This window comes from Flavobacterium sp. 11 (assembly GCF_002754315.1).
Taxonomy (GTDB): Bacteria; Bacteroidota; Bacteroidia; order Flavobacteriales; family Flavobacteriaceae; genus Flavobacterium; species Flavobacterium algoritolerans.
The window spans coordinates 2479873-2595215 of record NZ_PEFE01000001.1 but is presented as its reverse complement, the minus strand read 5'-3'; the positions used below and the strand labels follow the sequence as shown (position 1 = coordinate 2595215).

Sequence of the window (115343 nt, the reverse complement as noted above, 5' to 3'; positions counted from 1 at the left end):
AAAATTATTTTTTACCGTATCTAACTCGGCTTGCTGACTTCCAGCTACCGTTGCAGAATCATCATTATAAATTGACGGGCCACAACCAATAGTTACTTTTGTCAACAAATCCATATCTGGATTTACACCACATTTGTCTTTCAAATCGGCAGCATACTTTACAATTAATTCGTCTCTTGCACTCATAAATAAAAGTTTAATATTTGATTAATAGATTTTTATACTCTCAAATTTAAACATTTAATCGTGCCTTTTAACGGACACCTGAAAATAATTAGACCAATTCTTTAAAATATTGCAGTAAAATGCTGTCATTTTCCAAAGTGGGGGTGAAAATTTCCAAAATACTTGGCTTTTCGTTTTGAGCATACAAAGCAGTCAAACTTGTTGCTAAACTTGCTTCATCGCTGGCAATATTATATTCAAAACCATACATTTTTGCCAAATGTTCCGCTGTTAAACAATGGGAAGTTTCAAAGAATGTATTAAAAACAGGACTTTCTTCATGTCCTGGTAAAATCCTGAATATTCCTCCGCCTCCATTATTGATTAGAATAATCTTGAAGTTTTTCGGGATATAATTGTTCCATAGCGCATTGCTATCGTACAAAAATCCAATATCTCCCGTTATGAAAACGGTTTGTTTTTCATCTCGTTCATATGACGAGACAGCCGCACCAATTGCCGTAGAAGTACTTCCGTCAATTCCGCTGGTACCGCGATTGCAATACACTTCAATTGAAGGATGAACATCTATTAATTGCGCATAACGAATTGCTGAACTATTGCTGATTTGCAACTGACTATTCGTTGGCAAACACTGAATCACTTTTTCGAAAACTTTAAAATCCGAAAAAGGAATTTTATCTAAATAAATATCACTTTTTAGCTTTCGCAACGCTTTCACAGCATCTAATTGCTTAAAATAATTACTTTCTGTTGCGTTTGTAAGTGGTAGAAATACATCAAAAAACACATTTGGATTTACCTCAAAATGGTTGGTCAAAGCACCAAAAGTGTCATATGCTCTCCAAGAATCAATATGCCAATGGTGCTTTGGCTTGTATTTTCTCAAAAAAGCTTTGATTCGTTTCGAAACAATCATTCCGCCAAAAGTCACTAAAATTTCCGGACGAAAATTTTCAAAATCATCATGCGTAAAAGGCGTAATTATAGTGTCGATGTTGCTTATAAAAGTATCGTGATGCAAATTAGAAGTCGTTTCAGTCAAAACTACAACCGACTCATCTTTCGCAAAAGCATCTATTATTTTTTCATTGATGGTATTCGGTTCATTTACACCAACTAAAATCATTTTTTTGGTGGAATTGTTCCAAATTGTTGCAAATTCCGAAACGTCTTGGATGGAAATTGTCTGAGTTACATTTGCGGAAGCGATAGTATTCACTTCAACTGAAAGTTCTGAAACGGTTTCATACAAAGGCTCTTCAAAAGGCGCATTGATGTGAACAGGACCTTTTTGCGTGATTGCCGTATTGATGGCTTCGTTGATCTTTAAATCATTTGTTGCTGAAACGTCTTCTTGCAAATTAGCATTGTACAAAGAATGGTTTTCGAATACATTTTCCTGTCTAATCGTTTGTCCGTCGCCAATATCAATTTTGCTTTGCGGTCTGTCTGCCGAAATCACTATTAAAGGAATCTGGCTGTAAAATGCTTCCGCAAAAGCCGGATAATAATTCAATAACGCAGAACCGGAAGTACACACCAAAACCACTGGTTGTTTCGTTTGTTGTGCTATTCCCAATGCAAAAAAAGCAGCCGCACGCTCATCAGCAATACTGTAACATTGAAAGGCTGGATTACTCACAAAACCTATTGTTAACGGTGCATTTCTAGAACCCGGAGAAATAATTATGGTGGTGATTCCTTTGGACAAACAAATTTCAATAATGCTTTGTGCTAAAGGTATTTTGGGGTAAATCATTGTTTTAGTTTCAAAGTAACAAAGATACAAAGATGTAAAGGTTTTTCTCTAATCTTAAATAGTTTTCTTAAATTTGAAGGAAAATAAATTCTATATGGAAATCAAAATAAGACCGGCTGTTTTTACCGATTTAGATACAATATTGGAAATCATCAATCACCAAATACTTCACAGTACTTCGATTTATGATTATGAGCCACGAGATTTTGAAACTCATAAATTGTGGTTTGAGGATAAATTGGCTCAAGATTTACCTGTAATTGTAGCCGAAACTGAAAATGGAACCATTGGATATGCTACTTATGGCTCTTTTCGTCATAAAATAGGGTATCGTTTTACAGTGGAACATTCGGTTTATGTAGCGGAAGAATTTTTAGGAAAAGGGGTTGGGAAATTATTATTGGCTGAACTGATTCAATTGGCAAAAAAACAAAAATACCACACTATGATTGGCGTTATTGACTCCGAAAATAAAGGAAGCATCGCTTTTCATAAAAAATATGGTTTTGAAGCCGTGGGCGTTATTAAAGAATCAGGTTATAAATTTGATCGTTGGTTGAGTTCCGTTTTCATGCAATTGATATTAGAATAATTGAAGTTGAACTAGAATTTGGTTTGTTTTTTTCAATATGTTTGGCTTTATAACTTTATGACTTCAAGACTTGAGACTTTATAGTATATTTGCACAACTAAAAATTTCATGGACTATACCTTACTTTCATCGCCTTTACAGGGATTTACCGACTTTCGTTTTAGAAATGTCCAAAACAAAATTTTTGGAGGAATTGATACGTTTTACTCACCTTACATTCGCTTAAACGGAAAAATGGCTATCAAACCGTCCTACGAACGAGACCTTCTTCCGGAGAACAATCTTGATTTAGAGGTAATTCCGCAAGTGATAACAAACGATGCCGATGAATTTTTATTTGTGGCCAAGTATGTCCGAGAACTGGGCTATAAAGAATTAAACTGGAATTTAGGTTGTCCTTATCCTATGGTTACCAAGTCTGGAATGGGTTCCGGTCTAATCAGTAATCCAGAAAAAATAAATAACATTCTTCACAGAGCACATAATGAATCAGATATTATTGTATCTATGAAAATGCGTTTGGGTTATGAAAACAGTGAAGAAATTCTGGATGTTTTACCTATTTTAGATACGTATCCTATTAAAAATATTGCGATTCATGCGCGCATTGGGAAACAACTGTATAAAGGTGGCGTAAATCTGGATGCGTTTCAGCTATGTGTTGATAACACCAAGCATAAACTGTATTACAATGGTGATATTACTTCGGTGGCTAAATTTCATGAAATGCAACAACGCTTTCCTACTATAGACCATTGGATGATTGGTAGAGGATTAATTTCGGATCCTTTTTTACCAAGTATGATAAAAAACAATACTTCAGAATATCCTGCCAATAAAATGGAACTATTCAGTGCGTTTCACGATACTTTATATGCTATTTATAGTGAATCGCTTTCTGGTTCAACACATATTTTATTGAAAATGTACCATTTATGGGAATACTTTTCGGCTACGTTTTCAAATCCGCATAAGGTATTGAAAAAAATAAAAAAAGCGCAAAGCATCCGAAATTACGAAGCTGCTGTAGCTGAAATTTTTAAAAATGAAAAAATTTAAATTAAACCATTAAGAAAAATTAAGCTCTGAATCTTAATGTAACTTAATTTCTTAATGGTTCAAATTTTAGAAAATATTCGACACTTACTCATACCATAAAAAAAAAGAGATTTTCATTTGACTGAAAATCTCTTTTAAAATATTTTACTTTTTTAAATCAGTAAATTACGCTTTGATCCAATTCAATACTTCAGGATCTGTTACCAAAGTTTTTGGGGAAATCACTTTTTCTAATTCTCCTTTTTCGTTGATTAGATATTTTTGAAAATTCCATTCCACAGTTGAATCTTTCAATCCGTTTTTTGATTTTTGAGTCAAAAACTGATAAATAGCAGCCATATCATCACCTTTTACAGAAACTTTGTCCATCATAGGAAAAGTCACTCCATAATTCAGTTGGCAGAAAGTAGCAATTTCTTCATTTGTTCCCGGTTCTTGAGAAGCAAAATTATTCGCAGGAAAACCTACAATCACTAATCCTTTGTCTTTGTATTCTTTATAAACAGCTTCGAGATCTTTGTATTGTGGCGTCAATCCACATTTTGAAGCAGTATTTACAATCATGATTTTTTTACCTTTCAAAGAAGCAAAATCAAAACTGTTTCCAGATAAATCTTCTACTTTGAACTGATAAATTGTTTCTTTAGCTATTGATGCGTTGCTCATTTTAGTTTCAGTTTTTTTAGGTTGCGCCTGATTTTGACAGCTAAATAAGATTAAAGCAAAAGTGGCAATAAATACTAGATTTTTCATATTTAAAATTTTTTATAAAAATAGACAATTATTTGTCTCATTAAAATTTATTTTCGTTAAACACACGTTAAAAAACAAAGAAGCCTGACATTATGAAAATGCCAGACTTCCAAACAAATAAACAACAAATCTTCAATGCGTATTAAAATGTATAGGTAATTTTCCCTTTCATAAAAAAAGGTGTTCCGGGAGTAAAATGAATCTCTTCGACACTTTCTGGTTCATTTTGCAACCTTGATTCTGTTGCAAACTGTGTTTCATTCCATTCTGTATCAAAAATATTCTCAACTGCTATTCCGAAATTGATATTCTTATATTGATAATTAACATTTAAATCGGATATAAAATAACCTTTGGCAACAATAGAATTATCTTCATTTGCCGGGCGATTTTTTAAATAACGATACCGTATTCCTCCTGAAAAACCATTCACTTTCTGGAAACTTAGTCCTCCAGTCGTGGTGAAATCTGGCGCTAACGGAATGTAATTCTGACCTTTTGGTTCATCAATACTTCTGGCATAAGTATAATTTGCATCAGCATCAAAATACAACCAATCGTTCAACTGATAACGCAACCCAAGCTCTGCTCCCATGCGTTTTGATTTTCCGCTTGGCTCAATGATTCCGGCATCTCCTACGTAAACAAATTCCTGCTCCAAAAATAAATACCACAAAGCCGAATTCACAATTAACTTAGGAAATGGTTTCCAGATAGTACCAACATCCGTTCCTATTGCGGTTGGTAAAATTTGTTTTCCACTGTTTTGAACAACCACTCGAGCATCATTCGAATGGAAACCCATTCCTGATTTTATAAAAAATTGCAAATTATTATTTTGCGAATAAATGAAATTCAGTTTTGGAGAAAATTTAACTTTCGATTCCGATTGTGTTTTGTAATTCTCAGTCAACTTATCTTGGTAATTGAATTTGAAATAATCCAATCGAATGGCCGGATTAATCATTAATTTTCCAAAATTGAATTCTGAATTCAAGTACGAAAACAAATTAAATTCATCAATATCTCCTAATTTTATATTTTCTAAAACTGTTCTTCTGTTCAAAGTATGAGAAAGCTCCGTATCTTTAGTAGCATCTGCACGAAAACCTCCACCGAACTGTAACAAAACATCTACATCATTTAATTTTGTTTTCTTATTCAACTCGGCATTCATTCCATAAATATCCCTGTTTTCTTTCTGTTTAATTTGGTCTCCGTTTATTGAATCATCCAGGAAGAAAGTAAAATTCGAATACAATTCAAATTGATAATTTGAATAAAAAGCATTGGCTTTCAAGAACGTATTTTCATCAATTGGTTTGCTCAAACTTGCACTGAAGTTCGTTCGGGATGTATTTCCTCCTTCGGTATCATCAACGGAACCAAATCTTGAAATCGTTCCATTATCAATCAGCCGTTGCGGAATTTGACCCGAAGCATCCCATTTGCTTGAAAAGCGAGAAGCCAAGATTGAGAACTTGCTATTGTCACTTAAAATAGCTGAATATTTTCCTAACAGATTGACCCTATTGAAATTTTGGGGGGAATCAAAAGGACCATCTGTTAGAATATATTCTGTGGCAATGTAGGCGCTTTGTGTTTTTTGGTTGCCCAAAAGATTAAACAATCCTACTGTTCTCATGGTGTTGAATTGCCCTATTTCGATACCAATACTGCTTTTTTCTATTTTATCTTTAGTTTGGAAAGCAACGTATCCTGCCGTTGCAAAATCCCCTTTACTGGCATAATACGTTCCTTTTCCAAAATCTATTTTTTCTACCGTTTCCGGAATTACAAAATGCAAATCGGCGTAGCCCTGACCATGTGCATGAGAAACCATATTTACTGGCATTCCATCTACAGAAATGGCAATATCTGTTCCGTGATCGATATCAAAACCTCTAAGAAAAATTTGCTCCGCTTTTCCTCCACCGGCATGTTGCCCGATGAATAATCCAGGTACTTTTCGCAAAATTTCTTGCGAAGAATTTACCGGAGTGGTTTGCAAATCTATTTTAGAAATTACATTCATAGCCGAAAGTTTCGGTTGGATTACTATTTCATTCAATCTAAAAATATCATCTTCCAGAATGATTATGTCATCCGAAGAAACAATGGTAAAATTTGACTTTTTATATCCTAGCGCCGTTATTTTTATAACGTCTCCCAAAACTGTTTTATCTAAGCTAAACAATCCGAATTCATTTGTATGCGCATGACTTTCAGAATTTGTGTTCACTAAGTAGGCGTTTTCAACAGGATTACCATCGCTATCCAATACTTTTCCTTTTTGGATTTGGCCATAGGAAGACAACCCAAAAAGGGTGATCATCACTAAAATAATATTTTTCATACGCTATAATTGATTTACCTTTTTGTCAAAATTAGGTCCCAATTCATACAAGCTGGACAATAATTCTTCCTTAATAGGTTTCGCTTTAAGCGCTAAATTATTTGATTTATATATCATTGCTAAGTGGTATTGTACCTTTGGTTCAAAGGATTTTCCAACCACATGATTCTGAGCAATTTCTAATGCTTTTTTATTTTCGCCTACATTTAGGTATGCCCAAGCCAATAAGTCATAAGAATCTGCAGTGGGTCTGTGCTCTACTTCTATTTTGGCAATTTCTAATGCTTTTGAAGCTGTTTTTTTGTCATCGGCATAAATCAAAGCATTGTATTTGTTGTACATCGCGCCATAATTATTTTTCTCCATCATAGAAAAATAAGCGTTTCTATTTCTTACTTCATTGGTTTTATCTCCTTTAAATTGGGCAATTTGAGATTTCAACAAATAAAAATCTGGAGTATTATGAGTAACAGCTATAGCATCAATAATTCTATTTGCCTCATTTATATTTCTTTCTTTAGAGAAAACTATCCAAGCAATTCCTTTTAAAGCATAGGAATAATTAGGATCTAATGCTAATGTTTTTAGGAAACTGTCATACGATTCCTGAATTCTTCCGGCATGACCGTAAAAATCTCCAAGGTTTGAATAAGACCAAATTTTAAGTCCTTTGTTATCGTCTTTTTCAGCAATATCTCTCGCTTTTTCCATGAAAGTTATGGCTGTATCCAAATCTCCTTTGTGATCGTTCCATTTTGCCAAGCGAATCAAATAATCAAAACTATTCATGTCTCTAATGGCGTTCAGATTTTTAACCGCTTCCGGATAATTTCCTAATTCCATTTGAACGTCGAACAATAATTTTTGGGTTTCTTTTTTTCCTTCGCCTATTGCTAATGCTTTATTAGCTAACTCCAACGCTTCTTTGAAACGGTGTTGTGAAATGTAATTTCTTGCTAATGATCGAATCGTTGATACTCTGGAATAATCATACGCTTCGTTTGATTTTGTCAATAACTCTTCCGTTTTATATAGGTTTTTAATGTTTCCTGTATATTCGAAAAGCATGTTGTAATTTGATGCTAATTGACTTAAATAACTGATTTGGTTTGGAGCTGCATCAAATTTTTTCTGCCAAAAATCAATTTCTTTGTATGCAAAAGTCAGTGATTTATTTTCCTTTAAAGTCAAATATTTATTATAGTCTTCAGCCTTTGTAATTTGTTCTGATTTAGTCTCGCAACCGAATATGAATAGGATTGTGAAAACTAAAAATGATATTGTTTTTAAAGTTTTCATACTCTAATTGTTTTGTTTGTTTGTTTGTTTGTTTGTTTGTTTGTTTGTTTGTTTGTTTGTTGTAATAAAAAAAACAGAGCGAAAATTGTTGCAAGCGCTCTGTTTTTTTTAGAAAATATTACCAAGCAGAAGCTAAGTAAGGGAAAGTTGTACCAAATGCTTTATCATTTGCATTTACATTATCTTTAGTAAGACCTGGGTTAGAAGTACCAGCTGAACCACCAAAAATTAATAATAATTCAACATCAATTACATCATCTGCCAAAGCTCTACCAGTTAAGATATTAGTTCCGTCAAAGAAAGTTGTTTTTGCTGTTTTAGAAACTCCTAATACATCTGTAGCCAAAAGACCTGTAAGCTGAGCAGCTGTTTGTCCTAAAGCATTAGTAGTATATGCAGAATTCAAAGCTAATAATCTAGATTGAAAAATAGGTTGATATTTAGCTCCCATTGCCGAAGGAATTGCAGCATTAAAATCATCTTTAGGTTGCCCTGAAGCAACGAATACAGTATTGATTGCCGGTCTTGCCATTTGATCTTGCTGAACATAAGTTCCTGAAAAATCTAGGCTTACAGAACCACCGTTTGAATCGTCATTATCACAATTTACTGAAACAACTGCAGCTACTAGCGCGATTGTTATAATTTTGAATTTATTTGTTTTACTCATGATCTTTATATTTTAAGTGTTTTGGAAATCGTAAATATTCGATTTCATGTTTTTACTTTTTTAATAAAATAATTATTGTTTTTTCTTAGTTTCAGCCCAAACATTTATTGTGCTTGAAGAACCTAACATTGTTTTTGGAACTTCTACTACAATTGACATTACATTAGTTCCTGCAAATGTGTCAACACCCGGATTATTAAATCCTGAAGCAGTTCCTCCAAGGATTGCTTTAAATTGACCTAAATCAAAGAAGAAAGGATCGTCTCTTGGTCCTGCGAAAAATTTCATTCCGTTTTGTTCAGCAGTTAAAGCTGTTGCACCATAAGTAGAAATTGTAACATTTCCTGTAGCAGCAGTCGTTTTAACTGTACTTGATGTTCCTGTTGTTCCCGGAGCAACTGGTCCGAAGAAATACATTTTGTCATCTCTCTTGATTGCTTGAATCACTAAATCTTCAACATTGTCACCTGTGTTATCAATATTGATCTCAACCATTACATTTTCTTTAAATGTAGCAGCACCTGTAGCATTAGGACTTAACAATCCTTGAGTGTTTACTGCAAATACTAAATTACTTGTGTTTTGACCTTGAAAGGCGTACACATCAGTAATATCACCCGCATCGCCAGACATTGTAGCCGGAGCATCTATGTGATCCGCTGCTACTAATATTAAGCCCGAAATCGCCACTAGCGATAGACCTAAAATCATTTTTGTTTTTTTCATTTTGTTATAAATTAAAAGGTTATAAAGGCATTTACGGGAAAGTGTTTCTTTTGGTTTTAAAAATCTTAATAAAAAATCAATTAAATATTTAAATAATTGATAATCAATTACTTAAATACTTAAATAAAATATAATTATTTTAGTTTTAATTTTTTTATTATCTTGACAATCATTAAATCAATCATTTCTAAATAAGATTGTATAAGTTTGTATAAGTAAAATAGTAAGATATGAGTCAAGAAGAGTTATTAGTATTAATTTATAAGAAAGACGAAAGGGCATTTACACATCTATATGATATGTATTCCAAAAGTTTATTTTCGGTTATAAATGTTCTCGTAAAAAACAGAGAAGAAGCAGAAGACGTGCTTCAGGAAGTATTTGTAAAAATTTGGAAGAATATTGATTCTTACCATGAGAGCAAAGGAAGATTCTACACTTGGATCCTGAATATTGCCAGAAACACTTCTATAGATAAACTGCGTTCAAAAAATTTTAATAACAGTCAAAAAAACCTTTCTACAGATAATTTCGTAAATCACTTTGAAGACAGTTCTAAACTGGTCGACAAAATGGATACTATTGGATTGCAAGAGTTTGTAAAAAGACTAAAACCAAAATGTATTCAAATAATAGATTTACTGTTTTTTAAAGGCTATACCCAACAAGAAGCTTCTGATGAATTGGCGATTCCTTTGGGAACAGTAAAAACACAAAATAGAAATTGTATTAATGACTTAAGAAATTATTTGAAAGTATAATGGAAACAAAAGAATATATAGAATCAGGAATCCTGGAGCTTTATGTTTACGGTTTACTAAGTGAACCCGAAAACGAACAAGTAAGCACCATGGCGAAAAACAGCCCGGAAATTAACGACGAAATTATAGCGATAGAAAAAGCCATTGTTGCTTTATCATCTAGCTTTTCACCGTTTCATTCTGTGGCTAATTATGAAAAAATTAAAGCTAAACTGGAACTCAAACATGCTAAAGTAATCGAGTTACAGCCTACCAGCAATTGGTCACAATATGTTGGTTGGGCAGCAGCAATTCTATTATTGGTTGGTATTGGATATCAATACAATCAATTAGATGAAACTACTACGCAAGTAGCCAATACTGAAGTTGAGAAAGCTAAATTAGAGAAAGAATTTAATGTCTTAAAATTAAAAAACACGGCTAACGAAACGAGTTTAGCGGTTGTAAGAGACACTAAAAATACTGTTGTAGCACTTGGTGGACAAGTAGTTGCTCCAGAATCTTTTGCAAAAGTATATTGGAATCAAGATACTAAAGTAGTCTATATTGATGCAGCAGGTTTACCGGAGCCACCAGAAGGAATGGTTTATCAGGTTTGGGCATTAAAATTAAGCCCATTGACTCCTACAAGCATTGGATTATTGGAAAACTTTGATGCAAATGAGCAAAAATTATTTGCTGTGAATAATGCTAATGAAGCAGAAGCTTTTGGAATCACACTTGAGCCAAAAGGTGGAAGCTTAACTCCTACAATGGAACAATTATATACATTAGGAAAAGTGTAAATCATCTCTTTTTCTGTAATACTAAAAAAGGTTCAACTTTACAGTTGACCTTTTTTTTATGGAAATAACTCAAAAACTATTTGAAACAATTAGTATATTATCGTACCCAATACCAAATAATTCCCGGATTTGAATTGCCACAACAACCTAACCATGGTGCAGGACTAAAACCATTAGTTGAAACTAAAGTTCCCCACCAATCACCGTTAGCATCATTACTTGTCGTAATAGCTCCTTGTGAACCCGGAGAATACCATGGCATTATTTGTTCTATTCCACTTCCTTGATAAGACCAAGAATCAAATTTTGTATTTAAAGTAATATCTGTTTGAGTATTATTAGTATTTACAAAACTATATGCTTGATTTGCTGTCCAAATTCCTCCCCATCGCCCTCGTGTTGTTGCATCTATCATATATTGAAAACCACTGCTGCTCTTTTTAAGATAATCTGCATAAGCAATGATGGAATATTGTCCGTTAATCGTTGGAGCCGTTTCATTTCTTAAAATAGCATTATTCCCGTCCCAACCTGAACCATTATTATTACACATTATCAATGTCCAGCCACCGCCGTCAGTAGTCATATCAGCATAAATCTGAAAAGGAGTTCCTCCATTTATATTTGGATTTGTAATCCAATACAATCCATCTGCAGCGCTTGGATAATCGGCTTTTATTTGTAAAGCATTCACTCCCGCTGATGCTGCTGATAATCCATCGTTGGATTTAGTAGAAACTGCTTGACCGTATTTAGTTAATGAATTGCTTGTGGCCAATGCCCCATTTTTATTAATATAATTAAAATCAGTATCCGAAATTTGACCATTATTTGTTAAAACAGAAACTGCATTTACTGTTAAAGTAGCACTTATGGAATCCCCAAAATGAGTCGCATCCCCTGCTTGACTAGCCGTGATTGTAGTGCTTCCTGCTCCTACAATTGTTACAGTTGTTCCACTGATGGTTGCTACAGCAGTATTACTACTTGCATAAGTAATAGCACCAGTGCTAATACTAGTTGGTGGTGTAATTGTATAAGAACCATCGAAATACGTTTTTATTTGTAAATTAAAATTGCTTAAATTGGGATTGTTCAGTACGGTTACAGTCACACTATTGGAAACAGAACAGCCTTCATTAGCAGAGTAACCAGTAACTTGATACGTGGTCGTTTCTGTTGGGCTCACTGTTAATGTTTCGCCGGCTACCATTGGTTGTCCATAAATATTGTAGTAAGAAGCAGTACTTTTTTCAATGGCTTCTCTGTTTGAATCAGATAATACAGAATTGAAAACAAATATATCAGCCACATCAGCATCTGAAGGTTCACTTTCATTAATCCTTAAACCATTTGGTCCAGTAGATCCTCCATTTGTATTAACCGTTTTAGAAATCCCGTTTTCAAAAATTGTTGAAGCACTACCAGTTCCTGTTGCTGTATATACAAATGGATTGTTGTCTGCTGATATCCCACCAGGTTGAGAAACCCAACCATCAAAATAAGCTTGACTTTTACTTCCATTCCACCAACCTAACAACCAGTTATTGTTATTAGCATTTAGAACTCGACCCCTACTCGGACCTGTTTGTTTTGCGGCATATACTACTGTATATGGAGGTGTAAAATTTACATTATTTTTTATGTTTTGTCCGGTGTTAAATCTTAAAATAGGTTTATTATTCAATCCATTATAAACATACAGTGGTTGTGCACCAACAGAAGATGGCATCATATCATTTCCATTCCCGGATTGATCGTAAAGTTTTACACAGTAACCTGCCGAAACACCCAGCCAAGTACTAATTGTAGCTGTATCTAAATCAGTATTTATAAATCCAAAATCAGCTTCCGTATTGTCACTATCGCGTCTCAAGCGAACCGCAAATCCAGTATAATCAGATCGTAGTAAACGAAGACCAACCGCTAGCTTACAGGTTGGAACTTGATCCAAAGGTGTAGTCAAACCTGTACCCCACAAATAAGTACTGGCTCCAGAAGCAGTCAGTGTAATTGAATCTCCTGAATTAAGACTAGCTGATGCTGGAGTAATAATAACTGTAGACAAAGTCTCAATTGTCACAGCACCCGAAATAGCACTGGTAACTGGCAATCCTAACAATCCTGAAACAACAACATAATAATACGTAGTGCCATTAACTGTAGTTGGCGGAATAAAAGTAGCTCCAGTAGCACCCGCTATTAAAGTTCCTCCGCTTGTACTGGAACTAGAATTACTGTACCATTGATAAATTAGATTTTGCCCCGAAGCCTGAACGCTCAAAGGGGTTGCCGTTGTTCCTACACATTCTAAATGAGTTGAAGAGGAAGGATTAATCACTATTGCTGTAGTGCACAAAGTCATGGCGATTCCATAATAAGTGCCTTGATTGCATTCTAATGACAGTCGAATAGTAGAAGCATTTAAAGATGAGAATCCTATTGCTTCGCTTTGTAATATCGATCCTCCACTATTACCACCATCGTAATTGCCTATAAATACTTGAGTTAAGTTATCGGTTCGAGTGCTAATGGACAAAACCATGGCTTGATTAACCGGAGCCAGAGATTCAGCAGTTGTTTTTGGGATTCCATCTTTCCATATTGCAAGCGGATAAACATTAGAATGAAATGTAGTACCTCCAGATTCCAATATACCTCCTATTCTTGGACTTCCCTCTAGAATGGTATGATAACTCGGCCAATTCATACTTTCTGATTTTATCACCGATGTGATACTGGCTAAACTTAATGATCCCGAATAAACTAACCCTTTATTTCCTGAAAAATCGATAGCTACTCTAGTTCCAATGTATTTAAAAGTGCCATTAAATACAATTTTGGGTTGAACGTTATTATCTGTTTTAATCAAATTCCTTCCATTTCCACTTTGGTCATACCAAATAGTTACAAAAGCATCATTTGAACCTACAAAAGCCAATAACGTTGTTGTATCTAAATCTCCATTACTATCAAAACCAATATCCTGTGTGGCATTATCAGTACTGCGGCGAACTTGTATAGCACTGCCAACATAAGAAGTACTTAATTTCCTCAAACTATAGGCAACTGCTGCAGGTGTGCCGCCAGTCAGTCCTAAATTGTCTAAAGTATTTTGTGCATAACCCTCTAAAGTGGCAACGATCAAAAAAAAGAAAAATATTTTTTTATAAAACTTCATGATATAACTGTATTAGAAGCTATTTATTAATAAAAATAATCAAATTGAATTCTATCGTTTACCGATAATGTGTATGAGCCATTATTAGCAGGAATATAAGTTAATGTAGTTCCTGTCCAGCTATACGCTGAGTTACTAATTCGAATACCATTCACATACATTTTTACTTTACTATTTGTAGATGGCGCTTGAGACAAAGTGAAATTTATTACAGCTGCAGTTGCGGTAAATTCATCTGCAATCTCTCTCACAGGGACAGCTCCAGTTGAAACTGTTCCGTCCGCCATTAAATATTGAGACGCGGTACCACTTGGTATTTTATATCCTGCTGCAGTTAAATTACCACTTGTTTTAACATCTGTAATAGCACTAAAAGAACCACTTCCATCAGAGCCTAATTGAATCGTATTAGATGCAGTTACGATTGCATTTGCACCAATGGCAACTGAATTTGTAATTCCATCAGAACCAACATCTGCATTATTACCAATAGCTGTATTTTGTGAACCTGAAATATTATTTAACAAAGTTGAACCTCCAATGGAAACATTATTCCCACCAGAAACATTATTAGACAGTGCTATATATCCAAGTGCAGTATTTCCATTTCCGTTATCATTCAATGCTAAAGCTCCTCTACCTATTCCGGTATTTGCGTAACCAGCATTACTTTCTAAAGCTCCAAGTCCAATTGCTGTATTTGAGTTTTCATTAAACTTACCTCTTCCGATAGTAACTCCATTAATAGTCGCATCTGAACTAAAAATTTTAGTCCCAGCAATAGTTTGATTCGTAGTTAAATCAACAAAATTAGTACTTGTATTTGCACTCACAGTTGCAATAGCATCAGTAACAAATTCAGTTGTAGCAATTTGTGTAGTAGAAATTCCTGCTGTAGCAGTTGGTGCCGATGGTGCTCCTGTAAAGGTTGGTGATTCCAAAGGCGCTTTTAAATCTAAATCTGCATTCGAAGCTTTTGTATCCAATGCTGTTTGAGTCGCTACAGAAACTGGTTTGTTTGCATCACTTGTATTGTCTACATCTCCTAATCCAACCATTACTGCTGTCACTCCAGAAACAGTTCCGGTAAATGTTGGTGATTCCAAAGGTGCTTTTAAATCTAAATCTGCATTCGAAGCTTTTGTATCCAATGCCGTTTGCGTGGCTGCAGAAACTGGTTTATTTACATCACTTGTATTGTCCACATCTCCTAATCCAACCATTAGTGCTGTCACTCCAGAAACAGTTCCAGTAAATGTTGGTGATTCCAAAGGCGCTTTTAAATCTAAATCTGCATTCGAAGCTTTTGTATCCAATGCCGTTTGCGTCGCTGCAGAAACTGGTTTGTTTACATCACTTGTATTGTCTACATCTCCTAATCCAACCATTACTGCTGTCACTCCAGAAACTGTCCCGGTAAATGTTGGTGATTCCAAAGGTGCTTTTAGGTCTAATAAAGTTTGGCTTAAAGTAATTGATGCTGCTAGATTTGTGGCTAAAGTCGTTTCAGCAGTAGTTGCTCTATTTGTTTCTGTAGTAATTGCAGTTGCATTTATTCCTTCCGCTAAAGTTGCTCTGTTAGTTTCAGTCACCAAATTTGCAGCGATAGTATTTTCAGCAGTTGTTGCTCTGGTAACTTCAATTGTTAAAGCTGTTGAATTCGATGAAGCGCTAGCATCAACATAGGTTTTTGTTGCTTTTTCTGTTGGGAATTTCACATCTGAATTCGTTGCAAATGTTCCATCAGTGCTTTTATTTACAGAGGCTTCTTTTGTCGCTTCTACAGTTGTAGCACGAGTTATTTCAGTGGATAGATTCGTGGCTAAAGTTGTTTCCGCAGTAGTTGCTCTGGTTGTTTCAGTCACCAAATTCGCAGCTAAAGTTGTTTCCGATGTGGTTGCTCTTGTCGTCTCTGTAGTAATTGCAGTTGCATTAACTCCTTCGGCTAAAGTTGCTCTGTTGGTTTCAGTAACCAAATTTGAAGCGATATTATTTTCAGCAATAGTTGCTCTGGTAATTTCAGTAGCCAAAGCTGTTGAATTCGATGAAGCACTCGCATCAACATAGGTTTTTGTCGCTTTTTCTGTTGGGAATTTCACATCTGAATTAGTTGCAAATGTTCCATCAGTACTTTTATTTGCTGAAGCTTCTTTTGTTGATTCTGCTGTTGTGGCACGAGTTATTTCAGTAGCTAGATTCGTTGTTAAAGTTGTTTCAGCCGTGGTTGCTCTATTGGTTTCAGTCACCAAATTCGCAGCGATACCATTTTCAGCAGTAGTTGCTCTGGTGGTTTCTGTCGTAATTGCAGTTGCATTTATTCCTTCCGCCAAAGTTGCTCTGTTAGTTTCTGTAACCAAATTTGCAGCGATACCATTTTCCGCAGTAGTTGCTCTGGTAACTTCAGTTGCTAAAGCGGTTGAACTCGATAAAGCACTCACATCAACATAGGTTTTTGTTGCTTTTTCTGTTGGGAATTTAACATCTGAATTTGTTGCAAAAGTTCCATCAGTACTTTTATTTGCTGCAGCTTCTTTTGTCGCTTCAGCTATTGTAGCACGAGTTATTTCAGTGGCTAGATTCGTGGTTAAAGTTGTTTCAGCCGTTGTTGCTCTGGTAGTTTCAGTGGTAATTGCAGTTGCATTTATTCCTTCCGCTAAAGTTGCTCTGTTGGTTTCAGTCACCAAATTTGCAGCGATACCATTTTCAGCTGTTGTTGCTCTGGTTACTTCAGTTGCTAAAGCTGTTGAGTTAGATGAAGCACTTGCATCAACGTAGGTTTTTGTCGCTTTTTCTGTTGGGAATTTCACATCTGAATTCGTTGTAAATGTTCCATCAGTACTCTTATTTGCTGAAGCTTCTTTGGTAGCTTCGGCTGTAGTGGCACGAGTTATTTCAGTAGCTAGATTCGTGGCTAAAGTCGTTTCAGCAATAGTTGCTCTATTTGTTTCAGCCACCAAATTCGCAGCTAAAGTTGTTTCCGCAGTGGTTGCTCTTGTTGTCTCTGTATTAATTGCAGTTGCATTTAGTCCTTCCGCTAAAGCTGCTCTGTTGGTTTCAGTCACCAAATTCGCAGCAATAGTATTTTCAGCAGTTGTTGCTCTGGTAATTTCAGTAGCCAAAGCTGTTGCATTTACTCCTTCCGCCAAAGTTGCTCTGTTGGTTTCAGAAACCAAATTCGAAGCGATAGTATTTTCAGCAGTTGTAGCTCTGGTAATTTCAGTTGCCAAAGCTGTTGAGTTTGATAATGCACTAGCATCAACATAAGTTTTTGTCGCTTTCTCTGTTGGGAATTTAACATCTGAATTTGTTGCAAATGTCCCATCAGTGCTTTTATTTGCTGTAGCTTCTTTTGTTGATTCTGCTGTTGTTGCGCGAGTTATTTCAGTGGTTAAATTCGTGGCTAAAGTCGTTTCGGCCGAAGTTGCTCTGTTAGTTTCAGTCACCAAATTTGCAGCGATAGTATTTTCAGCAGTTGTTGCTCTGGTTACTTCAGTTGCCAAAGCGGTTGAACTCGATGAAGCACTCGCATCAACATAGGTTTTTGTCGCTTTTTCTGTTGGGAATTTCACATCTGAATTCGTTGCAAATGTTCCATCAGTACTTTTATTTGCTGCAGCTTCTTTTGTTAATTCTGCTGTTGTGGCACGAGTTATTTCAGTAGCTAGATTCGTAGCTAAAGTTGTTTCTGCAGTAGTTGCTCTGTTGGTTTCAGTAACCAAATTTGAAGCGATAGCATTTTCAGCAATAGTTGCTCTGGTTACTTCAGTTGCTAAAGCTGTTGAATTGGATGAAGCACTCGCATCAACATAGGTTTTTGTTGCTTTTTCTGTTGGGAATTTCACATCTGAATTCGTTGCAAATGTTCCATCAGTGCTTTTATTTGCTGCAGCTTCTTTAGTAGCTTCAACTGTTGTGGCACGAGTTATTTCAGTGGCTAGATTCGTGGCTAAAGTCGTTTCCGCAATAGTTGCTCTATTTGTTTCTGTAGCAATTGCTGTTGCATTTACTCCTTCCGCTAAAGTTGCTCTGTTGGTTTCAGTAACCAAATTTGAAGCGATACCATTTTCAGCAGTAGTTGCTCTGGTCACTTCAGTTGCCAAAGCTGTTGAATTCGATGAAGCACTCGCATCAACGTAGGTTTTTGTCGCTTTCTCTGTTGGGAATTTCACATCTGAATTCGTTGCAAATGTTCCATCAGTACTTTTATTTGCTGCAGCTTCTTTTGTCGCTTCAGCTGTTGTCGCACGAGTTATTTCAGTGGCTAGATTCGTAGCTAAAGTTGTTTCAGTAGTAGTTGCTCTGTTGGTTTCAGTCACCAAATTCGCAGCGATACCATTTTCAGCAGTAGTTGCTCTGGTGGTTTCTGTCGTAATTGCAGTTGCATTTATTCCTTCTGCTAAAGTTGCTCTGTTGGTTTCAGTAACTAAATTTGCAGCAATGGTATTTTCAGCAGTTGTGGCTCTCGCAACTTCTGTTGCCAAAGCAGTTAAATTAGATGAAGCACTAGCATCAACATAGGTTTTTGTCGCTTTTTCTGTTGGGAATTTTACATCTGAATTCGTTGCAAATGTTCCATCAGTACTTTTATTTGCTGCAGCTTCTTTTGTCGCTTCAGCTGTTGTCGCACGAGTTATTTCAGTAGCTAGATTCGTTGTTAAAGTTGTTTCAGCCGTGGTTGCTCTATTCGTTTCAGTCACCAAATTCGCAGCGATACCATTTTCAGCAGTAGTTGCTCTGGTTACTTCAGTTGCTAAAGCTGTTGAATTCGATAAAACACTTGCATCAATATAGGTCTTAACTGATTTTACACTTGGAAATTTAATATCCGAATTTCCATCAGTAATTATGTTAGTACTTTTATTTGCCGAAGCTTCTTTTAAATCCAGTGCTAATTTTGAAGCATCACTAATTGGTTTATTCAAATCTGTGGTGTTATCAACATTATCTAGTCCTAAATTAGTTTTTGCACCAAGAACTGTAGTTGCATTTGTACCTCCATTTTCAATTGCTACCACACCGGTAACATTAACAGCATTTATTGCCGAGTAAGCAAAAGGAACATAATTGAAGGGTTGTTTACTAATTTCCGTAAATGAAGAACAGTCTCCACTAACATTTATACCAACTACCAAACTCTTATCAAGTGAATTCCATGAAATTTTATCAAATGAAGTGGCGTATCCTGAAGTTTGCGTTCCAGTTCCTATAATCAGGTTAACCATTCCGTAAGAATCCGTTTTAGTTCTAATAACTTCCTGATATTCAATATTTGAAAATTCATCAATAAATTTAAACTGCATGCAAATATCCTTGCTGGCCAATGGCAAATTAGAATTATTCAAATCTGATGTTTTAACTCCATTAGGGTTCAAAATTACAGCTTGATACGTTATTCCATTGGTTTGCGCAAAACTCTTAGCGCACAAAAAAAATATAAAAAGTAAAATTATTTTTTTCATGATTAAATTGATTTATAGTGAAATGAATTCAAAATCCGGTTCGATTAGTGTTAAGTGGTAACTTTTTTTTGACAGTAATAAAGCTATTTAAGTTTTATAAAATTAAAGCCAATACTAAATTCTTATGCCGTTCTTCCTTTTCTTAAATACGTCGTAGACCCAATGAATCCTGATTGAATTAAATAATCAAGATTTTTTGAGGAATTATTACAACACGAAAAAAAGGAATAGCATCTAACATCATTAAATGAGTTAGCTACACCTAAATAATACGAATTAGTAAAGAAATCAAAAGGAGTTAAATTTGATTTTCCAAAAGCGGCGTCACAAGCATATTGGGTAAAATTCTTTTCTATTCTGCGGTAAACTTCTTTAGAAAAAACTTGACATGTTGCGATAAGAGTAATAAACAAAAAGTATTTTTTTATCATAGTTTAATGATTTTAGTGAAATAACTAAAGCTTGGAGTATTTAGTCGAACTAGATATTCGGAGACTGGTAATAAAGGAAGTACAATAGTCAGAATCATATTGTCTGCTTTTTTCTTTTGTTCAAATACCAAGCGTCCGCTTAAATCAAAAACGTTGATATTTATTTCTTCGGTAATGACTTTTGAAAATTCAAAGCTCACCGTCTGAACAAATGGATTAGGGAATGTTGTTGCGGTGATCACTTCAGTTGGGTTTGAAGCAATGTATTTGCCCCAAAAACTTTGTTGAAATCCCTGCATGACAACATAATTATTACTGGAAGTTCCTGAGATACTTTGTTGACCAATAGTTTGGGCAACTACTATTCCATCTGGTAATTTTTTAGATGTACCCTGTGAAGATAGCATTTGATGATGTAAAACTTGTCCGTGAAAGGTGACGGTAAAAAATATAAGTAAGTACCTCATAAAATTTATTTTAAACAATATTAAACTAAATTAATGTATTTCGTCGATAAAAAATGCCGTTAAACGAAAATACAAGTAATTAGTAAGAACTTTTCAGTTATTAGTAACTCTAAAATCGGGATAAGAAGAAAAGAAAAGCCTTAAACGGGTCCATAAACCCATGCTGTTTTCAACTAAATGGTTTTTAACAATAATCTATTCTTGATTAGAAATGTGTTATTTTTCAGTTTTTAGTAACTTAATAATTCAGCTTTAAATTAAAAACTGTAATTTTAAACGTATAAAAATTAAACAAAAATGCTTTCAAATTTATTTTTCATTATTACTGGTATTATTGGTTTTATAACCACTTTTTTAATTTTTACAAATTATAAATCCAATAGAATAATGAACCTATACATCATTCTATTAATACTTATAATTTCATTACGTTTCTTCTTATCTGGTTTTACCTATTTTATTTTCGACCCATCTTTTAGAAATACTTATTTTAAATATTCAAACCTATCATTAGTCGTAATTCCTATTTGCTATCTGTATTTTAAAAATTTGTCTGAGAATAGAAAGAAAATCAACTCGAAGGAGCTCTTGCATTTTATCTTTCCTGTATCTTTTTTTCTGTTTATAATTAATCGCAATCATTTCTATTTTGATTCTGAAAGAACAGGAGTTATTTTATATGGGCTATTTTTTATTTTTGCAGTAGTCTATGTTATTTTATGTTTTCGAATACTAAAGACTAAAATTTGGCCCCGAAAAGGTGAAATCAAAGTAATTCAAAAGCAAAATAAATTAATTAACAACTGGACACTATTTTTATTTAGTGCTCTTGTACTCACAATATCTAGGCTTTTTATATCAATCATCATAGAAATATATTTCGATGAAAGTATCAAAGGACACAGTTACCAATGGATATCGGCTATGATTTGGTTAACCATTTTATTCAAAATATTAATTTCTCCTGAAATTCTTTATGGATATAATGTGTTACACCAAAAAATCAATGAGAATAAAAACAACAGTTTAGTATTGAATGATATTTGGAAAATGACTCCTGATATTGAATTAAATAATAGCCAACATTTAATTCTTAAAGAAAAAATAGATCAAAACATTATTAACTACATCAAGGAAATTGAGAGCATATCATTGAAATTCGAATTGTTCAGAAATGCAAATTTGACAATAACTGATTTAGCTAACAGCTTACAAATTCCCAAAAGCCATATTTCGTATTTATTTAAATACCACTCGACAATTTCTTTTTCTGAATATAAAAAAGTAATTCGCATACATGATGCCATCAAACACATTGAGTTAAACTACTTAAAAAATAACACTTTAGATTCCTTATCAAAAAAGGTTGGATTTACTTCATACAATCCGTTTTTTACAAGTTTCAAAGAAATTGCAGGTGTATCTCCATTGGAATATTATAAAATGAATAGAACAGAATTTGAGGAATAAAAAAAGGTTCAACTTTATAAGTTGAACCTTTTTTATGATGAAATAATTAAATCTTATTTCTTATAATACTTCTTGTATTTTGGATACGAAATAGCTCCAAATAAAGTAATTGCTCCAAGAGAATACCAGATCCAACTCAATGAATGCGCTTCTCCACTTGCGTACGAATGCAATCCTACCAAGTGAAAATTCACACCATAATAGGTGAATAAAATAGATATAAAAGCAAACATACTCATCAAATTGAAAACCCATTTTCCTCGTAAAGAAGGAACAAATCGAGCATGAATTACAAAAGCATAGACCATAATACTGATCAAGGCCCAAGTTTCTTTTGGATCCCATCCCCAATAACGCCCCCAACTCTCATTGGCCCATTGTCCGCCAAGGAAGTTTCCAATAGTCAACATTATCAAACCTATCGTTAATGCTAATTCATTGATATAAGTGATTTCCTGAATATTCAAATCCATTTTGGCTTTGTTTTTTTCATTGGTAAACAAAATCAGCAACAATGAAACTGCTCCTAAAATAAATCCTAATGCAAACGGGCCATAACTAGCCACAATTACCGCAACGTGAATCATCAACCAATACGAATTTAAAACGGGTTGCAGATTTGCAATCTCCGGATCAATCCAGTTTAGATTTGCTGCCCAAAGAATCATTGCAGTTACAAAAGCTGATGAAGCCACAGTAAGTTTTGATTTTCTGTCGAAAGCCAAACCAAAAAACATGGTAGCCCAAGCAATATATATAATCGATTCATACGCATTACTCCAAGGTGCGTGACCGGAAATATACCAACGGGCAATTAAGCCCACAGTATGCAATGCAAATAATAATCCTATAATAATATGCATTGTATTTACTGTTATAGCTAATACTTTGCGCTCTTTGAAGATTTGCAAAATCGTAAAAAACAACATCAAAATCGCCGCTAAAACATACCAATAAAAAAGTTTATTGAAAACATCATATTTATTATACAGCACTTCTGATGTAATTCTTTCTTCACTTGGTCTCACTTTACTGCCAAAACGTTTTTGGAAACCATTCATACTTTCCAGTAATTCATCAGCAGTTTTATAATCATTAGAAACAGAAGCATTAGCCAATGAACCAAAATACAATGGCAGTACGTTTTTAGTATACGTAGCTTCCATTCCTTTCAATCCCGATTCGTTCAATTCTAAGTAAGAAATCCATTTATTATTTTTATCCTCCGGAATAGGGAAAATTTTCAATATTCGTCCGCTTAACGCAGATTCCATCAAGTTTACTCTTTTATCTGTTTCGATAAAATCCTTTTCAAATTGATTGGGGTTAGCCGATTTAAATGATTCTTCTAAATATTTAGAAAGTTTATAATTCCCTTTAGCATCAAAGAAAGCTACAAAAGGTGCAAATTTAGCTTTCTTATCAACACCGATTATTTGTCTTAAACTGTCGTTACCTCTTCTTAAATAGATAATTGGAATCTCTATCCAATAACTGGCATACTGAGTCATCGATAAGAAAACTTGGTCTGAATTCATATCATTATAAGAATCGCTTTGACTTACTTTTCGCAACAATTCAGAAGAAAACGTATTGATAGGTTTCATTCTACCACCACCGTCTTGAATTACAAGTCTACCAAATTTTGCAGCATGTACTTCTGGAACTTTATATTTAGTAATCAAAGCATTCAGTTCGTCTTGACTCAATACTTTTTTAGTGTGATTGGCATGTGTTGCAGGTGCAGCCTCAGCTTCGGTATGAGCGTGACCTTCATGATCTGCGTGATTGTGTTCTTGTTCTTGCGCGAAACTATTGAAACTGAACAACAAAATCAGAATCGTCAAGAGTTTAGATTTCTTCATTTTTACAACTTCTAATTTGCGTTTAATATCCGCAAAACGAGAATATTTAGTAAACATAATCGCCATCATTGCAAAATACAGCATAAAATAACCGCTGTACGTAATTGCTGTTCCCCAGAAATCGTGGTTTACAGATAGAATAGTTCCTTTTTCATCAGGATCGAAACCCGATTGGAAAAAGCGATATCCATCATAATCCAAAACATTATTCATAAATATTCTGGCATCAAATGGTTCTTTGTCTTGAACAGTAACTTTACTCTCAAATGAAGAATAACTTTTCTCTGTTCCTGGGTATTTCTGCGCAATAAAATCATTCAATTTTATCTTGAATGGCAAAACGTAGGCTTTACTTCCGTAGAAAAAAGTATAATCGATTTTTCCTATTTTCACTGTTTTAGAATCTCCTAATTTACCTTTGGAACCAAGGACTGTAACTGTCTTTTCTTGACCTTCGGCAGAGATTTTTACAGTTAATGCATCTTCATGATTCTTTGCTTTGAAATCATTATCCGATTCATAATCAACAACACCTTTTACCGCAGGATCAGGAAATACAAATCGCATTTCGCCGATAGAATACAGTGAACGCATCATCAATGGTTGTGCATTATCCTTAGTTACTTTACCCTGTAATTTATCAGCCATTCTCATGAAGTTTCCTTCAAAAGGCGTTTGAATCGTATAGGCACTTCCTGTTGTATTGATATTTATGGCTCCGTCAGTATATTTATTTAGAGCAAATAATACATTATGAATATTTTGAACTTCACCGTCTTTCAAAAAATGCTCGTGACGACCTCCGTCTCCGGCTTCTACAATTTTTAAAAATACAGTCCCATTAGGATTTGGTTTAATGTATTCTTTGGCACCCATGATGAAGTTTTCATATTCTACTTCAAATGGTGTATCAGCAAATTTACCTGAAATACTGAAATCATTGTTAGTCGCAGGAGAAAGCAATACTTGTTTTTCAAAAACCCTGCGTTTCATTTCTCCTTTATATTCCCCGTCTGCAAAAACAGTCAGGAACGTTTTATCTGAAAAAACTTGATTTTCAGCAGCGCCTTCGCGAATAGGCATCATCCCTTCATAACTGATGTAACGGGTTACAAATGCACCGGCAATAATGAAGATAAAAGATAAATGGAGTAATAAAGTAGCCCATTTTTCTTTTTTTAATAACTGATAACGCTTGATATTTCCAATGAAATTAATCATGAAAAATACATGTATGGCCTCAAACCACCATGAGTTATAAATTAAAATTTTTGCTGTGTCGGTATTGTATTTGCTTTCGATAAAAGTTCCAGTAGCCATGGAAACCGCATATACAATAAATAAAAAAGCCATTAATCGAGTAGAAAACAAAAAAGAAAATATTTTTTTATCCATTTTTAAGGGATTATGTTTTTATAAAAGTGCCACAAAAGTACTTAAAAATGTTGACTTCTATATTCGCACATTTGTTAATTTAATCCAAAATTAAGTAGCTTCATTTTTTGGAATAAAAGTATATTTTAATTGGAGTTACAGTTTATTAGCCAATCAAAAATTGAATAAAACTCTTAATATTTTTTTGCTAATTTTGTCAAATGACTAAAGTAATTATTATTGGTTCAGGAAATGTAGCACAACATTTGATTGCAGCATTTCAAAATTCCCAAAAAATGGGAGCTGAAATCGAATTGGTTCAAGTTTTTTCAAGACAAATAGGAAGCGTCTCTCACCTACTCGATTTAAGTCAGATTACAAATGATTTAGATGCTTTAGCTGAAGCTGATTTGTATATTATTGCGGTTTCTGATGATGCTATTGCCAGCATATCTTCGCAACTTCCTTTCAAAAATCGCTTGGTGGTACATACCTCCGGAAGTGTTCCTTTGAATGTTTTGGATGACAATAATCGAAAAGGTGTTTTCTATCCTTTACAGACTTTTACTAAAAACAAGCCAGTAGATTTCAGAACTATTCCAATCTGTTTAGAAAGTGAAAATGCAACAGATTATCAATTATTGGATAAAGTGGCCAAATCAATTTCTGATAAAATATTCGCTATCAACTCCGAACAAAGAAAAGCATTGCATGTTGCAGCGGTTTTTGTCAATAATTTTACGAATCATTTGTACCAAATAGGTCAGGAAATTTGTCAGGAGCATCAGGTTCCTTTTGAAATTTTAAACCCTTTAATTACAGAAACAGCTCAAAAAATAATGTTACTTTCGCCGTCAGAAGCACAAACTGGACCGGCTAAACGCAATGATACTGCAACTATCGAAGCACATGAAGCTTTTTTGTCCAATGAAAATCATCTTACAATTTATAAAACACTAACACAATCTATACAACATAATGGCAAGAAGTTATAAAGAAATAATGAATGATATTACTACGTTTATATTTGACGTAGACGGCGTACTTACTGACAGTTCTGTTTTTGTAACCAATGAAGGGGAAATTCTTCGTACCATGAATATTCGTGATGGTTATGCTATGAAAGCTGCCGTAGAAAGCGGTTATAATGTTTGTATTATTTCGGGAGGAAGCAACGAAGGTGTGCGCGTTAGATTACGTAATCTGGGAATTACAGATATTCATTTAGGGATACCAAACAAAGTAGAAACATTTGATGAATATACCGATGTTTACAATATCAATCCAGAACACGTTTTGTACATGGGCGATGATATTCCTGACTATCACGTGATGAAATTAGTGGGATTACCCGCTTGTCCACAAGATGCAAGCCCTGAAATCAAAGCTATTTCAAGATATATTTCACACAAAAACGGAGGAAAAGGAGCTGCTCGTGATGTTATCGAACAAGTGATGAAAGCGCAAGGAAAATGGATGGCTCATTTTGATGGGAAACATGATTAATTAGTAATCAGTCGTCAGTTTTTAGTAATCAGTTGCAATGATTATTAAAAAGTAATTTAGTTCTTTTTTTTTCTGAACACTGAATTTTACATAAACCATAAGAACTGACCCCTGAATATTAGATCCTCTAATCTGAACACTGAACACTGAACACTAAATATGAAGTTCCTTAAACTAATCCGATACCAGAACCTATTGATGCTTGCTTTTATGCAGCTTATTTTCCGGTATGTTTTTTTTAAATTTCAGAATATACCTTTGGCATTAGCTGATTGGCAATATGGATTATTGGTTTTATCAACCATTTTAATCGCTGCGGGTGGATATGTCATCAATAATATTTTTGATCAAAACACAGATACTATAAACAAACCGAGCAATGTAATTGTAGGCAAAACCATTTCTGAAACCAATGCCTATAATCTATACATTGGTCTTACTGTTACTGGTGTGGCTATTGGCTTTTATTTATCAAATGTTATAGTAAAACCGGGCTTTGCGTCTATTTTTATTCTAATTGCCGCGACGCTTTATTTGTATGCTACAAGCCTGAAACAAATGATGATTATTGGTAATGTTATTGTGGCATTGTTACTTTCTTTTAGTGTGATTATCATTGGCATTTTTGATTTATTTCCAACGATTCATGAAGGAAACCAACAGCAATTGGGAGTTGTTTTTTCTATTCTTTTAGACTACGCCCTATTCACTTTCTTTCTTAATTTTACGAGAGAAATTGTTAAAGATCTAGAAGATGTTGATGGTGATTATAACCAAGGAATGAACACATTGCCAATTGCAATAGGCAAATCTAGAACTGCAAAAATAGTTTTTGGACTGAGCTTTATTCCCATTCTTTTCATGTTGTATTACATCAATAAATACCTACTTGAGTTAGTATTTACAACTGTATATTTATTGCTTTTTGTCGTGGGACCATTGTTTTATTTCACAGTGAAAATTTGGACTGCAAAATCCAAAAAAGAGTTTCATGCGCTGAGTTTGCTGTTAAAATGGATTCTGTTATTTGGAATTCTGTCTGTTGTTGTTATAAGTTTAAATATAAAATACAATGCTTAAAAATAAATTAAAAAAATACACTTTAATTCTGGCTTCGGGTTCACCAAGACGCCAGCAATTCTTCAAGGATTTAGACTTGGATTTTGAAATTCGATTGAAAGAAATTGAAGAAATTTATCCTCCAGAATTGAAAGCAGAAGAAATCACTAATTATTTAGCTGTATTGAAAGCAAGCGCTTTTGAAGGAGAGTTAAAATCGAATGAAATTCTGGTAACCAGCGATACCATCGTTTGGCATAACAATACCGCTTTGGGTAAACCAAAAGACGAACAAGATGCCCTTGAAATCTTAAAATCATTGTCAAATACAACGCACGAAGTAATCACTTCTGTTTGTTTTAAAACCAATGAAAAAGCGGATGTAATGCACGAAGTTACCAAAGTTACTTTCAATGAATTAAGCGACGAATCGATTCGTTATTATTTAGAAAACTACAAACCTTATGATAAAGCCGGAGCCTATGGTATCCAAGAATGGATTGGTTTTATTGGCGTTTCAAAAATTGAAGGTTCGTATGCAAATGTGATGGGAATGCCTACGGATAAAGTATATGAATATTTAAGTAAATTAGCATAATTAAATTATGGATATGGCCTTTTTTCAAGAATACACAAGAGAACTGATTGCAACTGGAATTCTGGGAATTTTGCTGATATTATTCCGTATTCTTTCTACAAAATTGGTTCGAAGCTATGCAAAATCGAATCAAACGCTGGAACACAGAACCAATTTAGTGATTAAATACATTCATTTATTCATCAATATTTTGGTGGTTATTGCTTTAATAATCATTTGGGGAGTCCAGACCAAAGATATTTTTATTGCACTTTCATCTATCACAACTGTTGTGGGAGTTGCGATGTTTGCTCAATGGTCAATTTTGAGTAACATCACATCTGGTGTTATTTTGTTTTTTTCTTTTCCGTTTAAAATTGGTGACGTTATAAAAATCCATGATAAAGATTTTCCCATTGAAGCAGAGATTGAGGATATTGGAGCTTTTCATGTGTATTTAAAAACTATCGATGGAGAAAAAATCATTTACCCTAATAATCTGCTCTTGCAAAAAGGGATTTCGATACTGAAAGACCATTTTGATGATAAAGAATTCATGGATTAATCAGCATTTTATAAAAATATAATTATCAATTCATTCTATTTTGCAAATCGATTGATTAAAAGTGATAATTTTACAACTATTGATGAGAAATATATAATACTTTAATTTCTTTAATTCTTCATATTTGTCAATTAAAAACAGTACGATTCAGGATTGAATGGTAAATGCGTTTTTTAAAAAATAAGAAAATATGAATGACATCTTAAAATTTCCGTTTTATGCTAAACTAACCCTGGTTTTATTGGGTTTAATAGCGCTTACTTTTATATTTTATATTGGTCAGGATATTTTGGTTCCCATAATGATGTCGTTTTTATTTGCTATTTTATTGTATCCTATCGTTCAATTTTTTAAATCAAAACTCTATTTTCCACATGTTTTGGCGGTAATGTTGGCAGTAATATTATTTGTGTTGATTTTCATTGGACTCTTTGTTTTTCTATCATTTCAAATTAGTGATTTTGCAGCTGATTTTGATAAAATTGAAAGAAACATCAACATTCATCTCCGAAATATTCAAGGATTTATCAGAGACAATTTTCATTTAAGTTCTTGGGAACAGAAGCAATATATTGATACCGCTACTGAGGATTCCATGGAAAAAGGAAAAGAGCTGATTGGTACTACTTTAATGTCGTTTACGGATACTTTGGTGAATTTGACATTGATACCTATTTATACTTTTTTAATTCTTTTATATAGAACTCATTTTTTACTGTTTTTATCCAAGTTGTTCAAAAAAGAAAACCATGAACAATTGAAAGATATCTTGACAAACATAAGAGTAGCCATCAACAGTTACATCGTGGGTTTAATCATTGAAATGATTTTAGTCTCAACAATGACAACGCTTGGATTTATGGTTATAGGTGTGAAATACGCTATTTTGCTGGGAATTATCACCGGAATCTTAAATCTGATTCCTTACATAGGAATACTTTTTGCAGGAGTGCTAAGTATTGTGGCTTCGCTAACCGGTTCTCCGGATTTATCCATAATTGTTGGTGTAATTGTGATTACAATAATTGTTCAGTTAATTGATAATAACATTCTAGTTCCTTTGATTGTAAGTTCCAAAGTAGAAATAAATGCGTTTGTATCGATTATTGGAATTATCATAGGTGGTGCAATTGCAGGAGTTTCCGGTATGTTTTTAGCACTTCCTATTCTCGCGGTCCTTAAAGTAATTTTTGATAGAATTGAATTTTTAGAACCTTGGGGATACCTGATGGGAGATCATTTACCAAAAACGTATACCTGGCATAATATTAAATTACCGTTGTTTGATTCTGAATCAACACCAAAGAAAACTATCATCAAAACCGATATTGTAGTTCCTGTATTTACTGAAACAACAACCGAAAAAGAAGCGAATAAAACCAATGAATAGTTTCTAAAATAGTATATTCGACTATTCAAATTCTGAATTTTGTTAATTCGAACTCATACTAAAAGATTTTTTCTTTTGTTTCGTTAACAATGTTTAAAATTATTTTTTTATCATGTTTAAAAAACAAAGACTGGTTCTAATTATTTTGATTTTCTGCTGCTATCAGATTTCTTTTTCTCAAGTAGACAAAAAGGAAAAAGATTCTTCAGGGATGTATAAACAAATCCAGACCTATTCCAAGAAAAATAAATTTACCAAACTTCTACATAGATTAGTTTTCAGACCTGTTAATGTAAAAACCAAAAAGAAAAAAATAGTTCCGAAAAAATTCAAAAACTTTGAAGGGAAAATTATCCGGAACATCAATATTGTCACTTTAGATCCATTTGGCTATTCCGAGATTGACACTACAAAAAAAGCTAGAAATTGGGCTGAGCGAACCGGAAACAGAATTCACATTAAAACGAACAGACTTGCTATTAAGAATTTATTGCTTATCAAAAAAAACAAGCCTTTAGATTCCTTATTGGTAAAAGAATCTGAGCGTTTAATACGAACACAACGCTATATCAGCCGTGTGGATGTAACCCCGCAATTGATTCAAAACAATAAGGATTCCGTAGATATTTACATTCGGGTTTTAGATTCTTGGAGTATAATTCCAAAAGGTTCCATATCAAGTTCCAGAAGCAGTTTTGAACTGAACGACAGAAACATTCTGGGTTCCGGTCATGAATTTAATAATGAATTCAGAAACAGATTCAGTGACGGAAAAAATGCTTATCGCGTAGCCTACACGATTCCGAATTTCAAAAATACATTCATTAAAACCACTGTAAATTATCGTATAGATTTCGACGATTATTATGGTAAAAGTATCAATATTGAACGCCTATTTTATTCTCCATTTACTAAATGGGCTGGCGGAATCTATTTTGACAAACAGTTTAGAAAAGACACACTTCCTGATAGTAATGCCGCTTTTGCTTACCAAAATTTCAAATACAACTCACAGGATGTATGGTTTGGTCGTGCCTTTAGGATTTTTAAAAGTAATACGGAGAGTGACAGAACTACAAATTTAGTAGTTGCCGGTCGGTTTTTGAATGTGAAATATCTGGAGAGTCCAACAATTGATTACGATCCCAATGATTTTTATTCTGATGAAAAATTTTCGCTTATCGGAATTGGAATCACCTCCCGAAAGTTCGTTCAAGACAGCTACATTTTCAAGAATGGAATTATAGAAGATGTACCCATTGGAAAAATATTTGGAATAACTTCGGGCTATCAACATAAAAACAATCAAGGACGTTACTATTTAGGCGCTCGGGCAGCTTTTGGAAATTTTTACAAATGGGGATTTCTTAGTGCTAATTTTGAGCTGGGTACTTTTTTTGAAAAATCAAACACGAAACAGAATGCTTTTTCTTTTCAAGCTAATTACTTTACTAATTTGATGAGTATTGGGAAATGGAAATTGCGACAATTTGTTAAACCTCAATTAATTATTGGTTCCAATCGCGTAAATGTTATTGGTGACCAACTTAATATTAATGAAAATTACGGGATTCAAGGATTTAATAGTGCTAATTATGGAACCGAAAAAGCAATCCTAACGTTGCAAACTCAAGCCTATGCACCATGGAATCTTTGGGGATTTCGATTAAACCCCTATTTTAACTATTCAATTGCTATGCTGGGAAATCCTGAAAAAGGATTATTGGAAAATAAAGCATATTCCAAAATTGGGATTGGATTAATAATAAACAATGATTTTTTAGTATTTAGCTCTTTCCAAATTTCACTTTCGTACTATCCGTCCATACCGGGTAATGGTGAAAATATTTTCAAAACCAACTCTTTTGAAACCACTGATTTTGGCTTTCAGGATTTTGAATTAGGCAAGCCACGTACGGTTATTTTCAAATAACAAACGTGAATCCGGCAATCTTAATTTTGGATAAAACCAATTTAAAGGCCTAATTTTAAAAACATTAAAGTAAAAAAAATAATCTAATAGTGTAAATTATATAATTTAATATCATAATTATATAAGATTACATCTGTTAATTTTACTTACTTTTATATTATAATAAATTAATAACTAAAACTCTAAAAGAAATGAAAAAAGTCACCTTTTATTTAATGATGATGGTATTATCATTAAGTGTTGTTCCAACTCAAATGTTAGCTGCAGAAAAAAATCCAACTTCGGTTTCAAACAACCCTAAAGAAGTTCCTGCTGAAGTTAAAGTATTGCTTAATCGTCTTGACGAAATAAAAGCAATGGATAAATCTTCTTTGAATTCTTCAGAGAAAAAAGAATTAAGAAAAGAAGTACGTGCCATTAAAGCCGAATTAAAATCTACAGGAAATGGTGTATACTTATCTGTAGGTGCAATTATAATAGTTATCCTTTTATTGATCCTTTTATTGTAAATAAATTTATAACTGTAGAAAAAGGAAACGAGCCTTCGTTTCCTTTTTTTATGAAGTAAAATAACACAATAAAATGTTAAATATATGATATTGGCACAATTGTTGGCTTTATCATAAAGAGATAAAATAGTAACTAAAAATTACTATCTATTAATTACTAATTAAAATTTTGAAAAATGAAAACATTAAAATTAATCATCGCAGGAATTATACTTTTTGCATCCGCAAATACGATGCAAGCACAAGTTTCAGTAAATGTAAATATAGGTACTCCACCAGCATGGGGTCCCGCTGGTTACTCAGCTGTAGATTATTATTATTTACCGGATATTCAAGCTTATTATGATATCAGAGCCACACAGTTTATTTATTTTGGTGGAGGAAAATGGATTCGTTCCAGAAATCTACCTAATCAATACAGAAACTATAACTTGTACAATGGTTACAAAGTAGTCTTAAACGATTATCATGGTTCAAGACCATACAGTAACTTTAATACCCATAAAGTAAAATATTACAAAGGATACAAAGGTAAACCACAAAAATCTATCGGTTCTAATCGTGGGAATAATAACAAAGTATACCAAAGTAACGGGAATAAAGGGAATAACGGAAACGGAAATAATGGGAACGGAAACGGGAACAAAGGTGGAAAAGGAAATAATGGAAATGGAAATGGAAAACATTAATCCTGATTTCATATCATTAATAAAGAGAGTCTCAGCAATGAGGCTCTCTTTTTTTTAGCACGTTAATCCTTAATTAAATGTTAACTTTTTCGTTTTGGCACAGTTGTTGGTTTTATTCAAAAAGCATCGTAATAACGAGCTATTATAAAAAAATTATTACTAATTAAATATTTGAAAAAATGAGAACATTAAAACTAATCGCCGTAGGAATTATCCTTTTTGCATCAAGTACTATACATGCACAAGTCTCAGTAAGTTTAAACATAGGCACAGCTCCATCTTGGGGACCGGTAGGATATGCAGAAGCAGAATATTATTATTTACCAGATGTAGAAGCTTATTATGACGTAAGAGCCACACAGTTTATTTATTTTGGTGGAGGAAGATGGATACGTTCAAGATACCTACCAAACCAATATAGAAACTATGATTTATATGGTGGATACAAAGTAGTATTAAACGATTATCATGGTTCAAGACCTTACAACCATTTCAAAAGTCATAAAGTAAAATATTACAGAGGATATCATGGAAGAGAACAAAGAAATATAGGATATAACAATAACCGCAGAGTATATGTAAACCAAAGAGGAAATGATAATCATAGAAGATATGATAATGATGACCGAAGAGAATATAAAAAACATGATAACCGAAATAACGGAAATGGACATGGAAACGGACATGGAAATGGTCGTGGTAATGGAAATGGACGTGATAGAGATTAATCACAATTTTATTTAAAAGAGAGAGGGAACCTAAATGGGTTTTTCTCTCTTTTTTTTTATTATTAAAGAAAACCCAAAACATTTCAGAAGAAATTATTTAATTCCTACATTTGAAGTTACTGCAAATTAAATTTTAAAAAATGCAAAAAAAATACGTATCAGCTATTCTAACCTTTCTTTTATGTTGCCAAATAACAATTGCGCAACAACCCCAAAAACCAAATTCTGTTGAAATTTACAATCAAATCCAAAAGCTTAATTTTCTTGGTTCGGTACTTTATATAGCAGCACATCCTGATGATGAAAATACCCGATTAATTTCTTATTTGTCCAATGAGCAAAAAGCCAGAACAGGATATTTGTCTTTGACACGTGGTGATGGTGGACAAAACTTAATAGGCACACAATTGCGGGAATTATTAGGTGTAATAAGAACCCAAGAACTTATCGAAGCTAGAAAAATTGATGGAGGAGAACAATTTTTTTCTCGTGCCAATGATTTTGGATTTTCGAAAAACCCAACAGAAACATTAGCGATTTGGGATAAAGAAAAAGTATTGGCAGACGTTATTTGGGCCATCCGAAAATTTCAACCCGATGTAATTGTCAACAGGTTTGATCATCGATCTCCAGGAACTACACACGGTCATCATACTTCATCGGCAATGTTGAGTGTTGAAAGCTTTGAACTAGCCAACGATCCAACTATTTTTCCGGAACAATTACAATTTGTAAAACCTTGGCAAACCAAACGCCAGTTTTTTAATACTTCTTGGTGGTTTTATGGAACTATCGAAAAATTTAATGCTGCCGATAAAAAGAATTTAATTGCCCTGCAAACTGGAGTTTATTATGCCGGATTAGGAAAATCAAATCAGGAAATAGCAGCATTAAGCCGCAGCCGTCATCAATCGCAAGGTTTTGGAAGCACAGGAGCGCGTGGTGAAGAAACAGAATATTTAGAGTTTATAAATGGAGATGCTTTAAAAGAAAAAAAATCTCTTTTTGAAGGAATTGACACCTCTTGGAACCGAGTAAAAGGAGGAAAAGCCATAGGAGAATTATTGACAACGATTGCAGCTGAATTCAACCACAATAATCCTTCGGCAAGTATTCCAAATTTGGCGAAAGCCTATGCTATGATGAAAGCTTTGGATGAAAATCATTGGGCACCACTAAAATCCGCAGCCATAAAAGAAATTATAGCAGCCTGTTCCGGTTTGTATCTTGAAGCCGTAGCCCAAAATCAGGAAGCGACTCCTGGTAGCACTATAAAACTGAAACTTGAAGCCATTAACCGAAGTTCAGCTCCAATACAATTAGTGAGTGTGACCACTTTACCCGAACAAATAAGCACACCTCAAAACCGCGAATTAAAAAATAATGTTCTAAACAACATCAACTTAGATTTAAAGTTACCCGAATCAATTAACTACACACAACCGTATTGGTTAAGAGAAAACGGAACCGTGGGAATGTATGCCGTAAATCAGCAACAAAATATAGGAATTCCAGATATTATTCGGGAAGCTAAAGTGGTATTTAACGTTCAAATCAACGGAATCGAAATCCCATTTGAGCGAACTGTAGTTTATAAATACAATGACGATGTAAAAGGTGAAGTGTATAATTATCTGGACATCGTTCCTGAAGTTACCACTTCAATTCTGGACAAAGTATTGCTTTTTAAAGATACCAAAATTAAATATGTAGGTGTAAAAATTAAAGCGGGTAAAGATGCCGTAAAAGGAAATTTACAGCTTGAACTGCCTCAAAACTGGGGTGTTTCTCCAAAATCGATTCCTTTTAACATCCAAAAAAAGGGAACGGAACAAGTTGTTTATTTTGAGGTAACTGCGCCAAATAAATCTGAAGAAGCTGTGGCCAAAAGCGTGGCGATAATTGACAATAAACGATTTGACAAAGAACAAATCATCATTAATTATGACCACATCACCAAACAGCAAGTTTTAAAATCAGCTGAAGCCAAATGCATCAAAACAGATTTAAAAACGAATGAAGAAAGAATTGCATATATTATGGGTGCCGGAGACGAAGTTCCAAGCAGCTTGACTCAGTTGGGATATACCGTTACACTGCTTAAACCTGAAGAAATAACTCCTGAGAAATTAGAAAATTTTGATGTCGTGATGACTGGTGTTCGTGCCTACAATACTGTTACAGCATTAGCAAATAAGCAAACGATACTTTTTGACTTTGTAAAAGGTGGAAAAACAATGCTAGTTCAGTACAATACTGCAGGTGATCTTATTACCGAAAATATCGCACCTTATCCATTAAAACTGTCCCGCGACCGTGTAACGGAGGAAGATGCCGAAGTTCGATTTTTAGCGCCAAACCATCCCGTTTTGAATTTTCCTAACAAAATCACTTCTAAAGATTTTCAAGGTTGGAAACAAGAGCAAGGATTGTATTACCCAAGCGAATATGACAAAGCCTTCACTCCTATTCTATCATCCAATGATAAAGGAGAAACTCCAAAAAATGGGGCTTTACTAATTGCTCCTTACGGAAAAGGACACTATATTTATACGGGCTTAAGCTTTTTTAGAGAATTGCCTGAAGGCGTTACCGGTGCGTATAAATTAATTTCCAATATCATTTCGCTAAAATCATCTGAAACTATTCCTCCACAAAAAATCAAGCCTTAACCCAATCTAAAATGGAAACAAAAAAAATAAAAACCTGGAAGAAGAATTATACCTGGGTACTTGTAGCCAATGCAATATACATCCTGATCTTTTGTCTCATCATGAAATTATACTCTTAAATTATGCAATTATTTGATTGGGTTATACTCATAGTTACTTTACTGTTCATCGTAATTTACGGTGCTTGGAAAACTAAAGGAAGTAAAAATGTTGAAGATTTTATTCTGGGTAGTAATGAAACACCTTGGCACATTGTAGGGCTATCTGTTATGGCAACACAAGCCAGTGCAATTACATTTCTTTCCACTCCAGGACAAGCTTATCATGATGGAATGGGTTTTGTGCAATTCTACTTTGGATTACCAATTGCTATGGTGGTAATTTGCGTCACCTTTATCCCTTTATACCACAAATACAAAGTATATACGGCTTATGAATACCTCGAAAAAAGATTTGATTTAAAAACCCGTTCCCTTGCTGCCATTCTTTTCTTGTTCCAAAGAGGTTTAGGAACCGGATTAACCATTTATGCGCCAGCGATTATTTTGTCAGCAATATTGGGTTGGAATCTTACGTACATGAATATTATTATTGGTGTATTGGTTATCATTTATACCTTTTCGGGAGGAACAAAAGCAGTCAATGTAACTCAGAAACAACAAATGTTTGTGATTATGTCGGGAATGCTAATCACCTTTTTTCTGATATTGCATTATTTACCTAATGACATGACATTTACCAGTGCGTTGCATATCGCTGGCGCAAATGACAAAATGAATATTGTCAATTTTTCTTTTGACCCAGAGGAAAAATATACTTTTTGGAGCGGAATCACAGGAGGTTTTTTCCTAGCATTGGCTTATTTTGGAACTGACCAATCGCAGGTAGGGCGTTATCTATCAGGGAAATCAGTTCGAGAAAGTCAAATGGGACTAATCATGAACGGACTTTTAAAAGTACCGATGCAGTTCTTTATTTTATTGACCGGAGTTATGGTTTTTGTTTTTTTCCAATTCAATCCTGTTCCGTTAAATTTTAATCCAAACAACAAAGCCATGATTGAAAAATCGGCTTACAAAGGTGAATACAATGCTTTGGAGAAAAAATTAGGTGACTTATCCGAAGATAAAAAAGTAATTAACCTTTTGTATATTGATCAGCTCAATCAAGATTATGACAATCCCATTCTTAGAAAAGAATTAGTGGCTTTGTCCAATAAAGAAAAAGATTTAAGAGATCGGGCTAAAGAAATAATCCTGAAAGCCGATAGCAACAGTGAAACCAATGATAAAGATTATGTGTTTTTCCATTTTATCCTTAATTATTTACCCAAAGGACTTATTGGTTTGTTGTTGGCCGTTATCATTTCAGCTGCCATGTCTTCTACCGCTTCAGGACTGAATGCATTGGCATCTACAACCGCAATTGATATTTACAAACGGAATGTAAAAGAAGAAAAATCAGAAAGACATTATCTGTATGCTACAAAATTCTTTACCTTATTGTGGGGAGTTATTGCAATACTTTTTGCGTGTATTGGAACGCTGTTTGAAAATTTAATTCAATTGGTAAACATCATTGGATCCATATTTTACGGAACTGTATTGGGAATCTTTCTGGTTGGTTTTTATTTACACAAGGTACAGTCCAAAGCTATTTTTTACAGTGCCGTAGTAAGTCAGATTACTATTTTTATCATTTACTATTACGCTATTTATATTTTCCCAAGCGGAGAAGAAAAACTGGGTTATTTATGGCTTAATTTCATTGGAGCAATGTTAACGATTGTTATTTCGTTGCTGTTACAATGGACTATTTTCAGAAAACAGAAAGCGATTACAGCCTAAATAAAAATAGTAAAACAAATTATTGTTTTAGTTTTTAAAAACTATTAACCGCAAATTCACAGACTTTTATATTGCTAATCTGTGAATCTGCGGTTATTTTTTTAGCTTTTGAATGTTGCTTATGTAACTTCTATAGAGAAAATCTCTCCTACTTTGGAAGAGGAGCAATAACAAACTGGCAAAGCAATGATAATTCTATGAATACTTGATACGCAAACATCTAATAAATTACACAGTCTAAAAGTTCAAAAAAAAAATCCCGTCTCGATAATCAAGACGGGATTTTTTTGTAAAACAGTTAGAATAATTAGTTTTTACTCCACTCTGCGATACTATCTTTATTCATTTTTACGTAGTCTTGGTTTTTAGCAATTTCAGCCGCTGCAAGAGATAATTTAGCCGTTTCGATAGCGCCTTTTTTATCTCCAAGTTTAGCTTGAATCAGTGACTTCAATCTGTTGTACCAAAATGGTTTGTCTTTAGACATATCCAACGCTTTGTTTACATAAACCAATGCTTTTGCATTGTCTCCATTCGATTGAAACAAAAATTGAGCAGCAGAAAAATAATCTGCTCCAGTTGGTCCCGCTAATGCTTTCTCGATATTAGCTGTGGCTTTTTGTTGAGTAGGTACTTCAAATTTTACAGCTGCATATGAGTTCTCCCAGTATATTTCTAAAAACGCAAAATTGTTATCTAAACCTCCAATTCCAATAGTGAAAGTTTCCACACTTTTATTCAAAGTTTCTGGTTTAACAGTAGCTCTAAGCGCCACATTCTCTTCTTTCCACTCTTCTGGATTCCCCCAGTTATCAGTAGTTTTATAAAATATTATTTCCCAGCTTTCTATTTTTGGAATAGTGTACAAAGAATATTTTCCTTTTTTCAAGGTTTTACCATCAATAACAACATCGTCGCTAAAAGATACGGTTGTATTTTCATTAGCTCCAGTTCTCCATACTTTTCCAAAAGGAATCAAGTTACCAAAAACAGCTCTTCCTTTTGCGCTTGGTCTTGAATAATTAATCTCAACATCTGTCAAACCTACGGCTTGCATGATTGTCGATTTTGGACTTGACTGAGGTGTTTTCACTTGTGCCTCAATGGTGAAATTTGCTATAATAATGGCAAATACAATGATTATTTTTTTCATGTTTTAAATTTTTATGATTTCCAAATTTACAAATTCAGTGGCTTTCAAATGTTAATTATTCCTTAATTTAGAATCAATATTCTTAACAGCATCAAAACCTAATTCGTTAAAATGATTAATAACAAAATCTGCTTCTGATAAATCTTGCGCCTCAGAGTGAATACTGTTGTAACCTACACACAAAATTCCGGCAGCTTTCGCCGCTTTTATCCCATTCGTGCTGTCTTCAATGACGATACAGCTTTCTTTTGGAGCAATTGATAAACTTGCTGCATGTTCAAAAATAGCAGGATGTGGTTTCGATTTAGGAAAATCTTCTCCGCTTACCACATGCGTAAAATAGTCATGTAACTTAAACCTGCTAAACACGCGTTCAATAGTAACTTTGGATGCCGAAGAAGCCAGAATCAGCTGCATACCATTTTGATGCAATTCTTTAATAAGATTTTCAACACCTTGCAGTAATTCTAAATCAGCTTTACTGTCAAAAGCATCATTAAAGATGTTCCGTTTTCTTTGAATTAAATCCTCTACTTCCTGTTCAATCACAAAAACTTCTTTCAATTTCTGAAACGTATTTCGAGTAGAAAAACCGGTAAATGAAGTATACATTTCCTCTGTAACAGTAATATTTAATTCCTCGAATTGTTTGAAATAAGCATAACGGTGTACGGGTTCAGTGTCGACAATTACACCATCCATGTCAAAAATTACGGTTTGTATCATTTTTTTTAGATTATTAAACTTTTTAGATTTTAAGACTGTTTATTTTTTAGAACTGAATTCTGATCCCTATTTTTTAAGTAAATAGCGAATCACGGTTTCTGCGGCATACAAACCAAATAACCCTGGCATATAACTGTTTGTTCCATAAAATGATTTTTTGAAATTGGATCCATCAGTCATTTTCAAACTCGTTTCGTCCTGAATCTCAGAAGAAAAAACCACTTTCAATTTATCAATTTTCACTTCTTTCAATCGTCTTCTGATGGTTTTAGCAAAGTAACAATTCACGGTATTGGTAATATCCGTCACTTTCACTTTAGAAGCTTCCATTTTCCCGCCAGCGCCCATACTGCTGATGATTTTTACTCTTTTTCGCTTGGCGCCAATAATCAAATTCAACTTTGGAGTCACACTATCAATACAATCCAAAACATAATCAAATTCCTCTGAAACAATCTCGAAAGCACGCTCAGGCGAAAGAAATTCCTGTACGCGAGTCAATTTCAATTCTGGATTGATGTCCATTAATCGATCACCTACAATAGTCACTTTAGGTTGCCCTACTGTCGAATGTAAAGCGGGCAATTGTCGGTTTATATTGGTAATGTCAACTACGTCACCATCAACAATAGTCATGGTTCCCACTCCTGCTCTTGCCAAAAATTCAGCTGCAAAAGAACCAACACCGCCCAATCCTACAACCAATACATTTGCATTTTTCAAATTATCTAAACCTTCTTTTTTGAATAAAAGTTCGGCTCTTTCTGTCCATTCTGCCATTTTCTTTAGTTTATTGTTTATAGTTTGTTGCTCTCAAAAATCTGAAATCAACAATCGTTAATCTACATTCTTAAATCAATTATAGTTCAATATTGAATACTTCCAAAAAATTACTACTCACTAGTTTCTGTATTTCTTTGACAGAAACTCCTTTGTATTTTGCAGCTAATTTATAAACTGCCTCAATTCCCTCTTCAACTGTATCTGTTTCCAAAAAAAATCGATTATCAGGAACGCTTTTAAAAACCGTTTCTAATTCCTTATTTAGCAATAAATATTTTCCAAACGAAATATGAAATCCATTGTCCAGTAATTGTTTAGCAACTTGAGCATTTTTGGAAAACCCATGAATCAAAATTGGAACCGTAATATTCATCTTTTTCTTAATTGCAATCAATTCCTGAAAAGCCGCAACGCAATGTATCACCACTGGTTTTTGATATTGCTGCGCCAAAAGCAAATGCTTTTCGAAAACCAACTGTTGCAATTCCATTGGAATATCGATACGTTTATCCAATCCACATTCGCCTACAGCGAGACAATTTGTCTCTTGCAATTTACTTTCGATTATCGCCAAATCAGCTTCTAGTCGTTCTTCAACGATAAACCATGGATGAATCCCGATGGAATAATACGGAATTGTGGCATCAAATTCCTGTGGATATTGATTCACTAATTCCAACACATTGGGCTGATTGGTCCATTTATGCGTATGCAGATTAAAGAATTCCATTAGTCGTGAAACTTTTTAACCCCAGCTTTTATTTCAATATTCAAATCGTTTTCCAATGGTACTTTTGGACAGGAATATTTATGATTATAAGCGCAATACGGATTGTATGATGTATTGAAATCAATCACAATCGTATCTCCTTTTGGGATTCTTAAATCGATATATTTACCGCCAATGTAGCTTTCCTTGCCTGAAGTCAAATCTGAAAACGGCAGAAATAAATAGTCTTTATATTCTTCTTTTTTGGAAAGTTCAATGTTTTTATAAACATTCAATTTCAAATCCCGACCATCAATTGTAAAAGAAAGTTCCCCATATTTTACATACAATGGTTTCCTGTCCGTTGACGTTTTCATTTCAAAAGGCTTCTCGTTTTCTGTTCTGACAAATGTAGCTGTCACAAAAAACTTCCCGTCAACAGGATAAAAATCAAGTGTTTTGAAAACCGCTAAATCTTCTGCAGTCAAAGGACTTGTCTTTGCATCCGCATATTCTGTATTTAGTTCCTTTTGAAATTTGGCCACAGCCGAAACGTCAAATTGTTCTTGGCCAAAGCCAAAATTCAATTGTACCAAAAGCAATAAAGTAAATAGCGTTCTCATATTTATAATTTTTGACTATCCGTTATTAATAAAAATCGAAATTTTGTTGGTCTTAAAAAAATAAAGTTATTTTCTCTTGAACCATTAAGAAGTTAAGGTTCATTAAGGATAAAAAACTTAATTTCCTTAATCTCTTAATGGTTAAAAAAATAAAATAAAAATTTTTGTCTGCTTAGCGGACAATCATATATAATTTTATGCAAAAATAGTTTAAAAGTTACTAGGACACAAAGACGCATCGGTACAAAGTTTTCTACCTTTGTGAAATTATAACTTTAGATATGCTCAAAACTGCTTTTCAACGCTACATAAATAATTTCAGAGGATTTACAAGAGAAGTTTGGATTCTTACGCTGATTACTTTTATCAATCGTGCCGGTACGATGGTTTTGCCTTTTTTATCCAAATATTTAAAAGAAGATTTAAATTTTTCCTATGCTCAAGTAGGATGGATTATGGTTGCTTTTGGTTTTGGTTCTATGTTAGGATCTTGGCTTGGCGGGAAATTATCCGATAAAATAGGTTTTTACAGAATCATGGTTTTCAGCTTATTCACCAGCGGAATATTGCTGTTTTTAGTACAATACGTACGAACTTTTTGGGGATTGTGTTTTGCAATGTTCTTCATTATGACCGTTGCCGATATGTTTCGTCCTGCTATGTTTGTTTCTCTTGGGACGTATGCAAAACCTGAAAACCGTACCAGAGCATTGACTTTAGTTCGATTAGCAGTTAATTTAGGATTTACTGCAGGACCAGCTTTGGGAGGATTAATCATTATGAATTTAGGCTACAGCGGATTATTCTGGGTAGATGGAAGTTCCTGTATTGTATCTATTTTGATTTTTACATTATTGGTAAAAGAACGCAAAAAACCAGCCGATTTGAATACGGCAGATAGCGAAACCGAAATACCTGCTTCCGTTTTCAAAGACAAGATATTTTGGATTTTTCTCTTTATCTGTTTTATAACGGCAATGCTTTTCTTTCAACTTTTTACCACTTTACCCTTGTATCACAATGAAAAATTTGGGCTGACTGAATTTCAAAGCGGACTTTTATTATCATTAAACGGACTGTTGATTTTCTTTCTGGAAATGCCAATCGTGAGTATCAGCCAAAGAAAAAACATCGATAAACTCAAAATTATTCTTTGGGGTTCGCTGCTAATGTCTATTAGTTTCTATGTTTTAATGATTAATATTTGGGCTGGAATATTAATTGTGAGTATTCTTTTTATCACTTTTGGAGAAATGTTCATCTTTCCTTTCTCCAATTCTTTCGCTTTAAGCCGAGCACCAAAAGGTCACGAAGGTCGCTATATGGCTTTGTTTACAATGAGTTTCAGCTTAGCGCATATTGCGAGTTCCAAAACCGGACTGGAAATCATTGCAGTATTTGGCTACCAAACCAATTGGTTTGTCATGGGAAGTTTAGGAATTCTTTCGGTTGTCGGTTGCATTTGGTTGCAAAAATTAATCCAACAGGAAAACAAATAGTTTCCTATTTACAGGTATGATTTTGATGATTTTATGCTAAAACAAATTTGATTTTGGCATGAAACCTGTTTTTTTAGTTAATTAACTATATTTTTAGTTGCGTAACTAAAAATATAGTTGTAAGTTTGATTCAAATAAAAAAATCATGCAAAAACTGACGAACAAAGAAGAAGAAATCATGCACATTTTATGGAAGCTCAAAAAAGCATTCGTAAAAGAAGTCATGGCAGAAATCACAGAAGAGCAACCTCATTATAACACGCTTTCTACTATTGTGCGCAATCTGGAAGAAAAAGGTTTTGTATCGCACAATGCCTTTGGGAACACGCACCAATACTATCCTATCGTGAGTTTAGAAGACTATAGAAAACGCTTCATGAACACGGCAATCGATAATTATTTCAACAGCTCCTATAAAAACATGGTCTCCCATTTTGCCAAAGAAGAGAAAATTTCTGCGGCCGAATTACGTGAGATTTTGGCAATGATAGAAACTCAAAAAGAAGAAAAATAATCCTTCTTTAAAAAAACAACTCCAGAATAAAATCAAGAATCGTATGGAAGCATTATACATTTACCTTATCAAATCCAGTGGATTAATCGCTCTGTTTTATTTGGCTTATTATTTTATGTTGCGAAAAGAAACCTTTTTTACCAGTAATCGTTGGTTTCTCTTATTGGGTTTATTCACTTCTGTGGTTTTGCCTTTAATCGTTTATACCAAAATAATAATGGTAGAATCAAGCTCCAAGAATATTGATTGGTCAAGAATTCCAATAACAAATAGCATCGAAAACGAAGCTTTTGAAATCAATTGGTATATAATTTTTGGAATTACATACGCAATTGGAATAATTTTATTTCTGGGAAAATTTGTGTTCGATTTTTATAGTTTAAATACCGTTTTGAAAGGAAAAACGATCCAAAATCAAGCTGATTTTAAATTTATCGATACCACAGAAAACGTTGCTCCATTTTCCTATTTTAATACTATCGTTTACAACTCGTCCTTATACAGCAGCTCCGAATTAGAAAATATTTTGGAACACGAAAAAGTGCATAGCGATCAAAATCATACTGTAGATGTATTGATTTCAAGACTATTTTGTATTCTTTTTTGGTTCAATCCTTTAATTTGGCTGTACAAAAAGGCGATTTTACAAAACCTGGAATTCATTGCCGATAACGAAGCCACGAAAAATATATCCGACAAAAAAGCGTATCAGTTTACACTTTTAAAAATAACAACACACGAGAATTGTGTTGCCATTACCAATCATTTTTATCAATCATTAATCAAAAAACGAATCTTTATGTTAAACAAAAATCAATCAAAAAAATCGAATTCTTGGAAGTATGTATTAATAATTCCCGCTTTAGTGGCATTTGTGATACTTTTCCAAGTAAATGTAATTGCACAGGAGAAAACAGCTGTCCAAGCAACAACAGAAATCATAAAGGCAAATGAAAAATCAGTGGATGTTTACAAAATAAATAAAAATACTACTGATGAGGAATTAAAAGAAAAATCTAGCAATTTAAAAGAAAACTATGCCATAATTGCTACTTTTTCCGGAATCAAAAGAAATTCCAAAAACGAATTGACCGCAATAAAAGTTGATTTGAAAAAGGGAAAAGAAATTGCACAGAAAATGGAAACAAAAGGAACTGAGGCAATAAATGAATTTGGAATTATAGTATCTAAAGACGATAATGGAATGCTTACTGTGAATTTTGGTTCGGATGAAACAATTATTAATCAAGAAAGTATTGTTATTGCTCCAAATGCACCGTTAGTAACTGAAAAAGAAATTTTTATCAATGGCAAAAAAGTAAGTCAAGATGATTTGGACAAAATTGATCCTAAAGAAATTGCGACCATGAATGTCAATAAGAATGATGACAAACAGGAAATCCGAATCATTACTAATAATCATAGAAAAATGATTAACGAAAATGACATTTATATCAATAACGAAAAAGTGTCTCAAAATGAATTAGACCGTTTAGATCAAAGTACAATTGAGAGAATGGATGTTAATAAAGATGGTAAAACTATCCGAATTATAACCAAAAATGGAATCCAATATTCTCAAGAGAAAAATTTACCAGTTCCTCCAACACCGCCAGTTTTTAATATTAAAACTCCAGCTCCTCCTGCATTTCCAAAAGCGCCAAAAGCACCAAAAGGCGACCCAATTAAAGGAGATAAAAAAGCTTGGAAAGAGTTTGAAAAGAAAATGGAAGACTACGAGGCTAAAATGAAAAAATTGGAGCCTCAAATGGAAGCTTTCGATAAGCAAATGGGAGAATTTGATAAAAAAATGGAACCATTCAATAAAGAAATGGAAGCTTTTGAGAAAAAAATGAAAGTGTACGAACAACAAATGGAAGAATACCATTCTAACTTGGAACGCGAAAGAAAAAAATAATATCCTCATAAAACCAAAAAAGACGGTCCTAATCAAGACCGTCTTTTTTTATATCTTTGTCCAAAACAAAACGGTATGTATAAAATCCTGGCACAAATCAACAAAGTCATTTTACCTAGTTTTACCAAACAGCGGTTGGATTTGGCGAAAGCCAAGAAATGGCAAATGGCAATTATTGGTTTTAGGTATTATGTAACCACACGTGCGCTGGATTAATACGTAATTGCGGCAAAAATTTCATTCCCTTTGATTTTCGCCCTTCCATTCAAGAAAGCTAATTCCATCAGGAAATTGCATTGCACGATTTCACCGCCCAATCGTTCCACCAATTCACAAACTGCTTTCGCCGTTCCTCCAGTTGCCAAAACATCATCGTGAATTAGAATTCGGTCTCCTTTTTGAATCGCATCGGTATGAATTTCTAAAGTATCGGTTCCATATTCCAAATCATACGTTGCAGAAATGGTTTCGTAAGGCAACTTGTTAGGTTTTCGAACCGGAATAAAACCAACATTTAATTCCTGTGCAATCAACATTCCAAAGAAAAACCCACGGCTCTCTACTCCTATTACCTTGTCAATTTTTTTATCTTTTAAGGATGAAACCAATATTTCAAGGCATTTATTCCTTGCTTCAGGCTCAATTAGCAACGGAGTTATGTCTTTAAACAAAATTCCTTCTTTAGGAAATCCCTGAATATCACGTATATAATTCTTTAGTGGCATATTTTTTTATTTTTTTATAAATTTAGACTTGCAAATTACACAATTATACCTATATTTGCACCCGCATAAAGGCCTTGTGGCGCAACTGAATAGCGCACTTGATTACGGCTCAAGAGGTTACTGGTTTGAATCCAGTCAAGGTCACTCTAAAAATCCTTAAACACACTGTAAATCAGTAGTTTAAGGATTTTTTATTTCTTAAACTGTACGATTTTTGTATTGTGGTTCAAAAGTTCCTTAAAAAGTGAAGTTTTTCAAGAAAATAAATGTTTTGTTTTAGCTTCACATTTTACACGTTTTACACTGCTAGGACTACATCATTAAAAACCTTTCAACCGTATCTCTAGGATAGCTTTCTGAAATATTAATTTTATTCATGATTCGTTTGTAGCGTTTTGTTTCTTTACCCTTGTAGTGCCTTTTAAAATATTTACTGTAAAGTTCATCATAAACCTCATCATTTAAAACTGCCCTGTCAAAAATTGAATACATAGCACGTGATGTTTTCGAAATTATTTGATTTGCATACATTAAACCTCTTGAAGCTTCCCGATGTAAAAAGTAACTGTTATTTAAATATAAATTTCTGCAATGTTTTCCAGTTCTCGGACAAACGAAATAAAAAACCTCTCCTTTACCTAAGTTTGACGGCTTGCTGATTATATCAACTTTGTAATTTATTGGCTCTCCATTGCACTTATAATCTAAAATCAAAAAAGAACTGTATTCTGTATTTGTTACTTTAATATCAATTTTAGAATGTACCTCACCGTTTCTGCTCCAGCTAATAGTTCCTTTTTTAGTACCTAAAAAAAGGTAATTCCATTCTTTTAGTTTTGTGATTGATATTTTCAAACAGTCTTCGACGGTAGTAGGATAATTAGCGTATCGTGGCATAATTCACAAGATTTAAAACCTAAATTATTAGGGAATAATGAAGTATAAATATAGCGAATTTAAAGCAATAAACCTATGTATATTGAGTTTTAACGCTTGCATGTGGTTGACTATTTAAACAAAAAGAGCAACCGTTATGATTGCTCTTTTTGTTTTTATTATTAATTATTTTTTTTTAAACTTCCAAGCCACATAAACTATATCCCCTATTTTTAGCATCTGATAAACTTACCTTAGAACTGGTGTGTTTACATCTGTTTAGTCCTTTACAATTTTGGGAATAATGATATTTAGATGCAGTTTTACTGACACAGATATAGACATCACTTCCTGTTAAGGTTGTGAAACCGCACAAAGCTGGTAAAGTAATAATGACTAATGTTATAATTAACTTTTTCACTTCTTTCTTACGTACGTACCATTACTTCTGCATGCAGTTAAATTTACTTTTTCATTTTCTTCAGTAAATTCTAAGATTAAAGCACAAGCCCCTATTTGTCCTGTTAGTATATTTTTACTTTTTGTGGCAGTTACTGGAGTGTTATTTATTTTTATTAAATAAGTGTTTCCTTCTAATTCTGAAATTATTAAAGAACTTGCGTATGAATTATAATACGTTCCTGTAATATCATCTGATTTATCACAAGAGCTTAATGCAATAAATGCAGATAGCAACAATAAGCTTAATAGTGATTTTTTCATTTTCTATGGTTTTTAAATTTATGACTCAACAATAATAACCTATTATAACCGCTATGTTTTACGGTTTTCCTCATTGTAGGAATTTTGTAAAGAAATAATATTTTTATAGTTATTACTATACCCACTTTCAGGGATATTTAGACTAAAATAAGTTTTCTATATTTGAAGTATGAATAAAATCAAACTCTACGAATTTTTAGGACTTTCAGAAGTGGAGCAATACAATGCGGTTTGGTCTTTAGGTGTTCACGTAGATACTTATATCAAAGATTATTTAGCCATTAACCTTTGTGTAATTAATGACTTTTACTGTGAGGTTTATTTTGATATGAAGATAAATAAAATACTCTATAAAAAGACTTTTAAACAAGGGGAGTTATTAGACAAATATCTTAACAAAATTAAAATATAAAAAAAAGGCGTTCCGTTATGGTTCGCCTTTGATTATTGTTAATACCAATTTAAAATTCTAAATGATTTAAATTTTTACTTTTGCAATACTTTCTTTTTTATCTTTTTCCTGTTCAGCTTTATTTACATTCGTAGAAATATAAACTTTAGCATCGCGACTTGTACTGTTCTCTGTATAAGATAATACAATCGTTTTGCCAAGCCAATAATATTTTTCCATGTATTTATTAGATTGATAACCAGACCCATAATTTGATTTTAATATATCTAAAATCCCCTTGCTATTAGCGTAGCCCTTTGTACTAAAAGAGATACTTTCCAACTTCCCTTTATAAAACGAATAATACACGTCCGAAATTTCAACATCTCCCAAAGAAAAATTCTCATCAGTTTTTTTATAATACACATTATACCCGTCTTTTGATTTTTCCAAGACTGCAAGAGTGCTGAAAGACTCAACTGGCGTGCCAAATATGTCATTTCTAAATCCATTTTTGGCGTCTAAATCATTTAAATTTTGACCGAATGAAATTATACTAAATAATAATATTGTTCCAACTAATAAACTTTTCATTTCAAATTTTGTTTTTTTATAAAATCTACTCTATTCAGTTTTCGATAACCCTGATATTATTTTATAATAATAATAATAATAATAATAATAATACTCAAATTTAATCAACTCAAAATCATTTACTTTGAGGTTTCCCGTAAACGAGCAAATATTTTTCAAAAATTCAAATAATAATCTGCTAAATCATAACCGTTTTCAAAGTCTGTTTGCTCAATCAGGTCACTAACTGCAATTTTAAAACCTATTGCATTTAATTCCGTTGCTTTGTTTAACCAATTGTTATACTCTCCTTTGTCAGGATACGAAACAATATTTCGTTTTTTAATTGGTATTAGCATCTCAAATTTAAAGTTTCCTTTACTCCCTGTGGCAATCCAAATGTAATGCGGTAATAAAATACTCATGATTATTGCCGTTTTTTCACTTTCAACAATAGCAATCGTTTTTTGACAGTCTTCATGAATACGATGCAAACCAAACAAACATTGATTGAGATTAAAATCAGGCCTATTAGTCGCTTTATGTAGCCAGCTTATGTGATTGTAAGGCTCTTTAATTCTTTTGCCCGTAAACCTATCGTATTGCATTATTTTACAGCCTTGAATTTGTTCTTTATCATTAATTTGCCAAAATGCAGTTGAGTTGCTCCAAAAATGGTTTGTTCCTGTAATGAAATAATTTTGCATTGCATTTGAAACCTCATCAATAGAAAACCATAGTTTTAAATACTCGGTTAAGTTGTCAATTTGTGGCGTTTCAAAATACATAATATTAAGCAATTCCAATGAATGAAAACTATATTTTATCTGTTGAGGTTTTACCACTTCTTTGACTTCATTTACAAAACTGGATATTGTAGAATAAAAATATTTTGCTTCATCGGATACATATTGAATGGTGCTATTTTTTAAAAACCATTCAGTAATCCAACAATCATTTTTTGTTTGCTCCAGTATCTGTGACTTTGGAATAATGTTTATAATTCCATTTGTATCAGTTATTTTAGTTGCTTTATCTGAAATACTTTTTAATGATAAAATAGGTACTAAATAACATTTTTTACCTTTGGGCGGTGCTTTGTGATACTTACAGTTTTGCTCCCTGTCACATTTCCCGAAGTCATCAGTTAAATAATATCCTGTGTCAGTTTCAATATACTTAACAAATGTTTTCTTGGTGCAATTAGGACAAAGGTATTTCTTGCTTCCCTTGTCCAGTGTGTATTTAAAGACTTCCATTAATTAAAACTTCTATCAGTAGTAATGTAAGCTACATTACCCACGTTTAAACGATTTACAAATATTTTATAATGATTCAATCGTTGCATAAATTTTATCTTTCCTACGGCTCTATAACCGTCTTCAATACAAAAGCTTTTATAGTTTGGATATAATGCTGAAATTAAAACATATTCATTTGTCGACTTCTTATAATCATATTCACAAATGAACAATTGAACACTATCGCTTTGTTTTTCATAATCGCTTCGTGCGTTTTCTATCGCTTGACATTTACTGAAATTCTTTTGCTCCAGGACTCTGTCTAATCCTGTTAAAATCCAGTTAAAAACTCCTGATAATTCGTTTTGAATTATTTTGTTTGGTAGTTGTTTGTCCTGTTTTTCTTCAGGAATAGTTACATCAAAATTTATAATCATAAACCGTCTGAAATATGCGTTTGTATGCTCTACGTCTTTTGGCAATTCATTACAATTAAAAATTAACTTTGCGTATTCATTTAATATAAAAGGCTCTCCATACGGCAAACGTGCTTCAATTGGCTCTCCCGATGCCATTTGTTTAAAAATATCGGTTTCCAGTTTACCATTTATCTCACTTGCATAGTTTACAAGCTTATTACCTATTTTAGCACGAAAATAACCGTTATCATTAGTCAGGCTTTGTAATGAATAGTTGCTTATGTTTTCAGTTCCTAAAAGGGCGTTAAGTATCTCAAAAAAAACACTCTTGCCATTTGCACCGCTTCCAAAAAGTATAAGCATTTTTTCAAGTTTTAAAACACTTGGTTTAATAAAAATATAACCACAAAACTCAGCAAATACTTTCTGTTTGTCTTTGTCAGGCAGTACCTCATCCAAATACTTTTGAAATAGTGGTGCGGTTGCTTCGGGTTCATACTCAAACGGCAATTGGTGTGTAATAAAATCTTTTTGATCGAAATTTCGCAAACCTCTTTTCTTGGGCGTTATCTCAAAAGTTCCATTTTGTACATTGATTAGCACACAATCTTTTTTTGTCGGTGGCGTAGGCAAATAAGCATCGGCCATAAACTGCTTAAATAGGTCTTCTTTGAAAGTGTGAATTTTGCCTTTGAATTTTTCAACTCCCATTTGCAAAGCTACATTACCCAAAAAGAATTGAAAACGTTCTTTGTCTATCTCAGTCCAGTAACTACCATTATACAAATAAATGAAACCATTTTTTTTACACAATCCCCATTTATTGACTCCTGCAATTTTAAGAAGTTGCTCAACGCAAAGGATTAAATAATGATTCTTTGATAATTTAAAAGTCCTTAACTTCTTTCCTAACTTTTCAAATTCACCTTTCTGACTTTCTGACAAATCCCCACCTTTTAAAATGATAGATTCTAAAATGGTATACTGTTTTTGAATGTCTTCACTATCAGGAAATGCTAGTAATTGAAAATCTATTTTACCGATACTTTTTGTTAGTTCCTGTAAAATATCATTTGTTGTTTTTTGATATAATTCTAAACCATCTGTAAGCTTTACAATATCGTTTGTAATTAGCTTTTTGAAATTTTCGTTTTCCATTATTCGAAAAAGCTTAATTGTTTTGAATTTGTTTTTAATAAACGTTCAAACTCTTGCGGATTAGTACTAATTTCATGCGCAAAATGTTTAGTAAACGGACAAACAACCTCATCAATAGACTGCACTAAAGTACCGTTCTTCTCAAATGTCCTTTTATATCTGCATCCTGCTTCTATTGGAATGTTTAACGCAGTACAAAGAGCTTTTTTAGTAGTTGTAACATATCTTAATGCTATAAAAAATAATGCGTCTTCAGAATAATATTTTTTAAGTTCAAAAATACTTTTTCCGCTTCCTTTTTCAACCTGAATAACAATGAATTGTAATGTTAAATTCTTATATTTGCCTTGTCTTAATCCATTAAAATCAAGGCTTTGTGTATTTGCGGTACTCATAGCCTTATTTTTTTAATCGTGTTATTGTAGACATCAACTCAGAACGCTTGTAATAGCATTTATTCGCAAACTTATAAACGGTTACCCTCCCTTTATTCTGCCAATGCCATAAAGTCGATGCGTTTATTTGCAGTAGTTCTAAAACTTGCTCACGACTCATTAAGTCATCATTTGCAGTTTGAGTATAAAACTCTTTTTTGAAGTCTTCTAATTTGGTTTGGAAGACGTTTCCCATAAGTTCCGTCAATTGTTCGGTACTTAAATTCTGAAGTAAGATTGAATTTGTGTTCATTTTTACAATGTTTTTAAATTAATAACATCGCAAATATTGGAATGGGTTTGAACCCTAAAAGACTATGCATTGTACCTTTTTGGGTACGGTTTGTATCTTACTTTTTGTAAAGTTCTTTTGCTCTTGAATAAGCTTGTAATCTGTTTTTAGTTCTACTATGATTTGAAGTTTTTTGAATAATTAAACCGTTATAAGCTAAGGTAATCCATTTTAAAAAAGCAGTTTGATTTACTGTTTTATGAATTAAATCTTCTCCCTCTTTTCTCATTTCTTCAAACATAAATTTCACGTCTGTTCTACTACTCTCATTAACTCCAAACTCATCAAACATTGATTGCCAAACTTCAAACCCATTATTTTTGAAAATATAGCTATATCCTTCTTTTTTTAATTCATAAGTTTTACTATCCTCAATTTTTTGAGGTTGTTTATCAAGATTAAATAATTCTTTTAGTTCGATGCATTTATACCAAATCTTATCAGCTTTCCAGTTGTAAAAGTATTCAGAATTTTCACTTCTGTTTTTAAATCCATTTTCTATTAAATGAGATATTTTATTATCTGTATAATGAAAGTATTCTAGCTTTGCACTAACACATCCTGAATTCTTTCCCCCTTTTGAGTTTACATATTCATACTGATAAAAATTTAAGGGATTTGGTAGTAAGTTGTACTCATCAAATTTAATTTCAAAATTATCGATAATTACAATGAGCTTGTTAATCTCATTTTTTGCAAAATCATTAAGATGGTTGTCAATTAAATATTGTTTTAATTTTTGAATATCAAACAATGGCTCATCTGAAATCACCAAAAAATTTTGTCTTTCATTCAGTAAAACCGCAATAGACAACCTTTGATAAAAATACTCAAGTTGCATATTAAACTTCAAAAGAATATTAGTTATGTTTATTTTAACTTTATTCTTTGTCGAAAATTCATTTATGATTTTTAACTCATCAAATTTTATTGATTTTTCCAACGCTTTTTTAACACTTTTAAAGTTAACTTTTAAAGGACTTAAATAAACATTAATACTCAGAACATCTTTCAAATTATAAATACAATTTTTTAATAAACTTAAACAATACTCTTTCATATTGTTTGCTTTTTGGACTTCTGTTTTTCTTATGAATGTCTTAATAGTATCAGAATAATATTCAATTGATTCTAAGCCTTGTAAGACCTTATCTTTCGAAATCTGTATTGCGGTTATAAATGCGCTGTTGTTTGTCTTTTCAAATTCGCTCACAGCTTTATACAAATTAATTAAATCGTTTGACAAAAAGCATAATTTTTTATTGTAGGTACTTAATAAATTGTGTGTTTCAGCATCATAACTATTATTGGAATAAAGATTCTTGTTTATATTTTCCAACCATTCATTAAAATTATCGCCTAAATAAATATTATTTGGCGTTCCGTCTTCATTTCGTTTATTAATGACTTCATCAAAATGAGTTCGATTGTATGATTGTCTGTATTTGTCAATATTAGAGTTTTGTTGAAGTGCTTCAGTTTTAGCGTTTCCATGTTCACATTTATCAAAAGTTAAAAAAAGCTTAGGATATTTTTTTACCATTTCATCAACTTTGTCAACTATACCAGAATAAAAACCAAATTCTCTAATCGTTGTATGTGTTAATATCGTAGGAAATTGTTTTTTTACAAACTGCCAACCTTCATGCGCTCCTGTGTGGATTGTATGAAAATAATTAGCATGAATATCTTTCACATATTGTTCGGCATTTGCACCGTAAAGCGTATTTGGCAAAACTGCAAATTCATTCTCAAAGCTCTTTGCCCCTTCTTTGTAACCTTCAATGTATGTATTAAGATAATCAAAGTTATCTATTACGCATTTTTCTCTAGTGTCCATATTTTCAGCAATCAATTCTATTGACATAAAAATCAATGCTAATTCAGGGGTGTACGTTTTTACAGTATCATTTTTACTATTAATAACTAAGTAGCCATTATTCTCAATTTGCCATTTCACACTAATATATTCATCTATTTTTTTTATTTGCTCATCCCGAAAAGTAGTAAGCAAAAATCTTGTGTCTTTATTTATTTGTTGAGATTGAGGTTCTTTAATATCAGAGTTTTTGGTTTCTAAATAATTTATGATTGCTTTGTGACTTGATGCTCTTTTTTCATAATACGACATCATTTCTAAAAATTTTTCTTGTCCACAGTTTTTTTCTATAGGGTCAAAATGTTTTCTCCTATAGTCAAAATCTGAAATTCTTAAAATCCCACTTTTACAATTTTCTAAGTTAGCAGAATGATTCTCAATTTCTCTTTCAATAAAGTTTAATTCTTGAAAATCATCATATTGCTGTATAAAAAGCTCCATAAGTCTAGGATAGACATATTTATATTCTTCAAGTGTGCATCCGCTTGTTTCGGTCTTTCTATCTAAATAATGTTTATCCATTTACGCTTAACTTAGATTCGATTTTACAAATATCTATAGAGTTAACTTGACTTATAGGGTTATCTATCGTTTGACGACCTTGTTTTAACAAAGGAAAACGAAATCTATCTGTATAGGGCATTGGTTTTTTGGTTTTTAATTTCAAAAAGTTTTGGATTTTCAAGTGAGTCTGACCGACAACCTTATAAAGTATACAAATCAAGATATTCAAATGTAAGTAATTTACATAGATTAATAATAAACATCGAACCAAAAGGATTTACTATAAGTTAATCACCTAATACGACTAACTGTTTTTACTGCTATTCCTTTATGTTTTATGATTTTGTTCAAACTTGTAGTCTATACTTAATTATGCATTTGACTTCTCTTATTCTTAATCACTGATTGTAGTAAAGTATGTATTTGACTCATTGCCTATAACATTAATCATTTTTTTACCTGTGATTGTGCAATAAGTGTAAAGTATGCACCTGAAATAAAACATTTATTTTTTGTAGCCTAAAAATAGTTAGTTATTTCCATTGCTAAATCCTTATTACTTTTACCTAAATAATTTAAGAACATTGCCTCAGTACTATGCCCTGTAACATTGATTAAATAAGTAGTTGGAATAGTACCGTAAAAATTAGTTGCAAATGAACGTCTTCCAATATGTGAGGTTATTAATTCCCATTTAGGATATATCCCTGATTCTTTTCGGTATTGCTTAACGTCCTCTTTTTTATTTTTCTTTTCGTCTTCCTCTTTATTAAGGTCATTTAATTTACTGCCTTTTATCTTTTGAGTAATTTTGGCAATTCTGCAAACTTGCTTTATGTACAAATTATATTTCGGGTCTGAAATTGCCTTTGGGAAATTACCGCTTCTTTTATCCAGTATCTCAATAACTTTCGGATGTAAAGCAACGGTCATAATTTTATCAGTCTTAACTTGAGTAAATTCAATAAACGGCTTTAAAACTCCGTCTTTGTTTTTCTCATGTCGTATCATATCTTTTGTAAAGCGCATAAAATCGCTAATTCTTTGCCCTGTATAACAACTAATAATTAACCAGTCTTTAGCATTGTTATAATTATCATTTAACCGTCTTTTGTCAATTTTTTCAATCTTTAAAAGCTCCTCAAACGTTAAATATATTTTTTCTGTTTTGTATTGCGGGGTTTTGATTGTTTCTAATTGGTGGCTTGTTTTTATCCCGTTATGTTTGGCGTGGTTGCAAACGGTTTTTAAAGTCCTTAAATCTTTTGAAATTGTATTTGGTGCGTAATTCTGCTTTAAACAATATTTTTCAAAATCTAATTTGAATTTATCATTCACATCAATTATTTGAATTGCTGTCTTCTTCTCCAGTTCGTACCGTTGCAATAAGTGTTTAGAAACATTATACTTTTTTAACGTTCCGTTTGTAATTTCATTTTTTTTGCAATCAATAAAATAATCAAAGTATTTTAAAAGTCCTTTTGGTAATGGTTCGGCTTCCTGTGGTGGGTTGTAATAGTTATCAATTTGAGTTTGTAACCAATCTTTATTTACTTCATCAGGATTACCAGAATTGAAAGCATTTAAAACGTGGTTTTCAATTTTATTGAGTTCCGCATCAACATGGGTTTGTTTTGCCTTAATATCTTGAATTTTGTTTGATTCAATAACATCATTTGTCTTTTTAAACTTCCTTTGCTTGTGTTGTTCGCTCCAGTAGTTTTTTGTTGTTTCAAACTTTGTATTTGCTCCAAAGACAAAATCTTTATCATTGAATCGATAAAGCAATCTTACTTGCAAATTTGCTTTGTCTTTTATTGAACGGTATAAAAAATTAACTGTTGCCATACTATTGATATTTTGAACAATACAAAAATAATCAATTTGTACGATAACCGTACGATTAAATACAATTAGTTACATTTAAAAGCAATCTGTTTAATAAATCTATTTTTTGTAAATCTTTTGTAAGTATTGTGTTTATTGGTATATTTGCAATAATTAAAATGTAATTGATTTAAAATGATTGCAACAATTGTAGTTCAGTCAAGGTCACTACTCGGGACAAAAGAGAAATATCATCTTTTGTTCCGTTTTTTTTTGTCCGTAATCTATTGTTTACCAAATAGATACAGTTAATAATTTCGTTGAGTCGGGTGGTTTGGAATTGGTTTTCCCGAAAGGTGAAATTTTCGGGATAAATTAAACCAATTAGTTCTCTAGTATCAGCTAAACTACTGTTTTCACAGGCTTCTCCGAGCTTTAAAAGGTTTTCCAATCCTGTATTCATTAATTGCTCAATATTACCCTTATCATCATCTGCATTCCCAATCTGTTTTTCTAAATTACTTATGATGCCATTGTATTCTTTTTTCATAAGATTGTAATCTTCAACCTCGATTTTTTCAGTTACCAATAAGTTCCTTGCAACTGATAATTTCTTTTCATATTCCGAAATCTGTTCCAGCGACTTTCTCTTTTCATTAACTATAATCCCTGTATGCTCTCTATAAGCTTCAAGTAGCACAGCAGTATATAGTTTCTTAACTGGTTCTAAAGGTTTGAATTTATTTAACTGTTCAATAAATATCTTGTTTGCTATTTCGGAGTTGACTCTCCATTTACAGAGCTTATCACAATGATAGTAATAGTAATATTTGTTTCTCCCTTTGCATTTACTGCCTGTGAGCTTTCGTCCGCACTGTGGACACTGGAAAAAACCTCTTAGAGGAAAATTTTCTATTGTTCTGACCTTAGGCCTATACTTTCTAGATTTACCGTCAAGAACATCCTGCACTCGGTAAAATAGTCCTTCACTGATTATTGCTTCATGTTGTCCATCCACCCATCGGACCTCTTCATCTTTATATTTAGGAACTACGATTTTCCCACAATACAGCGGATTACGCAAAATAACCCACATGTTACTCTTAGCAATGCGCAACCCTTTTTCCTTTGCCATCTGGTAAATGGATTCAGTGCTGAAAGCATTTTTTGCAATCTGCTCAAATACCCATATAAGCTGAGTTGCTGCCTTCGGCTCAGGGGCTATATATTTTTTTCCGTCTTCAGTTGCTTTATTAACATAACCATAAGGAGCCATGCCCATATGCCTTCCTTCTTTCTTACCGCGTCTGAGCCCTTGAAATGTGTTGAGTGCCCTTCTGTCATTTTCTACTTCTGGTGCTGCCAGATAAAATGCAAGCATCATCTTATTTTCTGGGACACTTAAATCAAGAGGCTGCTCTATAGCCTGAGGTTCAACACCTAGTTTTCTTAACAGGTTTATCATTTGATAGGCATCCCCTGCATTACGACTGAACCTGTCCCATTTCATGAAAAGAATCAGGTCTACTTTATTTTTATGTTTTTTAAGATTAACCAAAAGTTTTTTCCACTGTGGCCTGTTAAAAGTCTTTGCAGAATGATCTTCATAGATTACGTTGCGTATTTCCATATGATTAATGCTACAATATTTTCGCAACATTTCTTCCTGATTACGTTGTGAAAAACCTTTCTCAGCCTGCTCGTCAGTGCTTACCCTTATATATAAATCTGCTATCTTACTCATCTTCTTTCGCTTAAATGTTTAGACACAGCGATATTAGCGATTTTCCTCAACAAATACAAAATTTCCTGTACCTGTTCGAAAGTTACATCTAATCCTTCTGATCTCAGCATATGTAAAGCCCTTTCAGGCGTCAGCTTTGAATTCCTATAGTCCATATCCTTCTCCATCCTCTTACTTTTTTAAATTCATATTCTTTTAAAAAGTAATTTAACCGTAAAACTGGCTCTAATAGTCATAATGGCAGTACTTGGCTCTGTCTGGAAATATATTTCCTATCTCTTAAAAATACTTCAACAAATTGCAAAAAAAATACCCATCATTTATAATTCTGGTTATTCACATGTCATCAATTATCCAATACAACTAAACAATTAAGATAAAGACTTCGATTAGTTTTTATAGCTATTTTTTTTTACCGTTTTATCTCATTTTACTTCCTTTCTTCCTATTTCATTTGGTGAGGAGCATCGATGCTTGGTTCTTTTTTTTCAGGAGCAAAGGTATTTTCGGGCTCTTAACGGATAACCAAGGCCAGGCCCTTTGAGGTTTTGAATAAAATCTCCACCCATGCGGGTTGTATTTTTCTCAAAAACCTTGGTTTTCCTGAACCCTACCTTTTTATGCTCATGAAACAAAACCAGCATACTCCGGCTCTTTACACGAATAAAAAAATGTCACATATGAAAAACAATGACTTAAATATTACAAATGAAACAAAACAGCGCCTCCTCTCATTGCCGAATAAATATTTTAAAAAAATAGGCAAACCTAATAAGGCTCACAGAGGAGAACAGATTGAAAGAAAATCAAGTGTAACAATAGTGAATAACAGTAAAAAAAGAAAATCATGAACATCATCGGAAGACTGACAAGGGATGCAGAAGTACGTAGAACGTCACAGGAAAAACAAGTAGTAAACTTTTCGGTAGCTACTAACGACAGCTACAGAAACAAGCAGGGCGAACGCATAGAGCAGACAACATACTTCGACTGTGCGTATTGGCTTAGTGCAAAAGTAGCGCAGATACTTACAAAAGGTACGGTGGTAGAACTGACAGGCAGAGTAAGTGCAAGGGCGTGGACAGGCAATGACGGACAACCACACGCAGGGCTGAACTTCAACACCTCGCAAATCAAACTGCATGGGGGTGGCAAAAAATCAGAAACGGTGCAGGCTCACGCAGGAAACAGCAACGATAAGGAAAAGGACGACCTCCCATTTTAATAACAAGTATCTAAACAATTTTCAAACTTTTAAAATCATTTTATCATGGCACATAATATCAATTTCAACAGCACAACAGGACGTTATTCATTCTTTAGCGTAAAAGAAAAAGCGTGGCACGGCTTAGGGCAAGTCGTAGAGCAATACCCAACAAGTGAAGAAGCCATAAAACAGGCAGGCTTAGACTATGAAGTCATCAAAACACCTTTATATACCAAAGGTTCGGGCATTATTGAAATGGCAAACGGTATTGAAATAGGCAGTAGCGAATTGGAAGTACCTTCCTATTATGCCAATATCCGTGCCGATAACAATGCCGTATTGGGCGTGGTTGGCAAAGACTATCACATCGTACAAAACCGTGAAGCATTCAATTTTTTTGATGCTATTGTAGGTGGTTCACAAGGAATATTGTACGAAACCGCAGGAGCATTGGGACAAGGGGAACGCATCTTTATCACTGCCAAACTACCCGACTATATCCGAGTAGGAAATGGCGATGATGTAACGGAAAAGTACATTTTCCTGACCACTTCACACGATGGCAGTGGAAGCATAACAGCAGCCTTCACCCCTATCCGTATTGTTTGCCAAAATACCCTTAACGCCTCGCTTCGTTCGATGAGCAACGTGGTACGCATCAAACATACTTCGGGAGCAAAACAGCATTTGGAAAATGCCCACAAGGTTATGGGATTAGCGGATACCTTAAGCAACCAGTTAGAAGGAATATTCAACCAATGGGCTAAAGTAAAGGTGACTGACCAAGAAGTAAAAAAACTAATCCAATTGGCTCTTTGCCCGAACAAGGAAACATTGGATTTGCTTAAAAAGGGTGCGGAAGATGAAGTTTCCACCGTGTTCAAAAATGTGGTGCAAGATGCCTTTGCATACGCTATGACAAGCGACACTCAACAAATGGATACCACCAAAGGCACATTGTTCGGGGCATACAATGCTGTGACAGGGTACTATCAGAATGTGCGCAATTACAAAGATGATGAAGCCAAGTTACAAAGTATTGTAATGGGTGGAACCGCTCAAATCAAATCACAGAAAGCATTTGAATTGTGTACTGCCTTTTCAATAGAAGGAGCGGAAATCTTAAATCTTAATTAATAATTACAGGCGACTGCCTTTAGAGGTGGTCGCCTTTTTAAAATTTACAATCATGACAAAGGAAAACAAGAAGAAAAATGAATTTGCAGATTACCTTTTCAACCAATTTGTAAAAGCAGAACGCAGGGACAAACAAGATTGGTCGCTGAATTATTGGAACGTTTTAACCCAATATGCAGAGATTGGGTTGTCTGACGAAGAACAGTCTGAAGAAAGATTATACGTATTTAAACTTGATATTACAATTAGGGAAGCTATGTCAGGCTGGAACACACACCTATTGATACTGCGTGGAAAAGAAGCCGAGCAGGATTACAGGGAAAGAATGAAAAAATATGAAGAACGCTTACGTGCCATTGGACATGACGAAGCAACAATTAAGCAAATGTTAGACTATAAAATCAAATTAAATTATGGAGCCGACTAATTTTTTCAATCAGATAGCGCAAATGGGCATTACAGGAGATTTACAACTCACTATATCAAAGGGTATAGAAAACACACTTATTGTTTCCATAATGCTTCAAAATGAGCAATGTGGTGATAATGCGAAACAAATGATACCACCGCTTAATCTGCGGGGAACGGCAGAAGAATTGGACGAGGGATTTTTTCAGCAGATAACAACGCCTTTGCAAACCGCTTCGGGTTTAATGGTAAATATGGAAGCCTTTATGAAGCAATTGGAAGTAGCCAAAAAGCAATCGGCAATGGAAAAGGAAAAATCCGAGATACAAAAGAAAGAACAGGAAAGCAAAGACAAAAAGTTTAAAGATGGTATGGCAAAGGCTGACGAATTGGAAAAAGAGGGCAAATTCCGTGAAGCATGGATGAAAGTACCCGAAATTGCCGACTACCCCGAAAAAGCGGACGAGATACGCAAACGTAAATCGGAACTATCAAACCAATTTTCTTCAACAGGTCTGTTTGCGACAGAACAACCTACCGTTTAACTCAAAATCCAACAGTTATGTTATTAGCAACACAGTTAGAACGAGTATTTATACTTAAAGATAAAGGACAGGACATCACACTGACCGACCCCGAACCACGCTGGAGTGTGGAAGCGGTATTGAATTTTTACGCCAATACGTATCCCATTCTAACCACCGCAAAAGTATCTGCCCCCATCATCCGTAATGATATGATAGAGTACAAATTAGAGAGCGTAATGGGAACAAAAGGTTAAACCAAAAATAAAAAACAATGAACTATGCAACGCAATATCCTAGCGGGAACTATCAGCGAACCCGAACAAAAAGTACAACGACAACTGCACCGACAATTAGGCGAGTTCTCACAATGGATGCAAAGAGCCAAAGACACAAACGAAGTACGGAAAGACAAACAGAAATCTGTACCCATAGCAATGTTACCAATGGTTTTCTAAAGTGTGGGTTTCTCCCTAAACTGAAAACAACACAATCCATACAGGATTGTAAGAAAACAGCAAAAACGCAAAGGGATTTTTACAAGTCCCTTTCCCAACTTGCAGAACATTATGGCATTGAACCATTACAAACAGAGAATTATGGCTATCCCTACAATATGGTTTTGGCTATGTGGGATGCTGAAAACAAGTTAAAACAAAATAATATCAATTGGGATAATTTACGTTTGGTACAGGATAGTAAGAAAACATTTTTCACGAGTGAGGAGCGATACAGCACAGGCACAACCCTGTACTATATTCCAGTTGTGCCACTCTTTCAAATGCTCCATGACCCAAAGCGTAAAAAAACAGCTCATTTGCTCGTTTCGGTTTGCAGTTATCTGTACCATATTGCCCATATACCGTATTACAGTCAGGAAAACAGCTATTTATATTGGATGTACGAAATGATGAATGATTGGGTGGAACAAGATGATTATACCGAAGAAACGGACAACTGTATTGCTGAGATTGTAAAAGCCAAATGGATAGGTGAACGCATAGAACAGAAGCTGTTCAACCGTATTAATTTACAGTTATTTGAACAGCGTTTAAATAACTTAAAAACCCGTGACACATTCGACTTGGAGTGCCAAAAAGTCGCTTGCGATGCCTTTGCCCTTTATTCACAATATCCATACGAGAGCATTTTCCGAAACGCACCAAGACCCGAAGAAGACCCCTATACTGATGAAAACGACTCCGAAACCGTTGGAATGGAAAAGTATATATCCTTTATAGCAGATACCACAGGTTGGTTGTATGAGAGCCTTGCGGATAGTATCAACAATGAGTTTAACGAGTATGGAGCAATGGAAGAACCAACAATTTGTAAATACTTTGACGGTAGCAACATAACACAAACCAACCTTGATTTTGAGAACCGCCTATTTTCCCTTTTGGACGAACTCTGCACACTACTGTATGATTATAAAACGACAAGAAAATGAACAATGTAAACGACATAACCGAAAATTTTGGAACGCTTTACCACCCAAAATCCGCATTGGTTTTTTACCAAACTAAAGGAACAAATACCGATATGTATGTGGAGCATTTTGATATGGACAAAAAAGGAAATCCTATCAATGCACATCCATTGAGCGTCAATGAAGCTAAAATATTAGCAAAGGCTTTACACACCGACAAAGAAAAGGACAAAGCCTTTCTAAAACCAAAAGGAATTTTGCCAACCAATATACTGCATATCAATCCGAGTGAAAAATGCACGGTGCTTTGGTACACCAAAGCACAGGAACAGCAATTGTATTTTGTCAACGGTTTGGAAATACCCAACGGCAAAGCGTATCTACCGCCAATGCTTTGGTATGCCAGTAAAAACAGCCTTGCGGTATTTGCTCTTGCAACCGACAGGAGACCAACAGAAAATACATTATTGTACTATGCTCCTTTCTTCAACATTTACGAAGATGGTAAAGTATGTATGGGAACTGTAAGCATAGATATTAAAAATTCCGCTTCTGTAGAGGAATTTACAACTGCTTGGGAAGACTACTTTTTTAACAGTTATTTCAGCCATTTATTAGGAAAACAAAATCCCATAAAAGGAAATTGTGTAAGCCTTTGGAAAAAACTGATTGAAACAAACGAAGCCTTTCCCAAAGATGTATTAAAAAAGAACAACAAAACCCTTAAAAATCTTTTGTGATGAATACCGAGAAACCAAAAGTACATTTTACCGATAATTATCTGATAAGCCCTACCAATTCCATTACAGTAAACCTAATCGGTGCAGGCGGTACAGGCTCAAAAGTTTTGACCGCTTTAATGGAAATGAACCACAGCTTAATTGAATTGGGACACGCAGGATTAAGTGTCCGCTTATGGGATGATGATACTGTGACCAATGCCAATTTAGGAAGACAGCGGTTTGCAGAAAGTGAAACAGGACTGTACAAGTCTGTTGCGCTCATCAACCGTGCAAACCGCTTTTCGGGTACAAATTGGAAAGCCAAAACCGCAAAGTTTGAAAAGGACAGTTTGGGCAGAATACCCGAAGAAGCACAGGCAACTATTTATATTACCTGCGTGGATAATGTACAAGCGAGGTTTGGCGTTGCCGAAATACTGAGAGAAATAGGCAACCGCAGACACCACAGGGACGAACCGAAATATTGGTTGGATTTTGGCAACAGCCAGCATACAGGGCAAGTGTTACTGTCTACCATAGGAAACATTCATCAACCCAATTCGGAGAAATATGAAACGGTGGCAAGCCTGCCAATGATTACGGAGGAATTTGGAGAATTATTGAAGCAGTCCGAACAAGAAGACGACACGGCAAGTTGCAGTTTAGCGGAAGCGTTGGAGAAACAGGATTTATTTATCAATTCCTCTTTAACCCAGATGGGCTGTTCGCTTTTATGGAACTTGTTTCGATATGGTATGACACCGTACAGGGGCTTTTTCCACAATCTGAAGGACTTTCGTACTCACCCCATAAAAGTAGCCTGAAAGTCAAAATCGGGCAGCAAAAAGACACTCCCTCCTATGGTCGGGATAGTCTTTTTGCGCCTAATCGGTGCAACCACTTTGCTAAAATATATGTCAATCCATAAATTTCTCTCTCATATTTTACCAAACAGGTTGCAATCTAATTTCTAAGGGATATTCATTATCCCTTTCGTTGTTTTATTGGACTTCTTTTCTTTCCACAGCAGCGGTCAAAGCAAAGAAGCAAAAGAAGACCGCAATATTAAAATTGGATTTTCTACCATTGCTAATTACTCTATTGGCTGTGTTTTCCAAACAGAAAAGCCTTCAAAAAGATGTTCAATGTTTTCAAATTCTATAAATGCAATTAGTTCTTTTTTGCACTGTCCTTTAAATCGCCTGAAACACCCAAAACTTTTCAGAGGTATTTCAGCTAATTGCCCTATGGTATCAATATCCAAAACCTCGAACATGCTGTACATTCTTTTACTGAAAGGGAAATGGCTTGCAATTAGTAACTTATGCTGGTCAATTTCAATTTCAGCTTTATTTTTCCTTTTTTTGATTTGCTGGGTCTCGCATTTAAAGTCGTATTTTAACTGTTGTAATTTTTGCTTATAGTCATCAATTTCAGCAAGTAACTCCGTTACGCTTTTTACTTTTTTATATGTTCTTTCGAAAATTTGGCGGACGTTCTCACCGGTGACCCCATAAATGGACGCCACTTCCTGTAGTGTCATTTTTTCTATTAGGAGCTTCTGCAATACATCATATTCCTTTTCAGAGAGTACTTTTCGGGACATTTCGATATAAAATCTATTGGTACGTGCTATTACATCTTTCATAGGAATGCAGTTAAATTACTTTATCACTGAAATAATATCCTCTTTAGTGAAGTCTTTTTTCTATATTTTATTTAAAGATAGCAAGGTTTATGGAGTTATCCAATGTTTGTATTATAGATCCGTCTGGAAAACATTAAATGAAACAACCCGAAGCTCAACTTCGGGTTGTGATTAAATGCAAATGTTTATAATGTATACGTAAAGGAATACCTGGCAGTTAATCGCTACTGTTAAACTCAAAGCTCAACTGCCTTTCGTTCCCGAAATTATCCGAAATCCATACATCAAAGGATTGGGAGACGGTGGAGCCCGAAGTATAGTACAACCGGAATTGCTTAGCCCGCAACGGATACAAATCGTTGGGCAGATACGGCGGTTCATCGTAATACTGCAAAGTTCCTTGTCCGTCAAATTGGAAGTAACGAATAAAGTATTGTGTGTTACTGTAATTGCCGGTTGGCTGTATCGTAAGCCTAATCTCAACGGAATTGCCATTAGCAATTTCTTTGGATACTGGCATCACCTTTACCTCAAAAGGGAAATCATCTTGTATTTCCAATTCGTCTTTGCCACAGGATGTAACAGAATTTATCAGGATTGCCAATAATAAATACATTGGCAGTAAGCCAATTTTGAATTTATTGAAAAATGCTATCATTGTTTTATATTTTAAAAGTTAAAAGTTAATCCTCAATCCCAGACCGGCTGAAGGTCGGAACTGTTCCAGATCCGTACCCCACAAAACTTTTGTGCGACCCTGAAGAATCAACACAAAACGGTCGGACAAGTATGTTTCAAAACACAGCCGTCCGCCTGCCCCGTAAATGAAATTGTCCTCAGTCAGTATTTTTGCCCCGTCATACAACAAAGCTTCGCCACGGTTAATGCTTTCATAACCCAGTACACCAGTTATTGCTGCATTCAGGGTAATGTTCTTACGGGTATCACCCAGCAGGAAGAAACTGTAACCGCTTTCGGCTGTATAGGTTTCGTTCGGTATACGGAGATCTTTGTATCCATAATATTGATGGGTATATTCCAAAGCCCAAAGCTTATAATTGCCGTTGTTACCGTTTACGGTCATACCGATATTAAAGTAGTAGTTCCTGCTAGGATCATTATTAGATATAGCTCCTGCGTTTACTTCCAATCCTTTCTGTTTAGGCAACATTCGTTGTGCCTGTGCGATAGTAATACCCATAAAGGCAAACATAATCGTATAAATATACTTTTTCATTTTTCTGTTATTACGTTTAATGGATTACTAAAATTTTAGATGCATATTGTTAATCAAGCGAGCCTTGATCAATTCTGAATTTTCTATCTGAAGTGTTTGATTTCTGCCCCCATTCTTCTCGAAAATCTCAATTAATAACACTTTGTCATCGGCAATGGTAAACTGATTCAACAGGAACACATTTTGTTCGGTCATTTTCCCACCAATCTCATCCAGCGGCTTGTAAGTGCGTAATGGCATCATTGCTCTTTCCTGCACCACGGTTCGCTTAGCAATCTTTTTATCCATCACTTTGAAATTTATAAAATCAATCTGAAAAGGAACATTGCTACGGTTTGCGAGTTCCGTATGGAAATAGTATTTACCATTATGGATGTAAATTCCTTTCAGGAGAAACTGTATGCCGAAACTTTTCGCCCCGATATGCTTTACAATTCGATTGTCGTTTTTGTAAATTGTTTCCAGTAACAAGCCCGCTAGAGATGGTGAGTTGTTACCCAACTCTTCAAAAAGCACATCACTTCCATTAGCCTTGTCCACAGTCTTTTGCATTGTTAGAAGGTCATAACTCAACACCTCCGGGAATGAGCTGTAATGCACATTGAAACTGTAAAAATGGCCGTCATTGGTAATTACCGAAAAATTGGTTTCCGGTTCAAATTCTTTTACCGATGCTTTTACACGTAGTACATTTTCGGCATCTTCTGCTTTTCCCGCAATCAAGTATTCACTGCCCAGATCCACGTAGCGGATAGCGGTCGGAAAAATCAGATGCGAAGTCTTGTCATAAGTAACTTCCATAATGTACGGTTCTATCTTACCCAAAGCAAGAGGAGTTATTGCGCTGTCCTGTGCAAAAGAGGATACGGCAAAGCCAATGATCATGGCAAATGCCCAAAAGGTTTTTAAGTAATTTTTCATTGTTTAATTCTATTTATGTTTAACATTATTTTTTGGAAACAAGGAACAGTTGATGCCCTGCCTTTAAGGTAACTTTCGGTGTCTTTACTTTTTTGGAGAAATAGCCCGAAATGCCCTGTACTACACCACGGCTCAAATCAGCGGCAACCTGCTGTCCTGCCGATTGGGTAAGCATCAGGCTCGTCCCGGATTGCTGGCTCATATTGCCAGCCATTTCAGTAAGGGCATTCATTTCTTGCGAATAGGGCACATACAAACCCTGCTGACCGTCAAGATCATAAATCGTAATATCAACGGGTATGATGTTTCCATCCAGTTCTATGGAAGTAACTTTGAGCTGTAAACGCCCTCCCTCAAGTTTGGCATTAGCCGTTAAAATTGTTCCTTTGGGAATGGTATGATTAGGCGTTTGGGCGGGTTCCAGTAACCGTAAGCGTACACCGCTTTCACCGATAATGGTCTGCGTTTCCTGTACACAAGCTTTGATACTGTTCTTAGGTTGTACCACTTGCTCTAAAATACTGGCAGTATAAAAACCACTGTTCTTGTTTTGGCTCCAATCAGCTAAAAAGACACTATCGGTAGGCACACGGTACAAGGCAGATACACTATTCTTTCTAGTAGAACTGAATGCCACAAACTGCTCTTTTTGTGTAGAGTTCGAAGACGTCGGAACACTACTATTGGCAAGTGCAGGTTCTCCCGTATTTGTGCCAGAAGGAAGATATTTTGCAGCCATCTGATAGGATTTCTCCATTAATGCCAATTGGTCATCTACCGTTACTTTGGCTGGAATGTCTTTCTCCGCCAGTTTTCCCTTTAATTCTTCCAATTGCTTGCGGAGTTCCTGTGTTTCAGAATTATCGTCCATATAGAAGGAACCTAATGTGCTTTGCACATTGCGGTAACTGTTCAAAGCGGGATTACTTTGTTTTCCAGATCCGTTGGCACTGCTGTAGCTTTCTTCCTCTTCAGGTAGCTCCTCTCCCACTTCTCCTTTTTCATCTGCATTCCAATAATCAGAAAGAGATGTGAGAGCGTTCCTTTTTTCCTCGTTCTTACGTTCCAGCATTTCCTCCTCGTATGCCTTACCCTTATCGGCAGGCATTCCTGCACCGGTAGCCTGAGGTACGACCTCGTTTAGTCCGATTTTCTCGATTTCTTTTTTCTCGGAAGACGGCTTAAAAATCAGATACATACAGCCGAGGAACACAACACCCATTAAACCGAAGATGAGCGGTTTTTTAAGCTTTTGGGCTTTGTTCTGTGTACTGTCTTGCAGTACATCAGCGGTTGCTGCTAGGTTACCTTCCGTTACCCGAACAACCGTTTTTTTGTTTTCATTTTCTTTCATAAACCTTATTTTTTAAAATTGTTGATAATGTGTCCTTTAAGAGTGTGGGACTTCCTTTCCTTTTAAGTATAGGATTTTCGATATGCTCGATGACCATATCGTTATTGGACTTGCCGGTATCATACCATACTTTGAAAATAACCCCTGCGCTAAGCAACAGATACCCCGCAAAAAAGTACAGCGTGTACTTTTGCTGTTTTCTTAAAGGCAGTGTTCGCCAACGTTCATCCAGTTTCTCAAACCACTTGTCCATATCAGTTTGTAATTTTTTCATATCCAGCGTTTTTAGCGTTCAATGACTTCGATGTCTTTGTTTTCCACAACAGCAAACTTTTCGATATTGAAACCCTGCGGGTTATTGTCCGAACGGACAGAGTTCACAAGAAAACAGGAAGTAACCAAATTACGTTTAGTAACATTACTGGAACGGATGATGAACTGTCTGGCATAGGTACGTACCGAATAGGGATAGGTGTCGAAATTGCAGACCACACTATCTACTTCGATACGTTGCTGTACGTTGCCCGATATTATACGGTTGTAATATCCCTTTTCCGAAAGGTCTTTGTAATAATCAAAAGCACTTTTATCGGCAAGGTTGAATGCCCGGCTCATATTGCTTTCGATAGCATTCTTATCGGGAGCCAGCGTAAAGAACAGTTCGTGAAAACGTCTTACGTGTTCCCTTGCTTCGACCGGCCGGTTGATGGACGCATCCTGTGCAAGTGCCAGCATCAGTGATTTGCCATTGTCCAGTACATAGATCTTCTGGCGTTGTTCTTCTGCAAAGCGGTAAGATTGCCATACTGCATATCCTGCAACACTGATGCAGAGAACGGCAAATACAAGAGCGTACAACCTGATTTGGCGAAAACTGTTTTCGATATTTCTTAGCGTTTTAAATTCCATTTTTTACTGATTAATCGTTCTACATTATTTAAGTAATTGCCCGCCGATATTTCCTGCTGCCGAGCCAGCTCCAGCTCCAGCAATATTTCCGGCTTTCATTGCGGTTTGATTTACATTACGAGTAAAATTCCCTGCCCCACCAGCCTGAATAATCCAGCCTGTCACGGTTGGGATAGTAAAATATCCCACAATGCCAATGATCATAAAAATCACATACACTGTATTTGACGTATCGGGAATGAAAGTCGGTTCAGCAAGCATTTCGATATCCCTTTCTATAATCAGGGATTGTATCTTAGCAAGCATGCAGCTGAACAGGTCCGCAACGGGTAGCCATAGATATACACTAACGTATCGGGTAAGCCATTGCGAAAGTGTGGATTGAAAACCATCCCAAACCGATATAGCAAAAGCTATCGGACCCAAAATGGACAACACAATCAAAAAGAAAGTACGTATGGTGTCAATTACCAGAGCAGCTGCCTGAAATAGAATTTCCAGCAATTCCCTGAACCAATTTTTTACGGACTGCTCAATGCTGTACATCCCTCTTTCCATATACATGCCCGACATCGTGACCAGATCGGATGGCGACCAACCCAGTTCTTCCAGTTTTTTATCAAACTCTTCGTTCGATGCCAGATACGCGGTTTCAGGGTTGCGTAGCATTGCCTCACGCTCTAGCAGGTCTTTTTTTGTCTGTAGGTCGTTCAGGTCAAGCACCTGATTTTCTAGAATGGCATGTGTCCCCTGTACCACCGGGCTTAACACAGCATTGATGGTTCCAAGTACCATGGTCGGGAAGAACATAATACAAAGACCCAATGCAAAAGGACGGAGCAAAGGATACATATCAATAGGCTCTGCCCGGCTTAGTGCCTGCCATACCTTAATAGCTACATAGAATAAGGCTCCCAGACCAGCCACTCCTTTAGCCACTGCCGCCATATCGGCGGAGAGTGGCATCATCTCATCGTACAAGGAGCGCAGAACCTCGTGAAGATTATTAAATTCCATAACTTACCGCGCCCTTCGGATTTTATAGTTTGCACCGTAAAACCAAGAGCTTCAAGTGAAATGTACTATACAAAGGCTTCAATAAAACGCACGGGGTTATCCAAAGCGATTTTATCTTCTAAACTGCTAATTTGTAATTGTTGACGCGATAATCCAGATATATGTTGCATATTTAAATGTACAATTTTTCTCTCTTATATCCAATATAAAATACTATATTTGATGCAAAAAAAAACGGAGGTTTTTTCACAGACTGACGTTGGCAGAAACCCTCGAGCTACACGAATTGCATAGAAACCTCCATAAAAAGATAACATTATCTAAAATAATGTAAAGATATTTCGCACTATTAAATACTTTTCAAATTTTGTATCTTGCGAACAGTAAATTTTAATGATGCTTAAAACAATTCAAATTATTGCATTACTTCAAGGACTTTTCGTCCTTTTTATTTTATATAACAATCGTAAGAGTTATAAGAACACAACTTTTTGGTTATTATTCGGCAGTCTATTTTCTATCGTTCTATATATTATTGGAGATGACAAGAATAATTTATTTGTTAATAACACCGATTGGTTTCTTTTCGATAACACACTTTTTATAACATTTTTATTTTTGTTTGTTAGGTATTTCAAAAGCAAAAAAGAAAAGTTCATAAAATCAGATTACTATTTTTTTATACCAAATATCATTTATCTAATTCTTGAAGTAATTGAAATAAAATTAATTCAAACTAATATAGTTATCGAAGTTTTAGAAGTATTTTGCGAATTAACTTTTATCATCTACTTATCACTAATTTTATTTTCCATAATTTCAAGTAAAAGAAAAAATTGGATTATATATTTCATTATTCCAATCATTATTTTGTTCGTTTTTTCACTCATTAATGATATTCTTAAAATCGTTGGATTATCAGAATTACCGTTTTTATCCGACCAAAACTTCAATTCATATCTTTTATTAGTTGTTGCGTTTTTATTCTATTTTATAGCTTTTAAGTTGTTTAATGGTAATAAAGAAATTTTACCTAAAGTAGAAATCGGTAAATACAAAAACTCAAATCTAAACGATGAAACAATTAATAAATATAAAACTGCTTTAATCAATGCAATGCAAATTGATAAAATATACCTTGATGGAAAATTATCCATACAAGATGTTTCAGATAAATTAAATATTCCGCGTCAATACATTTCTGAAGTTTTAAACGAACATATGAATAACAATTTTCAAGATTTCATAAATGAATATAGAGTGGAAGAATTTGTAAACCGCCTAAAAAACGACCAAAATAATAATCTTACACTTTTAGGAATCGCTACAGATGTAGGTTTTAATTCCAAATCTTCTTTTAATGCTACATTCAAGAAATTCAAAGGCTTAACACCAACACAATTCAAGAAAAATCTTTAGTAAAAAAAAATAATTGGTACAAATCAATCATCTTGCACTTATTTCATTTTTAGGAAAACACAATTACTTACGATATTTGCGAAATAATTAAAAGAACCCAAAATTATGTCGCAACTTAAATTAATTAAAAAGATTCTCTTTTGCATTGTTTTAACTATTTCAACGTACTCAATTAACGCACAAGTAAACGATACACTTTCATTTGTAAAATCAAAACGAATGTCAGATGATGACCTTGCAAAAAAACGAGAAGGAACTTTCATAACGGGTTTGCCTGACTTTTCATCAGATCCTGTAACAGGTTTTGGTTTTGGTCTTAGAAGTAATGTTTATTGGAACGGCGAACGAACAAATCCACTTTTCGCCTACACACCTTACTTGGCAAAACTAAAAGCTAATGCAGCATATTACACTTCAAACGCAAGAGAATTAATTCTATCGTTAGATGTGCCGTATTATAAAGGAACACGTTGGAGGTTTAAAATTGATTTTAAAGCACAACAAAATCCAGCAAATTTATATTTTGGCTCAACAGAATCAACGTTGGGCAATCTTCGATTGCCATCCAATGAAAACATTACTTTTTCAACATATGAAGCATTTGACAAAGCAAGAAAAACGCTAAGACCAGGTGGAATTGGAGAAGCAAGTTTTGTAACAGATGCCTTGTCAAACCGATTTAGAGAAACAGAATATATGCTTAATCTAAAAGGAGATTACGCAATAGGAAACGGAAAATGGCGAGTAATGGGCGGTTATGAAATTCAAAATTTAAGTTATAAAACTTTTGAAGGAGAATCAGCCGAGGCTATTAATCCAACAACTGGAGAAGAAACAACAGCGCCAAATGGACTATCACTTTTAAGAAGAGATTTTAATCAAGGCTTAATATCTGGCTTAAATGGTGGTTGGATTTCAATTTTACAAACCGCATTAATTTATGACACAAGAGATTTTGAACCCGACCCAACCAAAGGTTACTATTTTGAAATAGCAAACGAATATTCTAGCAAATATATTGGCTCACAATTTGACTTCAATAAACTTTTTATTCAAGCAAGAGGATATCAAAAGTTACCTTTTGGAAAAAGAACTGTTGTCGCTGGAAGATTTGGAGTTGGTAACATTTTTGGCTCGAATACCCCATTTTTTGAATTTCAAGACCAATGGAGTCCAGAAGGTAGCATCAATGCACTTGGTGGAAAGCAATCGTTGCGAGGTTATCGAGCAAATCGGTTTTTAGCACGTTCTATGTGGTTCACAAATATTGAATTAAGATATAGAATTGCAGAAACAAAATTAGGAAAACAAAGATTTGCTTTCGGTGTCGCACCATTTTTTGATGCAGGAACAGTAAGAGACGAATGGCAAAATCTAAACTTTAAAAACATTCGTTACTCGTATGGTTTAGGTGCAAGAATTGCTTGGAATCAGTCCACAATTTTATCATTTGATTACGGAATGTCAAAAGAAGATAAACTCTTCTACATCGGCATAGGTCAAGCTTTTTAACAAATTAGTTTGGTATTATTTGTAAAGATTTTGGAGATATAAAAACATTGTATGTTACAAACAGAAATATAAAACTACCTAGCCTGATTTATATTTATTGCTATCGCAATTATATATATCCGACTTACATTGATTGAAACCCGCAACCTAATTATATAAGGATTGCAAAACAGAACGGAAACAGAAAGAATAAAGGGCATCTGCCAACAGCCGTAGCTGTTGCGCAACCTCATTCAAAAACTAAACTTTCAAAATAAGTATAAAAAACAACCTCGTTTAAGCACATTTAAGCGAGGTTTGTTTTTGGTTTTAAGTTGTAGTTTTTAAAAAATAAGCCACTTAAAAACAAGTATTTCAAGTCATAAAAAGCTGTTTTTACAGAAGTGGGTGCTTTTGTTTGTATTTCATTTACAACTCCAGCTTTTGTTTTTGTTTTTTTGGTGATAAACTTCAAATATTTCTTCAAATTATAGGTTAATGCTGCCATCAAAACGTGTTTGTTAGCTTGCTTGATTCCTCTTGTATTTACTCGCTTCATATTGGTAAAATTGACCAATGTTCCAATTACAGGTTCTACTGTTTTACTTCTCACGCGTACCATTTTCTTGGCATAGTGTGGATTTTGGGTGAGTTTTAAGTGCATTCTGTCGTAGTGTTCTTTGTGGATGCTGTCGTCTATCTTTTTAAACTTGGTGCTTTTTCCGCAGCATTGTTCTCGTAGTGGACAGTTTTTGCAATCGCTCTCACTACTGCGATAGGTACGTTTGGTGTAGCCTTTGCTATCGATTTTTTCGCCTTTAAATACTAAATTAGCTTTGTTTCCTCCTGCTTTTATACATTCGTACTGATGCAATTCTTTGTTGAAAATAAATCCTGCTCTCTCAGGTTTGTATTGCCCAAAGTTTGGAATGTAGGCATTGATGTTTTTTTTGGTTCAAATACTTTAAAGCTTCTCCACTACTGTAACCTCCATCGGCTAAAAGTTCTTCTAATTCAATGCCGTTTTCTTGTAAATTTCCCTCTGTTAGTTCAACTTTTTTTTCTAAACATTGACTATCGCGTTTGTCTGCAAAATCAGAACAAGCTCCTGTTATTAAGTGATGAGCATCGTCAACAGCGATTTGTCCAAAATAGTTTAACTGTCTTGCCTTTCCTGGTTTTACACTTACCCTGGCATCAGAATCTGTGAGTGAATAATGGGTATGATTCGATACATATTTTGGACGTATTAAATTCCCGTATTCATCTACTCTATCGCCTTTTTGATTGGCATTAGGCATTCCTTTATAGGCTTCTTGTTTCCAAGCGTGGTGTTGTTCCACTAGTTTCTTTCTGGTGCTGGTTGTTTTGAACTCGCTATTCTCTTCCAATTCATTTACAAAAGCACTGGCATCTTCCAATACTTCTTTCTCAACTAAACTATCCATAGAAGCATTGGCTTTGATAAAAACGCTATCCACGGCTTGACGTTTGCCTCGAATCATCCCTTTGGAAACACATATCCTTAAAACGGCTTTGAATAAGGTTAAAAATACTTCTTCGCCATACAACTGACGGGTTCTACTAATTGTGCTGTGCCAAGGTAAGGCTTCATCAATGTCATACCGGATAAACAAACGAACATCTAAACAATTGGAGCAATATTCTATGAGTTTTCTATCCGAATTGATATTGTTTAAATAGCCTACCAAACAGATTTTGAAAAACACAACAGGATCAATACTTTCTTGTCCTTCCTCTCCATAATACTGGGCTGTGGCATAGTTAAAAATACTATTTTATTTATTTTTTCGCAAGTTTTTTTTGATATATTTGTTGTGGTGTGCAACAAGCACAGCCGTTTCTCGCAATTGCGAATTTTGTGGTACGTTCACGTTTAAGTTTCGTAAGAAATTTTATCTTTGAAAGAAAATAAGTAGTTCCGAAGCTCGCAACCTCGCCAAGCGCCGGAACGTCAGGCCATGAAAAAACTAAAAAGAACCTCTTGAGAATCCCATATTTGAGATTGTTCTTTGGTAGCCCTCCGAATACTCTCTAGATTTGAAGAGGTTTTTTCACAGCCTGACGTTAGGTGCAAGCGTAACCACACGAAAACTACAGCATCCCAACCAATAAAAGTTATCTTTGCAAGTGGACAAGCCGAACACCACATTAAGAAGTAGGCAAAAGAAAAATAAATAGAATGACAATGAACAAAAAAATGATTTACGGTTTAATCGTAATAGCTGGTTTAGCAACATCCTGCAACCAAGCAACAGACAAAGTAAAAGAAGAAGCAAACAAGGTAATTGCTCAGACAAACGAAAGCGTTCAGAAAACAATTAACGACTTAGGGTTGGTTTATGTTGAAGAAGGAGCACAAACGATTATTACTTACGAAGAAGTAAATGCTGCACAACAAGCCTGGTGCGATGCTTTGGTAAAAATTGGACAATTGAAAGAAGAGGGTGGAGATTACAAAGCCTTTGCAAATGAAGTACTGTCTTCAGCTTACAATTATGACAACGGTAAAGTATTTTTTAAACCAACATTAGCCTATGGCGACCAAACTTTTAGAAACGACAAAAAGGGTGCATTAGCCTATTTTATAGGTGGCGACCCTGACTATCCGAACGACAAAGGCTTTGCATTGACACCGTGGGTTAAAGCAAGATATGACAATGCTGGAGAGAAAAACGAAGGCATACAAATTTACGGTTCTGTAGCAATTACTATGGGTAATGTATGGGTAACAGGTAAAGACGGTAAAGAAGTAATGGTTGACAAAACTTGGGTTTTCAAAAAAGGCAAAGACGGAAAACTTAGAATTATTGTGCATAAATCAGCCCTTCCTTTTACTCCACAAACTAAATAATTAACTAAAAGGGCTGAGCTTAGCTCAACCCTTTTAATACTTTCCCAATTTATGCTAAAAAGATACATAATTATAATCATTTTTCTTTCCTTAAGTAATACTTCATTTTCCCAAAATACAAGAATAACAAACCGTAATTCCATTGGGTGGTATAATTATTTTGGCACATTTAAACTCAACAACAAATTTGGACTGCATACGGAATATCAATTTCGCAGAAACGATGTAATAACAGAATGGCAACAAAGCTTGCTACGAGTTGGGGTGAATTATCAACTCAATCCAAAAATTCAATTACGAGTTGGTTATGCTTGGATAGAAACTTTTCCCTATGGTGAAATCCCAATAAATGGAATGGGAAAAGATTTTACTGAACATCGCTTATTTCAAATGGCAACAATAACTGACAAAGCAGGTATTGTGGATTTATCGCACCGTTTTATGCTTGAACAGCGTTGGGTTGGTAGGTACTCCAATGCCAATTTGAACAAAGAAGATGAATATCCTTTGCTTAACAGGTTTAGGTATATGTTTCGTTTACAAGTCCCTTTAAAAGGAAAAGAAATAAAAGATAAAACACCATACTTAGCCATTTATGAGGAAGTGTTTATTGGTTTTGGTGAAAACGTAAATGAAAATATTTTTGACCAAAACAGGTTAGGTGTTTTAATGGGTTACCGATTAAATCAAAATATACGATTAGAGGCAGGTTATTTAAATCAAATCCTTCAACTTGGGCGTGAAGTAAATGGTAGAAATGTTTTTCAGCAGAACAATGGATTTATACTAAATGCAAATTTCAATATTGACTTAACAAAAAAACAATAATATCCAATGAGCGAATTCATAATACCACTTATTACCCTTATATCTTTAGAATTAATTTTGGGGATTGACAATATCATCTTCATCTCCATCCTTACAGACAAACTACCACCCGAACAAAGAAACAAACTTCGATATATGGGGCTTGGCTTGGCTGTGGTTTTTAGGCTTATATTATTAGCTGGTATAGCTTGGATATTAAAGTTAGACCAAACACTTTTTACGATAATTAATATAGACATCTCTGGAAAAGGAATAATATTAATATTAGGAGGTTTGTTTTTAATATGGAAAAGCACAAAAGAAATATACCACAAAACAGAATTAGCTAACAATCCTGAAAAGGCAAAAACATTAAACGGTAATTTTAGAAAGCTACTTTTAGAAATCATTATATTGGATTTAGTTTTTTCTATTGATAGTATTATTACAGCAGTAGGTATGGTAAAAGAACTTTGGATAATGTATGTGGCAGTTATTGTTAGTGTCGTTATAATGCTTATTGCATCAAAACCAATAAGTGAGTTTATACAAAAGCATCCTTCATTCAAGATTTTGGCACTATCTTTTTTAATTATGATAGGTATCGCTTTGTTAGGCGAAGGATTGCATTTTGAAATTCCCAAAGGATATATCTATTTTTCAATGGCATTTTCCTTTATTGTAAATTTTATACAAGTAAAAACCCATACAATGCCTAATAACGAGCTTGCAAAATGAAATTACTACCAGTAGAAATTATTCAAATAAATCAAAATAAAATAGATGAAATTGACAAAATCATAAAGTCAATTTACCGTCTTATTATTTATAGTAGGCACCACCTTGACGATGACCTTTTAGACATTTATTTAGCAGGCTATCATAATCTTAAAGAACTCGTTGGCATCAAAAATGCCCAAATGGAAGCTCAAAACGAAGAAGAAGCCAAAGAGTATTTATTAAATTTAAAAGTATCGCTGGATTTTGTTGTTGAAGAAATAATTTTACAAAACAATTTTGAAAAGGAAGTTCAGTTATTTCAGCTGTTGCGTTTAGTTTCCCCTGAAACAAATGCCATTCACCCCAACCGATACAGGCAAACTCTTGTTCAAGTAGGCGGACATATTTGTCCCGAGCCAACAATAGTTGCTCATTTGGTTTCCGAGCTATTTTATAAAATTCAATCAATTCAAAACCCTATAATAAGGGCTATTTACTTTCATCACGAGTTAATAAGAATACACCCTTTTGTAGATGGTAATGGACGTGTAACAAGAATTGCCAAAAACTGGATGTTGATGTATGACTTATACCCTCCTATATTTATTAATGATGCTTCACAAAAAAAGGAATACATAAACACATTGAGTAATAGTTTCAAAGAACTTATGAAACAACCCGACAAATGGAACAACTACACTTCACAGTTTTTTGAACAAGAACTTGACCGCTTATTATATAATGCCAAAATGCTTTATGAGAGCATTAACCTAACTGGGCAAAATAGAGAAAAACAAATAACAAAACAATAAGAATGGAAACGTATAAAATTCAAATAATTGAAACAATCATAGCTGTAATTAGCTTTTTTGCTGTAAAAATAATTTTAATGTATTTCGTTAAACTAACAATTAAAAACTCATACTTCAAAAATGCTGAACAAAATGATGTTTTAAAAGTAATCAGACTAATATTAATGGTCGTACTTTGTATTATCATAGTGGCTATATGGAGTGTTAAGCAAGAAAACATTTTAATATTTGCAAGTTCGTTACTTACTGTTTTTGGTGTAGCACTTTTTGCTGAAATGTCCATTCTTACGAATATTACAGCTTGCCTAATTCTTTTTTTCCAACACCCAATAAAAGTTGGTGATACCATAGCAATAACTTTTGAAGGGAAAGAAACTGAAGGTGAGCTAATAGATATTACTTACTTTTTTATCTTCATAAAAACGCCAAACAGAGGAGTATTAACAATCCCAAATGCCTTACTATTAAAAAGTTCATTTTTGGTAGTAGAAAAATCTATCAAAAATGAAGTTAATAAATAACAAACGAACGATACTATTTCTATTGAGTTTTATGATTTATCCTACGATAACTTATGCACAGCAATTCGATTTAGGCTCTTGGAATATATTAAATATCAAATACAATCACAATGACAAACTAAGCTTATTTGGCGAAGCACAATTGCGTTCATTAAAATTTTACAACGACTTTCACTATTACGAATATAAAGGCGGTATAAACTACAAAGTTCATAAAAATGTAAATTTGACATTAGGAGCAGGTAGCTACCAAACATATAAAGAAGGAGGCAATTTTGTTCTACCAAAAAATAATGACGAATTTAGACTTTGGCCACAGGTAATACTTTTTCAATCAGTCGGTAAATTTAAAATAGAACAACGATACAGAGCAGAATTGCGATGGACGAGCAATGGCTACCGTAACCGTTTTCGTTATAGATTAGGTGCATCTTATCCATTTGGGAAAGAACGAAATGGGTACAAACCTTTTCAGACAAGCATTAGTAACGAATTGTTTTTTACCGACAACGAGCCTTACTTTGAACGGAACAGAATACAAATGACACTGAACTATAAACCTTCAAAAGGCTCAACAATCCAATTGGGGTACTTACATCAGTTCGACTATAAAATAAATGATGAAACAGGTCGGGACTTTCTTGTAGTAGGTTTTTATTTTGAACTGTTCCGAAAATTGGCAACAAAAATAGAAACAGAAAATGAGCTTAAAGACAATTGACAATATGAGAACGCCAGTACCTAACAGCTAAGCTTTCGTTGCGTGCGTAGCACGAACAATGAAAGCTGTGTTGAACGGAACCACTCTACATCCATACCTTATGGGTTTTTCGATAAATGTGTAAGAAGAATTTCAAGAGGCATCAACGCTAGCTTTTTTTAGGCTAGCGTTTGGCGTTATGATGGTTTTAAGTCTAATACGATTTGTGAGTTACGGTTGGATTGATAAATTTTATATCCAACCCCAATTTCACTTTACGTATTATGGTTTTGAGTGGGTAAAGCCTTTAGGAATTTATACTTATTTATTGTTTTTTATTTCAGGATTAGCTGCCTTATTTGTCGCCATTGGATACAAATATAAATTATCGATCATTACCTTTTTCCTGAGCTTTACCTAAATAGAATTTATGGATAAAACCACTTACCTAAACCATTATTATTTTATTACGGTTGTGAGTTTTATAATGATTTTTCTGCCGGCAAACGCCTATTTTTCTGTTGATGCCTATAGAAATCCAAAAAGTGCCTTTTAGAAAATCCCGAGTTGGACTATTGATATTTTAAAATTGCTGTTAGGAATTGTCTATTTTTATGCAGGTATAGCAAAACTCAATTCCGACTGGCTTTTTAAAGCCATGCCACTCAAAATATGGTTGCCAAATAATTCAAATTTACCAATAATTGGTTCTTTATTAAACGAGAATTGGGTGCATTATGCTTTCAGTTGGACAGGAATGATGTACGATTTAAGTATTCCTTTTTTATTACTTTATAAAAGAGCCCGATTATTCGCTTTTGTTTTAGTGGTAGTATTTCATATTTTGACTAGAATTCTTTTCCCAATTGGTGTTTTTCCATTTATAATGATTGTAAGTTCATTGCTCTTTTTTGATGCGGATTTTCATAAAAAGTGTTTCCTAACTGTTTCAAAATTATTCAATTTCAGTATAACTTTCTTTGAGAACGGAAAAGAAAAAATTCAGAATTTCAATGGGATTTATAAAATTAAAATCGCCTTTTTAACCTCTTTTATAACTTTCCAACTACTGTTTCCTTTTCGATATGTATTGTATCCAGACGAATTATTTTGGACAGAGGAAGGATTTCGGTTTTCGTGGCGCGTGATGCTTATGGAAAAAGCCGGTTATACACAATTTAGTGTTACCGATGCGAAAACAAAAGAAAATATAATGGTAGATAACAGTCATTTCTTAACCACTTTTCAGGAAAAACAAATGTCTTTTCAACCGGATTTTATTTTGGAATACGCACATTTTTTACACGATTATTACCAAAAACAAGGTATTTATAACCCGGAAGTTAGAGTAGAAAGCTACGTCGCTCTCAATGGAAGATTAAGTCAAAAATATATCAATCCAACAATAAATTTAACCAACGAAAATGAAACATTCCATCACAAAACTTGGATATTACCTTTTAACGATGAAATTAAAGGATTTTAGTTACATCCTGTTTTTATTGTTTACAATAGATAGTTTTTCCTAATATAAAATTTCAGGAATAACTACAGCTGACGATGGTAGAATACTGGCTTCCGTTGAAGTATATAATAGATCTTCCGGGACTAAATACCTATCTAACGCTAAAGGAGAGTTTTCAATAGAGTTTGACAAACCAGGCAATTATGAACTCGTTTTTTACAAAGAAAACTATGCCTTTTTAGAAAAAACAGTTTCAACATCCGAAGAAAGTATTGTTATTATTTTAGATAAAATCACCAACCTTTCGGAAGTAGTTATCAATAAACAAAAAGAAAAAATATTTGCACTTAATAAATTAAAAGATATTGATGAAACGGCCATTTATGCCGGAAAGAAAACCGAAGTAATCTCGTTAAACAAACTTACGGCAAACAAGGCAACCAACAATGCACGTCAAATATTTGCTCAAGTTGTAGGATTAACAATCAACGAAAGTTCAGATGGAGGTTTACAATTAAGTATTGGTGGACGTGGATTGGATCCAAACCGAACATCCAATTTTAATACCCGACAAAACGGTTATGATATCAGTGCCGATGTTTTGGGTTATCCCGAAAGTTATTATGCAACACCTACCGAGGCTCTCGAAAAAATTCAAGTAATTCGCGGTGCAGCATCATTGCAATATGGAACCCAATTTGGCGGATTAGTCAATTTTAAATTAAAAACGCCAAGCAAAAAACCATTCGAATTTACAACAAGAAATAGCATTGGATCTTATGGTTTGTTTACCAATTTCACTTCATTAAGCGGTACAAAAGATAAATTCAGTTACTATACCTTTTATAATTACAAGCAAGGAAATGGTTTTAGATCCAATTCTGAATTCGAGAGTAAAAATTATTTTGGAAATTTAAATTATCAATTAAACGATAAAACTTCCTTGCATTTGGACTACACTTATTTTAATTATCTAGCCCAACAAGCCGGCGGATTGACCGATGTGATGTTTAACGATAACCCTACACAAAGCAACAGAACCATGAATTGGTTTGCAGTAAACTGGAACTTATTTGCATTGCGCTTGAAACATAAATTTAATGCTAATGCCGATTTTTCACTGCAATTATTTGGGCTAGATGCTAGCCGCAAAGCTGTTGGATATCGTTCCAATAGAGTATCTAATCCTGATGTATTAGGAACGGAAAGAGATTTAATAGTAGGGGAATTTGTCAATTGGGGTGCTGAAGCACGATTTTTAAAACGGTACAGAATAAAAAACAACACCAGTGCTTTTTTAATTGGAGCCAAATATTACCAATCTGAAAATTCCGGAATTCAAGGTCCGGGAAGCTCCGGTAGTGATGCCAATTTTAATGTTGCCGATGCAGAATTCCCTTTTTATCAAAATCAATCCAATTATACATATCCGAACTTGAATGTATCTGTTTTTGGGGAGAATATCTTTAAAATAACACCTAAGTTCTCTATTACTCCAGGTTTTAGATTTGAAAAAATAAAAACACAAGCAGAAGGTTCTTATCGGAAAATAAATCTGGATTTAGCAGGAAATGTGATTTTAGACGAAACTAAGTTTGAGAATAATATAAAAGACCGAAACTTTGTTTTAGTAGGAGTTGGATTAAGTTATAAACCACGAAACAGAATTGAATTTTATGGAAATGTTTCACAGAACTATCGCTCTGTAACTTTTAATGATATTCGAACCGTAAGTCCAAGTCAGGTGATTGATGAAAATATTACAGATGAAAAAGGCTATACTTCGGATATTGGAATTCGCGGGCAAATAGGCGACAAAGTAACTTTTGACGCAAGTGTTTACGGATTGTATTATGATGATAAAATTGGTGAATATGAAACTAGAAATCCCAATGGTTCAGCAGCAATAGTACGATTCCGAGATAATATTGGAACAGCAGTCACGTATGGTTTTGAAACGATGTTCGATTGGAGTTTAAATAAAACATTTTTCAAACAAAACGACAACTTTTCTTGGAATGTATTCTCCAATATCGCTATCACCGATTCGGAATATTTAAAATCAGACGCACCAAATATTGAAGGAAATAAGGTAGAGTTTGTTCCGCTTTATAACATTAAGACAGGAATTGGGTATAAAAACTTTATTTCGAGTGTACAATTTACCTATGTTTCTTCTCAATTTACGGAAGCTAATAACAGTAAAACAGATGTAAATGACAATACGTATGGCATTTTTGGTCAAATTCCAGCCTATTATGTAGCTGATTTCTCCACCTCCTACAAATGGAAAAACTGTAAATTGGAAGCTGGAATCACCAACTTTACAAACAATAGTTATTTTACAAGAAGAGCAACTGGCTACCCAGGACCAGGAATAATACCTTCTGATACTAGAACTTTTTACACAACTTTAGAATTTGTGTTTTAGAGTAATAAAAGCTTACCCTGATCTTCTCCTAAAGTTGTTGGTAAGTATTAAAATCAGTAAATTACGGGAAGTTGCCTATGAGTATTTTACCGTTCTTTTCATCTCTCCATTTCTTGGACTTATATTTTATTAAAAACGAGTAACGGTACTTTGGCTTTAAAGGAATAATTGGCTGAGTTACTGGAGAAAAATATTTTGTCGAAAAAACTTCTGTTTTGTTGCGTGAACATAATCATCATGGAAGGTTTTGACTGCTTAATTACCGCCTCTATGTTTGAAATTAAACTCTTGGCCAGATTGATATTTTCGATATGCAGTTTAATATTATGCTTTGAATTTTTTTTTACCAATTCATCTATGGTGTTTTTGTTGGTTGTTATTTCGGCGGGGAAATTGAAATGGAGTATTTCAACTTTTGCCTTTAATGGCTTCGTGAATTCAATTACTTTTTTCAGTTCATTTTCAAGATTTACAAGATCGGAGGCGTAAATAACGCTCTTTATCTCACTTCGACGATAATTCTGGGGTACGGCTATAACAGGAACTGTTGAATGGGAGATTAGACTGGAAGTGTTTGTGCCGAATATTTTTTTCAGTTTTCCTGAGCCTCTGGTGCTGATGCAGATAAAACTGAATTTATTTTCCTGGGCATATTCCCGGATATTGCTGTCCGCAAGAACAGCACTATTTATTATACACTTCTTATTTATAGAAACAACATCCATGTCCCTATAAACCGATGCTACAAATTGGTTTAGTTTTTTTTGAATTTTATCCGCTTCTTTCCTTTCATAATCAGCAAAGGCAAGATTGCTTAACGACGTGAGATTTGCCATGTAGTAGGAATGAAAAAAAGTCAACTCAAATTTATGTTGGGATGCCAATTGAATGGCAAAACGCAAACCTGCTTTTGAATTTGAAGAAAAATCGGTGGTAACAAGAATTTTATCCATTATCTTTTATGTTAATTGTTATTATGGCAAAACACTATTCAATTGACCGATTAAATCTATTATCATCTCTTGCGAGACATCAATGATGCTGCAATGCTCAAGATTAAAATAACGAGAATTACCAACAAAGCAATTTGTATTGGCAATTTGTAGAAATCAGCCAGCAACATCTTCAGTCCAACAAATATTAATATCAAAGCAAGTCCCTTCGACAAATACCGAAATTTATCCATCATTCCCGCCAGTGCAAAATACAAAGAGCGCAAGCCAAGTATTGCAAACACATTTGAAGTATAAACAATAAAATGGTCTTGTGTGATTGCCAGTATTGCAGGAATGCTATCCGCCGCAAAAATCAAATCGGTGGTTTCAATCAACACCAATACTAAAAATAAAGGCGTTGCAAACCGTTTCCCATCTTGTTTTACAAAAAATTTACCACCATGCAGTTCATTAGTAACAGGCATTACTCTTCTGAATAATTTTATAAGGGGATTTTTTTCTGGCTCAATTATTATCTCCTTTTGCTTAAGCATCTTATATCCCGTATAAATCAGTATCGCCCCGAAAACATAAATCGTCCAATGGAATTTTTCGAGTAACGCGACTCCCGCAAAAATAAATGCAGCCCGCATTATTAAAGCTCCGATAATTCCCCAAAACAAAATTCTATGCTGATGGATAGCCGGAATTTTGAAATAAGAAAAAATTAAAACGAATACAAAAATATTATCTACGCTCAATGCTTTTTCAATCACATAACCCGTAAAAAACTCCAATGCTTTTACCTCGCCTTGCCAGTAATAAATAAGCCCATTGAAACACATGGCAAGTGTTATCCAAACCCCCGTCCAAATCATGGCTTCTTTAATGCTTACTTCATGCGCTTTGCGGTTAAACACCCCTAAATCCAATGCCAGCATCAGCAGTACAAATACGTTAAAACCAATCCAAAAACTCAAATCCGTTTGCATACTTGTACTTGTTTAATTTTTCGACTCCTCTTGTTTTACCAAATTCATTTGGTCGATTTTTACGGTTTACCAAAATGTTTGTCTATTGAATCTTACTAAAATACTTTTCTATAACGATGGTCTGACAGTCTGCGTCTACAAGCTGTTCGGGATTTACTTGTACAAACTGTATTGAACGAAAACGCTTCTTAAAGGTAATGAACTTTTTGGCAAATGCCTAACAAAATTTTATAGCATGAAAAAACTTGATGCTTGTATGAATCCTTTATAGTTTGTAATACCTATACTATTGATTATAGTCATATTTCATATTCTATTGTTTATATTCGGTTCGATTTTTTTTTCTATAATACTCTGTAAGTTTGACACAAATGTTGCGGCATAAAAACCTTGTTCAATACTCCAAACTGTATGACCTCTAAATTGTTCAAATTGTTGCTGTGTTGTTTCACAGTAATTGCCAAAGTAGTTTCATGAGTTCAGTGTTTATGTTTTTTTATTTCATCGGCATAAGGATCATATCCATCTTGTTTTAGGTTTTTGTTGATTGGTTCACAAAACATTTCATTTACTATGCTACAATCCATTCTTCCTCCTTGTAAAACACTTCTTGACAACAAGTTTTTCCTCGCATATAAAACATGTACTTCACAACAAGTATTACATCTTAACATTTTTAAAATATTTTCTTTGAATCCATTTTTCAACACTGATAATTATTAGAATTGAAAAAGCTACCATGGCTGACATCCCCCATGCCTCAGCTTTTAATGGAGATGAATGAAACCAACGATTCATAAATGGAAAATAAACAAAAGCGGCTTGAACAAACAGTACTGTTGCAATTCCGATATAAATAAATGGATTGGAGAAAAGCCCGATTTGATTGACTGAAAAATTAAGAGATCGGCAATCAATAAGGTAAAACACCTGAAATAAAACCATTGCTGTTACAGCCATTGTTTGAGCTTCCGAAATGGCCAGTGAGTGTTCCATGCCTCTGGACAGTTCAATATTATATTCCCAAAGAAATAATCCAATTGTTCCACCTGCCATTACCAGAGAAACCAGTGTCATCCTGAAAATTATCAAAGAACTTAATAAAGGTTTATTGGGCTTACGTGGAGGACGATTCATTACATTGGGTTCCATTGCTTCAAGTGCAAGCGGCAATGACAAGGCAACGGCAGTTATAAGATTGATCCATAATACCTGAACAGGCTGTATTGGGATGAGTAGAATTCCCCCTTCAGAGGGAAAAAATAACACGGCAATAAAAATAACCAATCCCAATCCTATACTTGTAGGCAGAAGAAATACAATCGATTTCAAAAGGTTATCAAATACTCTGCGTCCTTCTTCAACAGCAGCCTTTATACTTTCAAAATTATCATCGGCCAGGATAATGTCTGCCGCCTCTTTGGCAACAGCCGTACCACTGATACCCATAGCTACGCCAATATCTGCACGTTTAAGTGCTGGGGCGTCATTTACACCATCTCCTGTCATGGCTACCACTTCCCCGTTGGCCTGAAGGGCTTTTACTAGATTTAATTTATCTTCGGGGGATACCCGTGCGAAAATATTGGTGTTTTTTACTACCTCTTGAATCTCCTGGGCATTCAAATTCTGAAGTTCCTTTCCGGTGATAACCCTGTCTGCATTTATAAATCCAAGTTCCCTGCCTATTGCTGCGGCTGTTGCAGGATGGTCTCCGGTAATCATTTTCACCGTAATACCTGCATTATGACACGAATCGATCGCTTCTTTTACTTCCATCCTTGGAGGGTCACTTATGGCCTGTATCCCTAAAAAAGTAAAATCGCAAAGATCCTCTTCCGTAATGAGTGATGAATGTTCGCTATCCAACTTTCTGGAAGCGAAAGCCAATACTCTCATTCCTGTTCCTGCTAATTGTAAAGCCTCCGTTCGTACCTGTTCTGTGTCAAAGACAATGGATGAATTTTCACTATTTAATAAAAGTGGAATAACTGATTCAGGTGCGCCTTTAAGGTAAATCATTTTTTCTCCGGAAGGGGATAGATGGAGCGTAGCCATTATTTTTTTTTCGGAATCAAAGGGTAATTCATCCAACCTCCGCCATTTGCTTCTTAGTTCGTCCTCGTTTATTCCAAACTTTCCAGCTACTGCTATCAGGGCAACCTCTGTAGGGTCTCCTACTGATTTCCAATGACCCTCTTTTTTATGAAGTGTTGCGTCATTGCACAGTGCTGCAGCCTTAATAAGTTCACCAATTTCATCATCTGTTCCTTCTTCATCGGAATCATTTTTTAAAATTTTACCATCAGTATTAATGCCTACTCCTGTAACATTGAATTTTTGCTTTCCATTCCAAAGTACCTGAACGGTCATTTCGTTAAGGGTAAGCGTTCCCGTTTTGTCTGAGCAGATTACAGTGGTGCTACCCAAGGTTTCTACAGCAGATAAATGCTTGATAATAGCTTGTCTCTTTGCCATTCGCATAATACCGATAGCTGATGCAATAGTAATTACGGCAGGCAGTCCTTCTGGGATAGCTGCTACCGCAAGAGTAATGGCAAAAAATATTGCATCTATGAATGTATAATTACGAAATATTCCTATTAGAAAAACTAAAATACCAACAAGGATGATGGCATAGGTAATTCCCCGTGCAATTTTTTCAAGAGATTTTGTCAGTGGAGATTTGACTGATGTGGTAATTTGAAGAAGTGCGGAAATTTTACCAATCTCGGTTTTAATGCCTGTCAAAACAACTACGCCTTCTGCTGTGCCGGAAGTAATCAATGTGCCGCTAAAAACCATATTTTTACGATCAGCAACTCCTGCATCTGCGTCAATAATATCCGTGTTTTTTTCCACCGGCAAGGATTCTCCTGTAAGGATAGATTCATTACACTGCATATTTTTTACGAATGTGAGCCGCATATCTGCCGATACCTTATCGCCAGCCTGAAGCAATACATAATCACCGGGAACTAGTTCAGCAGCCTGAATATTCTTTTGCTTTCCATCTCTAATCACTGTAGCATTTTCCGGAATTAATTGGAGAAGCCCCTGAATGGTTTTTCCAGCCTGGTACTCCTGAACAAACCCGATAATGGCATTAATAATTATTACACAAAACACCACTATACCATCTGTGATTTTGCCCATAGTTATAGCAAGGATGGTAGCAGTAAGTAGAACATATATAAGCGGGTTAAGAAATTGCCTCAGCAAAATTTTAAAGGCACTTTCTCTACTTTGCCTGTAAATGATATTAGGTCCTTCCTTTTTCAAGCGCTTCCCAGCTTCTGTTGTACTAAGACCTTCAGAGGAAGTATCGAGACTCTCTAATACATTACTGTATGAAACTGAATGCCATTCTTTATTTTGGACTATGCTACTCATAAAATCTTCATTTATCGTTACTTAATTATCTAAAAAACAATTAAAATCATTCAGAAATAGGTGCTACTTAAATTTGTTCAGGGTTTGTTTTGTGGTGTCTTACAATATTTCAACAAAAAATAAGCAAGACCGAGCGCAGCAATTAACAAAGCTAAACTTACAATAGTATTACTATTTGTTTGCTGTATATCTAGTGTGATTATTTTAGTTGAAATAGCAATAATTGAGATTTCTATAATTGGAATAGTAGGAATTGTATCGGATGAAATAATTAATAGCAATGCTTTTATAAGCTCATATCCAACCGCAATAATCAATATCAAATTAAACACTTCGAATAAAGTGGAAACATCAATCAATAAATAAGGTGGAGCGGTAATTTTTTTAAATTCTAAATAGTAAAGATGTAATGTGCCCAATATTAAAATTAAAGTCATAATTCCAATTAAAACACGAATTATATTTTTATTAATGGCTATAATTATTCTTAAAAATTTATCATCGCTCTTCATAGTATTTTTTTTAACAGATTAAAGTTGGAGATTAATTATTTCAATTTTTAAGCGTTGGCTTGTCAAATCGGCAAAAAGCCCTCCGAAAATTGATCTTAAGTTTTCGATATTTTATGTTTGTCCTCCGTGTCAATTTTATCAGGGTTGTCTTTTACGCTATTAAAGTCCTGCTATTACAAGTAAATTTAGTTATAAAAATGTGTCCTTTTAGCAATATAATTGTTTTTTTGTTTTTTTTTAATTGGTTGTTAGCAAAATACAGAAACATTAGCTTGTTGGTTAGCAAAACGTTAATCCTATGTTGTCGATGTTTTATGTTTAACAACTATGACAATTTTGTAGGATCTTTGTTTTTTTTGCGTAAGTTTTATTTTTCCACTTTCCACATTTTAATTGTCAGCTTAAGTTCGGCGATTTAGTTTTTTCATGCTTCTATTTCCCACTTTCCAAATTTCGTTTTTTTGCGCCATTGCTTGCTGACGAACCTGATTTACCAAAAGGTAAAATACCCAACCATCGTTCAAACGGGTTAACTTACTCTAGACTAAGGTTTGAAATAAAAACCCACTTAAATTTTAAAGTAGTGATTTTATATTTGGTTCAGAGGCGTATTTTAAAATGGTTTGCTTGTCAATTGTTTCTTCATTATCAATGCGAAATAAAGATTTCAGCCCCGTGTATTCACAAATGAATTTCTCACTGGTATTTACAGGATTCCCGTTAAATATTATTCCTTTAATGGGAATGTTTCTGCGTTGAAGAGCTTCGACGGAAAGCAGTGTATGGTTTATGCTTCCGAGATAATTTCTGGAGACCAGAATAACTTCCACTTTTAATTTTTCTATAAGGTCAATTACCAAAGAATCATTATTGAGCGGAACCATCAAACCGCCTGCTCCTTCTATAATGAGATTATTGTTGGTTGGTGGAACTTTAATGGAATCTAAATTAATTGTAACGCCATCAATAGCGGCAGCGGCATGTGGAGACATTGGTTCTGTAAGGCGGTACGCTTCAGGGAAAAAATCAGAAGTGGAATTACTGATAAGTCCCTGCACTTTCATTGTATCTGTTTGGTGCAGATCTCCGGATTGAATAGGCTTCCAATAATCGGCTTTTAGCGCTTCGACGAGAATGGCTGACACGATTGTTTTTCCTATATCCGTACCAATTCCTGTTATAAAATATGTTTTCATTATGTTGTGTTTTTTTAATTGAATTCGTGACTACTCAGTAACCACAAATAATAGACATTTTTTTGCCGCTAAGACACAAAGGCGCTAAGTTTTCAAGTCATTTAATTTGATAATTTAAGTAATCAACTTAATCTCTTATTCTTTTCCAACTATTTCCTTTGAGCCTTTGTGTCTTTGCGGCAATTTTTTATTATTCGACTTAGCAGTTATAATTGAGACCTGAATAGTTACTTGAATTCTAATCTTTGCCCCGGAATGAATTCGGAAAAATTACCATTCTCATAGACTAGATTTCCGTTAACAAACGTATGGGTCACTTTTGACTGAAATGTTTCGCCTTCTAATGGCGACCAACCGCACTTGTACAAAATATTTTCTTTACCAACTGTCCAAGGTGAATTCAAGTCAACCAATGTCAAATCGGCAAAATAACCCTCACGGATAAAGCCTCTTTTTTCGATACCATAAAGTATCGCTACATTATGACACATTTTTTCGGCGATTTTCTCTAAAGAGATAAGCCCTTGCTTGTATAATTCAAGCATAATATACAGGGAATGCTGCACCATTGGCGCACCCGACATGGATTGGAAGTATGGCTTTTCCTTTTCTTCCAAGCTGTGCGGTGCATGGTCCGTAGTGATAATATCAATTCGGTCATCCAGCAAAGCCTTCAAAAGACCTACTCTGTCTTGCTCCGTCTTTATGGCAGGGTTCCATTTTATCAAGGTTCCCAATCGCTGATAGTCTTTGTCTGAAAACCAAAGATTTTGAACCGATACTTCGGTGGTAATGTTCTTTTCTCTTAGCGGTATGTCGTTTCGGAACAAATGGGTTTCGGCCTCTGTGGTCAAATGCAGAATATGCAACCTTGCCTTGTGTTTTTCGGCAATGGCAATAGCTCTTTTGGTAGATTGATAACATCCTTCTTCACTGCGAATTAATGGATGACATGCAATTGGCACATCTTCACCATATTCTGCTCTGTAAATTTCCTCATTCTCTTCTATGATTTTTTCCATTTCTGAATGAATGGCAATAATGGATTTACAATTCGAAAAAAGTTTTTCCATAGTGTCTGGACTATCGGCAAGCAAATTTCCCTTCTTGGTAAAATAAAGTCCATCATCAGAAACCCCTATGAATTGAGACGTATCCATTTGAAGTACACTGTCTAAATTGTCGTTATTAACCCCTAAAAAGAAAGAATAATTAGCCCAAGATTTTTTTGAGGCAATACGAAATTTCTCATCTAGAATTTCAGTGGTCAATACATTGGGAACTGTATTTGGCATATCGATAAAAGAAGTTGTGCCGCCCGCAACAGCTGCTCTACTTTCTGTATAGAGATCTCCTTTATGGGTTAGTCCGGGTTCCCTAAAATGCACTTGCCCATCTATAATACCCGGAAACAGGTACTTGCCGGTTCCATCAATGGTTTTAGCATCCTTTGTGATTTCTCCGGACAGATTGCCGATTTTTTGGATAAAGCCGTTTTGGATAAAAACGTCAGTACTTTTTATCTGACCTTCGTTGACGATGTTAACATTTTTTATTACTATAGATTGATGCATAGGTGGTACTTTTGGTTGTTATTTGAATTCATCCCTAATATTCAAAGAAATGACATTTGATTTTACTGAAAGTTTCTAATTTTAGATAAGCTACACGACTATTTCACGGCATCAAAAGACAAATGCGTGGTAAGCATAAATCCATTGTTATATTGAAATACCGATTTGTCATTTACCCTTTTTCCTTGTTGCAAAATCTGACTCAAATAACCTGCTTCAATTTTTACATTTTTATTTACTTTATAACCGACTAAAGCAGCCAATCTATTTTGATCAAAAACATTCGCTCCGACATTTTTACCAAAACCGACAAACACCTCATCCAATAAAATAATGCTCACGCTGTTATTGTCGGTACTATTTTTATATATAGAAATCTCCGTTCTTAACCTGTATCGCATCCTGTTCAGGAAAACCCAGTCTGTGTTAGTTACTCCATTTTGAGTAATGAATTTTTCAAGAAACCGTTGTTCCAAGGTAAACCGATGGGACACCTCCACTTTTCCTATTGGATTTTTCAAAACTATTTGCTCATACATGCGATGTTCAGAGAAAGCATTTGCATTTGGATAATCGCCATAAGGATCCGTTTCGGCAAAAGCATAACCTGCATTTAAACTTACATCCTTTCTCAGGGCATAATTCACCCCTGTTGGCAGCAAACTTTGTTGCGGATTTTTTAGCCCATCTACTCTGCGCCATTGGTATTCGGTATGCAAAGCAATTTTTGGATGTATTTTTAAGGTGCCGGTATAGGCAAGCCAGCCAATACTATTATGGTCAGACAATCTCTGTTCTTGCGAATAAGTATAATTGTGTAGAAATAGTGTTAGAATAAAAATAAATATGACTGTCCGTAACTAATACCAAGTTGTTTCTAAAGCGGCAATCATATAGTTCAATATTATTGTTTAGACTTATTTTGTGGCAGATTTAATAGAGTTTCTTCCAGAAATTCTACTTTCCCTGTATGAATATCGTATACGGCACCCACTATTAAAATTTCGCCATCAATATATTTTTTGTGTAATATTGGGTCCAAGTCTCTCAGATCCGCTACTTGGTCAATTACGTTTTGTCTCACAGCATTATTAGTAGCATTACCAGCAATATGAGAGGATTTTGCAACTGCTCCTTTTATTTCGTTGATAAGCGTAACAATATGACCAGGTACGTTTTCAGGACGTTTAACTGCTGCATCAACCGCGCCACATTCTGTATGACCAAGTACAACTATTAATTTTGTATTTAATTTTAAAACAGCAAACTCCATACTACCATAAGAAGCAGCCGCAGAAACTTGACCTGCTGTACGAATAATAAATAAATCTCCCAAACCTTGGTCAAAAATTAATTCATTTGGAACACGTGAATCTGAACATCCTACAATTGTAGCAAATGGTTCTTGTCCTTTTTCTAATTTTTTGATAAAGCTAATGTCTTGTCTTGGGCGTATACTTTTGCTCTCAATAAATCGTCTGTTACCCCCTTGGAGTTTTTTAAGTGCGTAACGAGGATTTGCATAAGCAGAATCCCTATTTACAATATAATGGTCAACCCTCCATTTAACAGAATCAATTGCCATTAGAGTTCTAGCCTTTTTTTTGTTAGCTTTTTCTGTTTGTGCATGTGTGATATTTTGAATTAATAACAATGCAATAGCGATCAAAAAGTGTTTTTTCATAATAATATATTTAATGTTTAGACTATATCAATTTTTAAAATAACTTCTAAATCTATTTAATGATGAAAGTAAAATTATGATTTGAATTTCAATGGTTATATAAGGTTTAATTTATTATTGCTAATTTACAACAAATGAACTGATTGATTTGGTTGATAGTTTTTTTATTCTATTAGTGATTACAATTATTATTTTTTAACAACGAAGAATAATAGACAAATAGATAGGCATTCCAAAAGTAATATTAAACGGAAAGGTAACGGCTAATGCCATAGGCAAAAATAAACCTGGATTGGCTTTTGGTGCTGCAATTTTCATGGCAGCAGGAACCGCAATATAGGAAGCACTTGCTGCTAGAATGGCAAAAATAAATCGGTTGCCAACCTCATCAGTCACTAGTTGACTTAAAAAAGCTACTACTACCCCATTAATCAGCGGTATTACAATGGCAAATACCAAGGTAGACCATCCACTTTTAATGAAATCGTCTAATTTTCTTCCACTTACAATACCCATGTCTAATAAAAAAATTGCTAAAAACCCTTTGAAAATATCAGTGGTAAAGGGTTTAATTCCCATAGCTTGTTCTTCGCTAGCTAAAAAACCAATCACCAAACTTCCAAGAATTAATAAAACACTTCCATTGGTTAAAGAATGTCTTATGACAGAACTCATTTTACTGGAACTAACTTCTTTCTTGTTGTATAATCTAATTAAAATTACTCCGATGATTATTGCTGGTGCTTCCATCAATGCCATTACGGCTACCATATGTCCGCTGAAAGTATATTTTTGAATTTCCAAAAAAGTTACTGCTGTTACAAAAGTTACCGCACTAACCGAACCATATGCTGCCGCAATTGCACCCGAATTTTCAACACTAAACTTTTGCTTTAAGATAAAGAAACAATAAATAGGAATGACAACCGCAATTAATATCCCAAATAAGACTGCCCAAATGATTTCCATATGAAAATCACTGTGCGCCAATTCTTGTCCGCCTTTAAATCCAATAGAAAACAATAAATACAAAGAAATAAACTTGGATGTATTGTCTGGAATTGCTAAATCGCTTTTCAATCTTGTGGCAATTATACCAAGAAGGAAAAACAATAAAGCCGGATTTGTTAAATTATCTAGTAGTAAATCTAAATTCATCTTTTATTTTTATTTTTTTGTTGCACGTTCTAATCTGTCGTTAATGGATTTTCCTAATTCAAAATCCGGAAATCGTTCCGCAACAATCATATCTAAGTCCATTTTATCCAATCGATGCATTGCAGCATACAAATGTGAGGTAGCTTCTTTTAAATCTCCTTTTTTGGATAAAATTTCTTGATGAAAAACAGTAGCATTTTCGATCCTTTCCTTAAAAAGTAACAATCCGATTTTTTCATCTGGAAATCCCCTGATGAATTGCGCTACATCACTTTCTAAAAAAGTGGTGGTTGCTGGTGCGTAATGTCGTGATAACATTCCAGGCGCATCTGGTGCGTTTTCTTTTTTGTTTTTAATTTGGATTTTCCCGATAACTTCTTCAATATCTTCCACAGAAATAGAACCCAATCGATATAATATCGGTTCTTCATTTTCAAAACCAATTATCGTAGATTCTATTCCGTTTTGGCAATCGCCTCCATCTAAAACCATCTGTAATTTTTCACTAAAATATTCCGCAACATGCAAAGCATTTGTTGGACTTATTGCCCCAAAAGGATTGGCACTTGGAGCAGCTAATGGAAAATCTAATGCTTCCAACAATGCCAAAGCTGTAGCATGATTTGGAATTCTAATAGCCACAGAATCTTTTCCTGCAGTAACTAAATCGGGAACCGCTTCTTGTTTTTTCAACACCATAGTCAAAGGTCCCGGCCAAAATTTATCAGCTAACAATCTAGCTTTTTTCGGTATATCTTTTGCTAATTCGTCTAATTGTTCGATTGATTTAATATGAACAATTAAAGGATTAAAAAAAGGTCTTTGTTTCATTTCAAAAATCGCTTTTATGGCTTTTTCGCTGTAAATATTTCCAGCCAACCCATAAACCGTTTCTGTAGGAATGGCAACCAAATCTTCTTGGACTAAAATCTTGGCAGCTTTTGATATGTCTTTTGAAACCATTGTCATAATTCGTTTTAAGGGTTACAAAAATCACAATACATAGGATCTTCGGTCATTTTTTTATGTGGATACAATTCCTCAGAAGTATGGTTACACTTTTTACAAGTATAAATAAAACTCAAAGTAGAACGCGTAGACGAATTACAGCATTCACACGGTAATCCCATTTTGGCATCAGAAACCACAAATCCAGGTGTTTCACACATAGGACATAACGACTGAATTGCCTTTACTAATTTTAATACCGCTGTTTCAATCACTTTCATTCGTGTTGGATTGTACAGTGCGCGCATATCGGTTTCGACATATACTTTCCCAAATTCTTTCATCATTTCATTAAAGCTTTCCTTTAAAATCTTTTCATCAGTGATTCCTTTAGCTATTTTCGAAATATCCTTTTCCGATGGTTTTAAAATAAGTCCGTGCGATGGAAATTTTACTTTAGCAGCAAATTCCAGTAGCTCGACTTCAGTTTTAATTTCGCTGCCATTGAAATTGGTATCCATACTGAGTTCTCTTACTATAATTTCTAACTCATTTTTTTTATCAATAAAAATTAAAAATTCATCATCGGCATGGGCAAAAAAAATTGTGGGGTGCATCCCAAAAGACCCTTCGCTGGCGATACCTAAATCGCAATCATTCTCTTTCATAGCAAGGAGACATTTATTGCGAAGAGTCGTTACCGCGCCATCTTTTCTCTCAATTTCTCCCGAAAAAGTTCCCAATGTGTCAGTATCAAATTTATCTGAGACAAAGCAACTTACGCCTAATTCTTTTTCAAAAATCGGGGCAATCACGTTTTCTTTTTTATGCTTAGTTGCTATAAGAAGTTTTCTACCTTTGAACATAAATTACTAATTGTCAATAAGTGAAATGTTTATTTGTGAACTAACTAACAATCTCTTGTTTTTGGCTTTCGCCTCCGATAGTATCTTCTGCAATTTTTCAATCTCATTTTTTAGCTCAGGAATTCTTTTTTGAGCAATTTCATCGTCTTCTCCATATCGTTCCTGTGAACTCCAATTTTTTATCTTATGGAAATTTATTTTGGAAGAAAAAATACTAATTAAAATTTCCTTCGCCTCAACTTCCGAGAAGTTACCGTCAATAAGTGTTAAATTTTCGATTCTATTCATAATTTTGGTTGTTTTTATTTGATAACTGATTAGAAGAATATGCTCCAAGTATTATGGCAAAAGACGCAAATAGTTCACTGTTAATTACGTCATGTGTTGTTAAAGCCATAACAAGTAAAACAATCATTGCGACTAGTGAAATAGCTATTTTTATTACTAATTGATTCATTTTTCTATTTTAATTACTGCTTCCAATTTTAAATTCCATTTTTTTTCATCTATGTTATTTCTTAAATAAAACAGTTCTTTTTGTAGTAGTTTTATTTAGGACTCCCTAAATCACAATCATTTTCTTTCATCGCAAGGAGACATTTACTGCAAAGAGTCGTTAATGCACTATCTTTTCTCACAATTTCTCCCGAAAAAGTTCCCTATATGTCAGTGTCAAATTTATCAGAGACAAAGCAAATAATGCCTAATTCTTTTTCAAAAATCGGTGCAATCACATTTTCTTTTTTATGCTTGGTTGCTATAAGAGGTTTTCTACCTTGAAACATATTAGTTATTCTTTAAAACTTATTTCAATCGTACTATTTACAACCAAATTTAATCCATTTGCTTCTGCAACTTCCACTAAATTTTTAATTTTTTCTTTAGCTTCGTTAAGTTCCACTACTCTTTTTTTGGAGTGAGTGATGTCATTATTGAAACGAATATGATTGCTAAAATCCTCTAGATTATGGTGGTTAATCTTACTGTTTATTAATGCAGTTAATACTTTCCCTGCTTCTACCGGAGTAAAAACCCCATCTATTAATTTAAAGACTTGTTGATTTTTCATTTTATACTTAATTATTAGGTTTTAGTTTTTTACTTTTCTAATTATTCGATAAATTTTTTGGATTTCCTTTATATATTAATATATTAATTCAAAACTATTAATTGGGTCTGGCAATTCCTGTAATTTACGAATTAGCAACATGATTATATCTTTTAGATTAACGCGACAAAGATAGATATAATATTATTAATGATAGCAATACTATCATTAATAATTGTAAAATAATTTTTAGCTATATTTGCCAAAGAAAGATGAGACATCTTCTTTTTAGCAATTTATTATACGAAGACCAATCAATACAAGGATTAAAATGGAGTTACAGTTACAAATAAAAATGAATGAAGCATTATTTCTGCGCAACCCTGAACAGTCGGAGTTAGGCAAAAAAATCATTAGACACAGCATTGAATTAATCTATAAAAATGGATTTGAAGCGTTCACCTTTAAAAAATTAGCAAAAGACATTGGTACAACCGAAGCGGGTATTTACCGATACTTTGAAAACAAACATCGCTTGCTGTTATATATTGTAGCTTGGTATTGGAGTTGGCTTGAATACCAGATAGGCTTTAATACCAATAACATTAGTGACCCCATAATTAGATTAAAAATGGTAATTAAATTGTTAGCCACAACAGTAAAACATGATGAAAAAACAAGTTATGTCAACGAGAGCCTATTGCATCAAATTGTTATTTCAGAAGGTTCAAAAGCATACTTAACAAAGCATGTAAGCGAAGACAATAGACACCATTTTTTTAAACCATACAAAGATCTTTGTGCCGTTATTGGAGATTTAATTTCAGAATGCAATCCGAAATACAAATACCCTAAATCATTAGCTTCCACTATCATTGAAATGGCGCATTTTCAGAATTTTTTCATGAACAACCTGCCTTCACTTACCGATTTTGGGGTAAATAAAGACGAGACAAAAATCATTTCTTTTCTTGATAATTTGGTGTTTTCCAGCATAAATAAAATTTAGTTGTTGATGAGATCTCTGTCATTTTCAGGAGCTCCATCCAAGACTAGACATGCTAAACTGTGCCCGCATATAGAATTAATAATGCATGAAATTGGTGAAAGTAAAATGTCAGGAACAATAAACTATTACCCTCAAAATGAAATACCAGCAAGTATACAACATAAATTTCCGTTATTTGCAGCAAGTTTTAGCTGTAAGCCCACAAATTTCTCACAGGTTTATGGAGGGTTCTCACAAGTATATAGGCCCATGCTTTTCAAAGACATTGTTCCAAATTCTATATACGAAAAAGTAGATGAGAACATTAAAGATGCAAAAGGATATAATGCAGAATTAAGGTTTAGAGGAAATTGGAAATCTTTAAAAGTGGGACGTTACAGGTTTTTTACTTCAATACAATAACCGTTTTGGAACTTTGGCTTTAACTGATAATGAAGGAAATTTTTATACATACAGAACAAATATTGGAAATTCTCTAACCAAAGGAATTGAAATATTTATTGAGATTAACTGGGTTTTAAATAAAAAAATAGAAATGTCATTATTTAGTTCAACCTCCTTTATGGATGGTCGCTACACAACAGGAAATCTTAAAACAGGAAATTCAAATGTAAATATTGAAGACAACAAAATTGAAAGTGTACCAAATATAATTTCCAGAAATGGAATTTCAGTTCATTATTGGAAATTAAGTTTGTCGGGACTCTATAGTTATACAGCCACAAGTTTTGCCGATGCATTAAATACACTTACGCCAACAGCAACCGGAGCAATTGGTTTAGTTCCTTCATATGGAATATTTGATCTCAATTCAACGATAAGAATAAATTCCAAATTTGAAATTAAAGCAAGTTTGAATAATGTTTTTAATAAGCAATATTTCACTAAACGACCTTTATTTTATCCGAGTCCAGGGATATGGGCATCTGATGGAAGAAATGGATCAATTTCATTTGTGGTAGTATATCAGATCAAATAGACACCCAATTTACTTTTGACCTAAAAAAAATCTCTAATGATTTAGAGCTGAATCCTTCCTATTTATCAAGAGAGTTTTCAAAGTATTTTGAAAATCTTAATTTTGGGGATTATGTTAGGAAATTACGAACTGAAAAAGCAATTACTCTTATTCAAAATTCAAGCTATACGCTTACTAAAATAGCCTACATGACTGGGTTTTCAGATCAAAGTCATTTTACGAGAATATTCAAGCAGAGTAGAGGAAAAAATCCTTCTTCCTATCGAAAAAATACACAAAAAAGTAATCCAGATACAAAAAGTAAGTAACATACTATTTATACCTATTTAACCTTTATAGTTTTGTAATAAAACACAAACTATATGATTCCCTTTAAACATTTTCTGCTTCCTGCTTTATTAGTATTTTCTATAGCTGCTATTGGACAAACAACCTATCCAAAAATTACGGGCTATTTTGGTGTAGTTCATCCTAGTAGTAACTTTCGCTGAAAATCAAACTTCTTTAAACTTTAGAGATTATTACGCCGTTGGTTTTCCAACAGGAATTAACATCTGGAAAAGCTCTAAAATTGGATTCTCATTTGAAATTGTACCCAATATAAAAGCAGAAGATGGGACTAGCTAGTAAAATGAATAATTTATTATTTCATCCTGGCGTGTTGATAGCATTAGGTAAAGACTACACATTTGCGGGTAGAGTTGCCTTTGAGACAAATGGCAGATATGGAGTAACTCCAGTATTCAACAAAACTGTAATAAAAAATACCAACAGTAGCTATTATGTTGCTATTCCATTACCAGTACGATTTGGCAATGAGCATCCGGCCAATTTTAAAGTAGGTTTCCAATTTGGTATAGCCTTTTAGAACATCTTGTTTATGAAAGAAAATCCAAAATATAGTTTAAAAGAGTTACTTCTTTATTTCCTGAAATTAGGGACAATTGGTTTTGGTGGTCCAGTAGCATTGGTTGGTTATATGCACCGGGATTTAGTCGAAGATCAAAAATGGATTTCAGAAGATGAATATAAAGAAGGCTTAGCCCTGGCGCAATTAGCACCGGGTCCGTTAGCGGCACAATTAGCCATTTACCTTGGATTTGTACATTGTGGTTTTTTAGGGGCAACGTTGATTGGTTTTGCCTTTATTTTGCCTTCTTTCATAATGGTGGTACTATTTAGGAATCGTTTACAAGTTATACGGAGGATTGTCTTGGATACAAGCTGTTTTTTATGGCGTAGGTGCAGCTGTTATTGGTATTATTGTAATGAGTTCCTATAAACTAACGATAAAATCTATCGGCAAATTTAATGTAACCTCTTTTAAAACGAATTGGTTATTGTGGCTGTTTTTTTGTAGTTGCCATAGTTGTGACATTGGTTACACAACTGGAACAAGTTTTGTTATTTGTATTGGCTGGAATTATATATATGTTTGTCAAAGCACCACCAAAATGGTTCAATAATAAAACGGCAAATTCTATTCTTCTTTTGCAAATGGGCTTTAGGAGCTATGACAATTCTACTCTTATGAAGATTGCCCTCTTTTTTGCCAAAGCGGGAGCATTTGTATTTGGCAGTGGACTGGCAATAGTTCCTTTTTTACATTCGGGAGTAGTAATAGAAAATAAATGGTTAACGGAACAAAAATTTGTTGATGCGGTTGCAGTTGCAATGATTCCCCCTGGCCCAGTTGTTATTCCTGTTGGCTTTATTGGCTATTTAGTTGCTGGTTTTCCAGGTGCTTTGGTTGCAGCTTTAGCCACATTTTTGCCGTGTTATCTATTTACGGTTACTTTTGCTCCATCCTTTAAGAAAATTGCGCAGAATAAATCAATCAAAGCCTTTGTAGATGTTATTACTGCGGCTGTTGTTGGGGCTTTGGTAGGTGAGGTTGGAGTAATTGCTTCCCGAAGTATTTTTGATATTCCAACAACACTAATAGCTATTGCAACAATTTTTGCTTTACTTTATATCAAGAAAATTCAAGGACCTTATATTATCGTGGCAGCAGCAGTTGTTGGGGTTTTTATAAAATTAATACTATGAACAGAAAAGAGTTTTTAAAATCGAGCACTTTATTAGGTGTAGCTTCGCTAATTCTTCCAACAAATAATGCATTTGCCAAAAATTTAGCGGACAATTCAATTGATAAATTGGTTGATGGAAACGGCAATTATATTCAACAAACGCTTCCGTATAGTGAAAATTTTTTAGAACCCTATATGGATGCCGAAACCTTGCATCTACACTATACTTTTCATCACGGTGGTGCGGTAAAAGGGGCAAACAAAGATTTGCAAATGATAAAAAAAGCATTGGACGAAAACAATTTGGAAACCATTGATTTTTGGACAAAAAAATTATCACATCATTTTTCATCACATATACTACATTCGATTTTTTGGACAAACCTTACTAATAAAAACACGTTACCGCAAGGTGATTTGTTGCGGCGAATAGAAAAAAGTTTTGGGAGTTTTGATAAACTTAAAATCTTAATTGCAGCCACTTCAAAAAATGTAGATGGCAATGGTTGGGGAATTTTGGCATATCAACCATACAGCGATAGTTTGGTAATTTTACAATGCGAAAACCACGAAAAACTAACGCAATGGGGTGCCATTCCTTTATTGGTTATAGATGTTTGGGAACACGCCTATTATTTAAAATACAAAAACAAACGAACCGATTTCGTGGATGCTTTGTTTAATATTATTAATTGGGATAATGTAGCATTACGATTGAATGATGCGTTAAAATTGACATTATAAAATATGATATTACTTGTCAGGACAAATGGGAAAATGACTCATTTGTTCGGTTCTTCTATTCATTAAATCGTTGTTAATCAAAATAAATATTATTTTCAATCACATTTATTCTTGGGCTCGATACGCATTTCCATCAAAAAGCAATGTATTTTTCTGTATTTCAAATTATTACAATTGATTCAAGAAAACGTTTAGGACACTATTAGTAAAAAATATTAAATCAGCGTTAAACTGAAAAAATATTAAATAAACTTTTTGGATTATCATAAAATTACTTAATTTTGATTTTCAAAACATGAATTACAGCATTCATTTTAAACAAGTCAATTCAATAATTTACTTAAAAATTGTCATATTAAGTTTTGTGGCAAAATCGTGGCACATTAGTTTATAAATAGTTGAAAATGCAGTATAGGCACGGGTTCCAGCTTATTGGTTCGAATCCTGCTCTGGAACTGCTAAATATACAGCGAGCATAACAGTACTTTCCGGCACAGAGAAATCAATTGGCTGATCAATAGCCTTTGCTGTTGTTTTATATTTCCGAAGCTTTCCAATCATTTCGTACGCAAATTCAATATTACGACTAAATCGATCCCATTTGATAGATAGTATATTTTTATCTTCTCCTGATGATTTCTTTTTGATTTCTGAGAATAATTGGTTCCATTCTGGTCTATTGAAATTCTTCGCTGAGAAATCTTCGCGATAAATGCCTTTGACTTCGATATCGTAATATTTACAATACTTCAATAGTCTGTCCTCCTGCTCTGGCAAGGAGTAACCTTTTCTTTTTTGTTCGTCCGTACTTACACGAACATATAAATAGGCTGAGTTCATATCATGAATGTATTTGTTATTTGAGCTGGATTTGATGCTGTAAAACCAAAAAACATAAGATAATTTTTATGTTAACTTCAGAAACGGAAATGATAAACCGCATTTTGGAATTCGCTACGTTTCAGATTTGTCTTGCTCATAAGTGAAATTAAGCTTCATATTGATGGTCTCATGCTTTACAAACGCCTCCACACGCTCGATGAGCATCAGATTGAAGCGGTCTGCGCAGCCCCTTGCGTGGCCTACATACTGCATGAATTCAGAAAGATCCATCACATTGAGATAAATTCTGTTCTCTAGCATGGCGCTGCATATTTCCACTATTATCTTCTTCCAGTCCCCAAATCCAAAAAGTTCGGATACCAGTACTATGCAGTGAGGAAACTCCCTCTTATCATACTTGATCTCCTGCAGTTTTTTATCATATATTTTTGCCTCCTCATTGATCTTTCTTGCCGCCCCCGCCACTTGCACAATGCCTGAGGATAAAATCGATCTGATTCTTTAGTTCCCCCGTCCTAATTAAAATAACAGTCCTACACCTTCTCTCTTCAAATCCGGAAAAGCCACGATAGGCATTGGCAGTTCTCCTGCCCGGATATACGGCGTAGGCACTACCTGAGAGGAGATCATAAACGATTTTACCGTCAGCGCATCGTCAAACTTCAGAAGCTTCTGCACCTGTCCTAAGTTTGCATTAAGCCACGTATCACGTTCCAGATGTTTATGCACCATCCCTTTTTTGCCGTCCCTTCCGAGATAACGATCCATTTCCGTTTTCATTTCATGAATATTTTTTGCCTGACTTGTATTCTTGCACTCCAGGCTAAAAACTGTCGCTGAAGGTCTGTGAAACGCGAGTACGTCCACATCTCCGTAAGACTTGTCCGCATTAAGTGTCGCACCCGGCATTATCGGGACTTCATACCCAATAACCTCAAAACCTTCTTGTTGCGCCGCCCAGTCATGGACTACATTTCTGAAATCAGTCCCTCTTTGATCGGCATAACCGCCAATCAGTTTTTTGATTTCCTCCCCTCCGTTGGTCAGTCTTGCACCGCGCATTAAGTAATCCATCTGGTGTCTAGCAGCGGTAGCGCTTCTAAAACCCCAAGAAAGCATGCTGTCTCCAGCGTCATTAGAATGCCGTACAAGAAACCTTCTGGTCAGGCTGAACTCCCTGTTATATTTCCATGGAAATACTTCATTGTTTGAATAGCCATCAGGAGCTTTTAAAAAAGAATCACGAGGAGAAAGCACTAATTTTTCGATACCTGCACAGACCTGGTCTTCAGGCATAGCCGCCTCGTTTACAAGGCGTTCTATAAAATCCGATTCACGCATCGTAATTACGGATGCTTCTTCTTCAATACAAAAGTTTGATGCATAATACGAAATTTTATTCAGGTTGCTCCAGCTTACTGACCAGTCAGCAAGGAATGCTGCGTCATGCCTGTTGATGTATTCCTGAACCTCTGGGGGTATTTCTCCCGCATCTGCAGGCTGGTAGATAGAAAACCGCCTTGCAAAATCTTCCAGTTTACTGTCAATATCTGCTCTGGCATTTGCCAAACTGAAAGGTTCCATCTTTTCAGAAAAAAGATCTGAAATAAATCCAATTCTTCCCGATGGCAGTATACCCACTTCTGGATCATCCATATTAAAATAGACAGCATCACTCATCATACCAAAAGAGGTTATCTCATGCATAAGCGCAAGTAGCCTGTCCACGTCGTCCAGCGAAGGAATTAGTGTTCCTTTTACAGGCTGTGCGGCAAGGAACTCTATTAAATTGCGAAGAGATACCGATGTCCGAACCAGCATTCGTCCATTCTCCCGTATTTCCTCCAGCTTGCCCTCCTTATTTCCAAAACAAATCAGCTGGGCTGGGATTATTGTTTTTTCATACTCCCTCTTTTGCACAATAGACTCATGAAGGTTCAGCAGTAACACGAGCAATGCAGCATTTTCATATCTTGAAATTTCCTCTTTCAGTTTTTCAAGAAGAACATTAGTACCGGTATTGAAAAGCTGTTTTTTATCATCACGAGTCGTAATTTGCTCCGGTATGACCATATGCTCCATTATCCATATCGGCAGCTGGTCCATCAGCATTTCCTTTTCAGCATCCGATAAGAGCAAAGGCTCCATAAGCCATCTCCTGTCAATCATAAGATCTTCCTGACTGTCAAAAAAAAGCATCATCTTAGCCTGGCCCAAAGGCATAAACTTATTCAAGATTTCCTCGATAGTTATATCTTCCAGCGTAACTCCCAACAAACGGAAACTCTTCAATGTATGTCGCATAAGTTCCCGCTCGCCTTCATTATCTGCCCCTGTAAAAGACCAAATCGAAGATCCCGGAATGCTAATGGTAAGTACATTATCTGTGAAGGCTACTCCATATTCTTCTTTTGGAATTTCTGAAAGCTCCTGGGAAGTCATGCCAGTAAATATTACCGGATCAAGCTCAAGCCTTATTTCAACGGGAAGCTTCAAATGCGGATTTAAAACCGCTTCTAAAGCCGGCTTCATTTGGTCAAGCCAGAATGATAATGCATTGGTATAAAGGCGCACAATTCCTGCCATACCATGATCTTTTACCTGATAGCTTGTCATCCAGATAGGGGAACGGAAACTTTCCAATGACTCAATAAAATATCCTATATGCCTGATTGGCTTATAAATCGGAGCAAAATCCCCACAGGAAACCACAGGTAAAAATCCCAGCATTCCATCATTCAGGAAAGAAGAAGCATGATAATTCTGTTTTATTTTGGATCCTCTGATAAGATCGCTTCCCTCACTAGGAACCACCGCAAGAAAATCTGGCATTATGTCATCCGAAAAATAAAATCCTGAACTTTTTTGTTTATAGAGGCTGTACAGTTCTACGGCATCGCCCATCGTTTGTGTTTTGCTGTTAAATTTTGCCAGTGCTTTTGCAAACTTCCATAAGCTGTGCTTTTCCCAGTCTTCTCCCTTCGATAGATTTAAAAAATCATGAACATTAAACGGCAGCCTAAATTCCCTATCTCTGGGTTTCATAAATCGTCCCATTCTGGTGCGCCCGCAGGAATCTGTAAGCTGAAGTACAAGCAACTGGCAGTCCTGCCTATTTTGCTCATCTAATATTGTATTTGCTACATTCCTCAGCCTATTGTCCATTTTGGGCGGATGCATTTCAGAACCTATACTAACCGAAACGTCAGGTATGCTCAGTGGAGTATCAAGAGTCACATACGCAAGTCTGTTATGATCGAAAGAATAAATTGCTTCATTGGGAGAATTGGCATCAGGGAAAGGGTCGAGTTTAATATCTGTTTCTCTCCATTTCATCTCTGCACATGCTACCCGGATATGTCCCCAAAGCTCTTCGCGATACGCCTTTAAAAAAACTTCCTGACATCCAAATTTTAACGCTGTTCTAAGTATAAATTCATTTAGGGCATTAAGCTGATTTGATACAAGGACAAAATAATAACGTCCGTTATAATAGATTATAGGATAAAAAAGTAACGGCATCATTGAAGAATCATCCACATCTAAAGCGACATCTGGGTCCAGAATAAATTGATTTATGATTTTGGAATTAACATGGATCTTTTGACATAGTTCCTCCAATTCCAGCTCAGAGATGGAAAAGTCTACCTGAAGATCACAAACTTTCATTCTCCCTTTTGATCCGATACTTTCCATATTACCCCTTAGACCAGCCATGCGGGCCAGCTGGTCTCCCAGTTCCAGAATTAGGCCAATTCCCTGATATACTTCGTCGGTGAATTCTTTCGGAAACACAGTTCCCGAGTTAAAAACTACCTGGCTGAAACTAAGAAAAATGTCAGCAGTATGTGCGGCAATCCCTGGAAATGCAATATGGTTCCCATGAAAAAACACGACGTTTTCGGTAAATAGATTCTCTGGAGGATCTTCCATTGAATGCGCCGTATATTCCCGCTGCAATATTTCTCTAAGTACTGCTTTATCTCCCGGCTTGCCATTACTAAGACTTTTAGCTGCCAGTACTGCTATTTCTTCAATACGTATATTTTTTCCGTGATTTTCAGCCATAAGCTGCAAACCTATGATCTCATTCATAACAACATGTGAGTCGTATTCCTTTACGTATGTTTCCATTTTTGAAAGCGTTTTTTGAGTGCCGGGATTATCCGGCAGTCTGTCAATATTGTGACATTTTTTATTTTTTTTCCCGGATCCACAGGGACAAAGATCATTTCTTCCAATTTTTAGCGCCATATCATGTAGAATAAAGTGGCAAGATACTAAGAGTTCCTGAGGCAGCAATATGTAAAAAGACCTGAATTGAGTTCCTACCTTATGCCACAAAAAGCTAAGTTGGTTTTAATAAAAAGAGAGAAGGATTTGTTTTTTTGACGCTTCATTTTTCTTCGATCCCCAACAAGACATCCAAACCAAATTGTTCGTGCCATTCAAAGACAGCCCCTACATATAATAAGCCAATCTCATTAAATCCTGCATAAAATGATTTGAAATTTGTCCCGTTGGGGTCACCACAGCCAAAAGGCGCCAATTGAAGACAATTGGCGCCTTTTTTTTGTAAAAAAAGTATTAATCAATATATTTGTTTTCGTTTTTCATTAATACATCTTGAAGCTCTTAAACAATTCCTAATTGGCGGAATATATTATCGCCTGCATTCTTTCCCGTCATACTGACAAATGATATTGAGACACAGAAAATCCATTATTAAATGTACTTTAAATTAAGCAAATTCAATATTGTTAATTTCTTTACATAAATTAAGTTTTCACCTGTGAATAAATTAAATTGTATTTGAGGTTCAGGTAAGATACAACGTAAAGAACTACAATGCTAAAACGCCTTTGCATTAATTTACTCAAAGAATCGATGCTTAATTTTTTTTTGAAATGTCCTGGCGATTAACTACCCAAGTCCAGAAAAATTTGATAGATGCATAAAGCTAGATTTAACCACTGAACCGCCACTTTTGGGTAGGTGCTGTTGGCGATGGTTATATTTTATATGAAATCATTATTGAGGTCTTAACTGTTCAATGATTTTAGCGTCAACCCAATAATCTTTAGTCTCCCAATATGTACTTCCATCCTCTTTTACTTTTTCTTCTGACCTTCTAAAAAGAAAATATTTTCCGTCAGGTGTTAACCTCGCACCATTTTCTACTAATTCTGAATTTATCTTATCTCCCATATTAATAGCTGAACCCCATGAACCATCTTGCTGTCGAAAACTGATATAATTATCGGACTTACCATATCCTTCTTCTCGCTCGCTATCCCATATTAAGTAGGATTCATCAGGCGCAATAAAGGGGTGGGCGACCAATTTCCCTGAGTTAATCTCCTTGCCGAGTGGTTTTGGTTCTTCCTGTTTACCGTCTTTAATCCTTGATATACGGATTCCGTCATCAGTTTTATAATCATCAAAAACAATAGTGCCATTGGCGGATATTGACAACACCATAATGCCCAAATCTTTGCTGTCAAACATTGGACCTAGGCTTTTTAGCTTTGACCAACCAAAATCTGTACGTTCAATATAGTTATGCCTTGAGTATAAGATGTTGCTATTTTCAGTACCACTGGGATGAAAAGTATATTTACTAGCTCTATAATAATTTTCTTCTTGCCGATAAACAACAACGGCAGGCTGAAAAGGGTCATTACCTGAGTAAGTGAAGTAAAACTCTTCCATATTCAAAGAGTCCTCGTTCCCTAGTTTCCAATCTTCAGAAGTACTCTTTTTAGGAACAAAAACTTCAGGATTTAGTCCTGGTGGCTTATACCCAAAGTATAGATTTTCCTCTATCGAAGAATTATTCTTTTTTGTTTCTGGTTTCTTGGTATTGCAAGCATTTGAGAATATTACAAATGCCAGTGCTAAAAGTTTAATTATGTTTTTTTTCATTGTCCAATTAGTTTTAATTACCGCCAACTAGCTTCTTTTTTATTTAATGTTTACTAGTTTCTGGATCATTGCTTTTGCTGATTCTGAATTAGGATTTAATGCTAAAGCTTTTTTGAATGATTTTAGTGCGTTTTCTTTATCATTGTTTATAAAATAGGCTTCACCTAAACTATCCCAAGTATTTGCATCATCTGGAAACAATCTTGCATTTTCTTCGAATACAACAATAGCATTATCAACTGATTTTTCTTTTAAAAGAGCATAGCCAATTTTATTTAAAAGAATATTCTTATTGCCCTTAGCAGTTTTGTTAATGGCATCTAAATAAGCATTTACCAAAGCTGTTTTTTCATTCGTTTTAATGTCTGGATGCACACCTTTTCCTTCCCAATTGGTTTTTGTTACTGGATGAATGGCTTGGATGTACGGCATCGAAATTGTAAACTCATCGTTCAAATTAATTCGTTTGGTTCGGTTCGCACCTCCGCCTGTAATTTCACCAACTACAATAGCTTTATCTAAATGCTTTAAAGTATAAGTAAATGCTTCTGCCGCCGAAAAAGTATGCTTACTGGTTAAAATATAAAGAGGCTTGTTTGTACTTCGTTTTCCCTTTACATTTTCAAATGTGTACAGTTGTGTTTTTGTATTTGTTGCTCGCTCATAAAAATCACTTAATAAAACAGGTTTTTCATCAAAAAAATAACTCGATAATAACTGCATCATACTGGGAACACCACCTCCATTTGAGCGTAGATCGATAATGATTGCATTGGTACTACTTAAAAAATTCATTGTAGCTGTTGCTGTTTCTTCAGCATATTTTATATCTGCAAACTGACTTAAATTTAAATAACCTACGTTTCCTTCCATTATTTTCACCTCTGTAAATCCGTAATTTATTTCGGTCATTTGCATAGCTGTTCTTTTCTCCATTTCTAATCGCTTTTCTTCCGAAACAGCAAGTTTTTCCCGAGCAATACGCTCTGGTTCAAATCGAACTTTTAGGTGCAAATCTTTACTAATACTTTGCAAATCCTCTGTTACAGTTTTAGCGAATTCAACAGGACTTGTAATTTTATTATATGTATCAGATTTTAAATTTTTATCCAATTGCATTATCATTTTTTTGGATAATTCCAAATCGATATAAGCTACTTCAAGATGAGTTTTAATTGCCAATACAACTTCATTTTTCTCCTTTGTATTCAGTAATCGATTAGTGTCTTGTGCTGTCGTATTTTGCACGGTTACAAATAAAATCAGCAGCATTGTTTTAAGATAGGTTTTCATAATGTCTTCGTTTTACTATATATAATTTTCAGCAAACATATCAGTAAACTAAAACGGGCTAAAATATTTATCATCAACTAGTAAAATATATTCACATACAATATAATTTGTGTTCAAATCCGGTTTAAGCCTAAAAAAGCAGCGTTTGTGCTTCTTTTAAGTGATTTGGTGCAGATTGTACTGGGAAAAAGTCATTTTTTGTTAATTTTGACTCATGATTGAATTTTTTGAAAAGTACAAAGCCTTTTTGTATGGATTACTAATCCAAAGGATTGCAGTAGTTGTGCTACTGTATTTTAATATGATTTACATTGACAATTCTGGAACAATAGCGAATATCCTAAGTTTTATTTTTAGCTGGTTTCTAATTTCTTTACCTATTCATTATTTTTCGTTTTTAAAAAAGCATAAAACCATTTCTCTAAAGTTGCTTGTTCTGCTTTTTGTTTTTTTTGTAATCATTATAAATGATCTGAATTCCAAAATAATTGACAATCCCATAACCTTTATTGGATTAGTTTGTCTTGGATTGTCCTTTTTCGCCATCATAACTCCTTATTATTTCAAAAAGTACGCCTTGATTGTAATGAGTTATTATGGCTTGGTATTGGGTTATTTCTACTATCTAAGAGTATATATTAATGATATAAATAGATACTTTCAGCAGGAAAAAGAAATAAAAATCATCTTGACAGCTCCTTTTTTTGTGCTGCTTTTAACGTGGTTTTATCAGCAATGGAAATGGATGAAAACAATAGAATCAAGAAAAACAAAAGCAGAATTATCGTTGTTGAAAAGCCAGATCAATCCCCATTTTTTTTTCAATACTTTAAATAATTTATATGGTTTAGTAATTGAAAAATCTGATGATGCACCAAATGTTATTTTAAAATTATCCGACATAATGCGTTATACTATTTATATGGGAAAAGAAGATGTTGTACCTTTAAAAAATGAAATAGAATACTTAACAAACTATATTGAATTGCATAAAATACGATATCAGAAAAGAGTCGATATTGTATTTAATCACAGTCGCGAAATTGATTGTCAAATTGCACCATTACTATTTATTATTCCGTTGGAAAACGCATTTAAACATGGCGTAGAAAGCATAACCGAAGATGCTTATATTCATATCAATATAAAAATTGATGCTGGCATACTTTATTTTTATATTGAAAATAACTTCGAAGCAAAAGAAACTTTCCAAACTGCCGGGATTGGAATACAGAATCTAAAACAGCGATTGAAATTATTATATCCTGATAAACATAAAATCAAAATAGATGTTAAAGATTCTATTTACAAATTAGAACTTAAAATAGAAATGATATGTTTCGCTATTTAATTATTGATGATGAACCTATTGCCCATCGCATTATCGAAAACTATTGCGAAAATTTACCCTATTTAGAAAAGAAAGGAAATTGCTATAACGCCTTTGAAGCCTTACAATTTTTGAATGAGGACACTGTCGATTTGCTGTTTTTGGATATTAACATGCCTAAACTATCTGGTTTTGATTTTTTAAAAACCCTACCCAATTCACCCAAAATAATTGTAACCACAGCCTACAAAGAGTTTGCTCTTGAAGGTTATGAACTTAATGTTTCGGATTATTTATTGAAACCCTTTAGCTTTGACCGATTTCTAAAAGCCATTAACAAGACATTTGATAGTGCTCAAAATAAAAAAAGTAGTGTTGCATTGCCACCAAACGAAACAGAACCAAATATAAATAGCTTTTTTTTAAGAGGTGATAAAAAACACCATCAAATTCATTTTGAAGATTTATTGTTTATAGAAGCTTATGGACATTATACCAAAGTATATGTAAAGAATGAAATGATTGTTAGTCTTCAAAAAATTTCTGATTTGGAACAGTTGCTTCCAAAATTTGATTTTATAAGAACCCATAAATCTTTTATAGTTGCTAAAAATAAAATCAAACAGATTGAAGGCAACAGGATACTAATAGGTGGATATAAAGTACCAATAGGACAAACCTATAAAGAAAATATCATAATGCTTTTTTAATTTCACTCTTAAAAATCATCTTCAGTTAATTATTAATTTAAATATATCCTATTTGACTTTTAGATCTTAATTTTGAATTTAATAACACATTTAAATTTATCTTATTGATTAACTAATTAATTTTAGTATTGTATAACTTGACAACTCTTACGTACATTTTACTATCAATCCCCAACAGGACGTCAAAACCAAATTTTGGGAGCCAATCAAAGACAGACCCTACACATAATAAGCCAATATCTTCAAATCTTCCATAAAATGATTTGAAATTTGTCCTGTAGGGGTCACAAAAAAAGTAAAAAGCCTGCAAAGTATTCATTTTGCAGGCTTTTTTTGGTTCGACAAAATCATCAGTAGTTTTAATTGATTGATAACCTCTTGTTTTTGCTGATTTTAACGGTTCGAATCCTGTAAAGAATCATCAATTCTTATGTTAAATCTTTAGAAGGTCATGATTCTTATCTGATCGGGGGATATACAATAAAAGTTCTTAACTCAGGTTTCAATTTTTCTTAACTGGCTGTTCTCTTTTTTTTCAGCATATTCAGTAAGTGACTTATGCTGAAAGTGGTGTAAAATTAACTGTAATTTCCACTTTCGTCAATACACTAAAGTTCAGCAAATAAAAGAAATCAATAATTAACCCGTTGGGTAATCAAAATCAATTACACCCTGAACAAAATCACTAGTTATTTTTTTATACTTTTTTTCTGAATTTTCATATAATCACTAATTGCCTTTTCAGAAATCTTGGGATTAGCTCCTTCTTGTCCAGCTACTAAAGCGCCTATTGCACAAGCATAATTCAACGCTTTTTGAGGTGATTTTCCTCTTAATAATCGTATTATTAATGAAGCTAAAAAGGAATCCCCAGCACCAACGGTATCTACTACTTTTATAAAATAACCACTATTATAATAAAATTTATCATTGTAATACAAGACCGCTCCAAATGCACCTTTTGTTACGCAAACCTGTTTTGTATTTGTCTTTTCAGCGATAAATTTAATATTCTGTTCAAAGGAATTATAAGGTGAC

The 115343-nt window shown here is 34.2% G+C and carries 110 protein-coding genes, 1 tRNA gene and 1 pseudogene (2 of these 112 only partly in view); 53 read left to right on the top strand and 59 right to left on the bottom strand.

The genetic code is table 11. The annotated features are described in order from the left end of the window. Both CLV00_RS11245 and menD read right to left on the bottom strand, forming a co-directional pair. A protein-coding gene (locus CLV00_RS11245) for a DUF2853 family protein (protein WP_099715289.1) crosses the window boundary here: on the bottom strand, positions 1–186 show its 5' portion. 156 nt of this gene lie to the left of the window's left edge; 186 of the gene's 342 nt are visible here — the first part of the coding sequence; the start codon lies at positions 184–186; its stop codon lies beyond the left edge, outside the window. 88 nt (positions 187–274) lie between these two features. After that, a complete protein-coding gene (gene menD / locus CLV00_RS11240; RefSeq protein ID WP_099715288.1) occupies positions 275–1948 on the bottom strand; it encodes a 2-succinyl-5-enolpyruvyl-6-hydroxy-3-cyclohexene-1-carboxylic-acid synthase in 1674 nt (557 codons plus the stop codon). 94 nt (positions 1949–2042) lie between these two features. On the opposite strand from menD, the gene CLV00_RS11235 reads away from it, so the two are divergent. Continuing rightward, on the top strand, positions 2043–2540 hold the full coding sequence (locus CLV00_RS11235; RefSeq protein WP_099715287.1) for a GNAT family N-acetyltransferase: 498 nt from the start codon (positions 2043–2045) through the stop codon (positions 2538–2540). Between the two features lie 108 nt (positions 2541–2648). Next, the gene (locus CLV00_RS11230; RefSeq protein WP_099715286.1) at positions 2649–3599 is read left to right on the top strand and encodes a tRNA-dihydrouridine synthase; all 951 of its coding nucleotides are present in this window, start codon (positions 2649–2651) and stop codon (positions 3597–3599) included. A gap of 165 nt (positions 3600–3764) precedes the next feature. Here the strand turns inward: CLV00_RS11230 and CLV00_RS11225 are convergent, their stop codons facing one another. The 5 genes from CLV00_RS11225 to CLV00_RS11205 all read right to left on the bottom strand — a co-directional run bounded on the left by CLV00_RS11225 (position 3765) and on the right by CLV00_RS11205 (position 9403). Further along, positions 3765–4265: a glutathione peroxidase gene (locus tag CLV00_RS11225; RefSeq protein WP_369800966.1), complete on the bottom strand. Its 501-nt coding sequence runs from the start codon at positions 4263–4265 to the stop codon at positions 3765–3767. Between the two features lie 229 nt (positions 4266–4494). After that, entirely contained in the window at positions 4495–6708 is a 2214-nt protein-coding gene (locus tag CLV00_RS11220; protein WP_099715284.1) for a TonB-dependent receptor, read from the bottom strand. A gap of 3 nt (positions 6709–6711) precedes the next feature. Next, complete coding sequence (locus tag CLV00_RS11215; RefSeq protein ID WP_099715283.1) at positions 6712–8007, bottom strand: tetratricopeptide repeat protein; 1296 nt, start codon at positions 8005–8007, stop codon at positions 6712–6714. A 118-nt stretch (positions 8008–8125) separates the two neighbouring features. Then, on the bottom strand, positions 8126–8677 hold the full coding sequence (locus CLV00_RS11210) for a DUF4331 family protein (RefSeq protein WP_099715282.1): 552 nt from the start codon (positions 8675–8677) through the stop codon (positions 8126–8128). 72 nt (positions 8678–8749) lie between these two features. Then, positions 8750–9403 (bottom strand): DUF4331 family protein, encoded by a 654-nt coding sequence (locus tag CLV00_RS11205; protein ID WP_099715281.1) that lies wholly within the window; start codon positions 9401–9403, stop codon positions 8750–8752. A 230-nt stretch (positions 9404–9633) separates the two neighbouring features. Here CLV00_RS11205 and CLV00_RS11200 point away from each other — a divergent pair, with 230 nt between their 5' ends. Both CLV00_RS11200 and CLV00_RS11195 read left to right on the top strand, forming a co-directional pair. Then, positions 9634–10164: an RNA polymerase sigma factor gene (locus tag CLV00_RS11200; protein ID WP_099715280.1), complete on the top strand. Its 531-nt coding sequence runs from the start codon at positions 9634–9636 to the stop codon at positions 10162–10164. Continuing rightward, a complete protein-coding gene (locus CLV00_RS11195) occupies positions 10164–10949 on the top strand; it encodes an anti-sigma factor domain-containing protein (protein ID WP_099715279.1) in 786 nt (261 codons plus the stop codon). The genes CLV00_RS11200 and CLV00_RS11195 overlap by 1 nt, the downstream gene beginning before the upstream one ends. 97 nt (positions 10950–11046) lie before the next feature. On the opposite strand, the gene CLV00_RS11190 is transcribed toward CLV00_RS11195, so the two are convergent. From CLV00_RS11190 to CLV00_RS11175, 4 genes are all read right to left on the bottom strand, one after another. Then, positions 11047–14130 (bottom strand): fibrinogen-like YCDxxxxGGGW domain-containing protein, encoded by a 3084-nt coding sequence (locus CLV00_RS11190; RefSeq protein ID WP_099715278.1) that lies wholly within the window; start codon positions 14128–14130, stop codon positions 11047–11049. Between the two features lie 26 nt (positions 14131–14156). Next, positions 14157–19589 (bottom strand): hypothetical protein, encoded by a 5433-nt coding sequence (locus tag CLV00_RS11185; protein ID WP_099715277.1) that lies wholly within the window; start codon positions 19587–19589, stop codon positions 14157–14159. A gap of 122 nt (positions 19590–19711) precedes the next feature. Then, the gene (locus tag CLV00_RS11180) at positions 19712–20020 is read right to left on the bottom strand and encodes a hypothetical protein (RefSeq protein WP_099715276.1); all 309 of its coding nucleotides are present in this window, start codon (positions 20018–20020) and stop codon (positions 19712–19714) included. Beyond that, positions 20017–20487, bottom strand: coding sequence for a T9SS type A sorting domain-containing protein (locus CLV00_RS11175; RefSeq protein ID WP_099715275.1), 471 nt, complete (start codon positions 20485–20487; stop codon positions 20017–20019). Before CLV00_RS11175 ends, CLV00_RS11180 begins: the two co-directional genes overlap by 4 nt. A 924-nt stretch (positions 20488–21411) precedes the next feature. Between CLV00_RS11175 and CLV00_RS16335 the strand changes: the two genes are divergently transcribed. Further along, a complete protein-coding gene (locus tag CLV00_RS16335; protein WP_143394891.1) occupies positions 21412–21957 on the top strand; it encodes an AraC family transcriptional regulator in 546 nt (181 codons plus the stop codon). Between the two features lie 53 nt (positions 21958–22010). Here the strand turns inward: CLV00_RS16335 and ccsA are convergent, their stop codons facing one another. After that, entirely contained in the window at positions 22011–25217 is a 3207-nt protein-coding gene (gene ccsA, locus CLV00_RS11165) for a cytochrome c biogenesis protein CcsA (RefSeq protein WP_099715273.1), read from the bottom strand. A 200-nt stretch (positions 25218–25417) separates the two neighbouring features. On the opposite strand from ccsA, the gene CLV00_RS11160 reads away from it, so the two are divergent. The 12 genes from CLV00_RS11160 (at position 25418) to CLV00_RS11105 (ending at position 38671) form a co-directional block, all read left to right on the top strand. After that, complete coding sequence (locus CLV00_RS11160; RefSeq protein WP_099715272.1) at positions 25418–26191, top strand: Rossmann-like and DUF2520 domain-containing protein; 774 nt, start codon at positions 25418–25420, stop codon at positions 26189–26191. Beyond that, on the top strand, positions 26175–26702 hold the full coding sequence (locus CLV00_RS11155; protein WP_099715271.1) for an HAD family hydrolase: 528 nt from the start codon (positions 26175–26177) through the stop codon (positions 26700–26702). Before CLV00_RS11160 ends, CLV00_RS11155 begins: the two co-directional genes overlap by 17 nt. A gap of 159 nt (positions 26703–26861) precedes the next feature. Further along, positions 26862–27782 carry a geranylgeranylglycerol-phosphate geranylgeranyltransferase gene (locus CLV00_RS11150; protein ID WP_099715270.1) on the top strand — a complete coding sequence of 307 codons (921 nt, stop codon included), beginning with the start codon at positions 26862–26864 and terminating at the stop codon, positions 27780–27782. After that, positions 27775–28359, top strand: coding sequence for a Maf-like protein (locus tag CLV00_RS11145; RefSeq protein ID WP_099715269.1), 585 nt, complete (start codon positions 27775–27777; stop codon positions 28357–28359). Before CLV00_RS11150 ends, CLV00_RS11145 begins: the two co-directional genes overlap by 8 nt. A 13-nt stretch (positions 28360–28372) precedes the next feature. Further along, positions 28373–28903 carry a mechanosensitive ion channel domain-containing protein gene (locus CLV00_RS11140; RefSeq protein WP_099716316.1) on the top strand — a complete coding sequence of 177 codons (531 nt, stop codon included), beginning with the start codon at positions 28373–28375 and terminating at the stop codon, positions 28901–28903. Between the two features lie 190 nt (positions 28904–29093). After that, positions 29094–30293, top strand: coding sequence for an AI-2E family transporter (locus CLV00_RS11135; RefSeq protein WP_099715268.1), 1200 nt, complete (start codon positions 29094–29096; stop codon positions 30291–30293). Between the two features lie 211 nt (positions 30294–30504). Beyond that, entirely contained in the window at positions 30505–32226 is a 1722-nt protein-coding gene (locus tag CLV00_RS11130; RefSeq protein ID WP_233206893.1) for a hypothetical protein, read from the top strand. A gap of 191 nt (positions 32227–32417) precedes the next feature. Continuing rightward, positions 32418–32735 (top strand): hypothetical protein, encoded by a 318-nt coding sequence (locus CLV00_RS11125; RefSeq protein WP_099715266.1) that lies wholly within the window; start codon positions 32418–32420, stop codon positions 32733–32735. Between the two features lie 176 nt (positions 32736–32911). Next, complete coding sequence (locus tag CLV00_RS11120) at positions 32912–33424, top strand: hypothetical protein (protein ID WP_099715265.1); 513 nt, start codon at positions 32912–32914, stop codon at positions 33422–33424. A gap of 179 nt (positions 33425–33603) precedes the next feature. Beyond that, a complete protein-coding gene (locus CLV00_RS11115; RefSeq protein ID WP_099715264.1) occupies positions 33604–34152 on the top strand; it encodes a hypothetical protein in 549 nt (182 codons plus the stop codon). 140 nt (positions 34153–34292) lie between these two features. After that, complete coding sequence (locus CLV00_RS11110) at positions 34293–36824, top strand: PIG-L family deacetylase (RefSeq protein WP_099715263.1); 2532 nt, start codon at positions 34293–34295, stop codon at positions 36822–36824. A 122-nt stretch (positions 36825–36946) separates the two neighbouring features. Then, a complete protein-coding gene (locus tag CLV00_RS11105) occupies positions 36947–38671 on the top strand; it encodes a sodium:solute symporter (RefSeq protein WP_099715262.1) in 1725 nt (574 codons plus the stop codon). A gap of 307 nt (positions 38672–38978) precedes the next feature. Here CLV00_RS11105 and CLV00_RS11100 read toward each other — a convergent pair whose 3' ends face one another. The 5 genes from CLV00_RS11100 to CLV00_RS11080 form a co-directional block, all read right to left on the bottom strand. Further along, positions 38979–39824, bottom strand: coding sequence for a DUF2911 domain-containing protein (locus CLV00_RS11100; protein ID WP_099715261.1), 846 nt, complete (start codon positions 39822–39824; stop codon positions 38979–38981). Between the two features lie 51 nt (positions 39825–39875). Next, positions 39876–40550 carry an HAD family phosphatase gene (locus CLV00_RS11095; protein WP_099715260.1) on the bottom strand — a complete coding sequence of 225 codons (675 nt, stop codon included), beginning with the start codon at positions 40548–40550 and terminating at the stop codon, positions 39876–39878. A gap of 66 nt (positions 40551–40616) precedes the next feature. Then, entirely contained in the window at positions 40617–41330 is a 714-nt protein-coding gene (locus CLV00_RS11090) for a ThiF family adenylyltransferase (protein ID WP_099715259.1), read from the bottom strand. Positions 41331–41409: 79 nt separating this feature from the next. Beyond that, on the bottom strand, positions 41410–42063 hold the full coding sequence (locus CLV00_RS11085; RefSeq protein WP_099715258.1) for a TatD family hydrolase: 654 nt from the start codon (positions 42061–42063) through the stop codon (positions 41410–41412). Further along, on the bottom strand, positions 42063–42665 hold the full coding sequence (locus CLV00_RS11080; protein WP_099715257.1) for a DUF1684 domain-containing protein: 603 nt from the start codon (positions 42663–42665) through the stop codon (positions 42063–42065). The genes CLV00_RS11085 and CLV00_RS11080 overlap by 1 nt, the downstream gene beginning before the upstream one ends. 281 nt (positions 42666–42946) lie before the next feature. Here CLV00_RS11080 and CLV00_RS11075 point away from each other — a divergent pair, with 281 nt between their 5' ends. The 4 genes from CLV00_RS11075 (at position 42947) to CLV00_RS11060 (ending at position 46812) form a co-directional block, all read left to right on the top strand. Beyond that, positions 42947–44164, top strand: coding sequence for an MFS transporter (locus CLV00_RS11075; protein ID WP_099715256.1), 1218 nt, complete (start codon positions 42947–42949; stop codon positions 44162–44164). A 145-nt stretch (positions 44165–44309) separates the two neighbouring features. Then, positions 44310–44678 carry a BlaI/MecI/CopY family transcriptional regulator gene (locus CLV00_RS11070; RefSeq protein ID WP_099715255.1) on the top strand — a complete coding sequence of 123 codons (369 nt, stop codon included), beginning with the start codon at positions 44310–44312 and terminating at the stop codon, positions 44676–44678. Positions 44679–44721: 43 nt separating this feature from the next. Then, entirely contained in the window at positions 44722–46596 is a 1875-nt protein-coding gene (locus CLV00_RS11065; RefSeq protein ID WP_099715254.1) for a M56 family metallopeptidase, read from the top strand. Positions 46597–46671: 75 nt separating this feature from the next. After that, the gene (locus CLV00_RS11060; RefSeq protein WP_091170625.1) at positions 46672–46812 is read left to right on the top strand and encodes an SsrA-binding protein; all 141 of its coding nucleotides are present in this window, start codon (positions 46672–46674) and stop codon (positions 46810–46812) included. On the opposite strand, the gene CLV00_RS11055 is transcribed toward CLV00_RS11060, so the two are convergent. Further along, positions 46809–47321: an adenine phosphoribosyltransferase gene (locus tag CLV00_RS11055; RefSeq protein WP_099715253.1), complete on the bottom strand. Its 513-nt coding sequence runs from the start codon at positions 47319–47321 to the stop codon at positions 46809–46811. The two genes, CLV00_RS11060 and CLV00_RS11055, sit on opposite strands and share 4 nt — an antisense overlap. Before the next feature lie 70 nt (positions 47322–47391). On the opposite strand from CLV00_RS11055, the gene CLV00_RS11050 reads away from it, so the two are divergent. Beyond that, a tRNA-Arg gene (locus CLV00_RS11050) sits at positions 47392–47465 on the top strand. Between the two features lie 168 nt (positions 47466–47633). Here the strand turns inward: CLV00_RS11050 and CLV00_RS11045 are convergent. Next, entirely contained in the window at positions 47634–48218 is a 585-nt protein-coding gene (locus tag CLV00_RS11045) for a hypothetical protein (protein WP_099715252.1), read from the bottom strand. 396 nt (positions 48219–48614) lie between these two features. Continuing rightward, positions 48615–48920 (bottom strand): hypothetical protein, encoded by a 306-nt coding sequence (locus CLV00_RS11040; RefSeq protein WP_099715251.1) that lies wholly within the window; start codon positions 48918–48920, stop codon positions 48615–48617. Between the two features lie 169 nt (positions 48921–49089). Here CLV00_RS11040 and CLV00_RS11035 point away from each other — a divergent pair, with 169 nt between their 5' ends. Then, positions 49090–49332 (top strand): hypothetical protein, encoded by a 243-nt coding sequence (locus tag CLV00_RS11035; RefSeq protein ID WP_099715250.1) that lies wholly within the window; start codon positions 49090–49092, stop codon positions 49330–49332. A gap of 66 nt (positions 49333–49398) precedes the next feature. Here CLV00_RS11035 and CLV00_RS11030 read toward each other — a convergent pair whose 3' ends face one another. From CLV00_RS11030 to CLV00_RS10995, 8 genes are all read right to left on the bottom strand, one after another. Next, complete coding sequence (locus CLV00_RS11030; protein ID WP_099715249.1) at positions 49399–49905, bottom strand: hypothetical protein; 507 nt, start codon at positions 49903–49905, stop codon at positions 49399–49401. A 155-nt stretch (positions 49906–50060) separates the two neighbouring features. Further along, positions 50061–51143 carry a DUF6371 domain-containing protein gene (locus tag CLV00_RS11025; RefSeq protein WP_099715248.1) on the bottom strand — a complete coding sequence of 361 codons (1083 nt, stop codon included), beginning with the start codon at positions 51141–51143 and terminating at the stop codon, positions 50061–50063. Further along, complete coding sequence (locus tag CLV00_RS11020) at positions 51143–52702, bottom strand: phage/plasmid primase, P4 family (RefSeq protein WP_099715247.1); 1560 nt, start codon at positions 52700–52702, stop codon at positions 51143–51145. Before CLV00_RS11020 ends, CLV00_RS11025 begins: the two co-directional genes overlap by 1 nt. Then, positions 52702–53097, bottom strand: a complete 396-nt coding sequence (locus tag CLV00_RS11015) for a hypothetical protein (protein ID WP_099715246.1) — start codon at positions 53095–53097, stop codon at positions 52702–52704. The genes CLV00_RS11020 and CLV00_RS11015 overlap by 1 nt, the downstream gene beginning before the upstream one ends. Positions 53098–53101: 4 nt before the next feature. Further along, positions 53102–53389 (bottom strand): DNA-binding protein, encoded by a 288-nt coding sequence (locus CLV00_RS11010; RefSeq protein ID WP_099715245.1) that lies wholly within the window; start codon positions 53387–53389, stop codon positions 53102–53104. 97 nt (positions 53390–53486) lie between these two features. After that, positions 53487–55829, bottom strand: coding sequence for a hypothetical protein (locus CLV00_RS11005; RefSeq protein ID WP_099715244.1), 2343 nt, complete (start codon positions 55827–55829; stop codon positions 53487–53489). 501 nt (positions 55830–56330) lie between these two features. Next, positions 56331–57659, bottom strand: a complete 1329-nt coding sequence (locus CLV00_RS11000; protein ID WP_099715243.1) for a phage integrase SAM-like domain-containing protein — start codon at positions 57657–57659, stop codon at positions 56331–56333. A gap of 169 nt (positions 57660–57828) precedes the next feature. After that, positions 57829–59382 (bottom strand): recombinase family protein, encoded by a 1554-nt coding sequence (locus CLV00_RS10995; RefSeq protein ID WP_099715242.1) that lies wholly within the window; start codon positions 59380–59382, stop codon positions 57829–57831. A gap of 680 nt (positions 59383–60062) precedes the next feature. On the opposite strand from CLV00_RS10995, the gene CLV00_RS16410 reads away from it, so the two are divergent. The 9 genes from CLV00_RS16410 to CLV00_RS10950 are packed head-to-tail and all read left to right on the top strand — an operon-like array spanning position 60063 to position 65633. Beyond that, on the top strand, positions 60063–60233 hold the full coding sequence (locus CLV00_RS16410; protein ID WP_158234600.1) for a hypothetical protein: 171 nt from the start codon (positions 60063–60065) through the stop codon (positions 60231–60233). After that, positions 60230–60607, top strand: a complete 378-nt coding sequence (locus tag CLV00_RS10985; RefSeq protein WP_099715240.1) for a single-stranded DNA-binding protein — start codon at positions 60230–60232, stop codon at positions 60605–60607. The genes CLV00_RS16410 and CLV00_RS10985 overlap by 4 nt, the downstream gene beginning before the upstream one ends. A gap of 45 nt (positions 60608–60652) precedes the next feature. Then, positions 60653–61726 (top strand): DUF932 domain-containing protein, encoded by a 1074-nt coding sequence (locus tag CLV00_RS10980; protein WP_099715239.1) that lies wholly within the window; start codon positions 60653–60655, stop codon positions 61724–61726. 52 nt (positions 61727–61778) lie between these two features. Continuing rightward, positions 61779–62153, top strand: coding sequence for a hypothetical protein (locus CLV00_RS10975; RefSeq protein WP_099715238.1), 375 nt, complete (start codon positions 61779–61781; stop codon positions 62151–62153). Then, positions 62140–62679, top strand: a complete 540-nt coding sequence (locus tag CLV00_RS10970; protein ID WP_099715237.1) for a PRTRC system protein E — start codon at positions 62140–62142, stop codon at positions 62677–62679. The genes CLV00_RS10975 and CLV00_RS10970 overlap by 14 nt, the downstream gene beginning before the upstream one ends. A gap of 17 nt (positions 62680–62696) precedes the next feature. Further along, the gene (locus CLV00_RS10965) at positions 62697–62915 is read left to right on the top strand and encodes a PRTRC system protein C (RefSeq protein WP_072943973.1); all 219 of its coding nucleotides are present in this window, start codon (positions 62697–62699) and stop codon (positions 62913–62915) included. Positions 62916–62932: 17 nt separating this feature from the next. Further along, the gene (locus CLV00_RS10960; RefSeq protein ID WP_099715236.1) at positions 62933–64108 is read left to right on the top strand and encodes a hypothetical protein; all 1176 of its coding nucleotides are present in this window, start codon (positions 62933–62935) and stop codon (positions 64106–64108) included. Further along, on the top strand, positions 64105–64827 hold the full coding sequence (locus CLV00_RS10955) for a PRTRC system protein B (protein ID WP_099715235.1): 723 nt from the start codon (positions 64105–64107) through the stop codon (positions 64825–64827). The genes CLV00_RS10960 and CLV00_RS10955 overlap by 4 nt, the downstream gene beginning before the upstream one ends. Beyond that, positions 64827–65633: a PRTRC system ThiF family protein gene (locus tag CLV00_RS10950; protein WP_099715234.1), complete on the top strand. Its 807-nt coding sequence runs from the start codon at positions 64827–64829 to the stop codon at positions 65631–65633. The genes CLV00_RS10955 and CLV00_RS10950 overlap by 1 nt, the downstream gene beginning before the upstream one ends. A gap of 269 nt (positions 65634–65902) precedes the next feature. Here CLV00_RS10950 and CLV00_RS10945 read toward each other — a convergent pair whose 3' ends face one another. The 8 genes from CLV00_RS10945 to traJ all read right to left on the bottom strand — a co-directional run bounded on the left by CLV00_RS10945 (position 65903) and on the right by traJ (position 71895). Then, a complete protein-coding gene (locus CLV00_RS10945) occupies positions 65903–66457 on the bottom strand; it encodes a sigma factor-like helix-turn-helix DNA-binding protein (RefSeq protein WP_099715233.1) in 555 nt (184 codons plus the stop codon). Between the two features lie 217 nt (positions 66458–66674). Next, positions 66675–67115 (bottom strand): DUF3872 domain-containing protein, encoded by a 441-nt coding sequence (locus CLV00_RS10940; protein ID WP_099715232.1) that lies wholly within the window; start codon positions 67113–67115, stop codon positions 66675–66677. Between the two features lie 18 nt (positions 67116–67133). After that, a complete protein-coding gene (locus tag CLV00_RS10935) occupies positions 67134–67694 on the bottom strand; it encodes a conjugal transfer protein TraO (RefSeq protein WP_099715231.1) in 561 nt (186 codons plus the stop codon). Positions 67695–67721: 27 nt separating this feature from the next. After that, positions 67722–68615, bottom strand: a complete 894-nt coding sequence (traN, locus tag CLV00_RS10930) for a conjugative transposon protein TraN (RefSeq protein WP_099715230.1) — start codon at positions 68613–68615, stop codon at positions 67722–67724. A 25-nt stretch (positions 68616–68640) separates the two neighbouring features. Further along, a complete protein-coding gene (traM, locus tag CLV00_RS10925) occupies positions 68641–69969 on the bottom strand; it encodes a conjugative transposon protein TraM (protein ID WP_099715229.1) in 1329 nt (442 codons plus the stop codon). Then, positions 69956–70243 (bottom strand): nitrogen regulatory IIA protein, encoded by a 288-nt coding sequence (locus tag CLV00_RS10920; RefSeq protein ID WP_099715228.1) that lies wholly within the window; start codon positions 70241–70243, stop codon positions 69956–69958. Before CLV00_RS10920 ends, traM begins: the two co-directional genes overlap by 14 nt. An 11-nt stretch (positions 70244–70254) precedes the next feature. Then, positions 70255–70878 carry a conjugative transposon protein TraK gene (gene traK, locus CLV00_RS10915; RefSeq protein ID WP_099715227.1) on the bottom strand — a complete coding sequence of 208 codons (624 nt, stop codon included), beginning with the start codon at positions 70876–70878 and terminating at the stop codon, positions 70255–70257. A gap of 24 nt (positions 70879–70902) precedes the next feature. After that, positions 70903–71895, bottom strand: coding sequence for a conjugative transposon protein TraJ (gene traJ / locus CLV00_RS10910; RefSeq protein WP_099715226.1), 993 nt, complete (start codon positions 71893–71895; stop codon positions 70903–70905). Between the two features lie 870 nt (positions 71896–72765). Here traJ and CLV00_RS16575 point away from each other — a divergent pair. After that, on the top strand, positions 72766–73314 hold the full coding sequence (locus tag CLV00_RS16575; protein WP_233206892.1) for an AraC family transcriptional regulator: 549 nt from the start codon (positions 72766–72768) through the stop codon (positions 73312–73314). A gap of 105 nt (positions 73315–73419) precedes the next feature. Next, positions 73420–74826, top strand: a complete 1407-nt coding sequence (locus CLV00_RS10900; protein ID WP_099715225.1) for a DUF5982 domain-containing protein — start codon at positions 73420–73422, stop codon at positions 74824–74826. A gap of 286 nt (positions 74827–75112) precedes the next feature. Here the strand turns inward: CLV00_RS10900 and CLV00_RS16330 are convergent, their stop codons facing one another. Together CLV00_RS16330 and CLV00_RS10895 are read right to left on the bottom strand one after the other, a co-directional pair. Beyond that, positions 75113–75679 (bottom strand): transposase, encoded by a 567-nt coding sequence (locus tag CLV00_RS16330; protein WP_233206891.1) that lies wholly within the window; start codon positions 75677–75679, stop codon positions 75113–75115. A gap of 28 nt (positions 75680–75707) precedes the next feature. Then, a complete protein-coding gene (locus CLV00_RS10895) occupies positions 75708–76535 on the bottom strand; it encodes a transposase (RefSeq protein WP_158234599.1) in 828 nt (275 codons plus the stop codon). A gap of 479 nt (positions 76536–77014) precedes the next feature. Between CLV00_RS10895 and CLV00_RS10885 the strand changes: the two genes are divergently transcribed. The 8 genes and pseudogenes from CLV00_RS10885 (at position 77015) to CLV00_RS10850 (ending at position 85136) form a co-directional block, all read left to right on the top strand. Further along, positions 77015–77680, top strand: a complete 666-nt coding sequence (locus CLV00_RS10885; RefSeq protein WP_199074796.1) for a hypothetical protein — start codon at positions 77015–77017, stop codon at positions 77678–77680. A gap of 51 nt (positions 77681–77731) precedes the next feature. Beyond that, the gene (locus tag CLV00_RS10880) at positions 77732–78508 is read left to right on the top strand and encodes a DUF2490 domain-containing protein (RefSeq protein WP_099715223.1); all 777 of its coding nucleotides are present in this window, start codon (positions 77732–77734) and stop codon (positions 78506–78508) included. 6 nt (positions 78509–78514) lie between these two features. Further along, positions 78515–79225 (top strand): TerC family protein, encoded by a 711-nt coding sequence (locus tag CLV00_RS10875; protein WP_099715222.1) that lies wholly within the window; start codon positions 78515–78517, stop codon positions 79223–79225. After that, positions 79222–80019 (top strand): Fic family protein, encoded by a 798-nt coding sequence (locus CLV00_RS10870; RefSeq protein WP_099715221.1) that lies wholly within the window; start codon positions 79222–79224, stop codon positions 80017–80019. Before CLV00_RS10875 ends, CLV00_RS10870 begins: the two co-directional genes overlap by 4 nt. A gap of 2 nt (positions 80020–80021) precedes the next feature. Next, positions 80022–80540, top strand: coding sequence for a mechanosensitive ion channel domain-containing protein (locus tag CLV00_RS10865; protein ID WP_099715220.1), 519 nt, complete (start codon positions 80022–80024; stop codon positions 80538–80540). Continuing rightward, entirely contained in the window at positions 80524–81261 is a 738-nt protein-coding gene (locus CLV00_RS10860) for a DUF2490 domain-containing protein (RefSeq protein ID WP_099715219.1), read from the top strand. Before CLV00_RS10865 ends, CLV00_RS10860 begins: the two co-directional genes overlap by 17 nt. Before the next feature lie 178 nt (positions 81262–81439). Next, positions 81440–82726, top strand: a pseudogene (locus CLV00_RS10855) (HTTM domain-containing protein). A 49-nt stretch (positions 82727–82775) separates the two neighbouring features. Beyond that, positions 82776–85136: a TonB-dependent receptor gene (locus CLV00_RS10850; protein ID WP_233206931.1), complete on the top strand. Its 2361-nt coding sequence runs from the start codon at positions 82776–82778 to the stop codon at positions 85134–85136. 119 nt (positions 85137–85255) lie between these two features. Here the strand turns inward: CLV00_RS10850 and CLV00_RS10845 are convergent, their stop codons facing one another. The 15 genes from CLV00_RS10845 to CLV00_RS10780 form a co-directional block, all read right to left on the bottom strand. Next, complete coding sequence (locus tag CLV00_RS10845; protein ID WP_099715218.1) at positions 85256–86089, bottom strand: universal stress protein; 834 nt, start codon at positions 86087–86089, stop codon at positions 85256–85258. Between the two features lie 62 nt (positions 86090–86151). Continuing rightward, positions 86152–87063 (bottom strand): TerC family protein, encoded by a 912-nt coding sequence (locus CLV00_RS10840; RefSeq protein ID WP_099715217.1) that lies wholly within the window; start codon positions 87061–87063, stop codon positions 86152–86154. A 479-nt stretch (positions 87064–87542) separates the two neighbouring features. Beyond that, entirely contained in the window at positions 87543–87737 is a 195-nt protein-coding gene (locus tag CLV00_RS10835) for a hypothetical protein (protein WP_131909009.1), read from the bottom strand. After that, positions 87724–90456, bottom strand: a complete 2733-nt coding sequence (locus tag CLV00_RS10830) for an HAD-IC family P-type ATPase (protein ID WP_099715215.1) — start codon at positions 90454–90456, stop codon at positions 87724–87726. The genes CLV00_RS10835 and CLV00_RS10830 overlap by 14 nt, the downstream gene beginning before the upstream one ends. 77 nt (positions 90457–90533) lie before the next feature. Further along, positions 90534–90968, bottom strand: a complete 435-nt coding sequence (locus CLV00_RS10825; RefSeq protein ID WP_099715214.1) for a phosphate-starvation-inducible PsiE family protein — start codon at positions 90966–90968, stop codon at positions 90534–90536. A gap of 575 nt (positions 90969–91543) precedes the next feature. Then, a complete protein-coding gene (bioD, locus tag CLV00_RS10820; RefSeq protein WP_199074831.1) occupies positions 91544–92167 on the bottom strand; it encodes a dethiobiotin synthase in 624 nt (207 codons plus the stop codon). Positions 92168–92391: 224 nt separating this feature from the next. Further along, the gene (locus CLV00_RS10815) at positions 92392–93738 is read right to left on the bottom strand and encodes a dihydroorotase (RefSeq protein WP_099715212.1); all 1347 of its coding nucleotides are present in this window, start codon (positions 93736–93738) and stop codon (positions 92392–92394) included. Between the two features lie 98 nt (positions 93739–93836). Then, a complete protein-coding gene (locus CLV00_RS10810) occupies positions 93837–94526 on the bottom strand; it encodes a DUF2490 domain-containing protein (protein ID WP_158234598.1) in 690 nt (229 codons plus the stop codon). 116 nt (positions 94527–94642) lie between these two features. Beyond that, positions 94643–95422, bottom strand: a complete 780-nt coding sequence (locus CLV00_RS10805) for a carbonic anhydrase (protein ID WP_199074795.1) — start codon at positions 95420–95422, stop codon at positions 94643–94645. A 195-nt stretch (positions 95423–95617) separates the two neighbouring features. Further along, positions 95618–96580, bottom strand: coding sequence for a sodium-dependent bicarbonate transport family permease (locus CLV00_RS10800; RefSeq protein ID WP_099715210.1), 963 nt, complete (start codon positions 96578–96580; stop codon positions 95618–95620). A gap of 9 nt (positions 96581–96589) precedes the next feature. Beyond that, positions 96590–97549: an L-threonylcarbamoyladenylate synthase gene (locus tag CLV00_RS10795; RefSeq protein WP_099715209.1), complete on the bottom strand. Its 960-nt coding sequence runs from the start codon at positions 97547–97549 to the stop codon at positions 96590–96592. Between the two features lie 8 nt (positions 97550–97557). Beyond that, a complete protein-coding gene (locus CLV00_RS10790; RefSeq protein ID WP_099715208.1) occupies positions 97558–98394 on the bottom strand; it encodes a DUF6671 family protein in 837 nt (278 codons plus the stop codon). Positions 98395–98400: 6 nt separating this feature from the next. Beyond that, positions 98401–98682: a hypothetical protein gene (locus CLV00_RS10785; protein ID WP_099715207.1), complete on the bottom strand. Its 282-nt coding sequence runs from the start codon at positions 98680–98682 to the stop codon at positions 98401–98403. Then, positions 98675–98851 carry a hypothetical protein gene (locus CLV00_RS16405; RefSeq protein ID WP_158234597.1) on the bottom strand — a complete coding sequence of 59 codons (177 nt, stop codon included), beginning with the start codon at positions 98849–98851 and terminating at the stop codon, positions 98675–98677. Before CLV00_RS16405 ends, CLV00_RS10785 begins: the two co-directional genes overlap by 8 nt. A 333-nt stretch (positions 98852–99184) precedes the next feature. Continuing rightward, the gene (locus CLV00_RS10780; protein WP_099715206.1) at positions 99185–99463 is read right to left on the bottom strand and encodes a hypothetical protein; all 279 of its coding nucleotides are present in this window, start codon (positions 99461–99463) and stop codon (positions 99185–99187) included. 334 nt (positions 99464–99797) lie between these two features. Here CLV00_RS10780 and CLV00_RS10775 point away from each other — a divergent pair, with 334 nt between their 5' ends. The 9 genes from CLV00_RS10775 (at position 99798) to CLV00_RS10745 (ending at position 104204) form a co-directional block, all read left to right on the top strand. Continuing rightward, positions 99798–100451, top strand: a complete 654-nt coding sequence (locus tag CLV00_RS10775; protein ID WP_233206890.1) for a TetR/AcrR family transcriptional regulator — start codon at positions 99798–99800, stop codon at positions 100449–100451. A 6-nt stretch (positions 100452–100457) separates the two neighbouring features. Then, positions 100458–100853 carry a hypothetical protein gene (locus CLV00_RS10770; RefSeq protein WP_099715204.1) on the top strand — a complete coding sequence of 132 codons (396 nt, stop codon included), beginning with the start codon at positions 100458–100460 and terminating at the stop codon, positions 100851–100853. Positions 100854–100866: 13 nt separating this feature from the next. Further along, positions 100867–101430 carry a TonB-dependent receptor domain-containing protein gene (locus CLV00_RS10765; RefSeq protein WP_099715203.1) on the top strand — a complete coding sequence of 188 codons (564 nt, stop codon included), beginning with the start codon at positions 100867–100869 and terminating at the stop codon, positions 101428–101430. Beyond that, on the top strand, positions 101394–101738 hold the full coding sequence (locus CLV00_RS10760; RefSeq protein ID WP_369800965.1) for a helix-turn-helix domain-containing protein: 345 nt from the start codon (positions 101394–101396) through the stop codon (positions 101736–101738). The genes CLV00_RS10765 and CLV00_RS10760 overlap by 37 nt, the downstream gene beginning before the upstream one ends. Positions 101739–101792: 54 nt before the next feature. After that, on the top strand, positions 101793–101921 hold the full coding sequence (locus CLV00_RS16635) for a hypothetical protein (RefSeq protein WP_255409050.1): 129 nt from the start codon (positions 101793–101795) through the stop codon (positions 101919–101921). Positions 101922–102043: 122 nt separating this feature from the next. Then, on the top strand, positions 102044–102298 hold the full coding sequence (locus CLV00_RS16570; protein WP_233206889.1) for a hypothetical protein: 255 nt from the start codon (positions 102044–102046) through the stop codon (positions 102296–102298). Between the two features lie 12 nt (positions 102299–102310). Continuing rightward, entirely contained in the window at positions 102311–102712 is a 402-nt protein-coding gene (locus tag CLV00_RS16565; protein WP_233206888.1) for a chromate transporter, read from the top strand. 89 nt (positions 102713–102801) lie between these two features. Next, the gene (gene chrA / locus CLV00_RS16560) at positions 102802–103479 is read left to right on the top strand and encodes a chromate efflux transporter (RefSeq protein ID WP_233206887.1); all 678 of its coding nucleotides are present in this window, start codon (positions 102802–102804) and stop codon (positions 103477–103479) included. After that, on the top strand, positions 103476–104204 hold the full coding sequence (locus tag CLV00_RS10745) for a superoxide dismutase (protein ID WP_099715202.1): 729 nt from the start codon (positions 103476–103478) through the stop codon (positions 104202–104204). The genes chrA and CLV00_RS10745 overlap by 4 nt, the downstream gene beginning before the upstream one ends. 429 nt (positions 104205–104633) lie before the next feature. Here CLV00_RS10745 and CLV00_RS10740 read toward each other — a convergent pair whose 3' ends face one another. The 5 genes from CLV00_RS10740 to CLV00_RS10720 form a co-directional block, all read right to left on the bottom strand. Then, a complete protein-coding gene (locus tag CLV00_RS10740; protein WP_233206886.1) occupies positions 104634–105044 on the bottom strand; it encodes a recombinase family protein in 411 nt (136 codons plus the stop codon). 114 nt (positions 105045–105158) lie between these two features. Beyond that, entirely contained in the window at positions 105159–105518 is a 360-nt protein-coding gene (locus tag CLV00_RS10735; RefSeq protein WP_099715201.1) for a hypothetical protein, read from the bottom strand. A gap of 48 nt (positions 105519–105566) precedes the next feature. Further along, positions 105567–109301 (bottom strand): YecA family protein, encoded by a 3735-nt coding sequence (locus CLV00_RS10730; RefSeq protein ID WP_143394889.1) that lies wholly within the window; start codon positions 109299–109301, stop codon positions 105567–105569. Positions 109302–110078: 777 nt separating this feature from the next. Next, positions 110079–110972, bottom strand: coding sequence for a PD40 domain-containing protein (locus CLV00_RS10725; RefSeq protein WP_099715199.1), 894 nt, complete (start codon positions 110970–110972; stop codon positions 110079–110081). A gap of 39 nt (positions 110973–111011) precedes the next feature. After that, positions 111012–112265, bottom strand: a complete 1254-nt coding sequence (locus tag CLV00_RS10720) for a S41 family peptidase (protein ID WP_099715198.1) — start codon at positions 112263–112265, stop codon at positions 111012–111014. Between the two features lie 214 nt (positions 112266–112479). Between CLV00_RS10720 and CLV00_RS10715 the strand changes: the two genes are divergently transcribed. Together CLV00_RS10715 and CLV00_RS10710 are read left to right on the top strand one after the other, a co-directional pair. Continuing rightward, a complete protein-coding gene (locus tag CLV00_RS10715; protein ID WP_099715197.1) occupies positions 112480–113616 on the top strand; it encodes a sensor histidine kinase in 1137 nt (378 codons plus the stop codon). Next, entirely contained in the window at positions 113601–114305 is a 705-nt protein-coding gene (locus CLV00_RS10710; RefSeq protein WP_099715196.1) for a LytTR family DNA-binding domain-containing protein, read from the top strand. Before CLV00_RS10715 ends, CLV00_RS10710 begins: the two co-directional genes overlap by 16 nt. Positions 114306–114994: 689 nt before the next feature. Here CLV00_RS10710 and CLV00_RS10700 read toward each other — a convergent pair. Further along, positions 114995–115343, bottom strand: partial view of a carbohydrate kinase family protein gene (locus CLV00_RS10700; RefSeq protein ID WP_099715194.1) — the final stretch only. 569 nt of this gene lie beyond the right edge of the window; 349 of the gene's 918 nt are visible here — the last part of the coding sequence; its start codon lies beyond the right edge, outside the window — the gene reads right to left on this strand; it ends in the stop codon at positions 114995–114997.

Bases quoted from the DNA above. Each gene is read 5' to 3' on its own strand.
- CLV00_RS11195 (WP_099715279.1), top strand. From the start codon at position 10,164: ATGGAAACAAAAGAATATATAGAATCAGGAATCCTGGAGCTTTATGTT.
- CLV00_RS10885 (WP_199074796.1), top strand. From the start codon at position 77,015: ATGAACAAAAAAATGATTTACGGTTTAATCGTAATAGCTGGTTTAGCA.
- CLV00_RS10830 (WP_099715215.1), bottom strand. From the start codon at position 90,456: ATGAGTAGCATAGTCCAAAATAAAGAATGGCATTCAGTTTCATACAGT.
- CLV00_RS16410 (WP_158234600.1), top strand. From the start codon at position 60,063: ATGAAAAACAATGACTTAAATATTACAAATGAAACAAAACAGCGCCTC.
- CLV00_RS10785 (WP_099715207.1), bottom strand. From the start codon at position 98,682: ATGAATAGAATCGAAAATTTAACACTTATTGACGGTAACTTCTCGGAA.
- CLV00_RS11135 (WP_099715268.1), top strand. From the start codon at position 29,094: ATGAATGACATCTTAAAATTTCCGTTTTATGCTAAACTAACCCTGGTT.
- menD (WP_099715288.1), bottom strand. From the start codon at position 1,948: ATGATTTACCCCAAAATACCTTTAGCACAAAGCATTATTGAAATTTGT.
- CLV00_RS11095 (WP_099715260.1), bottom strand. From the start codon at position 40,550: ATGATACAAACCGTAATTTTTGACATGGATGGTGTAATTGTCGACACT.
- CLV00_RS11160 (WP_099715272.1), top strand. From the start codon at position 25,418: ATGACTAAAGTAATTATTATTGGTTCAGGAAATGTAGCACAACATTTG.
- CLV00_RS11000 (WP_099715243.1), bottom strand. From the start codon at position 57,659: ATGGCAACAGTTAATTTTTTATACCGTTCAATAAAAGACAAAGCAAAT.
- CLV00_RS11065 (WP_099715254.1), top strand. From the start codon at position 44,722: ATGGAAGCATTATACATTTACCTTATCAAATCCAGTGGATTAATCGCT.
- CLV00_RS10955 (WP_099715235.1), top strand. From the start codon at position 64,105: ATGAACAATGTAAACGACATAACCGAAAATTTTGGAACGCTTTACCAC.
- CLV00_RS10875 (WP_099715222.1), top strand. From the start codon at position 78,515: ATGAGCGAATTCATAATACCACTTATTACCCTTATATCTTTAGAATTA.
- CLV00_RS11030 (WP_099715249.1), bottom strand. From the start codon at position 49,905: ATGAAAAGTTTATTAGTTGGAACAATATTATTATTTAGTATAATTTCA.
- CLV00_RS11220 (WP_099715284.1), bottom strand. From the start codon at position 6,708: ATGAAAAATATTATTTTAGTGATGATCACCCTTTTTGGGTTGTCTTCC.
- CLV00_RS10980 (WP_099715239.1), top strand. From the start codon at position 60,653: ATGGCACATAATATCAATTTCAACAGCACAACAGGACGTTATTCATTC.
- CLV00_RS16405 (WP_158234597.1), bottom strand. From the start codon at position 98,851: ATGAATCAATTAGTAATAAAAATAGCTATTTCACTAGTCGCAATGATT.
- CLV00_RS11045 (WP_099715252.1), bottom strand. From the start codon at position 48,218: ATGCCACGATACGCTAATTATCCTACTACCGTCGAAGACTGTTTGAAA.
- CLV00_RS11185 (WP_099715277.1), bottom strand. From the start codon at position 19,589: ATGAAAAAAATAATTTTACTTTTTATATTTTTTTTGTGCGCTAAGAGT.
- CLV00_RS10995 (WP_099715242.1), bottom strand. From the start codon at position 59,382: ATGAGTAAGATAGCAGATTTATATATAAGGGTAAGCACTGACGAGCAG.
- CLV00_RS10975 (WP_099715238.1), top strand. From the start codon at position 61,779: ATGACAAAGGAAAACAAGAAGAAAAATGAATTTGCAGATTACCTTTTC.
- CLV00_RS10950 (WP_099715234.1), top strand. From the start codon at position 64,827: ATGAATACCGAGAAACCAAAAGTACATTTTACCGATAATTATCTGATA.
- CLV00_RS11100 (WP_099715261.1), bottom strand. From the start codon at position 39,824: ATGAAAAAAATAATCATTGTATTTGCCATTATTATAGCAAATTTCACC.
- CLV00_RS11200 (WP_099715280.1), top strand. From the start codon at position 9,634: ATGAGTCAAGAAGAGTTATTAGTATTAATTTATAAGAAAGACGAAAGG.
- CLV00_RS10825 (WP_099715214.1), bottom strand. From the start codon at position 90,968: ATGAAGAGCGATGATAAATTTTTAAGAATAATTATAGCCATTAATAAA.
- traK (WP_099715227.1), bottom strand. From the start codon at position 70,878: ATGGAATTTAAAACGCTAAGAAATATCGAAAACAGTTTTCGCCAAATC.
- CLV00_RS10795 (WP_099715209.1), bottom strand. From the start codon at position 97,549: ATGACAATGGTTTCAAAAGACATATCAAAAGCTGCCAAGATTTTAGTC.
- CLV00_RS10800 (WP_099715210.1), bottom strand. From the start codon at position 96,580: ATGAATTTAGATTTACTACTAGATAATTTAACAAATCCGGCTTTATTG.
- CLV00_RS11005 (WP_099715244.1), bottom strand. From the start codon at position 55,829: ATGGATAAACATTATTTAGATAGAAAGACCGAAACAAGCGGATGCACA.
- CLV00_RS10865 (WP_099715220.1), top strand. From the start codon at position 80,022: ATGGAAACGTATAAAATTCAAATAATTGAAACAATCATAGCTGTAATT.
- CLV00_RS11115 (WP_099715264.1), top strand. From the start codon at position 33,604: ATGAGAACATTAAAACTAATCGCCGTAGGAATTATCCTTTTTGCATCA.
- CLV00_RS16635 (WP_255409050.1), top strand. From the start codon at position 101,793: ATGATTCCCTTTAAACATTTTCTGCTTCCTGCTTTATTAGTATTTTCT.
- CLV00_RS10725 (WP_099715199.1), bottom strand. From the start codon at position 110,972: ATGAAAAAAAACATAATTAAACTTTTAGCACTGGCATTTGTAATATTC.
- CLV00_RS10775 (WP_233206890.1), top strand. From the start codon at position 99,798: ATGAATGAAGCATTATTTCTGCGCAACCCTGAACAGTCGGAGTTAGGC.
- traM (WP_099715229.1), bottom strand. From the start codon at position 69,969: ATGAAAGAAAATGAAAACAAAAAAACGGTTGTTCGGGTAACGGAAGGT.
- CLV00_RS11085 (WP_099715258.1), bottom strand. From the start codon at position 42,063: ATGGAATTCTTTAATCTGCATACGCATAAATGGACCAATCAGCCCAAT.
- CLV00_RS11140 (WP_099716316.1), top strand. From the start codon at position 28,373: ATGGCCTTTTTTCAAGAATACACAAGAGAACTGATTGCAACTGGAATT.
- CLV00_RS10880 (WP_099715223.1), top strand. From the start codon at position 77,732: ATGCTAAAAAGATACATAATTATAATCATTTTTCTTTCCTTAAGTAAT.
- CLV00_RS10945 (WP_099715233.1), bottom strand. From the start codon at position 66,457: ATGAAAGATGTAATAGCACGTACCAATAGATTTTATATCGAAATGTCC.
- CLV00_RS10740 (WP_233206886.1), bottom strand. From the start codon at position 105,044: ATGAACTCAGCCTATTTATATGTTCGTGTAAGTACGGACGAACAAAAA.
- CLV00_RS10770 (WP_099715204.1), top strand. From the start codon at position 100,458: ATGAGATCTCTGTCATTTTCAGGAGCTCCATCCAAGACTAGACATGCT.
- CLV00_RS11150 (WP_099715270.1), top strand. From the start codon at position 26,862: ATGAAGTTCCTTAAACTAATCCGATACCAGAACCTATTGATGCTTGCT.
- CLV00_RS10960 (WP_099715236.1), top strand. From the start codon at position 62,933: ATGAACTATGCAACGCAATATCCTAGCGGGAACTATCAGCGAACCCGA.
- CLV00_RS10985 (WP_099715240.1), top strand. From the start codon at position 60,230: ATGAACATCATCGGAAGACTGACAAGGGATGCAGAAGTACGTAGAACG.
- CLV00_RS11205 (WP_099715281.1), bottom strand. From the start codon at position 9,403: ATGAAAAAAACAAAAATGATTTTAGGTCTATCGCTAGTGGCGATTTCG.
- CLV00_RS11180 (WP_099715276.1), bottom strand. From the start codon at position 20,020: ATGATAAAAAAATACTTTTTGTTTATTACTCTTATCGCAACATGTCAA.
- CLV00_RS11090 (WP_099715259.1), bottom strand. From the start codon at position 41,330: ATGGCAGAATGGACAGAAAGAGCCGAACTTTTATTCAAAAAAGAAGGT.
- CLV00_RS11075 (WP_099715256.1), top strand. From the start codon at position 42,947: ATGCTCAAAACTGCTTTTCAACGCTACATAAATAATTTCAGAGGATTT.
- CLV00_RS11120 (WP_099715265.1), top strand. From the start codon at position 32,912: ATGAAAACATTAAAATTAATCATCGCAGGAATTATACTTTTTGCATCC.
- CLV00_RS10935 (WP_099715231.1), bottom strand. From the start codon at position 67,694: ATGAAAAAGTATATTTATACGATTATGTTTGCCTTTATGGGTATTACT.
- CLV00_RS11210 (WP_099715282.1), bottom strand. From the start codon at position 8,677: ATGAGTAAAACAAATAAATTCAAAATTATAACAATCGCGCTAGTAGCT.
- CLV00_RS11020 (WP_099715247.1), bottom strand. From the start codon at position 52,702: ATGGAAAACGAAAATTTCAAAAAGCTAATTACAAACGATATTGTAAAG.
- CLV00_RS10720 (WP_099715198.1), bottom strand. From the start codon at position 112,265: ATGAAAACCTATCTTAAAACAATGCTGCTGATTTTATTTGTAACCGTG.
- traN (WP_099715230.1), bottom strand. From the start codon at position 68,615: ATGAAAAATTACTTAAAAACCTTTTGGGCATTTGCCATGATCATTGGC.
- CLV00_RS11230 (WP_099715286.1), top strand. From the start codon at position 2,649: ATGGACTATACCTTACTTTCATCGCCTTTACAGGGATTTACCGACTTT.
- CLV00_RS10730 (WP_143394889.1), bottom strand. From the start codon at position 109,301: ATGGCGCTAAAAATTGGAAGAAATGATCTTTGTCCCTGTGGATCCGGG.
- CLV00_RS10940 (WP_099715232.1), bottom strand. From the start codon at position 67,115: ATGATAGCATTTTTCAATAAATTCAAAATTGGCTTACTGCCAATGTAT.
- CLV00_RS11225 (WP_369800966.1), bottom strand. From the start codon at position 4,265: ATGAGCAACGCATCAATAGCTAAAGAAACAATTTATCAGTTCAAAGTA.
- CLV00_RS11155 (WP_099715271.1), top strand. From the start codon at position 26,175: ATGGCAAGAAGTTATAAAGAAATAATGAATGATATTACTACGTTTATA.
- CLV00_RS10920 (WP_099715228.1), bottom strand. From the start codon at position 70,243: ATGAAAAAATTACAAACTGATATGGACAAGTGGTTTGAGAAACTGGAT.
- CLV00_RS11025 (WP_099715248.1), bottom strand. From the start codon at position 51,143: ATGGAAGTCTTTAAATACACACTGGACAAGGGAAGCAAGAAATACCTT.
- CLV00_RS10845 (WP_099715218.1), bottom strand. From the start codon at position 86,089: ATGGATAAAATTCTTGTTACCACCGATTTTTCTTCAAATTCAAAAGCA.
- CLV00_RS11010 (WP_099715245.1), bottom strand. From the start codon at position 53,389: ATGAACACAAATTCAATCTTACTTCAGAATTTAAGTACCGAACAATTG.
- CLV00_RS10835 (WP_131909009.1), bottom strand. From the start codon at position 87,737: ATGTTAAGATGTAATACTTGTTGTGAAGTACATGTTTTATATGCGAGG.
- CLV00_RS10860 (WP_099715219.1), top strand. From the start codon at position 80,524: ATGAAGTTAATAAATAACAAACGAACGATACTATTTCTATTGAGTTTT.
- CLV00_RS10815 (WP_099715212.1), bottom strand. From the start codon at position 93,738: ATGCATCAATCTATAGTAATAAAAAATGTTAACATCGTCAACGAAGGT.
- CLV00_RS16565 (WP_233206888.1), top strand. From the start codon at position 102,311: ATGAAAGAAAATCCAAAATATAGTTTAAAAGAGTTACTTCTTTATTTC.
- CLV00_RS11130 (WP_233206893.1), top strand. From the start codon at position 30,505: ATGTATAAACAAATCCAGACCTATTCCAAGAAAAATAAATTTACCAAA.
- CLV00_RS10840 (WP_099715217.1), bottom strand. From the start codon at position 87,063: ATGCAAACGGATTTGAGTTTTTGGATTGGTTTTAACGTATTTGTACTG.
- traJ (WP_099715226.1), bottom strand. From the start codon at position 71,895: ATGGAATTTAATAATCTTCACGAGGTTCTGCGCTCCTTGTACGATGAG.
- CLV00_RS10715 (WP_099715197.1), top strand. From the start codon at position 112,480: ATGATTGAATTTTTTGAAAAGTACAAAGCCTTTTTGTATGGATTACTA.
- CLV00_RS11215 (WP_099715283.1), bottom strand. From the start codon at position 8,007: ATGAAAACTTTAAAAACAATATCATTTTTAGTTTTCACAATCCTATTC.
- CLV00_RS11105 (WP_099715262.1), top strand. From the start codon at position 36,947: ATGCAATTATTTGATTGGGTTATACTCATAGTTACTTTACTGTTCATC.
- CLV00_RS11035 (WP_099715250.1), top strand. From the start codon at position 49,090: ATGAATAAAATCAAACTCTACGAATTTTTAGGACTTTCAGAAGTGGAG.
- CLV00_RS11110 (WP_099715263.1), top strand. From the start codon at position 34,293: ATGCAAAAAAAATACGTATCAGCTATTCTAACCTTTCTTTTATGTTGC.
- CLV00_RS11175 (WP_099715275.1), bottom strand. From the start codon at position 20,487: ATGAGGTACTTACTTATATTTTTTACCGTCACCTTTCACGGACAAGTT.
- ccsA (WP_099715273.1), bottom strand. From the start codon at position 25,217: ATGGATAAAAAAATATTTTCTTTTTTGTTTTCTACTCGATTAATGGCT.
- CLV00_RS11055 (WP_099715253.1), bottom strand. From the start codon at position 47,321: ATGCCACTAAAGAATTATATACGTGATATTCAGGGATTTCCTAAAGAA.
- CLV00_RS10805 (WP_199074795.1), bottom strand. From the start codon at position 95,422: ATGAAAAAACACTTTTTGATCGCTATTGCATTGTTATTAATTCAAAAT.
- CLV00_RS10900 (WP_099715225.1), top strand. From the start codon at position 73,420: ATGTCGCAACTTAAATTAATTAAAAAGATTCTCTTTTGCATTGTTTTA.
- CLV00_RS10745 (WP_099715202.1), top strand. From the start codon at position 103,476: ATGAACAGAAAAGAGTTTTTAAAATCGAGCACTTTATTAGGTGTAGCT.
- CLV00_RS16335 (WP_143394891.1), top strand. From the start codon at position 21,412: ATGATTTGGTTAACCATTTTATTCAAAATATTAATTTCTCCTGAAATT.
- CLV00_RS10870 (WP_099715221.1), top strand. From the start codon at position 79,222: ATGAAATTACTACCAGTAGAAATTATTCAAATAAATCAAAATAAAATA.
- CLV00_RS10790 (WP_099715208.1), bottom strand. From the start codon at position 98,394: ATGTTCAAAGGTAGAAAACTTCTTATAGCAACTAAGCATAAAAAAGAA.
- CLV00_RS10780 (WP_099715206.1), bottom strand. From the start codon at position 99,463: ATGAAAAATCAACAAGTCTTTAAATTAATAGATGGGGTTTTTACTCCG.
- CLV00_RS11145 (WP_099715269.1), top strand. From the start codon at position 27,775: ATGCTTAAAAATAAATTAAAAAAATACACTTTAATTCTGGCTTCGGGT.
- CLV00_RS16570 (WP_233206889.1), top strand. From the start codon at position 102,044: ATGGGACTAGCTAGTAAAATGAATAATTTATTATTTCATCCTGGCGTG.
- CLV00_RS11070 (WP_099715255.1), top strand. From the start codon at position 44,310: ATGCAAAAACTGACGAACAAAGAAGAAGAAATCATGCACATTTTATGG.
- CLV00_RS10970 (WP_099715237.1), top strand. From the start codon at position 62,140: ATGGAGCCGACTAATTTTTTCAATCAGATAGCGCAAATGGGCATTACA.
- CLV00_RS10965 (WP_072943973.1), top strand. From the start codon at position 62,697: ATGTTATTAGCAACACAGTTAGAACGAGTATTTATACTTAAAGATAAA.
- CLV00_RS11235 (WP_099715287.1), top strand. From the start codon at position 2,043: ATGGAAATCAAAATAAGACCGGCTGTTTTTACCGATTTAGATACAATA.
- CLV00_RS11190 (WP_099715278.1), bottom strand. From the start codon at position 14,130: ATGAAGTTTTATAAAAAAATATTTTTCTTTTTTTTGATCGTTGCCACT.
- CLV00_RS11060 (WP_091170625.1), top strand. From the start codon at position 46,672: ATGTATAAAATCCTGGCACAAATCAACAAAGTCATTTTACCTAGTTTT.
- CLV00_RS11125 (WP_099715266.1), top strand. From the start codon at position 32,418: ATGAAAAAAGTCACCTTTTATTTAATGATGATGGTATTATCATTAAGT.
- CLV00_RS11080 (WP_099715257.1), bottom strand. From the start codon at position 42,665: ATGAGAACGCTATTTACTTTATTGCTTTTGGTACAATTGAATTTTGGC.
- CLV00_RS11040 (WP_099715251.1), bottom strand. From the start codon at position 48,920: ATGAAAAAATCACTATTAAGCTTATTGTTGCTATCTGCATTTATTGCA.
- CLV00_RS11015 (WP_099715246.1), bottom strand. From the start codon at position 53,097: ATGAGTACCGCAAATACACAAAGCCTTGATTTTAATGGATTAAGACAA.
- CLV00_RS10710 (WP_099715196.1), top strand. From the start codon at position 113,601: ATGTTTCGCTATTTAATTATTGATGATGAACCTATTGCCCATCGCATT.